This is a genomic window from Pseudomonas sp. 5P_3.1_Bac2, assembly GCF_025465995.1.
Lineage (GTDB): Bacteria > Pseudomonadota > Gammaproteobacteria > Pseudomonadales > Pseudomonadaceae > Aquipseudomonas.
Window position 1 is genome coordinate 1 of sequence record NZ_JANLNY010000006.1, and the last position, 110,864, is coordinate 110,864.

114 protein-coding genes, 2 tRNA genes and 1 pseudogene (1 of these 117 running past the window's edge) are annotated in these 110,864 nt (G+C 58.6%); 57 read left to right on the forward strand and 60 right to left on the reverse strand.

The window, feature by feature from the left end; translation table 11 throughout:
- Positions 1-621, forward strand: a 621-nt coding sequence (locus NTD81_RS04325) for a fimbria/pilus outer membrane usher protein (RefSeq protein ID WP_262179867.1), incomplete at its 5' end; no start/stop codon positions are given.
- A 73-nt stretch (positions 622-694) separates the two neighbouring features.
- Positions 695-1,672 carry a fimbrial protein gene (locus tag NTD81_RS04330; protein ID WP_262179869.1) on the forward strand — a complete coding sequence of 326 codons (978 nt, stop codon included), beginning with the start codon at positions 695-697 and terminating at the stop codon, positions 1,670-1,672.
- A 296-nt stretch (positions 1,673-1,968) separates the two neighbouring features.
- On the opposite strand, the gene ychF is transcribed toward NTD81_RS04330, so the two are convergent.
- The 9 genes from ychF to NTD81_RS04375 all read right to left on the reverse strand — a co-directional run bounded on the left by ychF (position 1,969) and on the right by NTD81_RS04375 (position 8,898).
- Positions 1,969-3,069, reverse strand: coding sequence for a redox-regulated ATPase YchF (ychF, locus tag NTD81_RS04335; RefSeq protein WP_262179871.1), 1,101 nt, complete (start codon positions 3,067-3,069; stop codon positions 1,969-1,971).
- Positions 3,070-3,098: 29 nt separating this feature from the next.
- Positions 3,099-3,689, reverse strand: coding sequence for an aminoacyl-tRNA hydrolase (gene pth / locus NTD81_RS04340; protein ID WP_262179873.1), 591 nt, complete (start codon positions 3,687-3,689; stop codon positions 3,099-3,101).
- A 67-nt stretch (positions 3,690-3,756) separates the two neighbouring features.
- A complete protein-coding gene (locus NTD81_RS04345; protein ID WP_262179875.1) occupies positions 3,757-4,356 on the reverse strand; it encodes a 50S ribosomal protein L25/general stress protein Ctc in 600 nt (199 codons plus the stop codon).
- Positions 4,357-4,469: 113 nt separating this feature from the next.
- On the reverse strand, positions 4,470-5,411 hold the full coding sequence (locus NTD81_RS04350) for a ribose-phosphate pyrophosphokinase (protein WP_262179877.1): 942 nt from the start codon (positions 5,409-5,411) through the stop codon (positions 4,470-4,472).
- A gap of 46 nt (positions 5,412-5,457) precedes the next feature.
- Positions 5,458-5,532: transfer RNA gene (locus NTD81_RS04355), tRNA-Gln, on the reverse strand.
- Positions 5,533-5,582: 50 nt separating this feature from the next.
- Positions 5,583-5,657: transfer RNA gene (locus tag NTD81_RS04360), tRNA-Gln, on the reverse strand.
- Between the two features lie 21 nt (positions 5,658-5,678).
- On the reverse strand, positions 5,679-6,554 hold the full coding sequence (gene ispE, locus NTD81_RS04365; protein WP_262179879.1) for a 4-(cytidine 5'-diphospho)-2-C-methyl-D-erythritol kinase: 876 nt from the start codon (positions 6,552-6,554) through the stop codon (positions 5,679-5,681).
- Positions 6,551-7,171 (reverse strand): lipoprotein insertase outer membrane protein LolB, encoded by a 621-nt coding sequence (gene lolB / locus NTD81_RS04370; RefSeq protein ID WP_262179881.1) that lies wholly within the window; start codon positions 7,169-7,171, stop codon positions 6,551-6,553. The genes ispE and lolB overlap by 4 nt, the downstream gene beginning before the upstream one ends.
- Complete coding sequence (locus NTD81_RS04375; RefSeq protein ID WP_262179883.1) at positions 7,168-8,898, reverse strand: tetratricopeptide repeat protein; 1,731 nt, start codon at positions 8,896-8,898, stop codon at positions 7,168-7,170. The genes lolB and NTD81_RS04375 overlap by 4 nt, the downstream gene beginning before the upstream one ends.
- Before the next feature lie 185 nt (positions 8,899-9,083).
- Between NTD81_RS04375 and hemA the strand changes: the two genes are divergently transcribed.
- From hemA to NTD81_RS04405, 6 genes are all read left to right on the forward strand, one after another.
- Positions 9,084-10,376, forward strand: coding sequence for a glutamyl-tRNA reductase (gene hemA / locus NTD81_RS04380; protein ID WP_262179884.1), 1,293 nt, complete (start codon positions 9,084-9,086; stop codon positions 10,374-10,376).
- A gap of 13 nt (positions 10,377-10,389) precedes the next feature.
- Positions 10,390-11,472 (forward strand): peptide chain release factor 1, encoded by a 1,083-nt coding sequence (prfA, locus tag NTD81_RS04385; RefSeq protein WP_262179886.1) that lies wholly within the window; start codon positions 10,390-10,392, stop codon positions 11,470-11,472.
- Between the two features lie 32 nt (positions 11,473-11,504).
- Positions 11,505-12,338: a peptide chain release factor N(5)-glutamine methyltransferase gene (gene prmC / locus NTD81_RS04390; protein WP_262179888.1), complete on the forward strand. Its 834-nt coding sequence runs from the start codon at positions 11,505-11,507 to the stop codon at positions 12,336-12,338.
- On the forward strand, positions 12,331-13,104 hold the full coding sequence (locus NTD81_RS04395) for a molybdopterin-synthase adenylyltransferase MoeB (protein ID WP_262179890.1): 774 nt from the start codon (positions 12,331-12,333) through the stop codon (positions 13,102-13,104). The genes prmC and NTD81_RS04395 overlap by 8 nt, the downstream gene beginning before the upstream one ends.
- The gene (gene murI, locus NTD81_RS04400) at positions 13,094-13,888 is read left to right on the forward strand and encodes a glutamate racemase (protein ID WP_262179891.1); all 795 of its coding nucleotides are present in this window, start codon (positions 13,094-13,096) and stop codon (positions 13,886-13,888) included. The genes NTD81_RS04395 and murI overlap by 11 nt, the downstream gene beginning before the upstream one ends.
- A gap of 305 nt (positions 13,889-14,193) precedes the next feature.
- Complete coding sequence (locus NTD81_RS04405; RefSeq protein ID WP_262179893.1) at positions 14,194-14,709, forward strand: acyloxyacyl hydrolase; 516 nt, start codon at positions 14,194-14,196, stop codon at positions 14,707-14,709.
- A 61-nt stretch (positions 14,710-14,770) separates the two neighbouring features.
- Here NTD81_RS04405 and NTD81_RS04410 read toward each other — a convergent pair whose 3' ends face one another.
- Together NTD81_RS04410 and phrB are read right to left on the reverse strand one after the other, a co-directional pair.
- Positions 14,771-15,082 carry a YkgJ family cysteine cluster protein gene (locus tag NTD81_RS04410; protein ID WP_262179894.1) on the reverse strand — a complete coding sequence of 104 codons (312 nt, stop codon included), beginning with the start codon at positions 15,080-15,082 and terminating at the stop codon, positions 14,771-14,773.
- 78 nt (positions 15,083-15,160) lie between these two features.
- Positions 15,161-16,591: a deoxyribodipyrimidine photo-lyase gene (gene phrB / locus NTD81_RS04415; protein WP_262179896.1), complete on the reverse strand. Its 1,431-nt coding sequence runs from the start codon at positions 16,589-16,591 to the stop codon at positions 15,161-15,163.
- Positions 16,592-16,822: 231 nt separating this feature from the next.
- Between phrB and hemH the strand changes: the two genes are divergently transcribed.
- Together hemH and NTD81_RS04425 are read left to right on the forward strand one after the other, a co-directional pair.
- Positions 16,823-17,842, forward strand: coding sequence for a ferrochelatase (gene hemH / locus NTD81_RS04420; RefSeq protein WP_262179897.1), 1,020 nt, complete (start codon positions 16,823-16,825; stop codon positions 17,840-17,842).
- A gap of 150 nt (positions 17,843-17,992) precedes the next feature.
- Complete coding sequence (locus tag NTD81_RS04425) at positions 17,993-19,324, forward strand: spinster family MFS transporter (RefSeq protein WP_262179899.1); 1,332 nt, start codon at positions 17,993-17,995, stop codon at positions 19,322-19,324.
- An 80-nt stretch (positions 19,325-19,404) separates the two neighbouring features.
- On the opposite strand, the gene NTD81_RS04430 is transcribed toward NTD81_RS04425, so the two are convergent.
- Together NTD81_RS04430 and NTD81_RS04435 are read right to left on the reverse strand one after the other, a co-directional pair.
- Complete coding sequence (locus tag NTD81_RS04430; RefSeq protein WP_262179900.1) at positions 19,405-21,720, reverse strand: hypothetical protein; 2,316 nt, start codon at positions 21,718-21,720, stop codon at positions 19,405-19,407.
- Between the two features lie 2 nt (positions 21,721-21,722).
- Positions 21,723-22,739, reverse strand: coding sequence for a hypothetical protein (locus NTD81_RS04435; protein WP_262179902.1), 1,017 nt, complete (start codon positions 22,737-22,739; stop codon positions 21,723-21,725).
- A 199-nt stretch (positions 22,740-22,938) separates the two neighbouring features.
- Between NTD81_RS04435 and NTD81_RS04440 the strand changes: the two genes are divergently transcribed.
- Positions 22,939-24,117 (forward strand): helix-turn-helix transcriptional regulator, encoded by a 1,179-nt coding sequence (locus tag NTD81_RS04440; protein ID WP_262179903.1) that lies wholly within the window; start codon positions 22,939-22,941, stop codon positions 24,115-24,117.
- Positions 24,118-24,186: 69 nt separating this feature from the next.
- Here the strand turns inward: NTD81_RS04440 and NTD81_RS04445 are convergent, their stop codons facing one another.
- Together NTD81_RS04445 and upp are read right to left on the reverse strand one after the other, a co-directional pair.
- A complete protein-coding gene (locus NTD81_RS04445; RefSeq protein WP_262179905.1) occupies positions 24,187-25,455 on the reverse strand; it encodes a uracil-xanthine permease family protein in 1,269 nt (422 codons plus the stop codon).
- A 3-nt stretch (positions 25,456-25,458) separates the two neighbouring features.
- Entirely contained in the window at positions 25,459-26,097 is a 639-nt protein-coding gene (gene upp / locus NTD81_RS04450) for a uracil phosphoribosyltransferase (RefSeq protein WP_262179907.1), read from the reverse strand.
- Positions 26,098-26,347: 250 nt separating this feature from the next.
- Here upp and NTD81_RS04455 point away from each other — a divergent pair, with 250 nt between their 5' ends.
- The 10 genes from NTD81_RS04455 to NTD81_RS04500 all read left to right on the forward strand — a co-directional run bounded on the left by NTD81_RS04455 (position 26,348) and on the right by NTD81_RS04500 (position 36,804).
- A complete protein-coding gene (locus NTD81_RS04455; protein ID WP_262179909.1) occupies positions 26,348-26,905 on the forward strand; it encodes a hypoxanthine-guanine phosphoribosyltransferase in 558 nt (185 codons plus the stop codon).
- 120 nt (positions 26,906-27,025) lie between these two features.
- Complete coding sequence (locus NTD81_RS04460; protein ID WP_262179910.1) at positions 27,026-27,313, forward strand: PA4642 family protein; 288 nt, start codon at positions 27,026-27,028, stop codon at positions 27,311-27,313.
- A 175-nt stretch (positions 27,314-27,488) separates the two neighbouring features.
- On the forward strand, positions 27,489-28,082 hold the full coding sequence (locus tag NTD81_RS04465) for a TetR/AcrR family transcriptional regulator (protein ID WP_262179912.1): 594 nt from the start codon (positions 27,489-27,491) through the stop codon (positions 28,080-28,082).
- A 63-nt stretch (positions 28,083-28,145) separates the two neighbouring features.
- Entirely contained in the window at positions 28,146-29,255 is a 1,110-nt protein-coding gene (locus NTD81_RS04470; RefSeq protein WP_262179913.1) for an NADH:flavin oxidoreductase, read from the forward strand.
- A 283-nt stretch (positions 29,256-29,538) separates the two neighbouring features.
- Entirely contained in the window at positions 29,539-30,486 is a 948-nt protein-coding gene (locus tag NTD81_RS04475) for an alpha/beta fold hydrolase (RefSeq protein WP_262179915.1), read from the forward strand.
- Positions 30,487-30,707: 221 nt separating this feature from the next.
- Positions 30,708-31,631 (forward strand): ABC transporter ATP-binding protein, encoded by a 924-nt coding sequence (locus NTD81_RS04480; protein WP_262179916.1) that lies wholly within the window; start codon positions 30,708-30,710, stop codon positions 31,629-31,631.
- Entirely contained in the window at positions 31,628-32,362 is a 735-nt protein-coding gene (locus NTD81_RS04485; protein ID WP_262179918.1) for an ABC transporter permease subunit, read from the forward strand. Before NTD81_RS04480 ends, NTD81_RS04485 begins: the two co-directional genes overlap by 4 nt.
- 8 nt (positions 32,363-32,370) lie before the next feature.
- Complete coding sequence (locus NTD81_RS04490; RefSeq protein ID WP_262179920.1) at positions 32,371-34,206, forward strand: GldG family protein; 1,836 nt, start codon at positions 32,371-32,373, stop codon at positions 34,204-34,206.
- A 191-nt stretch (positions 34,207-34,397) separates the two neighbouring features.
- Positions 34,398-34,607 (forward strand): cold-shock protein, encoded by a 210-nt coding sequence (locus NTD81_RS04495; RefSeq protein ID WP_262179922.1) that lies wholly within the window; start codon positions 34,398-34,400, stop codon positions 34,605-34,607.
- 517 nt (positions 34,608-35,124) lie between these two features.
- Positions 35,125-36,804 (forward strand): carboxylesterase/lipase family protein, encoded by a 1,680-nt coding sequence (locus NTD81_RS04500; RefSeq protein ID WP_262179925.1) that lies wholly within the window; start codon positions 35,125-35,127, stop codon positions 36,802-36,804.
- Between the two features lie 41 nt (positions 36,805-36,845).
- Here the strand turns inward: NTD81_RS04500 and NTD81_RS04505 are convergent, their stop codons facing one another.
- A complete protein-coding gene (locus tag NTD81_RS04505) occupies positions 36,846-37,526 on the reverse strand; it encodes a GntR family transcriptional regulator (protein WP_262179928.1) in 681 nt (226 codons plus the stop codon).
- 212 nt (positions 37,527-37,738) lie between these two features.
- Between NTD81_RS04505 and hrpA the strand changes: the two genes are divergently transcribed.
- Entirely contained in the window at positions 37,739-41,770 is a 4,032-nt protein-coding gene (gene hrpA / locus NTD81_RS04510; protein WP_262179931.1) for an ATP-dependent RNA helicase HrpA, read from the forward strand.
- Between the two features lie 39 nt (positions 41,771-41,809).
- Here the strand turns inward: hrpA and NTD81_RS04515 are convergent, their stop codons facing one another.
- The 3 genes from NTD81_RS04515 to NTD81_RS04525 form a co-directional block, all read right to left on the reverse strand.
- Positions 41,810-42,148 (reverse strand): hypothetical protein, encoded by a 339-nt coding sequence (locus NTD81_RS04515; protein WP_262179933.1) that lies wholly within the window; start codon positions 42,146-42,148, stop codon positions 41,810-41,812.
- A 160-nt stretch (positions 42,149-42,308) separates the two neighbouring features.
- Positions 42,309-43,523, reverse strand: coding sequence for an MFS transporter (locus tag NTD81_RS04520; protein ID WP_262179935.1), 1,215 nt, complete (start codon positions 43,521-43,523; stop codon positions 42,309-42,311).
- 241 nt (positions 43,524-43,764) lie between these two features.
- The gene (locus NTD81_RS04525) at positions 43,765-44,469 is read right to left on the reverse strand and encodes a glutathione S-transferase C-terminal domain-containing protein (RefSeq protein WP_262179937.1); all 705 of its coding nucleotides are present in this window, start codon (positions 44,467-44,469) and stop codon (positions 43,765-43,767) included.
- Positions 44,470-44,736: 267 nt separating this feature from the next.
- On the opposite strand from NTD81_RS04525, the gene NTD81_RS04530 reads away from it, so the two are divergent.
- Together NTD81_RS04530 and NTD81_RS04535 are read left to right on the forward strand one after the other, a co-directional pair.
- Positions 44,737-45,174, forward strand: coding sequence for an HIT family protein (locus NTD81_RS04530; protein ID WP_262179939.1), 438 nt, complete (start codon positions 44,737-44,739; stop codon positions 45,172-45,174).
- A gap of 124 nt (positions 45,175-45,298) precedes the next feature.
- A complete protein-coding gene (locus NTD81_RS04535; protein ID WP_262179941.1) occupies positions 45,299-45,721 on the forward strand; it encodes a 3-isopropylmalate dehydratase in 423 nt (140 codons plus the stop codon).
- Positions 45,722-45,784: 63 nt separating this feature from the next.
- On the opposite strand, the gene NTD81_RS04540 is transcribed toward NTD81_RS04535, so the two are convergent.
- Positions 45,785-46,510 carry a substrate-binding periplasmic protein gene (locus NTD81_RS04540; RefSeq protein WP_262179943.1) on the reverse strand — a complete coding sequence of 242 codons (726 nt, stop codon included), beginning with the start codon at positions 46,508-46,510 and terminating at the stop codon, positions 45,785-45,787.
- A 487-nt stretch (positions 46,511-46,997) separates the two neighbouring features.
- On the opposite strand from NTD81_RS04540, the gene NTD81_RS04545 reads away from it, so the two are divergent.
- The gene (locus NTD81_RS04545) at positions 46,998-48,119 is read left to right on the forward strand and encodes a beta-ketoacyl-ACP synthase III (RefSeq protein WP_262179945.1); all 1,122 of its coding nucleotides are present in this window, start codon (positions 46,998-47,000) and stop codon (positions 48,117-48,119) included.
- Between the two features lie 47 nt (positions 48,120-48,166).
- Here NTD81_RS04545 and NTD81_RS04550 read toward each other — a convergent pair whose 3' ends face one another.
- Complete coding sequence (locus tag NTD81_RS04550) at positions 48,167-48,700, reverse strand: hypothetical protein (RefSeq protein ID WP_262179946.1); 534 nt, start codon at positions 48,698-48,700, stop codon at positions 48,167-48,169.
- 123 nt (positions 48,701-48,823) lie between these two features.
- Between NTD81_RS04550 and pgm the strand changes: the two genes are divergently transcribed.
- A complete protein-coding gene (gene pgm / locus NTD81_RS04555; protein ID WP_262179947.1) occupies positions 48,824-50,467 on the forward strand; it encodes a phosphoglucomutase (alpha-D-glucose-1,6-bisphosphate-dependent) in 1,644 nt (547 codons plus the stop codon).
- 5 nt (positions 50,468-50,472) lie between these two features.
- Complete coding sequence (locus NTD81_RS04560; protein ID WP_262179949.1) at positions 50,473-50,841, forward strand: winged helix-turn-helix domain-containing protein; 369 nt, start codon at positions 50,473-50,475, stop codon at positions 50,839-50,841.
- 8 nt (positions 50,842-50,849) lie between these two features.
- Here NTD81_RS04560 and gluQRS read toward each other — a convergent pair whose 3' ends face one another.
- The gene (gluQRS, locus tag NTD81_RS04565) at positions 50,850-51,737 is read right to left on the reverse strand and encodes a tRNA glutamyl-Q(34) synthetase GluQRS (protein ID WP_262179951.1); all 888 of its coding nucleotides are present in this window, start codon (positions 51,735-51,737) and stop codon (positions 50,850-50,852) included.
- A 123-nt stretch (positions 51,738-51,860) separates the two neighbouring features.
- Entirely contained in the window at positions 51,861-52,304 is a 444-nt protein-coding gene (gene dksA / locus NTD81_RS04570) for an RNA polymerase-binding protein DksA (protein WP_262179953.1), read from the reverse strand.
- 196 nt (positions 52,305-52,500) lie between these two features.
- Between dksA and NTD81_RS04575 the strand changes: the two genes are divergently transcribed.
- Positions 52,501-53,682 carry a pyridoxal phosphate-dependent aminotransferase gene (locus NTD81_RS04575; protein ID WP_262179955.1) on the forward strand — a complete coding sequence of 394 codons (1,182 nt, stop codon included), beginning with the start codon at positions 52,501-52,503 and terminating at the stop codon, positions 53,680-53,682.
- Positions 53,672-54,379 carry a DNA/RNA nuclease SfsA gene (gene sfsA, locus NTD81_RS04580; RefSeq protein WP_262179956.1) on the forward strand — a complete coding sequence of 236 codons (708 nt, stop codon included), beginning with the start codon at positions 53,672-53,674 and terminating at the stop codon, positions 54,377-54,379. The genes NTD81_RS04575 and sfsA overlap by 11 nt, the downstream gene beginning before the upstream one ends.
- Here sfsA and NTD81_RS04585 read toward each other — a convergent pair.
- From NTD81_RS04585 to NTD81_RS04605, 5 genes are all read right to left on the reverse strand, one after another.
- Positions 54,362-55,567, reverse strand: coding sequence for a glycosyltransferase family 4 protein (locus tag NTD81_RS04585; protein ID WP_262179958.1), 1,206 nt, complete (start codon positions 55,565-55,567; stop codon positions 54,362-54,364). The two genes, sfsA and NTD81_RS04585, sit on opposite strands and share 18 nt — an antisense overlap.
- Positions 55,568-55,613: 46 nt before the next feature.
- Positions 55,614-56,342, reverse strand: a complete 729-nt coding sequence (gene cysZ, locus NTD81_RS04590; protein WP_262179960.1) for a sulfate transporter CysZ — start codon at positions 56,340-56,342, stop codon at positions 55,614-55,616.
- Positions 56,343-56,419: 77 nt separating this feature from the next.
- Entirely contained in the window at positions 56,420-56,746 is a 327-nt protein-coding gene (locus NTD81_RS04595; RefSeq protein ID WP_262179962.1) for a hypothetical protein, read from the reverse strand.
- Entirely contained in the window at positions 56,743-58,095 is a 1,353-nt protein-coding gene (locus tag NTD81_RS04600) for an acyclic terpene utilization AtuA family protein (RefSeq protein WP_262182038.1), read from the reverse strand. Before NTD81_RS04600 ends, NTD81_RS04595 begins: the two co-directional genes overlap by 4 nt.
- An 18-nt stretch (positions 58,096-58,113) precedes the next feature.
- Positions 58,114-59,412, reverse strand: coding sequence for a CitMHS family transporter (locus tag NTD81_RS04605; RefSeq protein ID WP_262179964.1), 1,299 nt, complete (start codon positions 59,410-59,412; stop codon positions 58,114-58,116).
- A gap of 181 nt (positions 59,413-59,593) precedes the next feature.
- Between NTD81_RS04605 and NTD81_RS04610 the strand changes: the two genes are divergently transcribed.
- Positions 59,594-60,520, forward strand: coding sequence for a LysR family transcriptional regulator (locus NTD81_RS04610; protein ID WP_262179966.1), 927 nt, complete (start codon positions 59,594-59,596; stop codon positions 60,518-60,520).
- On the opposite strand, the gene NTD81_RS04615 is transcribed toward NTD81_RS04610, so the two are convergent.
- The 6 genes from NTD81_RS04615 to NTD81_RS04640 form a co-directional block, all read right to left on the reverse strand.
- Complete coding sequence (locus NTD81_RS04615) at positions 60,497-61,084, reverse strand: putative glycolipid-binding domain-containing protein (protein ID WP_262179968.1); 588 nt, start codon at positions 61,082-61,084, stop codon at positions 60,497-60,499. The genes NTD81_RS04610 and NTD81_RS04615 overlap by 24 nt on opposite strands.
- A 227-nt stretch (positions 61,085-61,311) precedes the next feature.
- On the reverse strand, positions 61,312-61,656 hold the full coding sequence (locus NTD81_RS04620) for a HopJ type III effector protein (protein ID WP_262179970.1): 345 nt from the start codon (positions 61,654-61,656) through the stop codon (positions 61,312-61,314).
- Positions 61,653-61,946 (reverse strand): DUF1244 domain-containing protein, encoded by a 294-nt coding sequence (locus NTD81_RS04625; RefSeq protein WP_262179972.1) that lies wholly within the window; start codon positions 61,944-61,946, stop codon positions 61,653-61,655. The genes NTD81_RS04620 and NTD81_RS04625 overlap by 4 nt, the downstream gene beginning before the upstream one ends.
- A gap of 126 nt (positions 61,947-62,072) precedes the next feature.
- Positions 62,073-62,444, reverse strand: a complete 372-nt coding sequence (folX, locus tag NTD81_RS04630) for a dihydroneopterin triphosphate 2'-epimerase (RefSeq protein WP_262179974.1) — start codon at positions 62,442-62,444, stop codon at positions 62,073-62,075.
- A 139-nt stretch (positions 62,445-62,583) separates the two neighbouring features.
- Complete coding sequence (folM, locus tag NTD81_RS04635) at positions 62,584-63,294, reverse strand: dihydromonapterin reductase (protein ID WP_262179977.1); 711 nt, start codon at positions 63,292-63,294, stop codon at positions 62,584-62,586.
- Between the two features lie 191 nt (positions 63,295-63,485).
- Positions 63,486-64,082: a hypothetical protein gene (locus NTD81_RS04640; RefSeq protein ID WP_262179979.1), complete on the reverse strand. Its 597-nt coding sequence runs from the start codon at positions 64,080-64,082 to the stop codon at positions 63,486-63,488.
- A gap of 249 nt (positions 64,083-64,331) precedes the next feature.
- Here NTD81_RS04640 and NTD81_RS04645 point away from each other — a divergent pair, with 249 nt between their 5' ends.
- From NTD81_RS04645 to NTD81_RS04665, 5 genes are all read left to right on the forward strand, one after another.
- A complete protein-coding gene (locus tag NTD81_RS04645; protein WP_262179981.1) occupies positions 64,332-64,784 on the forward strand; it encodes a flavodoxin in 453 nt (150 codons plus the stop codon).
- A gap of 156 nt (positions 64,785-64,940) precedes the next feature.
- Positions 64,941-65,723, forward strand: coding sequence for a class II aldolase/adducin family protein (locus NTD81_RS04650; protein WP_262179983.1), 783 nt, complete (start codon positions 64,941-64,943; stop codon positions 65,721-65,723).
- Positions 65,720-66,616 (forward strand): alpha/beta fold hydrolase, encoded by an 897-nt coding sequence (locus NTD81_RS04655; protein WP_262179985.1) that lies wholly within the window; start codon positions 65,720-65,722, stop codon positions 66,614-66,616. Before NTD81_RS04650 ends, NTD81_RS04655 begins: the two co-directional genes overlap by 4 nt.
- Positions 66,617-66,651: 35 nt before the next feature.
- The gene (locus tag NTD81_RS04660; RefSeq protein WP_262179987.1) at positions 66,652-67,191 is read left to right on the forward strand and encodes a DUF1569 domain-containing protein; all 540 of its coding nucleotides are present in this window, start codon (positions 66,652-66,654) and stop codon (positions 67,189-67,191) included.
- Between the two features lie 120 nt (positions 67,192-67,311).
- Complete coding sequence (locus NTD81_RS04665; RefSeq protein ID WP_262179989.1) at positions 67,312-68,226, forward strand: SDR family oxidoreductase; 915 nt, start codon at positions 67,312-67,314, stop codon at positions 68,224-68,226.
- 340 nt (positions 68,227-68,566) lie between these two features.
- On the opposite strand, the gene NTD81_RS04670 is transcribed toward NTD81_RS04665, so the two are convergent.
- Positions 68,567-70,105, reverse strand: a complete 1,539-nt coding sequence (locus tag NTD81_RS04670; protein WP_262179990.1) for a sigma-54-dependent transcriptional regulator — start codon at positions 70,103-70,105, stop codon at positions 68,567-68,569.
- A gap of 106 nt (positions 70,106-70,211) precedes the next feature.
- Positions 70,212-70,508 carry an I78 family peptidase inhibitor gene (locus NTD81_RS04675; RefSeq protein WP_262179992.1) on the reverse strand — a complete coding sequence of 99 codons (297 nt, stop codon included), beginning with the start codon at positions 70,506-70,508 and terminating at the stop codon, positions 70,212-70,214.
- A 159-nt stretch (positions 70,509-70,667) separates the two neighbouring features.
- Here NTD81_RS04675 and NTD81_RS04680 point away from each other — a divergent pair, with 159 nt between their 5' ends.
- From NTD81_RS04680 to NTD81_RS04700, 5 genes are all read left to right on the forward strand, one after another.
- Complete coding sequence (locus tag NTD81_RS04680) at positions 70,668-71,591, forward strand: ABC transporter ATP-binding protein (protein WP_262179994.1); 924 nt, start codon at positions 70,668-70,670, stop codon at positions 71,589-71,591.
- A gap of 35 nt (positions 71,592-71,626) precedes the next feature.
- Positions 71,627-72,388: an ABC transporter permease gene (locus NTD81_RS04685; RefSeq protein ID WP_262179997.1), complete on the forward strand. Its 762-nt coding sequence runs from the start codon at positions 71,627-71,629 to the stop codon at positions 72,386-72,388.
- Between the two features lie 267 nt (positions 72,389-72,655).
- Positions 72,656-73,066 carry an HPF/RaiA family ribosome-associated protein gene (locus NTD81_RS04690; RefSeq protein ID WP_262179999.1) on the forward strand — a complete coding sequence of 137 codons (411 nt, stop codon included), beginning with the start codon at positions 72,656-72,658 and terminating at the stop codon, positions 73,064-73,066.
- Positions 73,067-73,293: 227 nt separating this feature from the next.
- Positions 73,294-73,737 (forward strand): hypothetical protein, encoded by a 444-nt coding sequence (locus NTD81_RS04695; RefSeq protein WP_262180000.1) that lies wholly within the window; start codon positions 73,294-73,296, stop codon positions 73,735-73,737.
- A 107-nt stretch (positions 73,738-73,844) separates the two neighbouring features.
- Entirely contained in the window at positions 73,845-74,693 is an 849-nt protein-coding gene (locus tag NTD81_RS04700; protein ID WP_262180002.1) for a CAP domain-containing protein, read from the forward strand.
- 39 nt (positions 74,694-74,732) lie between these two features.
- Here the strand turns inward: NTD81_RS04700 and NTD81_RS04705 are convergent, their stop codons facing one another.
- From NTD81_RS04705 to eco, 3 genes are all read right to left on the reverse strand, one after another.
- Positions 74,733-75,317, reverse strand: a complete 585-nt coding sequence (locus NTD81_RS04705) for an NAD(P)H-dependent oxidoreductase (RefSeq protein WP_262180004.1) — start codon at positions 75,315-75,317, stop codon at positions 74,733-74,735.
- A gap of 182 nt (positions 75,318-75,499) precedes the next feature.
- A complete protein-coding gene (locus NTD81_RS04710; RefSeq protein ID WP_262180006.1) occupies positions 75,500-75,940 on the reverse strand; it encodes a DUF2846 domain-containing protein in 441 nt (146 codons plus the stop codon).
- Positions 75,941-76,095: 155 nt separating this feature from the next.
- Complete coding sequence (eco, locus tag NTD81_RS04715; RefSeq protein ID WP_262180009.1) at positions 76,096-76,572, reverse strand: serine protease inhibitor ecotin; 477 nt, start codon at positions 76,570-76,572, stop codon at positions 76,096-76,098.
- A 254-nt stretch (positions 76,573-76,826) separates the two neighbouring features.
- On the opposite strand from eco, the gene NTD81_RS04720 reads away from it, so the two are divergent.
- The 3 genes from NTD81_RS04720 to recX all read left to right on the forward strand — a co-directional run bounded on the left by NTD81_RS04720 (position 76,827) and on the right by recX (position 78,945).
- The gene (locus tag NTD81_RS04720) at positions 76,827-77,336 is read left to right on the forward strand and encodes a CinA family protein (RefSeq protein ID WP_410017114.1); all 510 of its coding nucleotides are present in this window, start codon (positions 76,827-76,829) and stop codon (positions 77,334-77,336) included.
- An 89-nt stretch (positions 77,337-77,425) separates the two neighbouring features.
- Entirely contained in the window at positions 77,426-78,469 is a 1,044-nt protein-coding gene (gene recA, locus NTD81_RS04725) for a recombinase RecA (protein ID WP_262180013.1), read from the forward strand.
- An 11-nt stretch (positions 78,470-78,480) separates the two neighbouring features.
- Positions 78,481-78,945, forward strand: a complete 465-nt coding sequence (gene recX, locus NTD81_RS04730) for a recombination regulator RecX (RefSeq protein WP_262180014.1) — start codon at positions 78,481-78,483, stop codon at positions 78,943-78,945.
- Positions 78,946-78,980: 35 nt separating this feature from the next.
- Here recX and NTD81_RS04735 read toward each other — a convergent pair whose 3' ends face one another.
- Complete coding sequence (locus NTD81_RS04735; protein WP_262180015.1) at positions 78,981-79,379, reverse strand: quorum-sensing-regulated virulence factor family protein; 399 nt, start codon at positions 79,377-79,379, stop codon at positions 78,981-78,983.
- A 237-nt stretch (positions 79,380-79,616) separates the two neighbouring features.
- On the opposite strand from NTD81_RS04735, the gene NTD81_RS04740 reads away from it, so the two are divergent.
- Complete coding sequence (locus NTD81_RS04740) at positions 79,617-80,327, forward strand: tRNA-uridine aminocarboxypropyltransferase (protein ID WP_262180017.1); 711 nt, start codon at positions 79,617-79,619, stop codon at positions 80,325-80,327.
- Here the strand turns inward: NTD81_RS04740 and NTD81_RS04745 are convergent.
- Positions 80,324-81,211: a DMT family transporter gene (locus NTD81_RS04745; protein WP_262180019.1), complete on the reverse strand. Its 888-nt coding sequence runs from the start codon at positions 81,209-81,211 to the stop codon at positions 80,324-80,326. The two genes, NTD81_RS04740 and NTD81_RS04745, sit on opposite strands and share 4 nt — an antisense overlap.
- Positions 81,212-81,411: 200 nt before the next feature.
- Here NTD81_RS04745 and erdR point away from each other — a divergent pair, with 200 nt between their 5' ends.
- Both erdR and NTD81_RS04755 read left to right on the forward strand, forming a co-directional pair.
- Positions 81,412-82,062: a response regulator transcription factor ErdR gene (gene erdR / locus NTD81_RS04750; protein ID WP_262180021.1), complete on the forward strand. Its 651-nt coding sequence runs from the start codon at positions 81,412-81,414 to the stop codon at positions 82,060-82,062.
- A gap of 55 nt (positions 82,063-82,117) precedes the next feature.
- Positions 82,118-82,483: a diacylglycerol kinase gene (locus tag NTD81_RS04755; RefSeq protein ID WP_262180023.1), complete on the forward strand. Its 366-nt coding sequence runs from the start codon at positions 82,118-82,120 to the stop codon at positions 82,481-82,483.
- Positions 82,484-82,494: 11 nt separating this feature from the next.
- Here NTD81_RS04755 and NTD81_RS04760 read toward each other — a convergent pair whose 3' ends face one another.
- Positions 82,495-83,421, reverse strand: a complete 927-nt coding sequence (locus tag NTD81_RS04760; protein WP_262180025.1) for a LysR family transcriptional regulator — start codon at positions 83,419-83,421, stop codon at positions 82,495-82,497.
- 110 nt (positions 83,422-83,531) lie between these two features.
- Between NTD81_RS04760 and fpr the strand changes: the two genes are divergently transcribed.
- Positions 83,532-84,311 carry a ferredoxin-NADP reductase gene (gene fpr / locus NTD81_RS04765; protein ID WP_262180026.1) on the forward strand — a complete coding sequence of 260 codons (780 nt, stop codon included), beginning with the start codon at positions 83,532-83,534 and terminating at the stop codon, positions 84,309-84,311.
- A gap of 57 nt (positions 84,312-84,368) precedes the next feature.
- Here the strand turns inward: fpr and tsaA are convergent, their stop codons facing one another.
- The 9 genes and pseudogenes from tsaA to NTD81_RS04810 form a co-directional block, all read right to left on the reverse strand.
- Positions 84,369-85,067 (reverse strand): tRNA (N6-threonylcarbamoyladenosine(37)-N6)-methyltransferase TrmO, encoded by a 699-nt coding sequence (tsaA, locus tag NTD81_RS04770; protein WP_262180028.1) that lies wholly within the window; start codon positions 85,065-85,067, stop codon positions 84,369-84,371.
- A 101-nt stretch (positions 85,068-85,168) separates the two neighbouring features.
- A complete protein-coding gene (locus tag NTD81_RS04775) occupies positions 85,169-85,630 on the reverse strand; it encodes a DUF1456 family protein (RefSeq protein ID WP_262180030.1) in 462 nt (153 codons plus the stop codon).
- A gap of 51 nt (positions 85,631-85,681) precedes the next feature.
- Positions 85,682-86,392 (reverse strand): rRNA pseudouridine synthase, encoded by a 711-nt coding sequence (locus NTD81_RS04780; protein WP_262180032.1) that lies wholly within the window; start codon positions 86,390-86,392, stop codon positions 85,682-85,684.
- A 126-nt stretch (positions 86,393-86,518) separates the two neighbouring features.
- Positions 86,519-86,647, reverse strand: a pseudogene (locus tag NTD81_RS04785) (ABC transporter ATP-binding protein); the annotation flags it as partial.
- A gap of 32 nt (positions 86,648-86,679) precedes the next feature.
- On the reverse strand, positions 86,680-87,213 hold the full coding sequence (locus NTD81_RS04790; RefSeq protein ID WP_262180033.1) for a YcxB family protein: 534 nt from the start codon (positions 87,211-87,213) through the stop codon (positions 86,680-86,682).
- 357 nt (positions 87,214-87,570) lie between these two features.
- A complete protein-coding gene (locus tag NTD81_RS04795) occupies positions 87,571-87,957 on the reverse strand; it encodes a hypothetical protein (protein ID WP_262180035.1) in 387 nt (128 codons plus the stop codon).
- Between the two features lie 255 nt (positions 87,958-88,212).
- A complete protein-coding gene (locus NTD81_RS04800) occupies positions 88,213-88,614 on the reverse strand; it encodes a hypothetical protein (protein ID WP_262180037.1) in 402 nt (133 codons plus the stop codon).
- Positions 88,615-89,079: 465 nt separating this feature from the next.
- Positions 89,080-89,688 carry a hypothetical protein gene (locus tag NTD81_RS04805; RefSeq protein ID WP_262180039.1) on the reverse strand — a complete coding sequence of 203 codons (609 nt, stop codon included), beginning with the start codon at positions 89,686-89,688 and terminating at the stop codon, positions 89,080-89,082.
- Positions 89,689-90,297: 609 nt separating this feature from the next.
- The gene (locus NTD81_RS04810; protein ID WP_262180041.1) at positions 90,298-90,651 is read right to left on the reverse strand and encodes a hypothetical protein; all 354 of its coding nucleotides are present in this window, start codon (positions 90,649-90,651) and stop codon (positions 90,298-90,300) included.
- Between the two features lie 496 nt (positions 90,652-91,147).
- Here NTD81_RS04810 and NTD81_RS04815 point away from each other — a divergent pair, with 496 nt between their 5' ends.
- Positions 91,148-91,429, forward strand: a complete 282-nt coding sequence (locus tag NTD81_RS04815; protein ID WP_262180043.1) for a tyrosine-type recombinase/integrase — start codon at positions 91,148-91,150, stop codon at positions 91,427-91,429.
- Positions 91,430-91,939: 510 nt separating this feature from the next.
- On the opposite strand, the gene NTD81_RS04820 is transcribed toward NTD81_RS04815, so the two are convergent.
- From NTD81_RS04820 to NTD81_RS04840, 5 genes are all read right to left on the reverse strand, one after another.
- On the reverse strand, positions 91,940-92,641 hold the full coding sequence (locus tag NTD81_RS04820; protein ID WP_262180045.1) for an ABC transporter ATP-binding protein: 702 nt from the start codon (positions 92,639-92,641) through the stop codon (positions 91,940-91,942).
- Positions 92,641-93,408: a high-affinity branched-chain amino acid ABC transporter ATP-binding protein LivG gene (gene livG, locus NTD81_RS04825; RefSeq protein WP_262180046.1), complete on the reverse strand. Its 768-nt coding sequence runs from the start codon at positions 93,406-93,408 to the stop codon at positions 92,641-92,643. Before livG ends, NTD81_RS04820 begins: the two co-directional genes overlap by 1 nt.
- A complete protein-coding gene (locus tag NTD81_RS04830) occupies positions 93,405-94,673 on the reverse strand; it encodes a high-affinity branched-chain amino acid ABC transporter permease LivM (RefSeq protein ID WP_410017115.1) in 1,269 nt (422 codons plus the stop codon). The genes livG and NTD81_RS04830 overlap by 4 nt, the downstream gene beginning before the upstream one ends.
- On the reverse strand, positions 94,670-95,593 hold the full coding sequence (gene livH / locus NTD81_RS04835) for a high-affinity branched-chain amino acid ABC transporter permease LivH (RefSeq protein ID WP_262180048.1): 924 nt from the start codon (positions 95,591-95,593) through the stop codon (positions 94,670-94,672). Before livH ends, NTD81_RS04830 begins: the two co-directional genes overlap by 4 nt.
- A gap of 114 nt (positions 95,594-95,707) precedes the next feature.
- Entirely contained in the window at positions 95,708-96,829 is a 1,122-nt protein-coding gene (locus tag NTD81_RS04840) for a branched-chain amino acid ABC transporter substrate-binding protein (protein ID WP_262180050.1), read from the reverse strand.
- Between the two features lie 291 nt (positions 96,830-97,120).
- On the opposite strand from NTD81_RS04840, the gene NTD81_RS04845 reads away from it, so the two are divergent.
- The 4 genes from NTD81_RS04845 to NTD81_RS04860 all read left to right on the forward strand — a co-directional run bounded on the left by NTD81_RS04845 (position 97,121) and on the right by NTD81_RS04860 (position 99,686).
- Positions 97,121-97,438: a DUF2288 domain-containing protein gene (locus NTD81_RS04845; RefSeq protein WP_262180052.1), complete on the forward strand. Its 318-nt coding sequence runs from the start codon at positions 97,121-97,123 to the stop codon at positions 97,436-97,438.
- An 80-nt stretch (positions 97,439-97,518) separates the two neighbouring features.
- A complete protein-coding gene (locus NTD81_RS04850) occupies positions 97,519-97,887 on the forward strand; it encodes a DUF5064 family protein (protein WP_262180053.1) in 369 nt (122 codons plus the stop codon).
- A gap of 120 nt (positions 97,888-98,007) precedes the next feature.
- The gene (locus NTD81_RS04855; protein ID WP_262180055.1) at positions 98,008-98,898 is read left to right on the forward strand and encodes an NAD(P)-dependent oxidoreductase; all 891 of its coding nucleotides are present in this window, start codon (positions 98,008-98,010) and stop codon (positions 98,896-98,898) included.
- Positions 98,895-99,686, forward strand: a complete 792-nt coding sequence (locus tag NTD81_RS04860) for a hydroxypyruvate isomerase family protein (protein ID WP_262180057.1) — start codon at positions 98,895-98,897, stop codon at positions 99,684-99,686. Before NTD81_RS04855 ends, NTD81_RS04860 begins: the two co-directional genes overlap by 4 nt.
- Before the next feature lie 7 nt (positions 99,687-99,693).
- Here NTD81_RS04860 and NTD81_RS04865 read toward each other — a convergent pair whose 3' ends face one another.
- Positions 99,694-101,874, reverse strand: coding sequence for a putative bifunctional diguanylate cyclase/phosphodiesterase (locus NTD81_RS04865; protein ID WP_262180058.1), 2,181 nt, complete (start codon positions 101,872-101,874; stop codon positions 99,694-99,696).
- A 71-nt stretch (positions 101,875-101,945) separates the two neighbouring features.
- A complete protein-coding gene (locus NTD81_RS04870; protein WP_262180060.1) occupies positions 101,946-104,162 on the reverse strand; it encodes a hypothetical protein in 2,217 nt (738 codons plus the stop codon).
- 308 nt (positions 104,163-104,470) lie between these two features.
- Here NTD81_RS04870 and NTD81_RS04875 point away from each other — a divergent pair, with 308 nt between their 5' ends.
- The gene (locus NTD81_RS04875; RefSeq protein WP_262180062.1) at positions 104,471-105,796 is read left to right on the forward strand and encodes a spinster family MFS transporter; all 1,326 of its coding nucleotides are present in this window, start codon (positions 104,471-104,473) and stop codon (positions 105,794-105,796) included.
- Between the two features lie 81 nt (positions 105,797-105,877).
- Here NTD81_RS04875 and rapA read toward each other — a convergent pair whose 3' ends face one another.
- Positions 105,878-108,721 (reverse strand): RNA polymerase-associated protein RapA, encoded by a 2,844-nt coding sequence (gene rapA / locus NTD81_RS04880; RefSeq protein WP_262180064.1) that lies wholly within the window; start codon positions 108,719-108,721, stop codon positions 105,878-105,880.
- A gap of 172 nt (positions 108,722-108,893) precedes the next feature.
- Here rapA and NTD81_RS04885 point away from each other — a divergent pair, with 172 nt between their 5' ends.
- The 4 genes from NTD81_RS04885 (at position 108,894) to ccoM (ending at position 110,257) form a co-directional block, all read left to right on the forward strand.
- Positions 108,894-109,193, forward strand: coding sequence for an aspartate-semialdehyde dehydrogenase (locus NTD81_RS04885; protein WP_262180066.1), 300 nt, complete (start codon positions 108,894-108,896; stop codon positions 109,191-109,193).
- A 22-nt stretch (positions 109,194-109,215) separates the two neighbouring features.
- The gene (locus NTD81_RS04890) at positions 109,216-109,824 is read left to right on the forward strand and encodes an alpha-ketoglutarate-dependent dioxygenase AlkB family protein (RefSeq protein WP_262180067.1); all 609 of its coding nucleotides are present in this window, start codon (positions 109,216-109,218) and stop codon (positions 109,822-109,824) included.
- Positions 109,814-109,987: a hypothetical protein gene (locus NTD81_RS04895; protein ID WP_262180069.1), complete on the forward strand. Its 174-nt coding sequence runs from the start codon at positions 109,814-109,816 to the stop codon at positions 109,985-109,987. Before NTD81_RS04890 ends, NTD81_RS04895 begins: the two co-directional genes overlap by 11 nt.
- Positions 109,988-110,140: 153 nt before the next feature.
- The gene (ccoM, locus tag NTD81_RS21360; RefSeq protein ID WP_315974673.1) at positions 110,141-110,257 is read left to right on the forward strand and encodes a cytochrome c oxidase subunit CcoM; all 117 of its coding nucleotides are present in this window, start codon (positions 110,141-110,143) and stop codon (positions 110,255-110,257) included.
- 91 nt (positions 110,258-110,348) lie between these two features.
- On the opposite strand, the gene glpD is transcribed toward ccoM, so the two are convergent.
- Positions 110,349-110,864, reverse strand: the 3' portion of a protein-coding gene (gene glpD, locus NTD81_RS04900; RefSeq protein ID WP_262180071.1) for a glycerol-3-phosphate dehydrogenase. 1,032 nt of this gene lie beyond the right edge of the window; the window shows 516 of its 1,548 coding nt (coding positions 1,033-1,548); its start codon lies off the right edge, out of view; the stop codon is at positions 110,349-110,351.

The following is a 110,864-nucleotide window of genomic DNA, read 5'->3' on the forward strand; positions in this document are numbered from 1 at the left end:
GGCGTTATTAACGCGGGCTACAGCTACAGCAATGATTATCAGCAGACCAGTCTCAGTGTGTCGGGCGGCATAGTCGCCCATGCCGGCGGGATAACGCTGAGCCAGCCCCTGCAAAACACCTTCGTCTTGGTCAATGCTAAAGGTGCCAAAGGTGTTCGCGTGGAAAACCAGCCAGGGGTGGCTGTTGATGGTGCCGGTTATGCCGTGATGACTTCGGCGACACCATACCGGCACAACCGCGTTGCGCTGCGTACCGAGGATATTGGCAGTGGCTTGGATATCCCTCTGGCCGCTAAAGATGTAGTGCCTACCCGGGGGGCCATTACCCGCGTCAACTTTGAAACGCACGTCGGCCAGAGTTTGTTAGTGCACAGCGAGATGGAGGGCAGCAGCGTCCCGCCATTAGGCGCGAACGTCTTCAATGCTGCCGGCATAAGCAGCGGTACCGTAGGCACCAATGGCGATATTTATGTCTCTGGGGTGGCTTCGGGCGAGCGCCTGTTGGTCAAGTGGGGGAGCGACGCCAGTGACAGTTGTTCACTGCTTGTGCCTGAGTTAGCGGCGACCGACGAGCAGTCCATGGGGTATCAAGAGCTCTCGCTGACCTGCGTGAAGCCATAGAGGAACAGATATGTTTTTTCGCACAAAGCATGCAGGGTTTGGATTGGCAGTCTGTTTGTTAGTAACGCTGGGGATGTTCTCGCAGAATAGTTATGCCTTGTCCTGCAAGCAGAATGGCAGTGTCCGCCAAGACATTGTGCTGGATCATGAGATCAAGGTCTCCACCGCCAACACGGCGCCAGGCGCATTGTTATGGCGTTCACCGACATTCACGTCGACGTTCCAGTGTGTGGACGATCGGCAAAAGCCCCAGGGCGAGAACGCTTACCTGTATTGGGACCCCAAAAGAAATCTGGCAGCCATCCACAACTCAATTGAAATTGGGGTGAACTATAAAAGTATCGATTACCGCCTCACCAGTGGTGTGCGCGAGGATGTAGGGCCCGGCACTGCCTGCCGCCCTATTGGTGGTGGATGTGCGTCGCCGGCCCGCCCGCTCAGCATTACGGTGTCTTATTCGGTGTATATCAAAGCCACCGGTAACCTGCCGCCCGCGGGCGGGCGGATCAATAACACTGGCAGCTACTCAGTGTTTCAAGTCGATGGTGTGGGTGGTCTCAACAATAACGCCAACCAAAACTTCAACACCTACATCTCCGGCCTTGGCAACATTCGCTTTATCTCCTGCAACCCTATCGTGACGGTGAGTGCCAACAATGGGCGGGTGGTCAACTTTGGCAGCATTCCTCGGCAGAACGCCGTAGTCGGCAAGATCGAAAAGCAAATTCCCTTTGCGGTTAGTGCTGATATGTCTGGCCCGGATAGCGGCCAAGATTGTCAGGGGCAAGTTCTAGAGGCTAGTTTCAGCTCGGTGAACCCGGTGCGCGACACCAACACCATCATGCCCACCAGTGACAGCGGCTTTGGTATTCAGCTGTCGCAACAAGACACGCCGGGCACTTACATCCCAATGAACACGCCGGTGAACATGGGCCTGATTAACGGCAGCAATGTCACCAAGAACTTCCTAGCCAGCTTGCGTTGGCTCAGTACCAGTCCTCGAGTGGGCCCGTTCACCGCGTCGGCCAATATCGATGTGACCTTTAAGTAGGTGTCTCTGCGTGCTGGTGGAATCTGCAGCTGTGGGTGATTGAGGTTGCAGTGGCGCCATTGCGCGGGCTTAGCCTGTGTTGCGTGGGGCTGCGGGATATTGGCTCTATGTCTGGCGGGCGGCGGGGCAGTGCATGGCCCGGCGATGTTTGCGGCGGTGGCAGCTCGATCGGGCTGTCGCTGAACAGGCAGGCTTACTCAATAGCGCTACAGGCGACTCTGATCCAGACAGTGGCCGCCAATAAAAAACCCCTTGAGGTGTTAGCGCTCAAGGGGTTTTGTGTGTTGCACGCCTGTTTAGACGTTAAAGCGGAAGTGCATCACGTCGCCGTCTTTGACGATGTATTCCTTACCTTCCAGGCGCCATTTACCGGCTTCTTTCGCGCCGGCTTCGCCTTTGTATTGGATGAAGTCGTTGTAGGCGATGACTTCGGCGCGGATAAAGCCTTTTTCGAAGTCGGTGTGAATCACGGCCGCCGATTGTGGCGCAGTGGCGCCGACTTTCACGGTCCAGGCGCGCACTTCTTTAACGCCGGCGGTGAAGTAGGTTTGCAGGTTGAGCAGCTCGTAACCGGCGCGGATTACGCGGTTCAAACCTGGCTCTTCGAGGCCCAGGGCTTCGAGGAACATGTCTTTTTCTTCGCCTTCGTCGAGCTCGGCGATCTCCGCTTCGATCTTGTTGCACACCGGCACCACTGGCGCACCCTCGGCGTCGGCGATGGCCTGGACGATGTCCAGCAGCGGGTTATTTTCAAAGCCGTCTTCGGCGACGTTAGCGATGTACATCACCGGCTTACTGGTCAGCAGGTGGAAACCGCGCACCAGTTGCTTCTCGTCATCGCCGAGGCTCTTCATCAAGGTGCGCGCAGGCTTGCCTTCAGTGAAGTGGGGGATGAGTTTTTCCAGCAGGTTCTTCTGCGCCACGGCTTCTTTGTCACCGCCTTTGGCGTTACGGGTAACCTTTTGCAGTTGCTTCTCGCAGCTGTCGAGGTCAGCGAAGATCAGCTCCAGATCGATGATCTCGATGTCGCGCTTAGGGTCGACGCTGTTGGCTACGTGGATCACGTTATCGTCTTGGAAGCAGCGCACCACGTGGGCGATGGCATCGGTCTCGCGGATGTTGGCGAGGAACTTGTTGCCCAGGCCTTCACCTTTGGAGGCGCCTTCAACCAGGCCGGCGATGTCGACGAACTCCATGGTGGTCGGCAGTACACGTTCAGGTTTAACGATCTCAGCCAGAGCGTCCAGGCGAGCGTCGGGCATCGGCACGATGCCGCTGTTCGGCTCAATGGTGCAGAACGGGAAGTTCTCAGCCGCGATCCCCGACTTAGTGAGGGCGTTGAACAGGGTGGACTTGCCGACGTTGGGCAGGCCGACGATGCCACAGTTAAATCCCATGATATTTCCCTCGAGGATAGCGCTAAGAATTAAGAAGTAGCTTTTTGGCTGTGCAGTTTGTGCATGGCTTTGGACCAGTCACCGGCAAGGATTTGCGGCAGGCAGTCCATGGCGAAATCAATGCTCTGCTCCAGCAGGTCTTGCTCGCTACGTGGCGCACGGCCCAGCACGAAGTTGCTGACCATGCTGCTGTGCCCGGGATGGCCAATGCCAAGCCGCAGGCGGTGAAAATTATTTTGATTGCCGAGTTGCGCAATGATGTCGCGCAGCCCGTTATGTCCGCCGTGCCCGCCACCCTGTTTGAGTTTGGCGATGCCGGGCGGCATATCGAGTTCGTCGTGCGCCACCAGAATCGCCTCCGGAGTGATCCGGAAAAAATTCGCCAACGCCGCTACGGCCTGGCCGCTGCGATTCATAAAGGTGGTGGGGATGAGCAGACGAACATCACGGCCTTGATGGCTGAACTTGCCTACCAGGCCAAAATACTTTTTGTCGAGACTCAGGTTGACGCCTTGGCTGGCGGCTAAGCGCTCAACAAAAAGGGCCCCCGCGTTATGCCGGGTCTGGTCGTATTCCGGTCCTGGATTACCCAAGCCAACGATCAGTTGTACGGCAGTCATGTCGGGAGCCCTTCTGTGGAAATCGCCTAGTCTAGCAAGACTAGGCTGGTTTCCGCTGCTGCGAGAATTACTCGGCAGCACCTTCCTCTTTAACGCGCGAGGCGTGGATGTTAGCCACGGCCAGGTCGTTACCGTGAGCCAGAGCAACCAGCTCAACGCCTTTCGGCAGTTTCAGGTTGCTCAGGTGAACGATGTGACCGACTTCAACGGCAGCCATGTCGACTTCGATGAACTCAGGCAGATCTTTCGGCAGGCAGGAAACTTCAACTTCAGCCACAACGTGGGAGATCTCGCCACCTTGTTGTTTCACGCCAACTGCAGTTTCTTCGTTGATGAAGTGCAGAGGAACGTGGGCAGTCAGTTTCTGGCCAGCGACAACGCGAACGAAGTCAGCGTGCAGAACGAAACCTTTCGATGGGTGACGTTGCAGTGCTTTGATCAGAACGTTTTCAGCTTTGCCAGCTACGTTCAGGCTCAGTACGTGGCTGAAGGAAGCTTCGTTTTCCAGCAGCTTGGCAAAATCTTTGGCAACCAGGCTGATGGATTGTGGAGCGGCTTCGCCACCGTAAACTACGGCAGGAACCAGGGCTACGTTACGACGCAGGCGGCGGCTCGCACCTTTCCCCAGGTCGGAACGGATTTCGGCGTTCAGGGTAAATTCAGTCATTGTATTTCTCCAAAATAACCAAACCGTCCGTTACGCTTGCGACCAGCGACGGGACGGTTGGGTAGGGTGCCAAGCCATTAGGGCTGGGCATTGACGGTCAGTGGGTGGACGCCTTAGCGGAACATCGCACTGATCGATTCTTCGTTGCTGATGCGGCGTACCGCTTCAGCGACCACCGGGGCGATATCCAGTTGACGGATACGACCACAGGCTTGTGCTGCTGCCGACAGCGGGATGGTGTTAGTCACCACCAGCTCGTCGAGTACCGATTTTTCCAGGTTCTCAATGGCACGGCCGGACAGTACCGGGTGCGTGGCATAGGCGAGAACTTTGGTGGCACCGTGTTCTTTCAGGGCCTTGGCTGCGTGGCACAGGGTGCCGGCAGTGTCGACCATGTCGTCAACCAGCACGCAAGTGCGGCCTTCAACATCACCGATGATGTGCATCACTTCGGAGTGGTTAGCCTTCTCACGACGTTTGTCGATGATGGCCAGGTCAACGCCGAGGGATTTAGCTACGGCACGGGCGCGAACAACACCGCCGATGTCCGGAGACACGATCATCAGGTTTTCAAAGCGCTGGTCTTCGATATCGTCCACCAGAACTGGGGAGCCGTAGATGTTATCCACTGGAATATCGAAGAAGCCTTGGATCTGATCCGCGTGCAGGTCGACGGTCAGAACCCGGTCGATGCCTACGTTAGCGAGCATGTCAGCCACGACTTTGGCACTGATTGCCACGCGCGCAGAACGCGGACGGCGATCCTGGCGGGCATAACCAAAGTAGGGGATAACAGCAGTAATTCGAGTCGCTGAGGAGCGGCGGAAGGCATCTGCCATCACGACCAATTCCATCAGGTTGTCATTGGTTGGCGCGCACGTTGGTTGAATCAGGAACACGTCTTTACCGCGGACGTTTTCGTTGATTTCAATCATGATCTCGCCGTCGGAGAATTTGCCTACAGAGGCATCACCGAGGGGAATGTGCAGCTGACGTACGATACGTCGCGCCAGATCGGGGTTAGCGTTCCCCGTAAAGACCATCATCTTGGACACGCGCAGTACCTGCCGGCTGAGGGTATACCTGGATGAGTATAGAAAATGGCAGGGGCGGCTGGATTCGAACCAACGCATGGCAGGATCAAAACCTGCTGCCTTACCGCTTGGCGACGCCCCTGTATCCGGTGTTTTTAATACGCTTTGTGTTGTGTCCGCTCCAGGACGGAATGGCAGGGGCGGCTGGATTCGAACCAACGCATGGCAGGATCAAAACCTGCTGCCTTACCGCTTGGCGACGCCCCTACTTACAACCCGTACAACGTATTACTTCCTGCCCAACTCTTCGAGCTTTCGGTGCAACATCGAGATGTTACGTCCTTGAGCTATAAAGCTTGGCAAAGTGCCTGGAAGTTGGCGGCGAACTCTATCAGCTTCAACCTCGTTTGGGAAGCTCCCAAACACACAAGATCCAGTGCCGGTTAATCTTGTTGGAACAAATTTGTTCATCAAGATCAAAGCGTTACGAACTTCTGGATAACGCTTCTCTACCACCGGCTGACAGTCATTACGACCGCCCCCCTCAGGAAGGCTGCGAACTTTAATGGGCGGGCTATCCCGTGTCAACTCCGCATCAGAGAAAATTTCTGCTGTGCTAACAAGTACTTGCGGAATCGCAACGAGAAACCAGGGCTCGCTCAGAGTCACTGGTTGGAGTTTTTCCCCGACACCTTCAGCAAAGGCGGCGCGTCCACGCACGAACACCGGCACGTCCGCGCCTAGGCGCAGGCCAAGCTCAGCCAGTTGATCTTCGTCGCAGTGCAGTTGCCACAAATGTTTCAGGCCGAGCAATGTGGTCGCTGCATCGGAGCTGCCGCCACCAATGCCGCCGCCCATCGGTAAGCGTTTATCCAGCCAGATATCCGCGCCCAGTGGGCACTGACTGTGTTGTTGCAGCAGGCGCGCGGCCCGCACGATCAAATTGCTGTCGTGGGGGACGCCGTCGACAGGGCTGTGCAAACGAATTTCGCCGTCGTCACGCAAGGCAAAGCCGAGCTCGTCGGCGAAGTCGAGAAACTGAAACAGGGTTTGCAGCTCGTGATAACCGTCGGCGCGCCGCCCCAAAATGTGCAGCATCAAATTCAGCTTGGCCGGTGCCGGCAAGCGCAGCGTGGCTGCGCTAGGAATCGCGGGGGTACTCATTGGCCGAGCTGGCGCGGCTGCCAGTCCTTGATCACCAGGGTGATTTGCAAATCTTCACCACTGACTTTAAGGCGCTCTGGCAGCCAGTAGCCGTTTTGCTCGGTATAGCTCAGGTATTCGATTTGCCAGCCATCTTGGCTAAGGCCTGCGAGGCGGCTGTGACTGTCGAGATTGAGGCGGCTCTTGCTGTCAGGCGAGGGCAGGCCGCGAATCCACCAGAGCAGGTGCGAGACCGGCAGGTTGAGGTGCAGTTGTTCGTGCAGCAGTTGTTCCGGCGACTGCGCTTCGTAGCGTCCTTGGTTGGCCACTTCCAGCGTGATCTTGCCGGGGTGGCCCATCAGGCGTGCGGCGCCACGGCCCAGTGGGCCAGACAGGCGGATATCGTAGTAGTCCTGGCGCTGCAGCCAAAACAGGGTGCCGCTGCCGGAGTCTTGCGGCGCGCGAATGCCTACTTTGCCGTTGATTTGCCAGGCATCCAGTTTACTCAATTGCGCCTTGTGCTCCTTCCAGGTCTGGCTGTTGCCTTGGCCTTCCAGGGATTCATGGGTGCCAAAGCCGGCGCAACCAGCGAGGGTGGCCAGCAGGCCGCAGAGGATGAGGTGACGTAGGTACTTCAAGGCTTATCGGTTCCTGTCAGGCGTAGCAGGGTGTTACGCAAAATATCGTTATCGGGGTCTTGCTTGTAGGCGTCCGCCAGCAATTGCCGGGCTTCGTTCTGTTTACCTTGGGCCCACAGCACTTCGCCCAAGTGTGCGGCAATTTCCGCGTCGGGCATTTGTGTGAGGGCGCGGCGCAGCCAGGTTTCCGCTTCGGCCAAGTTGCCCAGGCGGAAGTTAATCCAGCCGAGGCTGTCGAGGACGGCCGGGTCTTGCGGGTTAAGCTGGTGGGCCTGGTCGATTAAGCGCTTGGCTTCGTCATAGCGTGTGGTGCGATCCGCCAAGGTGTAACCGAGGGCGTTGAGGGCCATGGCATTATCAGGCTCGCGCTCAAGAATAAAGCGCAGGTCTTTTTCCAGCAGCGGTAAGTCGTCGCGCTTTTCCGCCAGCATGGCGCGGCTGTAGAGCAGGTTGAGGTCTTCTGGGTAAGCCTGTAGGGCTTGCTGCAAAACATTCCAGGCGCGCTCAGGTTGCTCGTTACGCGACCAGGCATCAGCCTCGATCAGGTACAGCTGGATGGTGTAATCCGGCTGATCCAGACGCGCTTGCTTGAGTTGGGCGGCTGCTTCATCGGCACGCTGATGCTCAAACAACAGTTCGGTGCGGCGCGATTGTGCAGGCAGGTATTCGTTGCCGGGGCCGACCAGGGCAAACTCGGCGAGTGCCTTGGGCAGGTCGTTGAGCTCTTCGTAAGCGCGGGCCAGGTTGTAATGTGCGGCATCGACGTGGGCGCCGCGCTCAACCAGTTCGTTGAGGTAGACGATGGCTTCTTTCCACGCTTCGCCCTCCAGGCACACCAGCGCCAAGGAGAAACGCAGGTCGTCGTCTTCCGGATTTTGCTGGAGCAGGGCGGTGAACTCGCGCTTGGCTTCGTCGATATGGTCTTCGCTGACCAGCATGCGCGCATAGCTCAGGCGCAGGCGGCGTTCATCCGGGTTCTGCTTGATGCTTTGTTTCAGCAGGGCGAGGGCTTCATCACTGCGCTCAAAGCCTTGCAGAAGGCGCGCGTGAAGCAGGATCGCCGCGACCGGGCGATCATTGCTGGACTGCTGTTCCAGCAGGGCCAGGGCTTGTTCAGGTTGATTGTTCTGTTGCAGTAACAGGGCCTTGCCGAATTGCAGTTGGCTGTTGTCCGGGTACTTCACCAGCAGCCGGTCGAAGCTTTGCAGCAGGCCGGCACGGGTGTCCGGGTCGCTTTCAGCGGCAGATAGCGCGAGGAAATCGAAATGGGTGTCGCCTTGGTGGCGCAGGACTTTCTCCATGAACACCATGGATTCGTCGTAGCGTCCGGCGCGGGCCAGCTGCACGGCGGCGGCGCGCTGCGCGTCGATGTTATCCGGGGCGCTTTTGGCCCATTGCAGGCCCGTCTCCAGCGCAGCTTGGTCGGCGCCTAAGTACTCGGCAATACGAAAGCCGCGCTCGGCGACACCGGCATCACCGGTGAGCAAGGCTTGCTCGGTGTAGTTGTCGAGGGCGAGGTCGAAGCGGTTGCGTTGGCCGGCCAGTTCGGCGCTGAGCAGGGCGTACAGCGTGGCCTCGCTAAACGGGCGGTACAGCTGCGGCTGGGCCGTGGCGCTGGTAACGCTGGGGTCTTCCACCGGCGGTTTGCCATCCGGGGAGGAGGGTGCAAGGGTCTGACAGCCACTTAACAAAGCAGCAGCAGTCAGCAACGCGAGAGTTCTATTCATGGGGAGAGTTATGTGGCCAACCTGCGGTTTGGGCATCATGACACAAGCCGTTGGGCAAGCCCATGGGGTGCCATTCATGGTGGATCGGATAAAACTGTCTATTAGGACAATAGGCAGGAGGAGTTGTTCTCGCACGGCCGAAGTAGGAGAATTGCGCGCTTCCTACAGACTCTCAGCGACCACGCATGGCCTTTATTGCTCTCGGTATCAACCATAAGACCGCTTCGGTAGACGTGCGCGAGCGCGTGGCCTTTACACCCGAGCAATTGGTTGAAGCGTTGCGCCAGCTGTGCCGCAGCACCAGCAGTCGTGAGGCGGCGATCCTCTCGACCTGCAACCGCAGCGAGCTGTATCTGGAGCAGGATCAACTCAGCGTCGATGAAGTGCTTGCCTGGTTGGCCGACTATCATCATCTGAGCCTCGAAGAATTGCGCGCCTGCGCCTATATCCATGCTGATGACGAAGCCGTGCGGCATATGATGCGCGTCGCCTCGGGCCTGGATTCCATGGTGCTGGGCGAGCCGCAGATTCTCGGTCAGATGAAGTCGGCCTTTGCCGTGGCCCGTGAGGCCGGCACCTTAGGGCCGTTATTGGGACGCTTATTTCAGGCGACCTTTAGCACGGCGAAAACCGTGCGTACCGACACCGCCATCGGTGAGAACCCGGTCTCGGTGGCTTTTGCGGCGGTCAGCCTGGCTAAGCAAATCTTCTCCGACCTCAATCGCAGCCAGGCGCTGCTGATCGGCGCCGGTGAAACCATCAGCCTGGTGGCGCGGCATCTGCACGACCAAGGCATCAAGCGCATCGTGGTGGCGAACCGCACCTTGGAGCGCGCCAGTAATCTGGCTGAACAATTTGGCGCCCACGCCGTGCTGCTGGCCGATATTCCCGCCGAGTTGGTCAACAGCGATATCGTCATCAGCTCCACCGCCAGTCAGTTGCCGATTCTCGGCAAGGGCGCGGTAGAGCGCGCGCTGAAACAGCGCAAGCACAAGCCGATCTTTATGGTCGACATCGCCGTGCCTCGCGACATCGAGCCGGAAGTCGGCGAGCTGGATGATGTGTATCTGTATACCGTCGATGACCTGCATGAGGTCATCGAAGAAAACCTCAAAAGTCGCCAGGGGGCTGCCTTAGCCGCGGAAGAGCTGGTCAGCGCCGGTGCCCAGGACTTTATGCAGCGCCTGCGCGAGCTGGCGGCAGTGGATGTGCTCAAGGCCTATCGGCAACAGGCCGAGCGCCTGCGTGACGAAGAGCTGCAAAAGGCTCAGCGCCTGCTGGCCAACGGCAGCAGTGCCGATGAGGTGTTGGCGCAACTGGCCCGTGGCCTGACCAATAAACTGCTGCATGCACCCAGCGTGCAGTTGAAGAAATTTTCTGCCGCCGGGCGCTTCGATGCGCTGGGCGTCGCTCAAGAACTGTTTGCCCTCGATGAGGGCGCCTCGCTCAGCGCGATTAATAAATCCAGCGCTCAATAAGTAAAGGTCTGCAATGAAAGCGTCACTGATTAAAAAACTCGACCTGTTGCAGGATCGGTTCGAAGAGCTGACTGCGCTGCTTGGCGATGCCGAGGTGATTAGCAATCAGACCCAATTCCGCGCCTATTCCAAGGAGTACGCGGAAATTGAACCAGTCAATCAGGCCTTTGCTGCGCTACGTAAGGTGCAAGCCGATTTAGCTGGCGCCCAGGAAATGCTCAAAGACAGCGACCCTGATTTGCGCGAAATGGCGGAAGAAGAAGTGGCCAGCGCCAAGGAACAGTTGGTTGAGCTGGAAGCCACTTTGCAGCGCATGCTGCTGCCTAAAGACCCTAACGATGGCCGCAACGTGTTCCTCGAAGTCCGCGCCGGCACTGGCGGTGACGAGGCGGCGATTTTCTCCGGCGACCTGTTCCGCATGTATTCGCGCTACGCCGAGAAGCAAGGCTGGCGCGTCGAAGTGCTGTCGGCCAGCGAAGGCGAGCACGGCGGCTATAAAGAAGTGATTGCCCGGGTTGAAGGCGACAACGTCTACGGCAAGCTCAAATTCGAGTCCGGCGCCCACCGTGTGCAGCGTGTGCCGGAAACCGAATCCCAAGGCCGCATCCACACCTCGGCGTGCACCGTGGCGGTATTGCCTGAGCCCGATGAGCAGATGGCCATTGATATCAACCCGGCGGATCTGCGCGTGGACACCTACCGTTCCTCCGGCGCGGGTGGCCAGCACGTTAACACCACCGATTCGGCGATCCGTATCACCCACATTCCCACCGGCACTGTGGTCGAATGTCAGGAAGAGCGCTCGCAGCATAAGAACCGCGCTAAGGCCATGGCCTGGCTGGCGGCTAAGCTCAAAGACCAGCAGGAAGCCGCCGCGCACAAAGAAATTTCTGACTCGCGCAAATTGCTGGTCGGCTCCGGTGATCGTTCCGAGCGCATCCGTACCTATAACTTCCCCCAGGGGCGGGTGACCGATCACCGCATCAACCTGACCTTGTATTCGCTCAACGAAGTGATTGCCGGTGGCGTCGAGGCTGTCATCGAGCCGTTGTTGGTGGAATATCAGGCCGATCAGTTGGCCGCGCTCGGCGACTAAACTCGCCTGCATCATTAAGGGATCGCCGAGTTATGCGCAGCATCGAGGATTTGCTCGCCCACACAGAGTTGGCCGACTCGCCCAGCGCGCGCTTGGATGTCGAGCTGCTGTTGGCCGATGCCTTGGGCAAGCCGCGCAGCTACCTGCACACCTGGCCTGAGCGCGAGCTGGAGGATGCTCAGTTAGCCCAATTCACAGCGGCCATCGAGCGTCGCCGGGCAGGCGAGCCGGTGGCCTATATCCTCGGCCAGCAAGGCTTTTGGAGCCTGCAGCTGGAAGTGGCGACGCACACCTTGATCCCCCGTCCCGATACCGAACTGCTGGTGGAGGCCGCTCTCGCGCTGCTGCCGGCCACACCGGCGCAGGTTTTGGATTTAGGCACTGGCACGGGGGCGATTGCCTTGGCTTTGGCCAGCGAGCGTCCGGCTTGGCAAGTGACCGGGGTGGATCGGGTCAGCGAGGCGGTGCAGCTCGCGCAGCGCAATGGCCAGCGTCTGCAACTGGCCAATGCGCGCTTTGTGACGAGTCATTGGTTCAGTGAACTGAGCGGCCAGCGCTACGCCCTGATCGTCAGCAACCCGCCGTATATCGCCGCCGATGACCAGCACTTGGGTCAGGGTGACGTGCGTTTTGAGCCCAGCAGTGCGCTGGTGGCTGGTGCCGATGGCCTGGACGACATCCGCCTGATCATCGCCCAAGCCCCTGAGTTTCTAAGCCCCGGCGGCTGGCTGCTGCTGGAGCATGGTTTTGATCAAGCGGCGGCGGTGCGCGACTTGCTCCGTGCCCGTGGCTTTGTACAGGTGGCCAGTCAGCGCGATCTCGGCGGCCATGAGCGGATCAGCCTAGGACAGTTTGCCCATGCTTAATGCAACCCACTTAAGTGACGAAGAACTGCTGCGTTACAGCCGGCAGATTCTGCTGCAACAGGTGGATATCGACGGCCAGCTACGTTTGAAGAACAGCCGCGTGCTGATCGTCGGGCTCGGCGGATTGGGTTCGCCGGTGGCGTTGTACCTGGCCGCAGCGGGGATAGGCGAGCTGCATCTGGCCGACTTCGATACGGTCGATCTGAGCAACCTGCAGCGCCAAGTTATCCACGACAGCGCCAGTATTGGCCTGAGTAAATTGGACTCAGCGCGTCAGCGCTTGCTGGCGCTAAACCCGGCGCTGCAAATCGTCGGTCATGGTCAAGGCTTAGATGCGGACTCCTTAGGCGTGGCCGTGGCTGCGGTGGATCTGGTGCTGGATTGCTCGGATAACTTCAGCACCCGTGAGGCCGTGAATGCGGCCTGTGTGCAGGCGCAGGTGCCGTTGGTCAGTGGTGCGGCGATCCGCCTAGAAGGCCAGCTGTCGGTGTTCGATCCACGGCGCGCCGACAGCCCTTGTTATCACTGCCTGTATGGTCACGGCAGCGAGGCTGAGCTGACCTGTAGCGAAGCCGGTGTGGTGGGCCCGCTGGTGGGGCTGGTCGGCAGTCTGCAAGCGCTGGAGGCCCTGAAGCTGCTGGCCGGCTTCGGTGAGCCGCTGGTGGGGCGTTTGCTGCTGATCGATGCCTTGAGCACGCGTTTTCGCGAATTACGGGTCAAGCGTGATCCGGGATGCGTCGTCTGCGGGAGCCACCATGGCCTCTAACGCGCCCATTGGGGTGTTTGATTCCGGCGTTGGCGGGTTGTCGGTGCTGCGCGAAATCCGCGCGCTGCTGCCCCATGAGTCGCTGCTGTATGTGGCCGACAGCGGTCACGTGCCCTATGGCGAAAAGAGCCCGGAATTTATCCGCGAGCGCTGTGGCTTTTTAGCTGAGTTTCTCTTGAAGCAAGGTGCCAAGGCACTGGTGGTGGCGTGCAACACCGCCACCGTGGCCGGCGTGGCGCAACTGCGCGAGCTGTATCCGCAGGTGCCGGTGGTGGGCATGGAACCGGCGGTTAAGCCGGCAGCGGCAGCCACTCGCAGTGGCGTGGTGGGGGTGCTGGCCACCACCGGCACATTAAAAAGTGCCAAGTTTGCCGCTTTATTGGATCGCTTTGCCCACGATGTGCGGGTGGTCACCCAGCCTTGTCCGGGCTTGGTTGAGCGTATTGAGGCCGGCGATTTAAGCAGTGCGGCGACCCGTGACTTGCTGCAAGGCTTTGTCGCGCCGCTGCTGGCCGAAGGCTGCGATACCTTGATCCTCGGCTGTACCCATTACCCCTTTATCAAGCCTTTACTGAGCAGCCTGGTGCCACCGTCGATCCAACTGATCGATACCGGCGCCGCCGTGGCGCGACAGGTGCAACGCCTGTTGGCGGCAGGGGATCTGCTGAGTAGCGGGCCTGCGGCTGCCACCGCTTTTTGGTCCAGCGCCGCGCCGTTAAATATGCAGGCCGTGATGCCGGCGCTGTGGGGGCAAACCGCCCCAGTTAAGGCCTTGCTGCGCTAGCGCAGCCCTGGCAAATCTCGTCAATCCTGTTGGTTTTACTGCTGGCCAGTGGCGATTCGCTGCTCGGGCCCAGGCTGAATTATAGGTTTGGATTTGTTCTGTTAGTCAGGCGAATAGGAGAAATCTAAGGTTTTTACCTGTGTAAATAAGACAGTTTTCGGGCATATCCTGACAATGCTAATTCTTTTGTTTGAATGTAGGGCATGGATTTGTGCGGTTGTGGTGCTATATTTTTTAGCGGCTGAGCCGGTCAACTCCGGCAAACGTGCAGAGAGCAATTGATAACAGGTAAAGGGATATTTGCCATGATTAAAGTCTTCACTCTGGCGGGACTTGCTGCATTAGCTTTAGGCCAAGCCAGCGCGGCCCATGCGTTGGATCTGAGTTTAGATATTGGTCAAACCGGTGATTCCACCATGACCTATCGACTGGGCACTCAATTCGATTTCAACCGCACTTGGTTCAATAGCCGTGTCGGTCACCTCAGCGGTTACTGGGACGCTGCTTACACCTACTGGGATGGCGATGACACCGCGAGCAATCACAGCCTGTCGTTAAGCCCGGTGTTCGTTTATGAATTTGCCGGTGAAACGGTCAAACCTTATATCGAGGCGGGGATCGGCGTAGCCGCCTTCTCCAGCACGGAGCTTGAGTCCAATAAGCTCGGCTCGTCCTTCCAGTTTGAAGATCGCATCGGTCTGGGCCTGCGCTTTAATGGCCAGGAGATAGGCGTGCGCGCCATGCACTATTCCAACGCCGGGATCAAAGAGCCGAACGACGGGGTGGAAAGCTACACCCTGCATTACCGCATCAAGTTCTAGGCAGCCAAGCTGTAGGCGGCAGAAAAACCGGGTTTAGCCCGGTTTTTTTAGGCGTGCAGTTTTAGCGGTAAATAGTCGTGAGGTTGCTGCGTTCTTGCAGGCACTCTTCTGACGCTTCGGCAAACTCACGGCAAATCAGCGGACGTTGGGCGTAGATGGTGCAGCGCATGCTGTCGCGATCCAGCGCCGCACACCAGCCATCATCCAAGCGCAGCATCACTTCACCGCCCCATTGATCGGTATCGATAAAGCGCGGCGGCACGCCGGTGTCGCTGATCAACAGCACTTCCAGCTGACAACAACAGGCGGCGCAGTTGCTGCAGCTGACGGCGGGTTCGGCGGGCAGTTGGAGGTGGGGAATGCTTGAGCTCATGGCGCACAGTGTACGTCATGGCGCAGCCCGACAGTTTGCACTACGCCGCAAGTGACGTTGAGGTCCGCGCCGCAGGTATTAGTCTCTGGGTAGATGCTTGAGGCTTTTAAACGCCGCGAGGGCGCGCTGCCGGCTCTCTGCCAAGTCGACCATCGGCGCGGGATATTCGCCACGCTCCTTGCTTGCCGCCAGCAGCTTGGGGTTATGCAACACCTTGGGTGGCAGGTGCGCTAACTCGGGCAGCCAGTGCTTGATGAATTTGCCTTGCGGGTCGAATTTTTGCGCCTGGCTAAAAGGGTTGAAAATCCGGAAATAAGGCACCGAATCAGTGCCGGTGGACGCGCTCCACTGCCAACCGCCGTTATTGGCGGCGAAGTCGCCGTCGATCAAATGACGCATAAAAAAGCGTTCGCCTTCGCGCCAGTTGAGCAGCAGGTTTTTCGTCAGAAACATCGCTACGACCATGCGCAGGCGGTTGTGCATCCAGCCGCAAGCGAGCAATTGGCGTATCGCTGCATCCACCAACGGCACACCGGTGCGGCCCTGTTGCCAGGCCAGTAGCTCGTCCGGGGCATGGCGCCAGGGCAGGGCCTCGGTTTCCGGGCGAAAGGCGCGCTGCATCGACAGGCGTGGGTAGCCAACCAGGATGTGTTGATAAAACTCACGCCACAGCAGCTCGTTGAGCCAAGTGCTAACGCCTTCATTGCCGCTGGCGAATTCCCCTTGGTTGGCGCGCAGAGCGGCGTGCAGACATTGCCGTGGCGACAGCACGCCAGCGGCTAAATAGACGCCGAGTTGGCTAGTGCCGGCCACGGCCGGGTGGTCGCGTTGCTCGGCGTAGTGATCAATGGAGCTGGCGCAAAAATCCTCTAAGCGCGCCTGCGCCTGCTCTTCACCTGCCGGCCAGAGTACGCGAATGCGCTGATTGCTAAAGCTGAAGCCGGCGACCTGTTCAGGTACGGCATCGCTGCTGATGCCAGTGCTGGTTTGCCGCGCAGGCTGGGCGAGCACTGCCGGCAGGCTCAGTTGCAGGCGTTGCTGACAGGCTTTACGAAACTGCCCGTAAACCTGAAAGAAACCGCCGCTCTTGGTCAAAATCGTACCGGGGGCAAACAGCACGGCATCCAGATAAGAGTGAGCGCTGATGCCCTGCGCTTGCAAGGCCGCGACCACGCTCTGGTCGCGGCGCTGCTCATTGAGTGGGTACTGCTGGTTGAAATGCAGCGCCGTCACCGCGTACTGCTGACAGACTTGGCTGAGCACTGCGGCACAGCCTGCGTAATCATCCACCTGGCGAATCAGCAGCGGTATGTTGAGGCTCGCCAGTTGTGTGCTGAGCAGGCGCAAGTTACGCAGCCAAAAATCCACCTTGGCCGGCGCCTCATCGTGCTGACGCCACTGCCCGGCCGTGATCAGGTAGATCGCCAGCGCCGGGCCGCTGGCCACTGCGGCGTGCAGGGCGCTGTTGTCGTGCAGGCGCAGGTCGTGACGTAGCCAAAGCAGTTGCATGGGGCTTCCTAAATGAAGGCGAGTGCCATGCAGTTTATCCGCAAGTGAGGATTGGGGGCTGCACTGCGCCGCGCAGTGGCTGTCGGACAGTTATAGTAAGGGCCTAATTGACCTGATTGATTTTCATCTACAGCCTAAGACCAGTCGGCTCCTTATAATGCCGCCCCATTAGCTGTTACCCATATGTTTAGGCCCGGTGCTTTGCCGGGTCGCCATTTGTTAGGACCTGCCATGACCGATCATGCGCTGTTGCTGGTAAACCTCGGCTCGCCGGACTCGACTTCGGTGGCGGACGTGCGCCGTTACCTCAATCAGTTTTTGATGGATCCCTATGTGATCGATCTGCCGTGGCCGGTGCGGCGTCTGTTGGTTTCGCTGATCCTGATTAAACGTCCAGCTGCCTCGGCCCATGCCTACGCCTCGATCTGGTGGGACGAGGGCTCGCCGCTGGTGGTGCTCAGCCGGCGCCTGCAACAGGCCATGCGCGCTACTTGGTCGCACGGTCCGGTGGAGCTGGCCATGCGTTACGGCCAACCGTCGATTGAAAGCACCCTGAAGCGTTTAGCCGGACAAGGCATTCGCCGGGTGACGTTGGCGCCGTTGTATCCGCAGTTTGCCGACAGCACGGTGACCACCGTGGTGCAGGAGGCCAAACGCGTGGTGGCGCAGCATCAGCTGGATATTCAGTTCAGCACCTTGGCGCCGTTCTACGACCAGCCGGTGTACCTCGACGCCTTGGTGGCAAGCGCCAAGTCCTATCTGCAACAGGATTTCGATCATTTGCTGCTGAGCTTCCACGGTATCCCCGAGAGCCACATTCGCAAGCTGGTCGACCCCATTGATCCGCAGCACGACCTCACCGCCAGCAGCAGTGTCGGGGTCAGCCCGCAGGTGCTGGAGAAGTGTTACCGCAGCCAATGCCTGCGCACTGCCGAGCAGTTTGCCGCGCGCATGGGCCTGCGCCCTGAGCAGTGGTCGGTGGCGTTTCAGTCGCGCTTGGGCAAGGCCAAGTGGATCGAACCCTACACCGATGCAACCCTCGATACCTTGGCCAAGCAAGGGGTGAAGAAGCTGCTGGTGATGTGCCCGGCGTTCGTGGCCGACTGCATCGAAACCTTGGAAGAAATCGGTATTCGCGGCCAAGAGCAGTTTGTCGAGGCCGGTGGCGAGAGCTTGCAGCTGGTGCCTTGTGTCAATGACCATCCTGAGTGGGTCACGGCCTTGACCCAGTTGTGTGAGCGCGCGGAATAAGCCCGTTGAGCGCGCCTGTCACTCCAAAGAGTGAATGGCGCGCGCGGCGCTGATAGTCCCTGTGGGCGATACTCAGCGCCCAGCGTCTGCGCCTAAGCTGGGCGTTCCCTAAATGTCGTGCGCCGCGGTTGCGGTGTCGAGGAACTGCCAGTGCTCAAGCAAAATAATAATTATCCCTCCAGCTCACGGGCTTGGATAACAGTGGCCATTTTGATGGTGGCCTACGTGCTGTCCTTTATCGACCGGCAAATTCTTAACTTGCTGGTGGGGCCAATTCGCCGCGACCTGATGATCAGCGACACGCAAATGAGCTTGCTGATGGGCCTGTCGTTCGCGCTGTTTTACACCATCTGCGGCATCCCGCTGGGACGCTTGGCCGACACTAAAAGTCGTCGCGGCCTGATTGCCATCGGCGTTTTATTTTGGAGTGCGGCGACCGCCGCCTGCGGTATGGCCAAGCTGTATTGGCAGTTTTTAATCTGTCGGATCGGCGTAGGCGTAGGCGAGGCGGCGTTGTCGCCGGCGGCGTATTCGCTGATCGCCGATAGCTTCCCGGCTGAACGCCGCGCCACGGCCATTAGCGTGTATTCGATGGGCGTTTACCTGGGCTCGGGCATCGCCTTCTTACTCGGCGGTTTGGTGATTCAGTTCGCTTCGGCTCAAGGCAATGTGCTGTTGCCGGTATTCGGCGAAGTGCGTCCGTGGCAGTTGATCTTCCTGATTTTGGGCGGTGCTGGCGTGCTCTTCACCTTGCTCATGCTTGCCGTCAGAGAGCCCGCACGGCGTGGCGTTGGGGCAGGGGTGGCGGTGCCTCTGGCAGAAGTTGGCCGCTACATTCGCGCTAATCGGCGCACCGTGCTGTGCCATAACGTCGGTTTCGCCGGTTTGTCTTTTGCGGGTTACGGCAGTGCGGCCTGGGTGCCCACGTTCTTTGTCCGTACCTATGGCTGGGATGCCGGCCAGGTGGGGATCGTTTACGGCAGCATCGTGGCCGTATTTGGTTGCCTAGGGATTGTTTTCGGTGGCCGTTTGGCTGACTGGATGACCAAGCGTGGCAGTGCCGATGCCAACATGCGCGTAGGTCTGTATGCCGCCTTGGGGGCATTGCCTAGCGTCGCGGCCTTCCCGCTGATGGATAACGCCGTATGGGCCGCCGCCTTGCTGGCTCCGACTGTGTTTTTCCTGAGCATGCCGTTTGGCGTGGCGCCTGCGGCCATCCAAGACATCATGCCCAACTCCATGCGCGGTCAAGCATCGGCCATCTACCTGTTTGTGATTACCTTGCTCGGCCTTGGCATTGGCCCTACGGCGGTGGCGCTGGTGACGGACTATGTGTTCGCCGACGATCAGGCCCTGCGCTATTCGCTGTTAATCGTCAGCGTGCTGGCTGTAGTCGCGTCGATCATCTTGCTGGCGATGGGGCTTAAGCCTTACCGCGAAAGCCTCGCGCGCTTACAAGCCTGGGCTGGACGCGAGGTCTGAGGCACGCCTGGGGCAGCGTCGCGCTGCCCCAGGGCCAAGTTGACTGACCTGGCTGACTGCCGATCATCAGCCTGCACCGCTTACAGCGGCCTGATGCTGAACAACTGTGGCGTCAACGAGCCTATGGCTGTGCTCCCGAGGGCGTAGATCACCTGGCTGCCTTGGTCGACGCCGCAGTACATGCCGCCGCGCAACGCGGTCTGCATTTGCAGCAGGTCCTGCATATCAGCCTCCTTGAGCGTTGCAGCGTCATGCAAGTAGCCCCGTGGTCTGGAAGGCGTTACGTCGACGCCATAAAACACCTGACCATCGGCGGTAAACAGGGTGCTGCCCGCCAGGCAAAACTGCGCGGTGTTGGTGGCGATAATGCCGCTCATGGTGCTGAACGGGCTGATTTTGCCGGACCGGTCAAGGCTCAGGATGCGCTCGCCATAACCAATCCAGAGGCGGTCATGGGCGTGGATCAGGGTATGCAGCGTGCCGTTGCCCAGGCTTGCCAGGTCGTGGCGCTTAAGCGTACCGGTGGCGCTGATTTCGAGGATGCTGTGCAGGCCGTCGGCAATAAATAAGCGCGCACCATCTTGCGCTGCCGCAGCCACCGTGGCGCGGCCGCTGACTTGCGCCAGTTGCCGGTAGTTCTGGCTGAAATCCTGTGACGCGTTGCCGCCTGAGCTTTTGCGGTAGATGTGGCGCGAGCTTAGTGCCCATGCATCGATGCTCTGACTTTGCGCGCCGCCGGGGATAAATTGTAGCGGGCCGGCATCATTGCGCGCCTGGCTTTGGGTGCCGTTGTTGTTGAGATTGATCGCCCCATAAGTCTTCTCGGTGGCCCAGTTCACGCTGAACGCATTGGCCGTTTCGGTTGCCATCGAACTCAGGGCAAAGCTGGCGCCGGCGGGCAGGGCGCTGGTCAGCCAGCCGGCGGGTGAGCCACGCCCGCGGGTCAGCTTAGCGGCGAAGATACGGCCGTCGGCGCTGGCTTTCAGCGGCAGGTACAGGCCATCGTTGCTGGCAAACCATTGGCCATAGCCGAGCTCAAGGCCCGCCGGGAAGGCTACGCGATCGAGCTGAGCAATATGCTTGCCGGGCGCCGCCGGATTGCCGGCACTGGCCTGGCGCGGCGTTGAGTTTGCCGGCGGTGCCGCGTTAACGCGGGTCACGGGCCCCGCCTGTTCAAGGGATGAGTGGTTGGCGGCCACACTGGGCGGGTTGGTAGTGGCCTCGGCCGGCGCCGCAGGGGGACGGTTGTCGGTTGAGGTCACGGCTGCCGTCAGCAGTGCATTGGTCAGTGCACCCAGTTCGGCACTGCCACTGCTTTGGCTGACGGCCGCACCGACGCTGGCCGTGCTCTGGCTGATCGCACTGGAGCCCAGGGCATCGACCAGATTGGCCGCGGTGGAGCCGTCGGAGCTGGCCTCCACCAGCTTTTGCAGCTGCCCGGCCAGTAGCTGGTCATCGACGGCCATGCCTACGGCTTGCAGGGCGAGCTGGGTGACGTCGAGCTGTGCCGCGTCGCTATTAAACATCGCCGAGACCAGGTTGATGGCGATGTCATCGCTGACGTTACCGCTATAGCCGGCCGGGTTGATCAGGCCGCTGGTCAGCAAAGCTGTCGGATCAGCGCCTGCGCCTTGGCCGCTGCTCATGCCGTCGAGGGGGTTGCCGCTGGTCGTCACCGCTACCGCCACACTGCTGAGCAGGGATAAGGCTTGCAGCCACTGGCGCTGGCTATCTTGGCGGCGGAATTCCCCTTGGGCGATTTGCAGGTCACGCTGATACTTTTCTTGCAGCAACGGCAGGTAGCTCGGGTCGGCTTTGACAAAACGCACCTGGGTGCCGCCGGGCGTCTCATCGCTGATAAACATGCCGTGTTCGCTTTGCTGTTCTTCGGTGTCGACTTTGTCACCGTAGAACACGTAGTAACCGCTGGCCCAGCGTCCGGCTTCGCCACCTTTGGCGGGCAGGTATTGAAAGCGGCCGCGATATTCAAATCCGGTGCCTGTGTTGTACAGGCCCTTGTCGATCACGGCGATCTGCGCGCCGCGCATAAACGGATGCTGGATGCGGGTGTAGGTCCCGTTGAAAAAACCCACCACGGCGTTTTGCACACCGACGCTGCGTGGGCTGTCACCGCTTTCGAGCAAACCATCCTGGCCATAGCGCTGCTTGAAATAGCTCCCCGGCGCGCTGGGCAGGCTCAGCGTGTAGGTCTGCCCCGGCTGGGTGCGACCTTTGGCCCATGGGCCTTGCATGCTCACCCCTAGCAAGGCATCCCAGACCGTGCCGTCGCCGGCGAAGCAGTCGCCCTGTTGGCAGGTGAAACGCTGGCTATCCGTGACCTCCAGGGCTAGGGCGGTGCTACTGCACAGCACTAAGGCCAGTAATGGGCGGCGCATGGTCAGAGCACCTTGCATGGGGACATTTTCACCGGCGCGCCGTTTTGGAAGCAGCTGCGCTTAACAATCAACTCCACACCGTTGATGTTGACCTCCTCGGCACCTTCCATGCCCGGTACTTGGTCCATGCGCAGATTACTTTTCTTCAGGAAGTTATCCATGTAGGTGACTTGCTCACCATGGGGCAGGCCATCTTTGGTCGTCATGCTCATGCCTAATTGGCCGTTGGTGTAGGTGGTCATTTGCCCACGGTGTTCATCGAACATGGTGGTGAACGAGGTGTTGAGGGTTGGGGTGGACTTGCCGCCGAATAAGCCCGGGGTTTGAATCTCCATTTCACTGAAGCTGGCCACACTGCCGTAAGCGCCTATGTAGGTGGTGCTCAAGCTCGGCTTCTGCTCGATGTTTTGTTGGCCAAGCTGTTTCATCATGGCGTCCACTTGCGGGTTATCCGAGCGCGAAGAAATCTTCACTTTGCTCTTGGTGATGCTGCGCGAGGAGGCATTCGCCGGTGTGGCATCCACCCGTTGCTGGGTGAGGGTGACGTTGTCGGAGTCGATGATGGTGGTCGAGGTGCCATTGGCATCGGTGGTTTTAGTCACCATCTGGCTGGTGGCGAAAACCAGCAATTGCACTTCGCCTGAGAGTTTGCCTGCCGTGCACTGCGCCTTGAGCGGAATGATGCGCACATTGCTGTAAGTGGTGACCGGCATGCTGCTGGCGGCCATGCCGTTTTCGCGCAGTTGTTTACGGGCTGCTTTGTCGATCTCGGCCTTGAGCTGTGGGTGCGCCATATGCAGGCCTGCCAGACGGTATTGCTCGACCTCAGGCACGGCGCAAGGCCAGCTGGGGACAGGGTTGGGCACGTTGAACAAGCTGTCTGAGGTGAGCAGTGGGCGGTCCTGTTTATAACGCTCAATGGCTGCGCGCTCACTGGCATTGCTAGGTTGTGGATAGTCCAGGGCGAAGGCGGTTGTCGGCAGCAGGCAAACCAGGGCGAGGGGCAATGTGCGCAGCATGAGTAGCATCCTTTGAGCGATTGGCGGGACGTCTTGTACTCGGCCGTGGCAGCTGTAGTTGTGGGCGTGGCCGGTGCGCCTATTGTTTCTGAGCGCAGATATGGGCACATCCCCACAATTAGCTAAGGAGGCGATTGTGCGCTTAGCCTGTATGGGCTAATACTTTTGCCAATCGTGAATTAGCCTATGGGGTGCCTGCTTGACCGCAATAGAGCCGCCAGGCATCGGGGCGTTGATTGGCAGCATTTACGAGGCGGCACTGGATAGTCAGCGCTGGGCGGATTTTTTGCGGCAACTAGCCGCCCGCTTTAACTCCAGCGCGGCCATGATCTGGGCCCATGATTTCACTGATCGCAGCGCCGAGATCGACTCCAGCAGCGGCTCCATCGCCACCTTCCACGGCCTCGATCCGATGGCCATGGCGGACTTCGCCAATTACTACTGCCAGCACAACGTGTGGACTGAAGACCCTTTGCTGCATCAGGCCGGCCAGATCGTCACCTCGTCGAGTCTGTACCCGGATGCCCAGCTCCCCCACACCGAGTACTACAACGACTGGTTGCGTCACCAGCAGTTGTTCTATTCCACGGCGGCGATTGTCTCCAAGCGGGAAGACCGCTCCATGAACGTGACCCTCGTGCGCAACAAAAACGCCGGTGGTTACAGCGCACAAGAACAGCAACTGCTGGCGCTGCTGATGCCCCATCTACAAGCCGCCTTCGCTCTGCATCAGCGTTTGCACAAGCTGGAAGTGCTGTCGCACGCCTCGCTCGGCGCGCTGGAAAGCTGCGCCTTTGGCGTGGTGCTGATGGATGAGCGGGCCAAGGTGCTCTTCGCTAATACCTTGGCCCAGCGTCTGGCTGGCCATAGCGGCCTGCTGCGCTTTGCCTGTGAAGATTGTTTGCAGGCCGTGTCCCCCGCCGATGACGCCGTGTTGCAACGCAGTCTGCATGCCGCCGTGCAGACAGGGCGTAAGCGGGGCAGTGAAGGCGGTGGCTCCATGCGCCTGCGTCATCCCAATGGCTGCGCGCTGGATGTGGTCATCGCGCCATTGCCGGGCTGGGCTTCACCCTTAGGTCAGCACAGCGCGGCGGTGGTGTTTATCAGTGATCCACAGGCCAGCATGGGCTCGTTGAGCCTGCTGCTGCGCAGTATCTACGGCATGACGCCGGCGGAGGCGCGGCTCAGTGAGGCCTTGGTGCGCGGCCTGACTCCGCAAGAGTATGCCGAGCGTCAGCAGCTTTCTTTGCACACCGTGCGGGCGCAGTTCAAGGCAGCGGCGAGTAAGGCCGGGACCAACCGCCAGGCTGATCTGGTGCGGATCATCCTGACGGGGCCGGCGGTGTTGCGTGCGGGATTAAATACTGAGGCGTTGTAACGCGCAGTGCTGCACGGCCAAGGAGCGGCGCAGTTGATGGCTGCACCGCGCTTCAGGTGTTTTGTGCCGCTAGCTTTCGGCTTCGCCTATGTTGACGCTCTTGCGCCAACCGTCGCCACCGGGCAGCAGCAGGTTCAGCAGCAGGGCCGCGATAGCGCACAGGGAAATCCCCGACAGGGCGAACTCCTGATTACCGATCACCATGCCGCCGATGCCAAACACCAAGGTCACCGAGACGATGATCAGGTTGCGCGGCAGCGACAGATCGACCTGGTGGCGGATCAGCGTGTTCAAACCCACGACCGCAATCGAGCCGAACAGCAAGCACAGAATGCCGCCCATAACCGGTACCGGAATGCTCTGCAACGCCGTGCCGAACTTGCCGATAAAGGCCAGGCCGATGGCGAAGATTGCGGCCCAGGTCATGATCTTCGGGTTGTAGTTTTTCGTCAGCATCACCGCGCCAGTGACTTCGGCGTAGGTGGTGTTGGGCGGGCCGCCAAACAGGCCGGCGGCCGAAGTGGCGATGCCGTCGCCGAGCAGGGTGCGGTGCAGACCAGGTTTCTTCACGAAGTTCTTGCCGGTGACGCTGCCAATCGCAATCACCCCACCGATGTGCTCAATGGCGGGTGCGAGCGCCACCGGCACGATGTACAGAATCGCGCCCCAGTGCAGCTCAGGCGCGATAAAGGCCGGCATCGCCAGCCACGGCGCGTGCTGTACATGGCTGGCGTCGATGGCGCCGCAAAAGGCCGCAACGCTGCAACCGACGATGATCCCCGCGAGGATGGGCACCAAGCGCAACAGGCCGCTGCCTAAGGCCGCCACCAGCAAGGTGGTGACCAGCGCACTCATGGAAATCATCATCGCCGTGGTGTAAGGCACCAGCTGCGTGGCGCCATCGCCGGACTTGCCCATGGCCATGTTCACCGCCACGGGCGACAGGGCCAGGCCAATGGAAATGATCACCGGAGCAATCACCACCGGCGGCAATAAACGATCGATAAAGCCCGGGCCTTTGATCTGCACCACCAGACCTAACAGCATATAGACGAACCCTGCTGCGACTATCCCGCCGAGCACTGCCGGCATGCCGAACTCACCTTTGGCAGCCAGAATCGGCGCGATAAAGGCAAAGCTGGAGGCCAGAAACACCGGCACTTGGCGGCGGGTCACCAGTTGGAACAGCAGCGTGCCCAGACCCGCCGTAAACAGCGCCACGTTCGGGTCCATGCCGGTAATCAGCGGCATCAGCACCAGAGCGCCAAAGGCGACAAACAGCATCTGCGCGCCAGACAGGAGCTGGCGCCAAAGCGGGTCGTTAAATTCGTCTTGCATCAATCAGGCGTCCTTTTGTTTGGTGCCGAAGATTTTGTCGCCAGCATCGCCCAAGCCCGGAATGATGTAACCCTGGTCGTTGAGGCACTGATCAACCGATGCCGTGTAGATGGTGACGTCGGGGTGGGCGTCGTTGACGAACTTGATGCCTTCCGGCGCGGCCACGAGAACCATGGCGCGGATTTCTTTACAGCCGGCTTTTTTCAGCAGCTCGATGGTGGCGACCATGGAGCCGCCAGTGGCCAACATCGGGTCGATGATCATGGCCAGACGTTCGTTGATTTCCGGGACCAGTTTTTCTAGGTAGGTGTGCGCTTCCAGCGTTTCTTCGTTGCGCGCGACGCCCACGGCGCTGACCTTGGCGCCTGGGATCAAGCTCAGCACGCCTTCGAGCATGCCAATCCCCGCACGCAGGATCGGTACCACGGTGATCTTCTTGCCGGAGATTTTTTCCACTTGTACCGGGCCACACCAGCCGGGGATTTCGTACTGCTCCAGGGGCAGGTCTTTGGTCGCTTCGTAAGTCAGCAGGGCGCCTACTTCTTGTGCCAGTTCACGGAAGTTTTTCGTGCTGATATCGGCGCGGCGCATCAGGCCGATTTTGTGACGGATCAGCGGATGGCGAATTTCTTGGACAGGCATGGGCAGGGCACTCCGGAGCGGCAGGCGTAAAAAATGGCAATAGATTAATGCATTGGCTGAGCCAAGTGCGGGCAAAAGTGGTCAAAAGTAGCTAAATGCCGCCTATCCTGAGGCCTGTTGCAATTAATGCTGCCGTTGCTCCTGCGGGGCTTGCTCTGTGCTTAACAGGTGCGTACCTTTGCCGGCTTTTATTTTGACGCATCGATCAGTTTTTTGCTGCTCTAAGTCCTGTTCCCAAGAGGAAAAACCCATGTCCGCCGATCTCGTTCACATCCGCCAGGTGATGGCTGAAGCTGATTGCCTGTACAACGAAGCCGCAGTGGAAGCGGCTATCGACAAAGTCGCCGCAGAGATCAACAAGGACTTGGCCGAGCGTAACCCGGTGGTGTTTTGCGTGATGAACGGTGGCCTGATCTTCTCGGGCAAGCTGGCGCCGAAACTGAATTTCCCTCTGGAAATGTCCTATCTGCACGCCACTCGCTACCGCAATGAAACCAGCGGCGGCGAGCTGTTTTGGAAAGCCAAGCCAGAAATTTCCTTTATCGATCGCGACGTGCTGATCATCGATGACATCCTCGATGAAGGGCACACTTTGGGTGCGATTATCGACTTCTGCCACCACGCCGGCGCCCGTGCGGTGCACACCGCCGTGCTGATCGATAAGGATCACAACCGCAAAGCGCGCCCTGATCTCAAGGCCAACTACGTCGGCCTGCCGTGCGTGGACCGCTATATCTTCGGTTACGGCATGGACTACAAAGGTTACTGGCGCAATGCGCCGGGCATCTACGCCGTAAAAGGGCTGTAAGCGCGTTAAGGCGCGGCAGTGCCAGCGACCTGTGGATAATTCTGCCGCCGCTTGCGTTGAGTGCGGCCCCGCGCCGGAGTTAAACTGCCTGCCCGTGAGGCCTGGTAGTTGGAGTGAGTCATGCGTAAAGACAAGAAGCAGGTGATTGGCGAAGAGATTGGTGACGAGCCGATCAAGCTGTTCCTTAATTTCGAGCCGGCAGATGCGACGCCGCCTGCGCTGCATAAACTGATTAAGGCTTACCGTGGTTTGCGCGTCGATGACTTCGCCCGCTTTGTCGGCTTCTTTGTTGAAGCCGGCTACGACCTCAACGCCCGTGATGGCCAAGGCCATGACTTTGTTGCCCTGGTGCAGGATCAGCGCTTTGCTGAGCCCTATATCGAGATCATCCAAGCCGCCCGTGGCTAAGTGATCTGCCTGCATTGAGCCGCGCTTAGCGCCGGCTCAATGGCTGGGCCCAAGGCCCGGCGTGCGTGGCCAATCCCCTGCATTTCCCCACCTGAGTTATAGGCTCAGCTGTGTTGCCTGATCACGCCGATCAATAGTGCTAGGCGAGCGAGACGACCGGTCATATTGTTGGCTGATGAACAGCTCAAATCGTTTAGACAAGCGTGACCTGATCCTCGCCAAAGGCGCTGAGGTGATGACCCGACGTGGTTATCACGGCGCCGGGGTGCAGGAGATTGTCCAGGCGGCCGGGGTGCCCAAGGGCTCCTTCTATCACTACTTTGCCAGCAAAGAAGACTTCGCCGTGCAGGCCTTGCAGCAGGTTTATGGCCCACGCTTGCAGCGCTATGCCCAGGCCTTGGCTAATCCGGCACTGAGCCCACGCACACGCATCCTGCGTTACTACCAAGAGCTGGCCGAGCACTTCAGCCAGGCCGAACGTCTGCAGTATCACTGCTTTATCGGCAGCTTGAGTTTTGAAATGGCCGAGCTGGCGCCGCCTTTGGGCCGCGCGGTGGAGGCGATCCTGCAACAGTCCTGCCGCTTGCTTGAGGACTGTTTGCTGGAGGCGCAGGGCGCCGGTGAGCTGAGCGCAGAGGAAGACTGCGGCAACCTCGCCAGTTTTATTAGCTACGCCTGGCAAGGCGCCTTGGCCCGCATGAAAGTGGCCAGCGATGCCCGCGCCGTCAATGCCTTTATACAACGCCTGCCGCTGTTGCTGCGGGCCTAGCTTTGGATTTCCACCCTTAGGATTTTTCACTTAGTCGCGGCCCTGTGGCTGTAAGGAATGCTGATGAGCGCTTCTGTGGATTTACTGTTTCAACCTATCACCCTCGGCAACCTGCACTTACCCTCGCGAGTGGTGATGGCGCCGATGACCCGCACCTTCTCTCCAGGTGGTGTGCCTAACAGCAAGGTGATCGAGTATTACCGCCGCCGCGCTGCTGGCGGTGTGGGTTTGATCATCACCGAGGGCACCACGGTCAATCACAAAGCGGCCAATGGCTACGCCAACGTGCCGCGTTTCTATGGTGAGGATGCCCTGGCCGGTTGGCAGAAAGTGGTCGAGGCGGTGCACGCCGAAGGCGGCAAAATCGTGCCGCAGCTCTGGCATGTCGGCAGTGTGCGTCGTGCCGGCACCGAGCCTGAGCCAAGCGTGCCGGGCTATGGGCCGAGTGAGAAGGTCAAAGACGGCAAGCTGATCGTGCATGGCATGAGCCAGGAGGATATCCGCGAGGTGATTGCGGCCTTTGCCCAAGCGGCCAAGGATGCCCAGCGTATCGGCATGGATGGGGTGGAAATCCACGGCGCCCATGGTTATCTGCTCGACCAGTTCTTCTGGGCCGGCAGCAACCAGCGCAGCGATGAATACGGTGGTGATCTGGCTGCCCGTTCGCGCTTTGTCATTGAGTTGATCCAGGCCGTGCGCGCCGCGGTGGGCCCGGACTTCCCGATTATCCTGCGCTGGTCGCAGTGGAAGCAGCAGGACTACACCGCCCGTTTGGTGCAAACCCCGGATGAGTTGGCCGCCTTCCTGAAGCCGCTGTCCGACGCCGGCGTGGACATCTTCCACTGCTCGACGCGGCGGTTCTGGGAACCTGAGTTTGAAGGCAGCGAGCTGAACTTAGCCGGCTGGACTCGCCAGCTCACTGGCAAACCCACTATCACCGTGGGCAGTGTCGGCCTCGATGAAGAGTTTATGCAGTTTATGGTCAACACAGACAAGGTGGCGCAGCCGGCCAGTCTGGAAAACCTGCTGCAACGCTTGAACCAGCATGAGTTCGATCTGGTTGCCGTCGGCCGTGCGCTGATTGTGGATCCGGACTGGGCCTTGAAAGTCCGCGAGGGCCGTGAGCAGGACATCCTGCCCTTTAGCCGCGATGCCTTGACTACGTTGGTCTAAGCACCGGACAGGTCCGTCCCGCCCACGCAACCGCCGGTTTGGCCAGGCTAAACCGGCGGTTTTTTCTTGCCTTGAATAAGTCTGGCGCTACGTCAATCAGCAACCCGCGCGCAGAAAGCCAGCAGTGGCGCTGCGGCGGGCTCGATTAGCTGGCGCCGCCGCGAAGATTTTCAGCCGCGACTGCGCAATGGTGCACACAAGTCTTTTTTTCTGTTCGGGCCTGTTGCCGCCATTGGACTAGTATTGCCTGCTGCTTCTCAGGCTTAGCAGAAGGGAATCGTCCATGAAGCGTTTAACCAAGCTGGTCTTACTGCTGATCGCACTACTGATTGTGGCATTGGCCTACGGCCTGCTCAGCAGTTGGGCGCCTGATCGTTCGGTGGCGGATCTTAAGCCGCGCTGGGCGCCAGCGCCGTCAATGTTTGTGGCGGTCGATGGGATGTTGGTGCACGTGCGTGACCAAGGCCGGCGCGATGATCCCACGCCCATTGTGTTGCTGCATGGCACCTCGGCCAGCCTGCATACCTGGGAGGCGTGGGCAGCGGTGCTGCAGGATAAACACCGGGTGATTAGTTTGGACTTGCCTGGTTTTGGCCTGACTGGACCCTTCCCCGATGGCAATTACAGCAGCGCCCATTACACCGATTTCCTGGTGCATTTGCTCAATCAACTGCAGGTGACGCAGGCGGTGATTGCGGGCAATAGCTTGGGTGGGCAGTTGGCCTGGCAATTCGCTGTGGCTGAGCCGGCGCGAGTCAGTAAGTTGATTCTGGTGGACGCCGCGGGCTACCCACGTTCATCGAACAAGGTGCCGATTGGCTTTCGCTTGGCGCAGTTTCCAGCCTTGGCACCGCTGATGACCAAGATGCTGCCGCGCTCGATGATTGAGTCCAGCGTGCGCAATGTGTATGGCGACCCAAGTAAGGTCAGCGCAGCGCTGATCGATCGCTATTACGAGCTGACCTTGCGTGCCGGCAATCGCCAAGCCTTGATCGAGCGCTTCAAGCAGACCGAGGCGGGCGACAGTTACCAGCGTATCGCCCAGATCAAAGTGCCCACCCTGATTCTCTGGGGCGGCTTGGATGGCTTGATTCCACCCATCAATGCCGAGCACTTTAAGCGCGATATCAAAGGCAGCCGCTTAGTGATGTTCCCTGAACTGGGTCATGTGCCCCATGAGGAAGCGCCGTTGCCGACGGTGGCGACGGTGCAGCAATTTCTCGACGAATAAGCCCGGCGCAGCCGCTGTACGCACACCGGCTGCCTGCCGTTTGAACGGGCTTTGCCCTCGGTCGTGCGCCGCTTGTGGCCAGAGTGTAGTGAACGGATACAAAGCCTGGGGCGCAGTGACTTGCGCAGCGCTCTTAGGCTTTTTATAGTCCGCCGGCATTCTGAAGTCCTGCGGTGGCAGAGGCTGCAAGCAGGACCTGTTACCGCAAAGGTGATGTGTCCATGATCGAAATAAGCAATCTGACCAAACGTTTTGCCCAGCACACCGCTGTCGATGATCTGTCGTTCAGCGTTAAGCCCGGTGAAGTCCTGGGGTTTCTCGGTCCTAACGGCGCCGGTAAATCCACCACCATGAAGATGCTCACCGGCTTTCTGGCGCCGACTTCAGGCTCGGCCAGCATTCAGGGTTTTGATATCCAGCGCCAGCGCCTCAAGGCGCAGCAGCAGATCGGCTATCTGCCCGAAGGGGCGCCCTGTTATGGCGATATGACGGTGCGTGGCTTCCTTGAGTTTATCGCGGCGGTGCGCGGCTTTAAGGGCGCGGCTAAACGTGAGCAAGTGGCCAAGGCCGTTGCGCTGCTGGAGCTGGAGGGCGTGCTGGGACAAAGCATCGACACCCTGTCTAAGGGCTTTAAACGTCGCGTCGGCTTAGCCCAGGCGATTCTCCATGAGCCTAAGGTGCTGATCCTCGACGAGCCCACCGATGGCCTGGACCCCAATCAAAAACATCAGGTGCGCCAACTGATCCAGAGTCTGGCGCAGGACAAGATCGTCATTATCTCCACCCATATCCTCGAAGAAGTCTCGGCGCTGTGCAGCCGCGCCGTGGTGATTGCCCACGGCAAACTGCTCGCCGATGACACGCCGCAACAACTGGCCAGCCGCTCGCGCTATCACCAGGCGGTTAATTTGCTCTCGACGCAGGGCTTGGACCACGCGGCTCTGGCTGCCTTGCCGGGAGTGGCAGGGGTGGAGGTCAACGAGCTAGAGCACAGCCTGACGGTACTGGCCGAGCCCGGCGCGGTGATTGTGACGGAGGTGAATAAGCTGATTGCGCAGCGCGGCTGGGCGGTGAGTGAGTTAAGTGTGGAGCGCGGCCGCTTGGATGACGTGTTCCGCAACCTGACCCGGGGGGAGTCGGTATGAGTCAGTTGTCGGTCGTGTTCAAGCGCGAGCTAGCGAGCTATTTCGCCACGCCCTTGGCCTATGTGTTTTTGTTGATTTTCCTGGTGCTGTCCGGCGTCTTTACCTTCTACCTCGGCAGTTTTTTTGAGGGCGGTCAGGCCAGCTTGGCCCCGTTCTTTAATTTCCATCCGTGGTTGTATCTGTTCCTTGTGCCGGCCATTGCCATGCGCCTGTGGGCGGAGGAGCGCAAGAGCGGCACCATCGAGCTGCTGATGACCTTGCCGATCACCCGCTTCGATGCGGTCACCGGCAAGTTCCTCGCCGCCTGGGTGTTCGCCGGCCTGGCGCTGCTGCTGACGTTCCCCATGGTGATTACGGTTAACTACTTAGGTGAGCCGGATAACGGCGCGATCCTCACCGGCTATATCGGCAGCTGGCTGCTGGCGGGCGCTTATTTGGCGATTGGCTCGTGCATGTCGGCGCTGGCGAAGAATCAGGTGATCGCTTTTATTCTGGCGGTGAGCCTGTGCTTCTTGTTTATCGTCAGTGGCTTCCCCATGGTGCTCGATGGCTTTAGCCAGTGGGCGCCGCAGTGGCTGCTCGACGCGGTGGCGTCGTTGAGTTTCTTAACTCGCTTCGATGCGATCAGTAAGGGCGTGATTGATCTGCGCGACTTGCTGTATTTCCTCAGCCTGATTGCGGCCTGGCTGGCGGCAACGGCGGTAGTCATCGACCTGAAAAAAGCGGATTGAGAGCGCCCATGAAAAAGCTAATGGTATCCAGCCTGGGCTTGGTCATTATTGCCCTGGCGTTTTTGGCCTTTAACCTGTTTGCCAGCTTTGGCCTGAGCGGACTGCGCTTGGACCTCACCGAGCAAAAGCTGTACACCCTGTCGAGCGGCACCGAGAAGATCCTCCACGAGCTGGATCAGCCCATCGAGCTGAAGCTGTTCTTCTCCGACAGTGCCAGTAAAGATCTGCCGGCGCTGCGTACCTACGCCAAGCGTGTGACGGAAATGCTCAAGGCTTATCAGCATGAGGCCGGCGACAAGCTCAAGCTGAGCATCATCGATCCGCAGCCGTTCTCCGCCGAGGAAGACCAAGCCGCTGAAGCCGGTTTGCAAGGCATCCCCTTGCAGCAGGGCGGCGACTCCGTGTACTTCGGCCTGGCCGGGAAGAACGCTGGCGGCGACAGCCAGATCATCCCGTTCTTCGCCCTCGATCAGGAGGAGTTTCTCGAGTACGAGCTGAGTCGTTTGGTGCAAAGCCTGGCCAAGCCTGAGCGGCCAGTGGTGGGCGTGCTGTCGGGGCTGCCGATCAATGGCGGTTTCGACATGATGGCGCGGCAGCCGACCCCGGCCTGGATGTTTATGGAGCAAGTGCGGCAGCTGTTCCAGATCGAGAGCCTCAAGCGCGATGCGGATCAGATCCCGGACAACGTCTCGGTGTTGCTGCTGATTCATCCCAAGCAGTTGCCGGAGCAAACCCGCTATGCCATCGACCAGTTCGTCCTGCGCGGCGGCAAGTTGCTGGCCTTTGTCGACCCCTTTAGCGAGGCAGATAACCAAGCCGATTTAGCCGGCGGCGATGCCATTGATAAAAGCTCCGACCTGCCTGAGCTGTTTAAGGCATGGGGCTTGCGCATGTTGCCGGATCAGGTATTGGGCGACGGTGCCTATGCCATGTCGGTGAGTATGGGGCAGGGCGAACGTGCGGTGCGTCATGCGGCATGGCTTGATCTGCCGAAAAACGCCATAGAGCAGAGCGATGTCAGCAGCGCCGGCTTGGAGAGCATCACCCTCGCCACGCCGGGTATTCTTGAGCCGCTGGCCGGAGCCAGCACGCACTTCCAGGCGTTGCTAAGCAGCTCTGAATACGCCATGCCCTATGACGTCAAACGCTTCGGCATGCTCAGCAACCCCGAAGAACTGATCGGCGAGCTGAAGCCCACCGGCAAGCACTACAGCATTGCTGCGCGCATCAGCGGGCCGGCGCAGTCGGCCTATCCCAACGGTATCGAAGGGCATAAGGACGGCCTCAAGCAGGCGGCTAACATCAACGTGATTGTGGTGGCCGATACCGACATGCTCAGTGACCGCATGTGGGTGCAGGTGCAGGATTTCTTTGGCCAGCGTATTCCGCAGCCTTGGGCTGATAACGCCAGCTTTGCGATCAATGCCCTGGATAATTTGGCCGGCTCCGATGAGCTGATCAGTGTGCGCTCCCGTGGCCGTTTCAGTCGCCCCTTCACCGTAGTAGAAGCCTTGCAACGGGCGGCGGAAACCCAGTTCCGCGAGAAGGAACAAGCCCTGCAAGCACGTCTGACGGATACTGAGCAAAAGCTGGCGGCACTGCAGCAAAACCAAGATCCGAATAAGCCTCTGGAGATGACGCCGGAGCAGCAGGCGGCCGTGCAGCAATTCGTCCAGCAAAAGCTGCAGTTGCGTAAACAACTGCGCGATGTGCATTACCAGCTCAACGCCAATATCGAGGCCTTGGGCCGCAACCTTAAGCTGCTCAATATTGCTTTGGTGCCGCTGGCGCTGACCTTGCTCGTGGTGCTGCTATGGTTGTGGCGCAGGCGTAAGGCGCATTGAGTAGGGGTGTGGTGCCTGAGCCAGCAGGGCTCAGGCTAAGCCGCGACCAAGGCTTAAATGATTTTTAAGCACTGTTGTTCGGCTATTGCTTTGCACGGCAATCCACGCTTTTATACTGTGCTTCTGGAAGTGCTAGACGCTTCTTGAACAAGCACTCACCAAAATAAAAATGCACGCTGGAGAATTAGGTAATGGCTGATCGCGAGACTGGCACCGTTAAGTGGTTCAACGATTCCAAAGGTTATGGCTTTATTCAGCGCGAAAGCGGTGCGGATGTATTCGTACATTTTCGTGCCATTCGCGGTGAAGGCCATCGCACACTGCTCGAAGGGCAGAAGGTTGAGTTTGCCGTCACCAGCGGGCAGAAAGGCCTGCAAGCGGATGACGTAGCCGCTATCTAAGCGCCGCGTTACCCGAGCCAAAGCCCATCTCCGGATGGGCTTTGTGCTTTCTGCACTCTACTGCCAGCAGGGGCTTTGCTGGTTGTATCTCCCCGGTGCAGCACGCACAGACTCTGCTCATGCTGCCTTGCTTAAGTGATTGGATATATACGCCATTCAGTCTTTGGGCGGTGCAGCGGCTTGCCGCGACTAAGCCGATCCCGTTCTGACTGCGCCGGTTGGGTTTAAGCCCAAGGCCGCGCCACGGCGCGCAGACGTTGTGGCTGTTGCGCTACCCCATGTTGTTCTTGGCCCTCGTTACGACCTGTCTGCTGAGCCATCGTGCCGCCGCTGCCTGCCGGGGACTCTTGGCGTTATGGCGCTGGCGTGCGGCCATAGTTTATTGGTATGCCAGATTGTTATTTTGGTGTGCCAGTCTGTTTTTGCGCATGCCAGTATGAGCCTGGCGTGCCCGCATATGGGTTACGCGGCATCACCAACCCTGTGGCCAATATCAGTCAAGAACAAGAGGTAACCCATGTCGATTCAGCTAAAAGCTGCCTGGCATCAGGCGAACACGGCAGCGCGAGCGCTTGGCCGTTCTCTGCTAATTTCTCTTATAGTTGGTATACCAGTTTCAGCGCTGGCTGCTGCGGACAGCACCGGTCTGGTTGAGGTTGCCGATGGTCAGTTGCAATGCACGGCCGGCCCTGCTGGGCGTTTGCAGTGTTTAGGCGTGCCATACGGGGCTGCGCCAGTGGGGAACATGCGGCTACGTCCGCCCGCTGACGTCAAACCGTGGGCCGGAGTGCGCGATGCCACGACGTTTGCTTCTGCCTGTCTGGAGGCGAAGACCGAGTACTCCAAGGCCCAGGCTGGTTCTGAGGACTGCCTGTACCTGAACGTCTATGTGCCGCCGCATGCTGATGACGAGCCGCTGCCGGTGATGGTGTGGTTGCATGGTGGGGGCTTTATCAATGGCTCGGGTAACGCCTTCCAGGGCGCGAACTTGGCCGAGACGGCGAACGTCATTGTCGTCACCGTTAACTATCGCCTTGGTGCGCTGGGCTGGCTGGCCCTGCCTTCGTTAGCCAAGGAGTCGGCCAGCGGCTCAGCCGGTAACTATGGCCTGCAAGACAGCATTCAAGCGCTGAAGTGGGTGCAGCAGAACATCCAGGTGCTGGGCGGTGATAACCATCGCGTAACGCTGTTCGGCCAGTCGGCCGGCGGTGAGCAAACCCTCGCGTTGGTGGCTTCGCCCTATGCGGCCGGGTTGTTCCAGCGGGCTATTTCCATGAGTGCGCCGGCGACGCTGAAACTGCCAACCATCGAACAGGCTGCAGCGGCCAGGGCTGGCTTCCTGAAGGAGGTCGGTTGCAGCGATGAGGTGGGGCAGGCTGAGTGTTTGCGTGAGCTTCCTGCACAGAAAATTTTGGATGCATCACACACCAGCTGGGATCTGATTCAGCAGCTCGGTCTGCAATTTACCCCTGTGGTAGACGGCGTGGTGTTACCTAAACAGTGGCTGGAGATCTTTAAGGACGGCACCTCCAACAAGGTGCCGACCATCATTGGCCACACCCGTGATGAGTCCAATTTGTTCGTGGCCATTAATGAGAACAACCGCAATGTGGTGACCGACACCCAGCAAGTAGATGATCGCGTGGCCAAGTTCTTCAAGACCTTGGGGCCTTTGGTCAAGTGGCAGTATCCGCAAGCCGACTTTGCCAACCCAGGCCTGCGGATGGCGAAGATGGTTGATGATGCCCAGTTTGCGGCGGGCCTGACTCAAGACCGCAACGCCCTCGTGAAACTGGCGCCCGTGTATGCCTATCAGAGCTGCGACCCCAATGCGCCGGATAGTCATGTGCACGCGCAGTTCATCGCGCAACTAGGTTGCGGCCATGATTCGGACTTGGCCTATCTCTTCCAGTTTGATGATTTCAACGGGCAGGTGCCGCAATTCACCCCGGAGCAGCAGGCATTGGCGCAGGCAATGGGGCGTTACTGGGGCAACTTTGCCGCGACGGGCAATCCCAATGGCGCGGGGCTGCCGCATTGGCCTCCTTACAATAAAAAAGACGGCCTCGTGCAGCTGCTGGAGCCTGCAAGTACTGGCGGTATCCGCGCCACGGCGCCCAAGGAGTATTACCAAACACACAATTTAGGCTTTTGGAACGCCAGCCTGTGGCTGGCCTCTGTGCTCGGTCTGCGCTGACTGCTTGCCCCGCCACGGGTGAGCGTGGCGGGGCTGTAAGCTCATTCGGATAACAGGGCGGGATTGAGCGCACTGATGAAGTTGACGAGGTCCTTACCACTTAAGGAAATATGCTCAATCATCGCCAGGCGAGCGCCGTCTTCATCGGCCGTGAGGATGCACTGCAGCACCTTGCGGTGCTCGGCCAAGGATTTAGCCAGGCGTCCAGGCAGCTCAAGGCGCGACTGTTGGTAGGCCGAGCAGCACAGGCGCAGGGCGTGGATTTGCTCAGTTGCCCAGTGGTTCTTGGCGCCGTGATAAATGCTTTCGTGGAAACCTTTGTTGGCCTTGCTATAGGCCGTGGAATCCCCCGCTTCGGCCGCTTGTTCGCAGGCTATGACGGTGGCCTGCAAGGCAGCTCTTTCAGCCTTGGACATTCTGCTGGCGGCGAACTTGGCGCAAATACCCTCCAGCTCCGCGAGCATCTCCAGCAGAGCCAGCAGCTCTTTGATGGTGAGCTTGGTAACCACCACTCCAACGCGGGGAATGACTTTTACTAGGCGCTGTGACGCAAGTTGCAGGATCGCCTCGCGCACGGGCGTGCGTGAAACGCCGAAGCGCTGAGCCAGCGAGCGTTCGTCCAGGATTTGCCCGGGAATGAGCGCGCCATCGAACAGCTCTTGCTCAAGTTTCTGTCTAACGAGTTCCGAGCGGTTTTCCACCGGCTGTGCTGGCGCTGTCATGTGCGATGCCCTGGTATGCCCGGGGGCGATTCTGGCATGCCGAAACAGCGCTCACAATCTAGCTTCGCTCGGATGATCAGCGCCGCGATGGATGGTGAGGGGCCGTCTAAGCGCCTGGTATCTGGCCGTGGCCCCCAGATTTTTGGGCCTGCCTGACCTTGCCCGGCAAATCTGCGACAATCGCCGCCTTTGAGATTGCCCGCGATAGCCTGATGACCGACGCCACGCCCGCCTTTGAACAACTGCTGAAAAACCTCGACCAGACCTTGCTTGCCGATCGTCACCGCTTGCGCCGGCAGCTGCTTGAGCTGCGTAAACAGACGCCTGCGGATGAGGGCAAACTGGCCCAGTGGCTGGAGCGTTTTAATGCCTCCAAAGCCAAGGTCGAGGCGCGGCGCTTGAGTGTGCCGGCGATTCGTTACGACGAAGCTTTGCCGATTGCCGCCAAGCGCGACGAAATCAAGGCCGCCATCAGCCAGCATCAGGTGGTGGTGATCGCCGGGGAAACCGGCTCGGGCAAAACCACCCAACTGCCGAAAATCTGCTTAGAACTGGGTCGCGGCGTGCACGGCTTGATCGGCCACACCCAGCCCCGGCGTTTGGCCGCGCGCACTGTGGCCACGCGGGTGGCGGAGGAGATCGGCACGCCGTTGGGTGAGCTGGTCGGCTATCAGGTGCGCTTTGAGGATCAAAGCAACGAGCGCAGTCTGATCAAGCTGATGACCGACGGCATCTTGCTCGCCGAAACTCAGCACGACCGCTATCTGGAAAAATACGACACGCTGATCGTCGACGAAGCCCACGAGCGCAGCCTCAACATCGATTTCCTCTTGGGCTTTTTAAAGACCCTGCTGGTACGTCGGCCGGATCTGAAGCTGATCATCACCTCCGCCACCATCGACCTGCAGCGCTTCTCCGAACACTTCGGCGGTGCGCCGATCGTCGAGGTGTCCGGGCGTACCTACCCGGTGGAAACCTGGTATCGGCCGCTGGCGGCGGAGCAGGACGAAGACGGCAACCGGGTCGAGGAAGACCTGTCGGTGGATCAGGCGATTCTGGCTGCGCTGGATGAGATCAGCGCCCATGAAAAAGCCGAAGGCAAGCGTCCAGGCGACATCCTTGTGTTCCTCCCCGGCGAGCGGGAAATTCGCGACGCCGCCGAGGTGTTACGTAAGGCCAACCTGCGTCTGACTGAAGTGTTGCCACTGTATGCACGGCTGACGCCAGCCGAACAGCAGAAGATTTTCGCCCCCATGGGCGCGCGCAAAATCGTGTTGGCCACCAACGTCGCGGAAACCTCGTTGACGGTGCCGGGCATCCGCTATGTGATCGACAGCGGCACAGCGCGGATCAGCCGTTACAGCTATCGGGCCAAGGTCCAGCGCTTGCCGATTGAGGCCATTTCCCAAGCCAGCGCCAACCAGCGTAAAGGTCGTTGCGGGCGGGTGGAGCCGGGCATCTGTATCCGCTTGTATAGCGAAGAGGATTTCAACGGGCGCCCGGCCTTTACCGATCCGGAAATTCTACGCACTAACTTGGCGGCAGTGATTTTGCAGATGCTCCATCTGCGCTTAGGTCAGATCGAGGACTTCCCCTTTATCGAACCACCAGATGGCAAGGCCATCAGTGATGGTTTTAACCTGCTGCAAGAGCTGTCGGCGGTTAGCCGCGAAGGTCAGCTCACTGCCTTGGGCCGCCAGTTGGCGCGCCTTCCTGTGGACCCGCGCTTGGGCCGCATGGTGCTCGAAGGCGCCAAGCAGGGCAGTCTGGAAGAGCTTTTGATCATTGCCAGCGCGCTGTCGGTGCAGGATGTGCGTGAGCGCCCCAGTGACCGGCAGCAGGCAGCGGATCAAGCCCACGCGCAGTGGAAGGATGTCGACTCCGACTTTGCTGCGCTGATCAACCTTTGGCGCGGCTTTGAAGAACAACGGCAGAACCTCGGCAGCAGTGCGCTGCGCAGTTGGTGCCGGAAGAACTTCCTCAATTATTTGCGTTTACGTGAGTGGCGCGATGCCCATCGGCAGTTGGTCTTGCTCTGCCGCGATTTGCAGTTAGGCAGTAAAAGTCAGGGCGCTAGCTCGGCTAAGCCGCAACCGGCATCTGCCGCGCCCAAGGGCGATCAGCAACTGCGTGCCGCGCAAAAATCCCAGGAGCTGGCAGAGAAGGAACAAGCCGCGCAGCGCAGTAAAAGTTATGCCGCGGTGCACAAGGCGATCCTCGCCGGCCTGCTCAGCCAGATTGGCCAGAAGACGGAAGATGGCGATTACTTAGGTGCGCGCCAGCGCCGCTTCTGGGTCCATCCATCGTCGGTGATCGGGCGTAAAAAACCGACCTGGCTGATGGCCGCTGAACTGGTCGAAACCACCAAGCTGTATGCGCGCATGGTGGCGAAAATTGAGCCGGACTGGATCGAGCCCTTGGCCGGCCACCTGATCAAGAAGAACCATCTGGAACCGCACTGGGAGAAGAAGCGCGGGCAGGTGGTGGCTTATGAGCAAATCACCCTTTACGGCATGATCGTGGTCGGTCGTCGTCCTGTGCACTTTGGCCCGGTTGATCCGCAGGCCAGCCGTGAGTTGTTTATCCGCGAAGGTTTGGTTGGCGGTGAAATCAACTCGCGGGCTAAATGCCTGATGGCGAACCGGCAGTTACTCGAGCGCTTGGATGAGCTGGAAGCCAAGGCGCGCCGCCGCGATATTTTGGCTGACGAAGAGGTGCTGTTTGCCTTCTATGACGCGCGCCTGCCTGAGTCTATCCACCAGACGGCGACCTTCGACAGTTGGTACAAAACCGAAAGCGCGAAGAATCCGCACCTGCTGATCATGCAGGAAGAGGACGTGCTGGCCCGCGATGCCCGTGAAGTGACGGCAACGCAGTACCCCAACCAATTGCGTCTGGGCGAATTGCAGTTGCCCCTGAGCTATCACTTTGAACCCAATCACCCCCGCGACGGCGTGACCCTGCGCGCCCCGGCGGCGCTGTTGCCGCAATTGCCAGCGGAGCGTTTGCAGTGGTTGGTGCCGGGCTTGCTGGAGGCCAAGGGCATGGCCTTGGTGCGCAACCTGCCCAAGGCGCTGCGCAAGAACTTTGTGCCGGTGCCGGATTTTGTCGGCGCCGCTTTGAGCAAAATCACCTTTGCCGATGGCAGCCTGCCCCAGGCCTTGGGCCGCGAGTTGCTGCGCATGACCGGCGTACGCATCAGCGACGAAGCCTGGGCCGATGCTGATGCGCAGCTCGAAAGCCATCTGCGCATGAATATCGAGGTGGTCGACAACCAAGGCAAAGTGCTCGGTGAGGGCCGCGATCTGGCTGAGCTGACTGCACGCTTTAGCGCCGAAGGCCAGGCCGGCTTGGCGCTGCCGCAAAGTGACCAGAGTCAGAAAGCGGTGGAGGCCAAAGCCTTTAATAACGTCGCGCAGAAGGCTCAGCAAAAGGTCGCCGGCCTGTCCATGACGGTTTACCCGGCGCTGGTGGAGGAGGCCGGGGTGGTTAAAGAAGGCCGTTTCTCAACCCAGGCCGAGGCCGACTTCCAGCATCGCCGTGCCTTGCCGCGATTGCTGCTGCAACAGCTCAACGAGCAGGCCAAGTTTCTCCGGGGCAAGTTGCCGGGGCTTACTGAGCTGGGCTTGCTCTATCGCGAGCTGGGCCGTATCGACGCGCTGGTGGAAGATATCCTGCTGGCCAGTCTCGACACCTGCATCCTTGAAGGTGCGCAGCCATTGCCCCGCGATGGCGCCGGCTTAGCCGCACTGGCAGAAAGTAAGCGCGCTGAGTGGCCGGCCGAGGCCGAGCGTTTGGCGCGGCTAACCTTGGAAATCCTCAAGGGTTGGCACAATCTGCAAAAACGCTTTAAGGGCAAGATTGATCTGGCCCAGGCCATGGCGCTTAACGACATCAAGCAGCAACTGAGTCAGTTGGTTTATCCCGGGTTTGTCCGCGCCACGCCTGCAGGGTGGCTCAAAGAAATCCCGCGTTATCTCAAAGCCATCGAACAGCGCTTGGATAAGATCGGCGCCCAAGTGCAGCGTGATCGAGTTTACAGTGGCGAGCTGGGCGGTTATTGGCAGCAGTATCAAACGCGTTTAGATAAACACCGCAAGGAAGGCAAGCGCGACGCGCAACTGGAGTTGTATCGCTGGCTCTTGGAAGAGTATCGGGTGTCGTTGTTTGCGCAGCAGCTCGGCACTAAACAGGCGATCTCGGATAAGCGCTTGGCCAAGCAGTGGAGTCAGGTCGAGGCTTAGTGAGCGGGTAGGCCACGGGCCGCTGTGGCCCGTTGTCGGTTAACGACCCGCTTGACAGTCGAGTAGGTCGTCGTCAGTGATGCGCCAGTTTTGCTCGGCCTTAAAGCGAATGCCGCGCAACACGCAGGAGGCGCCATTCTCATTGACCAGGCGGACGTCACGATAGCCTGGCGCAGGGCCGGCGATCTTGAGGCGCGTGCCACTGTCGAGCACGTTGTCGATCAGTGGATTCTCGCCCCAACTCTCCTCATCAGGGGCTGAAAAATAAAGTTCGTGGATCGACCACAGCGTTTGGTTATCCACATAAACCGGCGCGGCTTGCGCCGTCAGGCTGCTCAACAGGCCTAGGGTTAGCGCAACAGTTAGTACTCTGTTCATGACAAATCTCACGTCCAAGAGCGCTAAAAATGCGGGTAAAGCCTGCTTAGGTCAAGGTGCACTAAGCCTGAGTGGGCGGCGCTGAGCTTTTTGCCGGGGATAAAAAAACACCTGCAAGTGGCCGCATCCAGGCAACCCTTGCAGGTGTTTGCAAAAAAAATTAGGTGTTAGGCGCGAGCTGTGGGTTCTTCACTGAGCGGCCAAAGGCCAAGACGTTGAGCAAGCCCAGTACCACTAGGGCGGTGGCAAACAGCAACAGGCTGTTGATCCCCATTTGATCGACCAAGCGCCCGCCGAAGTACGAGCCCAAGGCAATGTTGACTTGGAACAACGCGACGAACAGTGGCATGCCACGTTCCACGTCATTAGGTGCCGCGACAAACATCCAGATATTGGCGCAGGTCGGGAAGGCGCCAAAGGCGAATCCCCATATGGCGGTGAGGATAATCGCGCCACTGAGGTGGGTGCCCAAGTGTGGCATCAGGAAGATACAAGCGCCAACCATTACACCTACCAGTATGAAGGTGTTGCGCACGTTGCGGCTGGCGGCGAAGCCAGCAAAGATATTGCCCAGTACCCCAGCGCCGCCATAGAGCAGTAATAGCGAGCTAATGGTTTGGCCATTAAACCCCGAGCTGAATTTGAAAAACGGCGCGATATAGGTGAAGGCGGCGAAGTGTGCCAAGCCAATCAACAGCACTGCAATCATGCCCACCCGGGCTTTTGGGATAAACAACAGAGCGGGCAAGTCGCTAAAGCTGATGGCTTTTTTCGGGGTCAGTGCCGGCAAGGTAAACACCTGCATTAACAGCACCGGAATACCCAGCACGGCAGTGAGTAGGAAGGTCATGCGCCAGCCGAATAAGCCGCTCAGCCAAGTACCCAAGGGCACGCCAACTACGGTCGCCAGGGTGACCCCGACCATGATGATTGCGCTGGCTTTGGCTACGCCGACACCGCGTGGTGCTAAGCGTGCCGACAAGGCAATGGCCGTGGCCCAAAAGCCGCCAATACCCACACCGAGCAAGATACGCCCGAACAGCAGAGTGGGCAGATCATTGGCGAAGGCCGCGGTGAAGTTGGCCAGCACCATCACCAGGGTCAGGAAGATCAACAGCTTGCGTCGGTCCATAGCACCGATGCCGATCGACAGGAGAACGGCCGAAAGGGCTGCAGTGATTCCCGGTAGGGTAACCATCAAACCGGCTTGACCGGAGCTGATGGCGAGGTCTCTGGCCACGTCATTGAGAACGCCAACGGGGAGGAGTTCGCTGGTCACCAAGGCAAATGCACCGATGGCTACAGAGAGTATCGCTAGCCATTGCTGCAGCAGGCTTTGATCTTTGTGCTCGAGAGCAGAGTTGTGTTGCGTCATGGTCGTAGTCCAAAAAAAGCGCGGGTGTGCGGGCATAGGGGGCGAGTATAGGAATGGCAGGCGACACACAATAAAGTCCTGATGCGCGATATTGAACATCAGTTAAAATGATTTTTGCGCTACAACCTTGGATTTAGGGGCTTGTATTGATTGATGCGTGCGTCTGGGCGTAACTCCGCGCTGCCGAATTGCTCGGCAGCACAGTCCAGGCAATTCGGCATCACGGCAGGGGTCGGCGAGTTTAGGGGCGCTCTGGAATATTCAGGCCTCGGATGACTGCAGGGCGGGCGAGAAACGCCTCAAGTACCCGCCGGACATTGTCAAAGCGCTCGAATTCGACCAGCTCGCCGGCTTCATAAAAACCGACGAGGATGCGCACCCAGGGCAGCACAGCGATATCGGCAATACTGAATTGCTCGCCCATGATCCACTGGCGCCCGGCCAGGCGCTTATCTAATACGCCGAGCAAGCGCTGTGCCTCGGCCACGTAACGCTCTCGCGGGCGTTTGTCTTCATAGCTGGCGCCGGCGAATTTATTGAAGAAGCCTAATTGGCCAAACATCGGGCCTACGCCGCCCATCTGCCACATCAACCATTGTAGGGTTTCATAGCGTGCCGCACCGTCTTTGGGTAGCAGTTGTCCGGTTTTATCGGCCAGATAAACCAGAATGGCGCCGGACTCAAACAAGCTCAGTGGCTTAGCGTTGGGGCCATTGGGATCGAGGATTGCAGGGATCTTGTTGTTCGGGTTCAGGGACAGGAACTCATCGCTGAACTGATCATCGTTCTCGAAACTCACCAGGTGCACTTCGTAAGGCAGGCCCACCTCCTCAAGGAAGATCGACACCTTCACGCCATTGGGCGTCGGTAGGGAATACAGCTGCAGGCGCTCAGGGTGTAGCGCCGGCCATTTATGGGTAATGGGAAAAGCACTGAGGTCAGTCATGGGCTACTCCGGGGGGTAATGACGGAGGACCAGAATAACGGTATTAGAAATTTCTTCAGGTATTCAATTTTTAGCGTGCCAGGGAACTTCTAGGCTTGTTTGGCTGACACGCTGGCGTGGCCAATTGATGTTGCACGGCCTGTTTTGCGGTGTTTTTAAAGGCGCATGCGAACCGACGATTGTGGGCAAAAACAAGCTGTTGGATGTCGGTTGGCGGCGTAAATCGGTATGGTGTGACGATCTGATCGACCACTTGGAGTAATGCCCATGAGCCTGCACGGCGAGTACGACCCACAGAATATTTTTGCCAAGATCATTCGCGGCGAAGCGCCTTGCTACAAGGTGTATGAGGATGAAGAGGTATTAGCCTTTCTCGATGTGTTCCCGCAGTCCTACGGTCATACCTTGGTGATTCCCAAGCGTGCCGCCGCGCGTAACCTGCTGGAAGTGGATGGCGACAGCCTGAGCAAAGTCATGGCCGTGGTGCAGCGAGTGGCCAAGGTGTTGGTGGCAGAGCTGGACCCAGCGGGCGTGCAACTGGCCCAGTTCAACGGCGCGCCGGCCGGGCAGACAGTGTTCCATCTGCATATGCACCTCATCCCGCGCTATGAAGGCCAGGCCCTTGAGGCTCACGCCGCGAACAAGGGCGATGCGCAGGTGTTGACTGAGCTGCAAGCACGCCTGCAAAAGCGTTTAGCGGCCTGATTGCAGCGTGTTTTGGGCGGCACTTCGAAGTTTACCGAGGCCGCCCTTGAGCACTCCCGTAAGCGCGTCAATACTCACGCTCACGGCTGTCTTGGCCAAGTTTGCGCGCCCATGGGGGGCCTTTATGCGACTGATCCTAAGCCTTGCGATTCTGACTCTGCTGGCTGGCTGTTCATCTTGGCGCACCGCCGCCGATGAGGTGCGCAGCGTGCCCAGTGAGCGAGCCTTGGCCTACCAACAAACGCTGAGCAACGGCGGTACCCTTGAGGTGACGCGCGACAGTGGCGGAATGGGCGCAGGCTGCTATATCGCGGTCAAACTGGATCGCCAGTTAGCGGCGCGGATCGGCACGGGTGAAGTGCTGCGCTTACAGGTCCCCGCCGGCACTCGGGTGCTGGGCATCGGCATCGACACCCAAGACGACACCCTGTGTGGCAAGGGTCGCTTGAATCGTGAGTTAGCGGTCAAGGTGAGCGCGGGTTCGCAGCAGCGTTTTCGTATCCTCAGCAGCAACAGCAAAGGCTTCGATATTGTTGCGTTGGACTAAGACTGCGCGGCATCGACCTGGCCCGGGGCGGGCGTGGGACTTGCTCCGGCACGGCGAGTGCTCTTAGCGATAGCGGGCCAGGATGGCGTCGAACTCGCCTGCTTCTTTCATCTGCACCATGGCGCGCAGCAGGCGCATGGTCGGCACCTGCTCATCGTTGCGGACAATGCAGGCCACCGGATCACTGGCCAGCTCACTGTGTATATGCAGGCGCTGCTCGGCTGGCAGGGCGCGATTAAACCAATGCAGCGAGAGGTCGTTGGTCACTGCATAGTCGTAGCGCTGGGCACTCAGTTTCAGCAGCACTTGCTCTTGGGTACGGGCGTCGTCGCGTTGCAACTGTTGGCGGGCAAATAGCGCGTCTAGCTCGGGGTAGCTGTAGCCGTGCACGGTGCCGAAACGCTGTGGGCTTAATTCGGAAGGCTTGCGCTGGCCGGGCTGGGTGCTGACCAGCACGTCGCGCTGGGTCATAAACGGCAGACTCCAGATGTAGTTGTAGTGGTCGTTATTCAGCCAGGTGGGGCTGACATAGCAGCGCACGTCGACTTCTCCAGCGTCCAGGGCACGTTGCAGGCGTAAGCGCGGCAACACCACAAACTCAGCTTGGCGTCCGACTTTTTGCGCCATGCGGCGCTGTAGATCAATCAAGATTCCGGTCACCGGGCGACCGTTAACGAACTCAGCTATGGGCATGGCCCAGCCATCACTGACAGCGAAACGAAGGGGCGGCTCGGCGGCTAGGGCGCTCTGGCTCAATACCAGCAGGAGTGCAAGTAACAGCTTGAGCAACCGGTTGGCTCCTTGGTCATGGAAACAGCGCAGCGGCTGCGTCCGCATTGCCACGTCGGCAAACCTGTTTGCACAGGATGGCGTGGCGAGTTCGGATCGCTTTAAAGAGCTGCTATTTGTCATACAGGCAGGCAAAAGAGCCGCCTTTTTTTCATGTCACGTCGGCTGAGTCAAGCGCAGGGCCACGGCCAGGGCCGATTTTTAGCCAATGGTCTGATGCCAAGGCTGAAGCGTGCATATGCAGAATTTGCTCTAGATGTGCTGAAAGTTGAGGATATTTGTCTTAATAGCCATTAGTTTGCAGCATATCTCCCGACCTGCTGAGCGGACTTACACCCCCTAGCTGTGGCAAACTCTGGTCCTATCCGCAGGGTGTGGTTTATCGCCAATGTTCGCCCTGGCAGCCCAATTTTTGTCCCAGGCCCATGTGCCTCGGATCTATTGCAGCTCTGGTCGCGTAAGACGGCCAAGAATAAGAGGATTGACTGTGCACAACGTCGTTATCAGCGGTACCGGCCTGTATACCCCGGCCAATAGCATTTCCAACGATGAGTTGGTGGCTTCGTTCAATAGCTATGTGCAGCAGTACAATGCCGACAACGCTGAAGCCATCGCCAGTGGCACCATTGATGCCCTGAGCGAATCCAGCAGCGCCTTTATTGAAAAAGCCTCAGGCATCAAAAGCCGCTTCGTTATCAACAAAGACGGCATCCTCGATCCGCAGCGCATGGCGCCGCGCATCCCCGAACGCAGCAACGAGCAGTGGGGCATTCTCTGCGAGATGGCCGTGGAAGCGGCGAAAGAGGCCCTGGTCCGGGCCGGGCGTACTGCCGCCGATATCGACGGAGTGATCGTCGCCTGTTCCAACCTGCAACGCGCTTACCCAGCCGTGGCCATTGAAGTGCAAGCGGCGCTGGGTATTCAAGGTTTTGGTTATGACATGAACGTGGCCTGCTCGTCGGCCACCTTTGGCTTGCAAGCTGCCGCCAACAGTGTGCAACTGGGCCAAGCCCGTGCGGTGTTGATGGTGAACCCGGAAATCTGCACCGGCCACCTTAACTTCCGTGACCGCGACAGCCACTTTATCTTCGGTGATGCTGCCACGGCGGTGATTGTTGAGCGCGCTGATCAAGCCACATCCAAGCATCAGTTCGACATCGTCAGCACCAAGCTGACCACCCAGTTCAGCAACAACATCCGCAACAACTTCGGCTTCCTCAACCGTTGCGACGAAGAGCACAGCGGCAGCCGCGACAAGCTGTTCGTCCAGGAAGGGCGCAAGGTGTTCAAGGATGTGTGCCCGATGGTGGCCCATCTGATCGCTGAGCACCTGCAAGAGAACCAACTGAATGTGGCGGATGTGAAGCGCTTCTGGCTGCACCAGGCCAACCTCAACATGAACCTGCTGATCATCCGCAAGCTGCTTGGCCGTGATGCCGAGGCCCATGAGGCGCCAGTGATTCTCGACACCTACGCCAACACCAGCTCGGCCGGCTCGGTTATTGCCCTGCACAAGTATCAGGACGACCTGCCGGCAGGTGCTCTGGGCGTGCTGAGTTCGTTCGGTGCCGGTTACTCGATCGGCAGCGTGATTCTGCGTAAACGCTAAAACCTGCTTAGCTGGCGCGCTTAGGCTTAAGCGCGCCACTGTCGGGCTCACTCTTCGGCCAGCGAGGCCTTGAGCGTGGCGTAGGCCGGTGCGGCGTAGATACCCACCTCCACGGCCAACTCCATCACCCGTGGCAAGTCAGTGCTGTACACCAGCACGGCTTGCAGCTCGTCATCCAGCGCTTCGCTGAAATCCACTAATACATAGCCCTTGGTCTCTGGCGACAGGCTGGAGAGCTGCACCTGAATGCGATTCAGCGCCTTCAGTGGTTCGACCTTCACCAGTTGCTTAGGCTTGAGCACGAAGTTGACTTGCGGGCCAAAGGATTCAGTAATCTGCTGGAACAGTGCATCGTAGCTGTCGGCCTGGAACAGCACGGTCTCGGGCAGGCTGCCGATCACTATCCATTCCCCGAGCGCAATGGGAAAGCTGTCGTCGTAGTTGATATCCGGATTGGCGGCGAGAAAGGCCTGCGGGTCGGCGTAGGCTTGGGCGGCCTCGTCGGCAATCCGCGCGACATCTTCTGCCAGCATGCAGCCCGAGCTTATTTTGCTGATCAGTTCTTCGAGTTGGGTTTTCATCGGGGTGACCTCGGGCAAAAAATAGCTGCCAAGCATAGCCTGATTCGACCTGCGCCGCTGCCTTCAGCGCTCGGCCCTGATAAGCTTGCAGCTCTTTTCGGTCCTGAAATCTTCGGAGTTTTTGTGAGCGCGCGTATTCACCCTCTGGCCGGGCAAATCGCTCCGGCGGCAATGCTGACCGATATTGGCCAATTGCTGGCCGCTTATTACGAGCAGCAACCTGACCCCAGCATTGCCAGCCAGCGTGTGGCCTTCGGCACGTCGGGCCATCGTGGCAGCTCACTCAATGCCAGCTTTAACCAGCAGCACGTGCTGGCGGTCACCCAGGCCATTTGTGATTACCGCGCCAGCCAAGGCATCAGCGGCCCGCTGTTTATCGGCGCCGATAGCCATGCTCTGTCGCAGCCGGCGCTGGAAAGCGCGCTGGAAGTATTGGCCGCCAATGGCGTTACCACCATGCTTTCGGCGGGCGCTGAGTTCACCCCGACGCCGGCTGTGTCGCAAGCCATTCTGGTGCACAACCGTGGCCGCAGCAGCGCCTTGGCCGATGGCATCGTCATTACGCCGTCGCACAACCCACCGGATTGCGGCGGTTTTAAATACAACCCCACTAATGGCGGCCCAGCTGACAGCGACATCACCACTTGGGTGCAAAACCGCGCCAATGCTTTGCTGGAGTCCGCTCTGCGTGAAGTCAAACGCTTGCCGTTGGCCGAGGCGCGGCAAGCGGCCTGCGTGCATGAGTATGACTACCTCAGCCACTACGTGAATGATCTGGACAACGTCATCGACTTCGCGCCGATTCGCGCCGCGGGCCTGCGCTTGGGGGTTGATCCATTGGGCGGCGCCGGCGTCCATTACTGGGCGCGCATCGCCGAAAAATACGGGCTGAACCTGGATGTGGTGAGTCAGGTGATCGATCCGCAGTTCGCCTTTATGAGCCTCGACTGGGATGGTCAAATCCGCATGGACCCATCCTCCAGCTACGCCATGCAGCGCCTGATCGGCCTTAAAGACGGTTACGACATCGCCTTCGCCTGCGACACCGATTACGACCGGCACGGCATCGTGGCGCCGAGCGTCGGTTTGCTGCCGGCCAACCACTTTCTGAGTGTGGCGGTGGACTATCTGTTCCAGCATCGCCCGCAGTGGAGTGCGCAGGCGGCCGTGGGCAAAACCCTGGTCAGCAGCGCCATGCTCGATCGCGTAGCCGCGCGTTTGGGCCGACCGCTGCTGGAAGTGCCGGTGGGCTTTAAATGGTTCGCCGCCGGCTTGTTCGATGGCAGCCTGGGCTTCGGCGGCGAGGAGAGCGCCGGGGCGACTTTCCTGCGGCGCAATGGCCAGGTCTGGACCACCGACAAGGACGGCATCGCTCTGGCCTTGTTGGCCGCGGAGATGACCGCCGTGACGGGGCGTGATCCAGGCCAGCTGTACCAAGGCCTGAGCGATGAGTTCGGGGCTATTTATGCCGATCGCCAAGACGCCGCTGCGACTCCGGCGCAGAAGCAGGCATTGGGCAAGCTCAGCGCGGCGCAGGTGAGCAACACCGAGCTGGCTGGCGATGCGATTGTGCAGGTGCTGGATAAGGCACCGGGCAATGGTGCTGGCGTCGGTGGGATCAAGGTCATCAGCGAGGGTGGCTGGTTTGCCGCACGGCCATCGGGCACTGAGGACATCTACAAGATCTACGCCGAAAGCTTCCGCGATGAGGCGCACTTGCAGCGCATCTTCAGCGAAGCCCAGCAACTGGTTAACGCGGCGCTGTAAGGCCGATGAGCCAGGCGCGCTTGGGGCTGAAAATCCGTCTGCACCATGGCGCAGATGTCGCCATGGGACCGGGTAAGGCCGAGCTGCTGGCGGCGATTGCCGCCCACGGTTCGATCAGCGCGGCAGCGCGGGTGATGGGCCTGTCTTATCGGCGCGCTTGGCTGTTAGTCGAGACCATGAACCGTAGTTTCACCCAGCCGCTGGTCAGCACCCTGGCTGGCGGCAAACGCGGTGGTGGCACTCAGCTGACTGCCTTGGGCGAACAGGTGCTGCGGCGTTATCAAAATTTGTGCGCCAAGGCCGAGGCGGCGGTGCAGCAGGACTACACCGAGCTTGCCGAGTTGCTGTGCAGTCTTCCTGAGGAAGCGGATTAACGCTGCGCTTAGCGCAGTTGCGCTTCAGCCAAGGTCAGGCAGCGGGGGATGTTATCCGGCTGCCACTGACTAACTGCCCAGGCCAAGAGTTCTTCCGGCGTGGCGTAGTCGCCGTCTTCAGGCTGCGCTTGGCCCAAGGCACGCAGGGCGCGTAGCAGCAGCGGCGTGGCTTGTTCGGCGGCCAGTGGCGGCGAACGATAGCTCTTACCCAGCTTGTGCCCGTCGGGCTGAATAATCAGCGGCACGTGCAGGTAACGGGGTTGGCGCAGGCCCAATAGCTCTTGCAGATACAGCTGGCGCGGCGTGGAGTCGAGCAGGTCGGCGCCGCGCACCACATCGGTGATGCCTTGCCAGGCGTCATCCATGACCACCGCCAATTGATAAGCGTAGAGCCCATCGCGGCGGCGGATCACCATGTCGCCCACTTCGCGGCCCAAGTGCTGGCTGAATTCACCTTGCACGCGATCGACAAAGCGGTAGACCAGCTCTGGTACGCGCAGGCGGATGGCCGCGTCTGCCTCGGCATGCTGGGCATCGCGACAGGTGCCGGGATAAATGCCCTGGGTGCCTTCCAGTTGCTTGCGCGAACAGGTGCAGGCGTAGGCCAAACCCAGTTGCAGCAGTTGTTCGAGCTGCGCGGCATAAGCCTGGTGGCGCTGGCTTTGTCGCTCGACTTGGCCGTCCCAGTGCAGCCCGTAGCTCTCCAGGGTGTGCAGAATAGCCGCTTGGGCGCCGGGCATTTCCCGTGGTGGGTCGAGGTCTTCCATGCGCACTAACCAACGGCCGTTGGCGGCGCGAGCATCCAGGTAAGAGGCGAGGGCCGCCACTAGGGAACCGAAGTGTAAGTAGCCACTGGGAGTGGGGGCAAAGCGCCCGATATAGGCCGGTGTGCGCATAGGGCAGGGGGACGTATCAGGTTAGAAGATAGTCGCCCGCCAAGTGGCTGAAGCGGCACTTGGCGAGTGGCTAATGCAACAGGCAGAAACAACAGAGGGTGCCGAAGCACCCTCTGGTTCAGATCAGGAACCGACCTGTTTCTCTTTGATTTCCGCCAGCGTCTTGCAGTCAATGCACAGGGTCGCGGTGGGGCGGGCTTCCAAACGGCGGATGCCGATTTCGACGCCGCAGGAATCACACCAGCCGTAATCGTTGTCTTCGATTAACTGCAGGGTCTCGTCGATCTTTTTGATCAGTTTGCGTTCACGGTCACGGGCGCGCAGCTCCAGACTGAACTCTTCTTCCTGGCTGGCACGATCGGCTGGGTCAGGAAAGTTAGCGGCTTCGTCCTGCATGTGGTGCACAGTACGATCGACTTCCTGCATCAGCTCCAGCTTCCATTTATTTAGGATGCCGGTGAAGTGGGCGCGCATCGGCTCACTCATGTACTCCTCGCCCTTTGATTCTTTATAGGGCTCGAAACCACGAGTCAGTTGGCTGCTTTTTGCTTTTGCTTTGGTGGGCATGGATGACCGCCTCTCACTCTCTCTAATCCACTGCGCAGGACGGTGTCCCTTGCCGATTTTGCTCGGCCCTGCGGCTGCAAGCCGGCGAACTTACCAGAACAGTTGCAAGGATGCTACTCCCGGTTGTCGTGCTTGCTGACGTTTCTCACAGACCATGGTTTAGAATCCGCGCCTCATTGTTCAAGCAGGCAAGTACATGACCACCACCTACAGTGCGCGCAGTCGTGCCATCGAACCCTTCCACGTGATGGCCTTATTGGCGCGGGCCAATGAGCTGCAGGCGCAAGGTCATGATGTGATTCATTTGGAAATCGGTGAACCGGATTTCACCACCGCCGCGCCCATTGTGGCAGCCGGCCAGGCGGCCTTAGCCGCCGGGCATACGCGCTATACCGCAGCGCGCGGACTGCCGGCTTTGCGCGAAGCGATCAGCGGTTTTTATCAGCAGCGTTATGGCTTGCGCATCAACCCTGAGCGCATTCTGATCACCCCTGGCGGCTCCGGTGCCTTGCTGTTGGCCGCCAGTTTGCTGGTTGACCCAGGCAAGCATTGGCTGTTGGCCGACCCCGGCTACCCGTGCAACCGCCACTTCCTGCGCTTGGTGGAGGGCGCCGCGCAGTTGGTGCCCGTCGGACCGGAGGTGCGTTATCAACTGACTGCCGACTTGGTCGCCCGCTATTGGGATAAAGACAGCGTTGGGGCCCTTGTGGCATCGCCCGCTAACCCCACCGGTACGGTGCTTAGCGCCACTGAGTTGGCGGCTTTAGCGCAAGCGCTGAAGCAGCGCGGTGGCCACTTGGTGGTGGATGAGATCTATCACGGCCTGACCTACGGGCTGGATGCCAGTAGTGTGCTGGAAGTGGATAACGATGCCTTCGTGCTCAATAGTTTCTCAAAATATTTCGGCATGACTGGCTGGCGCTTGGGCTGGCTGGTCGCGCCCGAGGCGGCGGTGCCGGAGCTGGAGAAACTGGCGCAGAACCTGTATATCAGTGCGCCGAGCATGGCTCAGCACGCCGCTCTGGCTTGCTTCGAGCCGGCCACTATCGAAATCTTCGAGCAGCGCCGGCAAGCCTTTGCCGAGCGGCGCGATTACTTACTGCCAGCTCTGCGTGAGTTGGGCTTTAAGATCGCTGTGGAGCCCGAGGGCGCCTTCTATTTATATGCCGACATCAGCGCGTTTGGCGGCGATGCCTATGCTTTCTGCCAGCACTTTCTGGAGACGGAAAAAGTTGCCTTCACTCCGGGGCTGGATTTCGGTCGGCACCTGGCCAGCTGTCACGTGCGCTTTGCCTATACGCAGGATTTACCGCGCCTGCAGCAGGCGGTGGAGCGGATTGCCCGTGGCCTGAAAAGCTGGCGGTCCCATGCAGTTTGAGCCACCACTGGAAGAAGGCCGCTTGCTGCGCCGTTATAAGCGCTTTCTTGCCGATATCGAAACCGCCAGTGGCGAGCTAATGACCATTCACTGCCCCAACACTGGCTCCATGCTCAATTGCATGAGCGAGGGCGCGCAGATTTGGTTCAGTCGCAGTCATGACCCCAAGCGCAAATTGCCCGGTACTTGGGAGTTGGGCCGCACCCCCCATGGGCGCATGGCCGTGATCAACACGGCGCGGGCCAACGCGCTGGTGGAAGAGGCGCTGCACGCCGGGGTGATCACTGAGCTCAATGGCTTTACCGCGCTCAAGCGCGAGGTGCCTTATGGTGCTGAGCGCAGCCGCATCGATATCCGTCTGGAGTACTCCTCAGGTCTGGCCTATGTGGAGGTTAAAAGCGTCACCCTGGGCTTTGCCGACAACGATGTGGCGGCCTTCCCCGATGCACGTACCGAGCGCGGCAGCAAACACCTGCGTGAGCTGGCGGCTTTGGCTCGCAGCGGTATCCGCGCGGTGCAGCTGTACTGCGTCAACTTAAGTGGGATCGGTGCGGTGCGTGCGGCAGGGGAGATCGATCCGGCCTACGCCGCGGCCTTGGCTGAGGCCAAAGCCGCTGGGGTCGAGGTGTTGGCCTATGGCGCGCAGATCAGCCCGCAAGGGGTGCGTTTGGTTGGCGCGTTACCGGTGCTCTTGTAAGTTCTCCAGCCCAGGCTGGGCATAACGGCTGATGGCTTGACGCAGATGTTGCTCAAACGCCGTGACAATCGCCGGCCAGCCTTGCTGCGCGGCATGCTGACGGGCATTGAGACGCACCCGGCGCAGGGTCGTGGCGTCGTTGAGCAGCCAACTGGCGGCATCGATAAAACCTTGCTCGTCACCACTGACGGCAAGGGCGCCAGTATGGCCATGCTGGATATGCTGTGCGGCCGCGGCCTGATCGTAGGCCACCACCGCGAGGCCGCTGGCCATGGCTTCGAGCACCACGTTGCCGAAGGTTTCGGAAAGACTCGGAAACAAAAACACATCGCCCGAGGCGTAATGGCTGGCTAAATCCTCGCCACGCCGCAGGCCGCAAAAGTGTGCCGTCGGCAGGCGTTGTTGCAGTCTGGCGCGACAGGGGCCATCACCGACCACAATCAGTTTTAACGGGCGCTGCGGTTGCTCCAGCTGCAGGCTGTTAAAGCTCTTCACCAACAGGTCGAGGTTCTTCTCCGCAGCCAGACGGCCGACATGCACTATCGCCACATCGTCAGGCGCCAGTCCCCATTCGCGGCGCAGTAGCTCGCTGCGTTTACCCGGATGAAATAACTGGCTGTCCACCCCGCGACTGAGCAAGGCCAGGTTGTTAAAACCACGGCGCTGCAGCTCGATACGTTGGCTGTGGCTGGGCACCAGGGTGACTGCCGTGCGGTGATGAAACCAGCGCAGGTAGTGGGTCAGCGCGCGGCTTAACAGACCGGCGCCGTAGTGGCTGGTGTACTGCTGAAAGTTGGTGTGAAAGCCGCTGACCACCGGGATGTGCAGACGCTTAGCCGCACGCAGGGCTGAGAGTCCGAGGGGGCCTTCAGTGGCGATATACAGCACATCCGGGCGCTGCCGCTGCCAGTTGCGCAGCAACTTATTCAGAGCGCCCTGGCCCCACTGCAAACCGGGGTAGCCGGGGATCGGCCAGCCGCGCACGAGTATTTGCTCAGCACTGCTGTCGCTGGCCTCCTGGCCTTGCCGTGGCCGCACCAATTGCACGTGCTGCCCGCTGGCGCGCAGGCCGGCGCATAAGCGGCCCAGGGTATTGGCCACGCCATTAACTTCCGGCGCGAAGGTTTCGGTTACTAGGGCGATGTAGAGCGGGGGCGTGTTCATGGCAGCAGTGTCGGCTGCTGCCATGTTGTGTTTGTGAAACTAATGAGGCGATTTTGTGACGGCGGCGTACCTAACCGCGCTCACGCACCCAAAACAGCGTAGCGCCAGCCACGGCTGCGGGCATCATCAGGATATTTAGCCCGGGCACCATCAGCGCCAGATAAGTGATGCCGCCGAAGCTTAGGCTCTGCCAACGCTTTTGACGCAGCCAGGCGAGCATGTCTTGCCAGCTCATCTTGTTGTTGTCGGCAGGGTAGTCGATGTATTGGATGGCCATCATCCAGATACCGAACAGAATCCACAGCGGTGTGGCGATTAGGTTGATTACCGGGATAAACGTCAGCACTAGAAGCACGATCGCGCGGGGCAAAAAGTAGCCCAGTTTGCGCATCTCACGGCCCATGGTGCGCGGCACCATGGCCACCAGTTCGGCCCAGCTAAAGGGCGGAAAGTCGTCTTGGCCACGGGCCACGACTTCGACTTTTTCCGCGAGAAAGCCGTTGAACGGCGCGGCGATTAAGTTGGCCAGCATGGTGAAGGAGAAGAACACCACCACCAGCAACAGCAGCACAAACAGCGGCCACATCAGGTATTCAAGGAAACTCAACCAGCTCGGCAGGCTGCCCATCAAGGTGGCCAGTACGCCGCTGAACTGCTGCACCGAGAAGTAGATCATGGCGCTAAACAGGATCAGGTTAAGTAGCAGAGGCAGCAGAACAAACAGGCGCAGACCGGGGCTGAGCACTAACTTAAGGCCGGCGTTTAAGTATTGCGGGCCGCTGAGCACAGGGGCGGGCATGGCAAGATCTCCACAGAATTGAACTGGCGCGACCTTACCGGCTTTGGCCTATGGGCGAAAGTCCCGCGCCAGCCCGCTCAGGGCGCCAGTTGCATATTGAGCAGCAGTGAGCCGAGGGATTTGCCATGGGCATCCAGTGACAAGGAGCGGGTCACGCCGCCCTTTAAGATACCTTTCACCACAAAGTTCAGGGCCCCGAGCTGGGCTAGTTCATAGCGTTCAACCGTCACCAGGGTCGCCTGAAAATGTGTAAGCGCGGGTGTCAGCTCGGCGAGAACGCGCTGCGTGGTCAACTCGCGTAGCAACAAGGCAAAGTCCTGTTGTGGGTTGAAGGCGATCACCGAGATGTTCGCCGTGTCGCCTTTGTCGCCAGTGCGGCTGTGGGCAATCTCGCGTAAGTTCATGCGCTGTGCTCCATGATGACCTGGGGGGTAACGCTCTCGCGCGGCAGATACAGGGCGCTGACGGCCAGCACTGGCTTCACCGTCTTGACTGCGCCGCCACCGCCATAGGGGCCGTTGGTGTAGAGCGACTCCACTTCATTGGCCACGGCGTTGGCCTGGGCTTGGCTGCGGCAATGGGCGGCGATACGTAGGCGAATCTCCCACGGCGTGTGATTGGCGTTGGGCTCGACATCGCCATGCAGCGAGTTAAGCCCCAGCAAGTCAGCGCGGATATCGAGGGTATCGATCTGTAGTTTTGCCAAGCGTGTGAGCACGATGTCTCTGGCCAGTTGCGCGCGGGCCAGGGCATTGGGGCCACCATAGGAAATCTGCCCCTCGCCGATAAAACCATCGCTGAAGCCCACGGTGACTTTGAGTGTATCCGGACGTTGTGCACCGCTGGCGCCGCTGACGCTCACCTGCTCAGCGCCTTGTTGGCTGAAGCGCACGGCAGAGAAGTCTGCCGTCACATCCGGGGTCAGATAAGCCTTGGGGTTATGCACCTCATACAGCAGTTGCTCGGTGCAGGTGGCGGTGCTGAGCAGGCCGCCGGAGCCTGCCACTTTGCTCAGTTGCGCCTGGCCCTGAGCGTTCACTTCGGCGATGGGGAAACCGAGATGGGCTAAATCAGGTACATCCTTGCTCCCTGGGTCGGCGAAATAGCCGCCGGTAAGCTGGCCGGCGCATTCCAATAAGTGCCCCACCACCGTGCCCTTACCGAGGAGCGGCCAGTCGCTGGTCGACCACGCAAACTCATGCACCAGAGGAGCGAGGAATAACGAGGGGTCGGCTACGCGCCCGGTAATCACGATGTCGGCCTGCTGCTGCAGGGCCGTGACGATACCGTCGATCCCCAAGTAAGCATTGGCGGCAATCAGGTTGCTGCCTAGCTGCTCCAGCGTTAGACCGTTGTCCAGCAGCCAACCCTGACCTTGGATTTGCTCCAGTACGTCATCACCGAGCACGGCGGCAATCTTGAGTTGGGGCAAGCCCAGCTGCTGGCAGATCAGTTTGATGCGTTTGATCGCTGCCAGTGGATTGGCCGCGCCCATATTGCTGATGATTTTGAAGCGCTTGTGGCCTTGGCTATCGACGATATGCGGCAGCACGGCGTGCATGCGCGCCTCCAGCAGCGGGTCGTAGCCGGCTTCGGGGTCTTGCAGCTTGGCTTGGTTGGCCAGGGCAATGGTGCGCTCGGCCAGGCATTCAAATACCAGGTAATCGACATTGCCTTTCTCGGCAATCTCCACGGCCGGGTCGATGCGATCACCTGCGTAGCCTGCTCCGCTGCCGATGCGGATGGTTTTCAGCGTCTGCATACTGCTCTCCTAAAACGGAAATACGCCAAGGGCCGCCGCGGTGAAGGTCATCACCACCGAAGCCGCGAATAAAAAGGGAATGCTGAATTTTTGGTGGTCGGCCAGATCGATCTTGCACAGGCCAACAATCAGGAAAGTCGCCGGGGTCAGTGGGCTTACCGGAAAGCCCGTGGTCATCTGCCCGAGTACCGCCGCCTGGGCCACTTGCACCGGCTCAATGGCGAAGGCTTGAGCGGTGTGCGCAATCACCGGCAGCACGCCGAAATAAAACGAATCCGGATCAAACAGCAGCGACAGGGGCATGGCCAGCAGGCCGAGGCCGAAGGGGATATGCTGACCGGCGCCGCTGGGGACAAAGTCCACCGCATGTTGCGCCATGGCCGTGAGCATGCCGGTGCCGCTCATAATGCCGGTAAACACCCCGGCGGCGAGCAGGATGCTGACCATGCTCAGCGCCGCCTTGGCATGGGCTTCGATACGCTGGCGCTGCTGCTCAAGGTCGGGGTAGTTGAGCAGCAGGGCCAACACCACGCCCACCATAAACATCACCACCGGATCGACCTTGCCCGAGACCATGATGCCCAGCACTAGCAGGGTGACTACAAGGTTAATGGCGAAGCGTTTGGGCCGGCGCAGGGCTTGGTCCTGCTCGCTGATCTGGTAAGTCAAAAACTCTGCCGTGCTCGACACATCGGCCAGCCCCAAGCGTTTTTCTTCACGTTTGCCCAGCAGCCAGGCGACGCTAAAGGTGAACACTAGGCCGACCACCTGGACCAAGATCAGTGGGGTGAAAATCTCCGTGACGGGGATGTTCAGCGCCGCCGAAGCGCGGATCACCGGGCCGGTCCACGGCAGGAAGTTCACCCCGCAGGCCAGGGAGGCCACGCAGGCGAGGATGCGCCGGTCCATGCCGAGTTTGTCGTAGAGCGGCAACATGGCCGGGATGGTGATCAAGAAGGCCACCGCGCCGGAGCCATCCAGATGAATCAGCAGGGCCAGCAGCGCCGTGCCGGTGGTGATGCGCGCGGGTTTTAAACCCACGGTGCGGAGGATTTTATTAATGATCGGATCGAGCATGCCGGCATCGGTCATGATGCCAAAGAACAAAATGGCAAAGACAAACATGCCGGCCATCGGCGCGATGTTTTTAATACCGGCAATGATGAATTGACTGGTTTCTAAGCCAAAGCCACCCAGCAAGGCGGCAATAATCGGCAGGCTGATTAACGCAGTTAGGGCGGAGAGTCTTTTGGTTAAGATGCTGGCAAATAACAATGTGATGGTCAGGAGACCTAGTCCGGCAAGCATATAATTGTCCTTATGGAGTTGCGGCGCTTGCTTGGATGTTAGGCAGGTTGCTGGCGGGGTTGAATTGATATTCTGTGGATTGTGTATTGAGGAAAATCGAAGCTCAGCCGCAGTACTGCTCCGCTGGGGGCGAGCACTGGCCCTGAGTGCTGAGCCAGCATGGTCAACAAGGAGGGAGTGGGTGAAACAAGGATTACGCCATATCAGGGCGTTTCTGGCGGTGGCCGAACTCAATAGCTTCAGCCGCGCGGCGCAGTTGCTGCACGTCTCGGCCTCGACCCTGACCGTGCATATTCAGCAGCTGGAAAACGAACTGGCCGTCCAGTTGTTCCGCCGTAACAAGCGTGAAGTGCAGATCACCGAGCAGGGCCAGCAGATGATTGCGCCGCTGCGCGCGGTGCTTAACAGCTATGAGAATGCCTTGGTGGTGGGCAAAAACTTAGCCACCGAAGTGTTTGGCGAAGTGCGTATCGCGACCCTGCCCAGCATGGCCAGTCGCGTGCTGCCGGAGGCGATCAAGCTGTTTAAGCGCGACTATCCCCGGGTCAAACTGACGGTTCTGGATTTAAACGCCGACGAAATTCAACAGGCGCTGCGCAATGGTTTAGTCGACGTGGCCATTAGCACTCAGCAGGCTGAAGATGAGGCGCTGTTGTTTGAGCCGTTATTAACCGATCGCCTGTGTTTATTTGTGAATAAACAGCATCAGTTGGCGCAGGTGCCGGCCTTGAGCTTGCTCGATGTCATCGCCCATCCGCAAATCGTCACCCTGCCTGGCAGTAGCGTGCAGAGCTTATTGATCGCCGCGTTACAGCGCTTGTCCGTGCCCCTTGAACAGCTCGATATCGCCTGTGAGGTGCGTTATCTAAGCACTGCCTTGGCACTGGTTGAAGCGGATGTCGGGGTGGCGCTGCTGCCAGAATCCACGCCGTTTACTGCCAACCTAAGCCAGGTATTGCGCCGTACGCTGGAAGATTTCCCCATCAGCCGTGCGATCCACATCATCCAGCGTCGCGACGCCGCCGCCTCGGTGTTGCTGGCGGGTTTTGTGGCCGCACTCAAGCGCAGCCTGGCCGCCGCGCCGTTACACCAAGACGCTGAGCTTTAAGCGCTGGGAGCTGATGCGCATAAATTGGCCGGAGGCTTTGATCACTAAGCCTTGTGGATCCACGCTCAGCTCAGTGCTGCGCAGGCCTTGGGTTTCACTGCGGTAGTGGCTCTGCCCGTTGCTTTGCGGGCGACGTTGATAACGCTGTTGGCGGGCCTCTACGCCTAGGGTAAGGAGATTGACGAAGGCCACTGGCAGCACCTCACTTTGCCCTTCGCTTAACCCACAGCGCATGAGCAGGGGCGTGTGGGTAAAGGGCGAATCGGACAGGAAAATCTGCTGGCAGGCTGCCAGGTCTGGGCGCGCACGTTCATTGGGCAGCCAGGTGCCTTGCTCGTCGCGACGCAGGCTGAGGCTGCGCTGGCCTTGATTGTCGACCTTGATCCAGAGGCTGTGAAAGCGCCAGTTGGCGTCGAAATTGAGCACATAGTTAGCGGCAATGCTGCTGCCTTGAAGGCTTTGCATCAGATGGCTGGTGGCCGTAATACCCTGCTCATCGATACTCAGGCGCAGATTCTCAACGCCAGGGTTAAACCATGGTTTCCATACCAATGCCTGTTGCATCTCACGCTCTCCATGTCGCCTAAGGCTAGGCGGCTGACGGGCGGACCAACTTCCTTAATGGCGCGCGGATTGAAGCTCAGTGATGTTCTGCCATTCGCTAAGCCTCTTTGGAAATTGGCTAAGCAGATACCAGATGCATGCACAGAGAGTTAAACAGCTGAGTGTCATTTGTCTGACAGCAGAATTCTGGCGCACAAGCAGGCTGTGCGCCAGAGTCTTACATAGGCTTAATGGCTATTAGCCTGGAGGGATTGCTGCGCAAAGCTGACACCCGCTAGGCCGGTTTTCAGCAGGGCGCGGATATTGCCGTGATCATTGCCTTCTGGGGTGGCCAACACGCTGCGGTAATGTTCGCCAAAGCACAGCAGGGTTTCTTCCAGGCTGAAGCCCTCGAGCAGAGCCAGGCCCAGGGTTTTGCACGAGCCTTCGTTTTGCCCGGCAGCGTTTGCTACTGCGCCGTTAGTGAAAGCGCTGGGCTGGTACTGGTAATGCTCAGCGATAAACGCCAGGGTTTGGGCGAAGGCAAATTCAGGCTCGCGCAGTTGGCTGCGGAAGGTGTTGAGGGCACTCATGGGGTTTTTCCTTGATTAAAGGCCGCCTGTTGCTCGGTGCTGGCCTCTTTCTGGTATTTAGCTTTCCACTCGGCATACGGCATGCCGTACACCTCTTCACGGGCCTCTTCGGCGCTAATGGCGATGCCTTGGTCATCGGCGGCGGCCTTGAACCATTTCGACAAGCAGTTGCGGCAGAAGCCGGCCAAGTTCATCAGCTCAATGTTTTGCACATCGGGCCGGGAGCGCAGATGTTGGACCAGGCTACGAAAGGCAGCAGCTTCGAGTTCAAGGCGTTCTTGCTCAGTCATGGTGGGGGTCTCTGCAGGCAGGAAGATGTGGCGGCGATGATAAGAGCTTCCCCAGCCCGGCGGCAACGGCGCTAGGCTGAGGGGCAGGGCGGGTAAGCCGGTTAAGCAAGATGCTGTCTGTGCTCTTTAACGGTGACCCGCGAGGGTGATCGATACCGACTCGGCAAAGCGCAGGGCGTGGGGTTTATCCACTTCGACTTCGGCGTAACGCACGGCCGGATTGGCCATGACCAAGTCGAGAATCTCCTGGGTCAGACGCTCCAGCAGGGCAAAGCGATTGCCTTCCACGTGCTGGATGATGGCTTTGGTGATGGTGCGGTAATTCAGGGCGTGGTCGATGTCGTTATCGCGCACGGCTTCTACGGCGGGGTAGAGGATGGTCAGGTTAATCAACACATCTTGCTTGTTATTGATCTCCTCTTCCTTGATGCCAATAAAGGTGCGCAGGCGCAGGTCCTTGACGCGGATGCGCGCCATTCCAGGTTCCAGTCGCGGCATAAATAACTCCGTGCGATCAGTTGTACGTTGCCGGCGTCAGTCGCCGTATGCAGCAAAGGTACCGAGCATTGTCGGTGCGGTCATCTGCCAATTTGTATTTTGTCTGCTGCGTCGCGTTGGCGCCGGGCTGCGCCGCGAGCTATTTGAGCTGGCGGCCGCCGTTAACGCTTAAGGTGCTGCCGGTGACATAGGGGTTATCCAGCAGATAGCGCACGCTCTGGTAGATCACCTCGGCGCCGGGCTCAATGCCCAAGGCCGATTTGCTGAGCGCCTGCTGTCGGTATTCGGCGTCATCCTCTGGGTTAAACAGAATCAGCGCCGGGGCGATGCCGTTGACCTTGATTCGGGGAGCAAAGCGTGCGGCAAAGGACTGCGTCAGGCTGTCCAGTCCGGCCTTGCTGGCGCAATAGGCGGGATGCTTGGCGCTGCCCTTGCGCACCACATCATCGCTGATATGGATGATGTCGGCAGACGCAGAGCGCTCCAGCAAACTCTGGCAGTGCAGGTTGAGCAGGTAGGGGGCGAGCATATGCACATGGAACAGCTCAGTAAAAACCTCCGCTTCCTGCCCGGCCGGCTCGGCGAGCCAGGCCGAGGCGTTGTGAATGATCGCGCGCAGGCTGTCGGTGTGGATTTTCAGGGTATCAATAAAGGCGAGGATGCCTTCTTTGCTGGCAAAGTCGGCCGGCAAGGTCAGGGCGCCGCGCTCACGCAAGCTTTCCAGCCCAGGGCGCGGGCTGCGGTAAGTGATGATCAACGAGTGGCCGTCATCAAGCAGGCGCTGTGCGCAGTGCAGACCGATGCGCTGACTGGCACCGGTGATCAAAATCGGAGCGTCATCGCGGCTCATGCTCGCCTCGGTACTGGGAATAAGGGGGAGGGTTCAGCCAAGTTACGCCGGGAACCTGACCAGTTAGGCTGCAACATCGGCTGAACCGCGCGCAAGTTTATACCAGCCACGCTGTCCGACAAACGGGGGCAGCACTCACCCAGCTAAATAGTGGGCGATTAGGCGGATCAAGTGACTTGGGCGTAGCGCTGCTAGTGCAGGTCTTGAGCGCAGTGCTGAGCAAAGATGAATTCGCGCAGGCGCTCATCGCTTTCGGCATCGAGGGCGTGCAGCCAGTAGGCGTGCAGATCGTTGTCGGTCGCGCGGACAAAGGCGCCGGAGATAGCGATAGGCTCGGCGTTAGGCACCGGTAGCAAGGCGTTAAATTGCTTGGGCGCTTTGCGTTGGCCCGTGCATTTGATCAAGGCGCCGCTGTTGGACAGCTGATACAACCACAGGCCATTGCGCCGGCCAGCTTTGTTCATCAGCGGCAGTGGTTCTGACAATTCCGAACGCCAGCCACGTTCGCTGTCGCCTTCGTCAAAAATTTGCGGGGCACGCAGTTTTAAGAAGGGCACACTTTGCTCGTCCACACCGATGTGCAGATCAAAGGCCAAGTGCTGGTTAGCTACATGGGCATGCAGGCTCAGTTGATCGTTGGCAGCGCAACGGGACAACAGCTCGCGGAATTGACTGCCTACATCTACCTGTAGGCGTTGCTGCTCCTGAGGCTCAGGGGCTGGGGCAATACCACTCAGTTGGCGGATAAAGTCCAGCTCGGCTTTGGTCAGGAGTTTTTGCGCTTGCATGGCAAACCCCCACAGGGAATACGGCGATGTGTTTAGGACACTAATGATTCCGCTTTGTTTTAACCGTTCGTCGGGCAGAGCTAATGCCAATTTGACTGTACGCCGTTCAGGGGCTTCCTGGCGCTGGAGGGAAGTTTATGGCAGCAAGTTCGCGGCGTTTAGTCCGCCGTGCTGAGGCCAAGTTCATGCCGCGCCTGCTTGCGGCATAATGCCGGGCTATTACTGCTGTCCTTTTGCTGCGGAGTGTTCATGAAAGTCGCTATTTTTTCCGGGTCGGTCTATGGCACCGCCGAAGAGGTTGCCCGTCACGCCCAGAGCCTGCTCAGCCAAGCTGGCTTTACTGTGTTTTACCAACCCGGCGCAAGCTTGGCCCAGCTGCAAGCGTTTGCCCCTGAAGCCTTATTGGCGGTGACCTCGACCACTGGCATGGGCGAGTTGCCGGATAACCTGCAAGGGCTGTATCACGAGATCCGCGATCAATTCCCGGCGTGGAGTGCTTTACCGGCTGGGGTGATTGGTTTGGGTGATGCCAGCTATGGCGACACCTTTTGCGGTGGTGGCGAGCTGATCCGTGAGCTGTTTGCCGAGCTTGGCGTGCAGGAGATCCAGCCGATGCTGCGCCTGGATGCCAGCGAAAGCGTCACGCCAGAGACAGATGCCGAGCCGTGGCTGGCGCAATTTGCCCAAGCTTTGACGACCTGACGACCTGACGACCGGCTTCGGGCCTTGGCTGCCGCGTGTTCTGACCCGTAAGGTCAGCACGCTGGCCGCTAGGGCGACTCACTGCTTCGGTGGATATGGCTAGACTGCGGGCGTGGTTAATCCTTAGAAAACCAATAAAACGCCGAGGTATTGCCGATGACTGTTGCTCACAGTTTGCCTATCACCAGTGTTAAAGATCAGGTCAGTGCTGCCGAATGGCAGACGCGAGTTGATCTGGCTGCCTGCTACCGCTTGATCGCCCTGCATGGCTGGGACGATCTGATCTTCACCCATATCTCGGCCAAGGTGCCGGGCACTGAAGATTTCCTGATCAACCCCTATGGGTTGATGTTCCACGAAATCACGGCCTCGAGCTTGGTCAAGGTCGATCTGGCCGGCAAAAAGCTGATGGCCAGCGCCTTTGAGATCAACCCTGCCGGTTACACCATTCACAGCGCCGTGCATGAAGTGCGTGAGGATGTCGGCTGCGTACTGCATATCCACACTCCGGCGGGGATTGCCGTGTCGGCGCAAAAGCAAGGCTTGTTGCCGCTGTCGCAGCAGTCGTTGTTTGTTCTCGCCAGCTTGGCTTACCACGGCTATGAAGGTGTGGCCCTGCACCATGAAGAGAAGGCCCGCTTGCAGAGCGATTTGGGCGACAAGAATTTTATGATTCTGCCCAACCATGGCTTGCTCACCGCCTTTGGCAGCATCGCCGATGCCTTCCTCGGCATGTTCATCCTCCAGCGCGCCTGTGAAGTGCAAGTGTTGGCCCAGGGCGGCGGCGTTGAGCTGATCCATATTCCGGAGCCTATCCTTGTAGGGGCTCGCGGCATGATTACGGCGGTGATGAAATCGTCTTATGGCATGGGCGGGGCCTTGGCCTGGCCGGCACTGCTGCGCAAGTTAGATCTGCAAATGCCAGGCTACGACGCATGAGTCAGCTGCCAGGTATCAGCCTGGCAGAGTGGCGTGAGCATGGTCGCGAGTTTAAGTTTTGCGGTCATGCCATCCGTTTTTGGACGGCGGGCTCGGCGCAGGCTGAGCCGCTGTTGCTGATCCATGGTTTCCCCACGTCCAGCTGGGATTGGCACCACCTGTGGATGCCTTTGGCCAAGCGCTATCGTTTGATTGCCGCCGATATGCTGGGCTTTGGTGACTCTGCCAAGCCTCGTGGCCATCGCTACAGCCTGCTGGAACAAGCCGACTTGCAGCAGGCCTTGCTCAGCCATCTGGATATTCAGGCGCCGCTGCACGTGCTGGCCCACGACTATGGCGACAGCGTCGCCCAAGAGTTGCTGGCGCGCCACTATCAGCAGCGCCTGCAGCTGGCCAGTTGCGTGTTTTTGAATGGGGGGTTGTTTCCCGAAACCCATCGCCCGGTGCTGGTGCAAAAACTCTTGCTGAGCCCCTTCGGGGCGCTGTTCGGACGGCTATTTAACCGGCACAAACTGGCCAGCAGTTTTGCCCGCATCTTCGGCCCACAGACGCAACCCAGCGCTGCGGCCCTGGATGACTTCTGGGAGCTGATTGCCGTGAACAACGGCCCGGCAGTGATGCACCGGCTCATCACGTATATCCCTGAGCGCCGCGTGCAGCGCGAGCGTTGGCTGGCGGCGATGCAGCGTGGCGAGGTGCCGCTGCGTTTGATTGATGGCGGTTACGATCCGATCTCCGGCGCCCATATGCTGGCGCGCTACCGTGAGCTGATCAGCGATGCCGATACGGTATTGCTCGACGGTATTGGCCATTACCCTCAGGTCGAAGCTCCGACCGTGGTGCTGCAGCACTACCTGGAGTTTCGTCAGCGCTTGGCGGCCGAGCAGGCCTGAGCGTATTTAGCTTTGCAGCGGATACGGAGCTTTGGATGCGCAGACGACAGCTATTAACCTTAGCGGCGGGTAGCAGTGTACTGATCGCCGCTGGCGGTTTTTACGCATTGCCCAGTGCGCAGCGTCCAGCAGCTTTGAACATTACTGGTGCCCAGCAGTTGTTGAGCCAGTTGCAGGGGCAGCCGCTAGTTAGCCGTCAGGGCTGGAGCCCGGCGCAAGTGTTCAATCACTGCGCGCAGAGCATTGAATATTCCATGCAGGGTTATCCAGAGCTTAAACCCCTGTGGTTCCGTCGCAGCGTCGGGCCGTTGGCCTTTAATGCGTTCGCCGCCCGTGGGGCGATGCGTCATCCCTTGGATGAGCCGATCCCTGGTGCTGCTGCGCTGGATCAACCGGCCAGCGTGGATCAGGCCTTGGCCCGTTTGCAGCGGGCCTTTAGTGATTTTGCCGAGTATGCGGGCAAGCTGCAGCCGCACTTCGCCTACGGCCAGCTTAGCCACGGCGAATATGCCGAGGCGCATGTTTTACACCTATACAACCACCTGAGCCTGCTGCAAGGTACGACCAAGGTGTGAGCTGCACGGGGAATTATCCTGCTGTCTTATTTTGTGCTATTCAGCCGGGGTTGTTTTTATTGTGACCGCAACTCGCTTGCTGGACACTCCAAGGAATGATTAACAGTCGAGGATCAAGACATGAGTGATGCCATTAGTTTTAACGATCAGGTAGTGATAGTCACCGGCGCAGGCGGCGGTTTGGGCCGCGCCCATGCACTGCTGTTTGCTAAACATGGCGCTAAAGTGGTGGTCAACGACTTGGGCGGCAGCACCCACGGTGAGGGCGCTAACGCTTCGGCGGCGGACAAAGTGGTCGAGGAAATCCGTGCCGCTGGCGGCACTGCCGTGGCCAACCACGATTCGGTGACCGATGGCGAAAAGATCGTGCAGCACGCCCTCGACACCTTTGGCCGCATCGATGTGGTGGTGAATAACGCTGGCATCCTGCGCGATAAAACCTTCCACAAGATGGAAGATGCCGATTGGGATCTGGTCTACAAGGTCCACGTTGAAGGTGCTTACAAAGTCACCCGTGCCGCTTGGCCGCATATGCGTGAACAGGGCTATGGCCGGGTCATCTTCACTGCTTCGACTTCCGGTATTTACGGCAACTTCGGCCAGTCCAACTACGGCATGGCCAAGCTCGGTCTGTACGGCTTGACCCGTACCTTGGCGCTGGAAGGGCGCAAGAACAATATTCTGGTCAACGCCATTGCCCCTACCGGCGGCACCCGTATGACTGAAGGTCTGATTCCGCCGCAGGTGTTCGAGCAACTCAAGCCTGAGCTGGTCAGCCCGCTGGTGGTTTATCTGGGCAGCAGCGCCTGTGAAGACAGCGCCGGCTTGTTTGAGGTCGGTGGCGGTTGGGTCGGTAAGGTGCGTTGGGAGCGCAGCTTGGGCGCAGGCTTTGATCCACAAGCCGGCTTCAGCCCGGAAGATGTCGCGGACAACTTCGCCAAGATCTGCGACTTTGAGGGCGCCGCGCACCCCAAAGACAATATCGAAGCCATGAAAGAAATGATGGCCAACCTGCAGAAATTCGCGAAGCGATAAACGCTACGAGGGTCGATAAATAAGCGGCTTAACCGGTAACGGTTAAGCCGTTTTTTATTGGGCGCAGGGCCTTGGAGGGGTTGTGTTGAGGGCCGTTTGGGCGCGCTTATGCCCATATCACCGCTCTGGCCTTGCACGTTGATTGGGCGCAGTCGCTACTGCGCAGACGTGTTAAACCCAGCTTCACTGCGGTGCTGTACGAGCAAGTCCAGCACTCGCCCAGTCTGCGCGGCAGAGCGCTGTTCTGGGCTCTAGTGGACGCGCCTGCCGTCATTGCTCAGTGCTTTGACCGCTCTGGCTGACCGCGCGCGTCTAAGCCTGCCCGCTTGGCTGGGCCGCCCTAGCTTTTGCCTGGGATACCGTATTTGCGCAGGCGAATGGCGATGGCGCTGTGTGAGGTTTGCAGGCGCTGGGCCAATTGTCGGGTAGAGGGGTGGCTGGGGTAGAGTTTTTCCAGCAGGTTCTTCTCGAACTGGGCTACGGCGGCTTCCAGACTGGTGACATCGCTTGCGTCTTGCTGGCTGGCCACGGCAGTGCCGGCGATATCCAGATCATCGATCTGCACCAGATTGCTTTCGCAAATGGCGGCGGCGCGGAAGATGACGTTCTGCAGCTGGCGCACATTGCCTGGCCAGCGGTTGCTCAGCAGCGCCGGGTAGGTGTCGGGCGTCAGGCGGCAGGGCAGGCGTTGGATCTGTGCGCAGGCCTGCTGCATAAAGTGCCGGGCCAGCAGGAGGATGTCCTGACCGCGCTCGCGCAGCGGCGGCACTTCCAGATTCAAGACATTGAGGCGGTAGTACAGGTCTTCACGGAAGCTGCCGGCGCTGACCATCTGCTCCAGATCGCGGTGGGTGGCGCTTAAGATGCGCACGTTAACCTTCACTTCACGCTCACCGCCGACGCGGCGGAAGGTGCCATCGTTTAAAAAACGCAGCAACTTGGCTTGCAGATAGGGCGACATCTCGGCGATTTCATCGAGAAACACCGTACCTTGGTGGGCCAGCTCCAACAGCCCCGGTTTGCCGCCACGCTGGGCGCCGGTGAAGGCGCCGGGGGCATAGCCAAACAGTTCACTTTCGGCGAGGTTTTCCGGCAGGGCCGCGCAGTTCAGCGCCAAAAACGGTGCCGCATGCCGCGCGCTTAGGGCGTGGCAGGCGCGGGCTACCAATTCTTTGCCCGTGCCGGTTTCGCCGTTGATCAGCAGTGGCGCATCCAGCACGGCCACGCGCTGCGCCCGAGCCTTGAGATTACGCAGCGGCGCCGAGTCGCCGAGCAGGGCATCAAAACCTTCCGCATGGTCGTGGTGCAGCGCGGCTAAGCGCTCACCGATGCGGTTGGGCGCATACAGGCTCAGCAGGCCGCCGGCCAACTGGCGACTGGCGCCGCCGACATCCTCGGTGATGGGCTGGGCGTCGAGCAGCAGGGCCTGACCTTTGAGGGTGATCTCGCGCATCGGCAGGCGAAAGCCTTGGTTCAGGAGCTCGCTTTGCAAGGGCTCATCGGCAAACAGCTCGCCCAGGCTCAAGCCCTCCGGCTCGCTGCCGTACAGCTCGATCAGCGCTGGGTTGGCCAGCAGCACCCGACCCTGGCTGTCGACCGCCAGCACCGGGTCGGTCATCGCCGCCAGCAAGGCATCCAGCTGCAGGTGACGCCGCTGACCGGGGAGGATGTCGACGATGGTCACGTTCTGCACGCCACGCACGCTAAACAGCGCCTCGCGCAGTTCCTCAAGCACGCTGGGGCTTAGGGTCGGGGCGTCGATATAGACGTTGGGCGGCACCATCTCCACGGCATCGAGGTTGAGATTGCGCCCACCCAAAAGGGCCAGGACTTCCTGGGTGATGCCAACGCGGTCGATAAAACTGACGTGAATACGCATGAAGGCGCAGAGCTGCCGTGGTTGAGAAGGGCGTCAGTATGCCCGGTCTGCACGCTGGCGTTAACCGCTCAGGCCACGCCAGCCGTGCCGCTAACTCGCAGGAGCGTTAGCCGCAGTGCAGATGGAGGATGGCTTCGCTTTCGTCGATGTCGATGGTCAGGCGCTGTGGGTTGAACTCCTGGCTCGCCATATCGCCGGGCGCCAGCACCCGCACTAACTTGGCATTGGCTTGCAATTGCAACTGCTCGACGCGCTCGACACTGATCTGCTGGCCCAGCTGCGCGCGCAGCGATTCGGCATTGCAGTTGCCGGTGATCTGCTCGATGTCATCAGCCCGTTGAGCGCTGCTACAGCCGGCTAACAGCGTTATGAGCGCCAAACTGAGGAGGCGGTGAGGGTGCATGATCAGGTCCTTTTCTCTGCACAAAACAAAAGTGCAGCCTAGCAGCGCGCTGCCCGACAACTCAATCGAAAGCGGCCACACGGCGGGTCATTCCAAGGCTATTTACCTTTCCTGGGCTATCAGTCCTACAATCGGCGATTTTCCTGCTGAGGCATTGCCGTGTCGGCCGTCATTTCTATCCAACAGCTCAATAAGACCTATGCCAGTGGCCATCCGGCCCTGCAAGGGATTGACCTAGACATTCGTCAAGGCGAGATCTTTGCCTTGCTCGGCCCCAATGGCGCCGGCAAGACCACGCTGATCAGTATCATCTGCGGCATCGTCAATCCCGGCAGCGGGCGCGTGCTGGTCAGCGGCAAGGACATCATCAAAGACTACCGCGCCGCCCGTGCGCAGATCGGCCTAGTGCCGCAAGAGTTGGTCAGCGATGTGTTCGAGTCCGTCTGGAGCACGGTCAAGTTCAGCCGCGGGCTGTTTGGCAAGAAACCTGACAATGCTTATCTGGAGCGTCTGCTGCGCGATTTGTCGTTGTGGGATAAGCGCGATGCGAAGATTTTTGAGCTGTCTGGCGGTATGCGCCGGCGCGTGATGATTGCCAAGGCGCTGAGTCATGAGCCGCAGATTCTGTTTCTCGATGAGCCCACCGCCGGGGTCGACGTGGAGCTGCGCCGCGATATGTGGAACATGGTGCGCGGCCTGCGTGAGCGCGGCGTGACCATCATCCTCACTACCCATTACATCGAAGAAGCCGAGGAAATGGCCGACCGCATTGGGGTGATCAGCAAGGGCCGGATCATCTTGGTGGAAGACAAGCAGGTGCTGATGCACAAGCTTGGCAAAAAACAGCTGACCCTGTATCTGCAGCAGCCGTTGGCCTGCATCCCTGACGCATTAGCCGGCTATGCCCTAGAACTGGTCGACGAAGGTCGCGCCTTGGTATTTACCTTCGATGCGCAAAGCGACAGCACCGGCATTACCGAACTGCTGAAAAGCCTCAGCCAGCACGGCATTGATTTTAAAGATTTGCAGTCCAGCCAAAGCTCTCTGGAAGAGATCTTTGTGTCGCTGGTAAGCGAACGCTAAGCCCCACTGTTGACGAATTAAGCGGAATCCCTGCCATGAATTTCTATGCCGTTAAGGCGATTTACCTGTTTGAGTTAGCGCGTACTTGGCGCACCTTGCTGCAAAGCATCGCCACCCCGGTGATCAGCACCTCGTTGTACTTTGTGGTGTTCGGCTCGGCCATCGGCAGCAGCATGACCCAGGTCCAAGGGGTCAGCTATGGCGCCTTTATCGTGCCGGGGCTGATCATGCTGGCGCTGCTCACTGAGAGCATTTCCAACGCCTCGTTTGGCATCTACATGCCGAAATACTCAGGGAGCATTTACGAGTTGTTGTCGGCGCCGGTTTCCTATGTGGAGATTCTGTTCGGCTACGTCGGGGCGGCGGCGACCAAGTCGATCATCTTGGGCCTGATTATTTTGCTCACGGCGCGCTGCTTCGTCAGTTTCGAGATCGCCCATCCTGTGTGGATGTTGGCGTTTTTAGTGCTGACCGCGCTGACCTTCAGCCTGTTCGGTTTCATCATCGGCGTGTGGGCCGATGGCTGGGAGAAGTTGCAGATCGTCCCGGCGCTGATCGTCACGCCATTGACCTTCCTCGGCGGCGCCTTCTACTCGATCAGCATGCTGCCACCGGCTTGGCAAACGGTGACCCTGTTTAACCCGGTGGTGTATTTGATCAGTGTGTTCCGCTGGAGCTTTTTCGGTGTGGCTGACGTCAATGTCGCCTTGAGTTTGGCGATGATCCTCGGCTTTTTGCTGCTGTGTTTGCTTGCCGTGGGTTTTATTTTCAAAACCGGCTATCGCTTGAAGAGTTAAGTGCTGCATAAGCTAGGGCAAATGTGCCAAAAGCTCGGCTGTATCGGCTGAAATGAATTGTTTGAATTGCCGACAAAATGTCCAAAGCCCCAGCCCATCTGCGTTAGCGCAGGGCGCTGGGGCTTTTTTCGACATACAAGCGGCCTGGATCAACGTTTGGCACTTGCCCAACAGGGGGCGCAATGGCGTAGTCTGAGGTTGTCGCCTGATGAGCTTTACAGGTCAGACGGCGGCGTTATTCGCGAACCGTTGAAGAAGGAAAGCTTTATGCAAATCCAAGTTCACAGCGATAATCATATCGACGGCCATGTACGCTTAGTTGACTGGGTCAGTGCCAGTGTTTCCAGCAAGCTTGAGCGTTTTGATGAAGACGTCACCCGCGTCGTAGTTCACCTTCACGATGACAATGCCGGCAAAGCTGGTGCCCAAGACAAACGCTGCCAAATCGAAGCCCGCCCGAAAGGCCGGCAGCCGGTCAGCGTGACCCATAAAGCCGATTCGCTGGAGCAAGCCATCGAGGGCTCCATCGACAAACTGCACAATGCCCTTGACCATCAATTTGGCAAATTGCGCAGTAAACGCGCCACCGTGTTGCAGGCCGCCACCCATCATGTATCCGGCCAAGACGCGCTGTTGCGCGAAGACTTCCTCGCTGATGAGCAGTTACGCGCGCTCTAACTAATCGTCCTAGGCAGCCGGTGCGGCTGCCTTACCTCTAAGGCCTGCGCCCCGGCAATCGTTGTCGGGGCGCAGTCGTTTTGGCGCTGGCAAAGGCGGCAAGTTTTTGCCTCTTAGCCTTATGGGCTTCAGGGCTATAAAAATAAGTATTTAATTTGTAAGGCTTTTATTCGATTGGCGTGTTTTCTGCAGAGCGTCTGCGTACTGCTATTTTGTAGAGCCTAGCCATGACCACTATTTCCTCCAGCTTGCCCTTGAGCCGCTACCTGAGTAACGCCGCGCAAACCGCGAGCAGCAGCCCGGCAAAAAGCGCGGACACGACCACGCAGAGCGACGCCCTGGCGCAATTGCGCAGCTATGCCCAACAGCTTGTCAGCAATAGCCAAGGCGGTTTACTGCGCGCTTATCAAGCCCAGCAGGGCGGCAGCCTCAGCGCCCATAGCGCAGCGAGCCCGAGCAGCAGTCAGGCCAGCCAGATAGCTCTGCCCGATGTGGCCGAATTGGACCGCGATGACGCAGCTAAGCTGATGGGCCAGCTCGATAAGCTGTTGGCGTCGGAACAAGCTGCGGCGCTCAAATTTGTCGGCTTTAACGCCGGCCAGCAGACCGACTCCTTAAGCACCTACCGCAGTTGGTTGCAGGAGAAGGGCGGCATTAGTCTGCGTGTCTAAGGTCGTGCTGTGCTGTTGTGGCACTGGCATCAGGCGCCCGACTGGGCCAAGATCTAGTCACTATTAACCGTGACAGATGCTTGGCGTTGACAGACTAAGGGGTACGCATGGCGACGGGGTTTTCCATTCGGGGCATATTGGCCTTGGCAGTAGCGGCGGCCAGCCTGCAGGTACAGGCGGCTGATGAGGCGCAGTTGATCGAGTTGATCAACGACTACCGCAGTCAGGTACAGCGCTGCGAGACCCAGGCCTCGGAAGAATTACCGCCCCTGGCTGCAGACAACCGTTTGAGTTTGCCCGCCAGCGGCCAGGTCGATTTGCAGAGCGCCTTAGCGCGCAATGGCTACCCCATGGTCAATGTGCAGGCCATCACGCTGTCGGGGCCACGGGATGCGTCATCGGCCATGCAGACCTTGCAGGAGAGCTTCTGCAAGGTGGTACTTAACCCGCAATTTGTTGATATCGCCGTGAGTCGGGTGGATCGCGATTGGCGTGTGGTGTTGGCCCAGCCGTTGCTGAAAAGCAAGCTGGCGCCCTGGCAGGAAGAAGGCCAGAAGTTGCTTGAGCAGATCAACCAAGCGCGCAACAGCACCCGCCAGTGCGGAGAGCTGACTTACGCCGCCGCTGCGCCGCTGCAATGGCAGACGGTTTTAGCCGACGTGGCGCAAGAGCACAGCCGGGCCATGGCCAATGGCAACTTCTTCGCTCACCGGGGCACTGATGGGCGCACGCCAGGGGATCGGGCCGAGCTGGCCGGTTACTCAGGTCAGCACGTCGGCGAGAATATCGCCGCCGGCCAAGATGCGGTTAGTAAGGTGGTTCAGGGCTGGCTGGCCAGTCCCGGGCACTGCGTCAACTTGATGAATCCGCAGTACAAGGAGTTTGGCGCGGCTTACGCCACCGATCCTAAGAGCGATGCGGGCATCTACTGGACCGCTATGTTCGGCGCCCCATAGGGTTACGGCCGGGCTTGGTGCCCGGCCGAATGACAGCGCTTAAGCGCTGAAGACCTGAGCCAGGTGCTGCTGATAGCGCAGCACGTCGGCTTCGATATTCGGCACTTTCATCACGTCATTGCAGATAAAGGTCGGCAGCGCCGTCATGCCCAAAAACTCATGGGCTTTATGGAACGGGAAGTACACCGCGTCCACACCTTTGCCCTCAAAGAAGTCAGTCGGGTCGCTAAAGGCTTGCTGCGGCGCGTTCCACGTCACCGACAACATGTAGCGCTTGTTCGGCACCAAGCCGCCGCTGCCGTACTTCTGGCTATTGTCAGAGCGGGTGCGGCCATCGTTGGCATACAGACTGCCGTAGCCTTCAGTGAACACCTCGTCCATATATTTCTTCAAGGTCCAGGGCGCTCCCATCCACCAGCCGGGCATCTGCCAGACCACCACGTCGGCCCAGAGAAACTTCTCCAGCTCTTGGGCGGCGTCGTAACCGCCATCGACATAAGTGGTTTTAACTTCATGGCCTGCGCCTTCGAGAAAGGCCGCAGCGGTGTTGTGCAAGGTGGTGTTGTATTGGCCCTTGGAATGGGCGAATTCCTTCCCGCCATCGATCAGTAGAACTTTGCTCATCCTGCTTTCCTTAACAATCAGTGATGGCCGCGGCTCTTGCCGCTGCCTAAGGTTGCCAGGCTGGATCTGGCGACACGCATACAGATACCTGCTCGGTGTTGAGCAGCTGATTGCTATATGGGGCAGGTGAGTAGCGGTTACAAGCTGCCAACCTGCAACCGCTGGTCGTTCGCCTACTGAGCCTACTGAGCCTGCTGGGTGCTGGCCACGGCCTCTTGGCCCTCAGCTTCGTCGACTACCTTAAGTTTGGCCCCGCCAACAAATACACCGAGCTTGATCGATTGGCGCACGTAGTAGTTTTTGCCTGGCTCGGTGTATAGCTCAATGCTGTTATCGCTGAACTCCGACTCGGTGGACAGCAGGTGCTGACCGGGTTTGATCAGGCGATAGAAGTAAGTGTTGCTGGCGGTCTCGCCGATCACTTCGCCGTCGACTTTAACGGTCTTTTTAAGCGCAGCACCGAGTATTGAATCGCGGAAGATATACAGACCGCTTTGATCAGGCGGTGGGGCACTGAAGGTTTTGCTTTGTTGATCTTGCTCGGTGCTGGCCATCGGCACAGAGGCGCAACCAGCGAGCAGGGCTAAGCTGAGGCTGGCGCAGAGAAGTAATGATTTTGACATGCGGGCAGATCCTGAATAGTAGTGGTGTAATGGCAATATGCCTTTACCTCGCTACTGTATCTGCATTGCTATGCCGATTTGAACAGGCGACAGCGCTTAAATCAGGGGGCAGCGCCGCTTGCAGTTTGTGCTGCACGCGGCTAGCCAATACCTGCTTATTGCTGGGTGGCTTTGCTGGTTTCGGCCGGTGCGGACCACACGCGGTAGCGCACTTCTAAGTCCGCCGGTACATAGACCACCAGCGGCAGCTTGCTGTTGTAGCGCAGCAGCTGGGGTTCACCGCCAGCCGGAACAAAGGCTTCTTTGCGGCTGTTATCCGGGCAGCCCATCATGGTGCTGATACCTGGGCCGACGTTGTTCAGTTGGTAGTAGTTGTAGCCCCAGCCTTTGGCGGTTTCTTGCTGCCACTGACCGCCTAAACGATGCAGGTTGCAGTCGACTTCCATGGTTTTGCCGGCGAGCAATTCCACCTTGCGTTCGTCTTCATTACTTAAGCTTGGCAGCTCAATAACAAAGCGTTTGTAACCATCGGCCGGCGCCGGGAAGGGCTTAAGCGCTTCAGGGGTGGCGGCGCAGGCGACGAGGGGCAGGGTACAGACCAGGGTGGCGAGGCTGAGCTTTAGAGTTTGCATAACGAGTCCCGAATAATTTGGCATTAACAGTCATCTGTTAATGGCTGCCGTCTTGGCGGCTAAGCCCCAATGACTGCCGTTTAAAGGACCAAGTTCCAAATTTAGGTTATCAGGGCCAGCAGTTTTGTCTCAGCAGCTGGAGTCTAGCCAAGCGCGGTTGGAGTTTCGTCGCAGCTCATAGCCGCTTGGCTGAATCGCCTTCTCAGCTGGTGTAGGGTAGCGATCCAGCTAGTGATTACTGTGGAGTGCAGATGATGAGTAATGAGCTACCTATAACCGCTCTGGCCGAGCAACTGGGGCAACGCTTACTGGCTCAACAAGCTCAGGTGAGTACTGCAGAATCTTGCACTGGCGGCGGTATCGCCGAGGCGATTACCCGTATTGCGGGCAGCTCCGCGTGGTTTGAAGCGGGCTATGTGACTTACTCCAATCAACAGAAAACCCGCCAACTGCAAGTGCCGGCGGAATTATTCGCCAGCGTTGGCGCGGTCAGCCATGAAGTGGTCGAAGCCATGGTCCGTGGCGCCCAGAAGCACAGTGGCGCCCGTTATGCGGTGGCGGTCAGTGGCATTGCCGGGCCCGATGGCGGTACGGCGCAAAAACCGGTGGGTACGGTTTGGCTGGCCTGGGGCGATGGCGATCACTGTTATACCGAGCGCCGGCAGTTTCGCGGTGATCGCCAAGCGGTGCGTGAACAAACCGTGGCGGCCGCTCTAGGCGGGCTGTTGCGCCTGTTAGCCGAAGAAAATCCAACCCTGGGGTAGGCGTAAGGGCTTGCGCTGTGGAATAATACTGTCTACTTATACAGTTGTTGGCGGCCGCTCAGGCCCTTCTTGATTACGTGAGGACACAAATGGACGAGAATAAGAAGCGCGCCTTGGCGGCAGCCCTGGGTCAGATTGAAAAGCAATTCGGCAAGGGTGCCGTGATGCGCATGGGCGATCACGATCGTCAGGCCATCCCGGCTATCTCCACCGGCTCGCTGGGCCTGGACATTGCCCTGGGCATTGGCGGTCTGCCGAAAGGCCGTATTGTCGAAATCTACGGTCCAGAGTCTTCGGGTAAAACCACTCTGACCCTGTCGGTCATCGCTGAAGCGCAAAAACAAGGCGCGACCTGCGCCTTCGTCGACGCCGAGCACGCCTTGGACCCGGACTACGCCAGCAAACTGGGCGTCAACGTAGACGACCTGCTGGTCTCGCAACCTGATACCGGCGAACAAGCGCTGGAAATCACCGACATGCTGGTGCGCTCCAACGCGGTAGACGTGATCATCGTCGACTCCGTGGCCGCGCTGGTGCCTAAAGCAGAAATCGAAGGCGAAATGGGCGACATGCACGTCGGCCTGCAAGCCCGTCTGATGTCCCAGGCGCTGCGTAAAATCACCGGCAACATCAAAAATGCCAACTGCTTGGTGATCTTCATCAACCAGATCCGCATGAAAATCGGCGTGATGTTCGGCAGCCCAGAAACCACCACCGGCGGTAACGCCCTGAAGTTCTACGCTTCGGTGCGTCTGGACATTCGCCGCACCGGTGCGGTGAAAGAGGGCGACGAAGTGGTCGGCAGCGAAACCCGCGTCAAGGTCGTGAAGAACAAAGTAGCGCCGCCTTTCCGTCAGGCGGAGTTCCAGATTCTGTACGGCAAGGGCATCTACCGTAACGGCGAGATCATCGACCTGGGCGTGCAGCTGGGCCTGCTGGAAAAATCCGGCGCCTGGTACAGCTATCAGGGCAACAAGATCGGCCAGGGCAAGGCCAACTCGGCTAAGTACCTGGAAGACAACCCAGAAGTGGCCAGCACCATCGAAGGCCTGATCCGCGAGAAACTGCTGGTCACGGCGCCAACGGTCAAAGCCAATTCGGGTGTTGAAGACCTGGCCGACGCCGATAGCTGAGTAAGCCGACCATGGCCATTATCTTAGATACCGCCGTAGCGGTACGACGAGCCGCCATGGATCTGCTGGCAATGCGTGAGCATGGCCGCGTTGAGTTAACCCGCAAGTTGCGCCGACGCGGCGCCAGTGATGAGTTAATCGACGCGGCTTTGCAGCGTTTGTGCGATGAAGGTTTGTTGTCTGAGGCGCGTTATCTGGAGGCTTTTATCAGCCACCGGGCGCGCGCCGGCTATGGCCCCATGCGCATTCGTGAAGAGCTTGGCCAGCGTGGCTTGGATCGCGCTGAGATCGAGCAGGCGCTACGCGACAGCGGCATCGATTGGCGTGAGCAGCTGCAGCAGGTGTGGCAACGCAAGTTTGCCGGCGAGCTACCCAGCGATATGCGTCAGCGCGGCCAGCAGATGCGCTTTCTCAGTTATCGCGGTTACCCGCAAGATTTGATCAGTCGCCTGCTGCGCGGCAGCGGCGACGATTAAGCGCTGGTGCGCAGGCTGCGCACCAGGCCGTTGGCTTAGAGGCCGCAGTCGGCTTTGTTAAAGCGCTCGGTGGTCACCGAACGGTTGCTCTTATATTCAGTGAACTCATAACGCAGTCCGGCGCCGCGCACGAGCAGTTGGCGAAAGCCAGGGTTTTGGCACACGCTATTGGCCAGCTGTGCCCGCACCACTTGTGGGTTTTCGCGCATTTTCGCCGCGTGTTCGCTGCGTACGCTCAGGTGATTGATCAGTTCACTGCCTTCAACGGTGTAGCCCTGATCGAGAATGTCTTCGTTGATCGCCCGTGGCGTGCCAACACTGCTTTCACGGGCAACCTTGTCCAGTGACCTGCTCAGCTCATAGTCTTTTAAGGTCACGGCTTGGGCCAACATGGGCAGGCTGAGGGCTAGGGTTAAGCTGATCAAACGCAGCATCGGTTTCTCCATTAATGATTCGCTCCTCTGACCGATGAGCTCGGTTCAGGTTCAGTGCCAAGTATCTTAGCGCTTCAGGCGGCGCTTCGGCAGTTTAGCTGCAACAGTTGTCGGACACGCAGTTTTGCAGCGGCTAAGACTTTGCCTGTGTCACCGCGCCAGCTTTGTTAGACTGCCGCGCTTCTTGAGAGTGGATGTGTCGATGTTAAGTGTTCTACGTCCCCAGGTGCGGCGCTGATGCCCCACGCTGTGGCCCGACTGCGCAGCGCCCGGCTGGCGCGCAGTGCCAAACCCTTCCTCGCCCGTGGCAGCCGCGCTGTACGCTGTGAGGGCTGTCGTTTAACCGCGAATCATTGTTTGTGTGCCTGGCGCCCGCAGGTCGAAGCGCGCTCAGGGGTGTGCTTAGTGATGCATGACGTGGAGGCGCTCAAGCCGAGTAACACCGGCTGGCTGATTGCTGACGTGGTGGATGACACCAGCGCGTTCGGCTGGTCGCGGGTCGAGGTGGATGCGCAGCTCCCGGCACTGCTGAATGATCCGCAGTGGCAGCCCTATCTGGTGTTCCCGCAAGAGTACGCTGCACCTGAGCGAGTGGTGCATGAGGTGCAACCGCAGGACGGTAAACGGCCGTTGTTCGTGCTGCTGGATGCGACCTGGAGTGAGGCGCGCAAGATGTTCCGCAAGAGTCCCTATCTGGACGCCTTGCCGGTGCTCAGCTTGCAGCCTGAGCAACTGTCGCGTTACCGCCTGCGCCGCTCAAAGCGTGATGACCACTTTTGCACCGCTGAAGTCGCCGCCCTCTGTTTGGAGTTGGCCGGCGATCAGCGCGCCGCGGATGCGCTGAACTGCTACCTGGATGTGTTTACCCAGCATTATCTGGCGGCTAAAGCGCCCCGTGCAGTGGTGCTGGATGATCCGCTGCACGAACGCTTGCGCGAGTATCTTTAAGCCGTAGCGGGCAGCTTTTTCGGCCACAGTTGCGCCAACAGCATGCCGGCGAACATCAACGCACAGCCGATGTAGCCGCGCATGTGCAGCGCCTCACCGAGCAGCCAGGCACCGGCAATGGCGGCGAACACCGCTTCCAGAGAGAAAATGATGGCGGCGTGGGAGGCGATCGCATGTTTTTGCGCGACCACTTGCAAGGTGAAGCCTACCGCTACGCCAAAGATGCCACCGTAAAGGATCGCAGGTGCCGCCGCGACAATGGACTGCCATTCGATGGTCTCGAAGATCACTGCCAACAGCAGGCTGATCACGGCGCAGGTGATGAACTGAACCAAGGCCAGACGCAGTGGATCGTGACGCTTGGCGAACACGCCGACCATCAGTACATGCATCCCCCAAACCACGGCCCCAGCCAGTTGCAGCCAGTCGCCAGATGCAACGTGGAAGCCTTCGCCGACGCTAAGCAGGAACATGCCAACCACCGCCAAACAGGCACCCAGCCAAATGCCCATGCCCGTTTTCTGGCCGATGAACAGGCCCAGCAGTGGTACTACAATGACGTACAGACCGGTGATAAAGCCGGAGTTAGTCACGCTGGTGAACATCAGGCCGACTTGCTGTAGGTTGATCCCCAGCGCGAGTGCCAGCCCCATCAGTATCCCGCCACGGAGCATCTGGCGGTTAACCGGGGCGACGCTTGTGTCGTTGCGTTGCAGCAGGTGCAGCACCGGCAGCAAAATCACTGCCGCAAGGCCGAAGCGCAGGCCGCTGTAAAGGAAGGGGCCGATGGATTCCATGCCCAGGCTTTGGGCCACAAAAACTGTGCCCCAAATCATGGCGGTGATCAGCATTAAGAGGTCGGCACGTAGGGCTTGGCTTCGCATTTCTGGGTCTCGTTAGCAGGGGCCGGGCACTTTGCCGTAAAGCATCGTACTTGACCACCCTGACAGCGCTCGGCATGCTGATGCGCTTTTCTGCGCCGCCGCGGTTGTGCTCATAGTGCAGGCTTCGACAGTCCAAGGACGATCCAGTTAGATCTGAACCTGTTCGCAGCGCTCCTTACAGAAAGAAAATAGGACTTACCATGGCCTCATTTGAAATCCTCATTGCCGACGACCACCCGTTGTTTCGCAGTGCGCTGCAACAAGCTCTCACCCTGGGCTTGGGCTCCGACGTCCGCTTGGTTGAGGCGGCCAGCATCGCTGAGCTGGAGGCGTGTTTGGTCGAGAAGACCGATTGGGACTTGGTCCTGCTGGACCTCAACATGCCGGGCGCCTATGGCTTTTCTGGCTTAGTCCTGCTGCGTGGGCAATACCCGCACATTCCGGTGGTGATGATCTCGGCCCAGGAGGATTCATCCGTGGTCGCCCGTTCGCGGGAATTTGGCGCCAGTGGTTTTGTGCCGAAATCCAGCTCCCTGGAAACCATTCAGCAGGCCGTGCGTCTGGTCTTGGACGGTGAGGTGTGGTGGCCGGCGCAAACGGACGAAGCGATTGCCTTAAGTGAAGAAGCTAAAGCGGCGAGTGCCGGCCTAGCCAGCTTAACCCCGCAACAGTTCCGCGTGCTGACCATGGTTTGTGACGGCTTGCTGAATAAGCAAATCGCCTATGAGCTGAGCGTTTCTGAGGCCACGGTTAAGGCTCACGTCACCGCGATCTTCCGCAAGCTTAACGTGCGCACCCGCACCCAAGCGGCCCTGTTGTTGCAACAGCTGGAATCGATTCCGGCTGAATAATCCCCCAGGCTCTGCTTTAGACTAGCCGGCCAATTGTTATGGAATGAACAACCTTATGTCGCCATTTAAGGGCCAGACCGGCCTGAAACGGATTTTCAATGCCGCTGGCTATTCATTTGCCGGCTTGCGCGCGGCCTTTACCGGCGAGGCGGCGTTTCGCCAATTGGTATTGATCAACGTACTGTTGATCCCGCTGGCGTTATTTCTCGACGTCAGCCGCGTTGAGCGCGCTCTGTTGATTGCGGTGTGCTTGCTGGCGCTGATCGTCGAGCTGCTCAACTCGGCGGTGGAGGCGGCGATTGACCGCATCTCCCTTGACCGCCATCCGCTGTCGAAAAACGCCAAAGATATGGGCAGCGCCGCGCAGTTTATTGCCCTGAGCCTGATTGCCGTGGTCTGGGCCTGCATCCTGCTCGGCTAAGGCCGGCAACTTTAAGCAATGTTGGGTAATTGAATCTGATCGCTGCGCGTTACGCCGGCGGTCAGCTCACGGCATAGCTCGATAAACTCACGCATGGCCGCCGCCTGATACTTCTGCTTGTGCCAGATAAAATAAAACTGCCGCAGCAGATCCAGCTCCGGCGTCTCCACCGGCACCAAGCTGCCCCGCCGAAAGGCATCGCGCAGCGCCAGGCGCGAGATACAGCCAATCCCCAAGCCGGATTCCACCGCCCGTTTAATCGCCTCGGTGTGCTCCAGCTCTAGGCGGATATTCAAGGTGCGGGGGTGATGACGCATGGCTTGGTCGAAGGTCAGGCGGGTGCCCGAGCCTTGTTCACGGAGAATCCAGGCCTCGCGGGTCAGCTCATCCAGACTGGCGCTGCCGCGTTTGGCCAGCGGATGTTGCGGCGCACAGAACACCACCAGTTCATCTTCAACCCAAGGCTGCACTTCGATATCGGGGTGCTGGCAGTCGCCCTCGATCATGCCCATGTCCAGCTCATAGTGGGCCACTTGCTGCACCACGTGGGCGGTGTTGTGCACCTGCAGTTTGACCCGGCACTCGGGGTGGCGCTGCATAAAACTGCCGATCAGCAGGGTGGCCAGATAGTTACCGACGGTCAGGGTGGCGCCCACATGCAGGGAGCCAAAGCCGCTCTGACCACCTAACAAACGTTCAATTTCTTTGGCTTGTTCGAGTAGCGCCACCGCTTGTGGCAGCAGTTGCTGACCTAAGGCATTGAGGTTCAGGCGCTTGCCGGCGCGGTCAAACAGCTGGCAATTGGATTGCCGCTCCAGCTCGCTAAGCGCGGTGCTGGCAGCGGATTGCGACAGGGCGAGGGAGTCGGCAGCACGGGAAACACTCTGCTGCTGTGCCACGGCGACGAACACTTGGAGCTGTCTGAGAGTGAATCGCATATCTATATAACCGATTACCTATATCTTAATAATCCACTTAACAGATATTCTGCTCTCGCATAAAATTTGCCGCAACTTAAACTAGCCCCACGTTTTTCTGAGGAATCAGCATGAGCAACATGAACCACGAACGTGTCCTCAGTGTTCATCACTGGAACGACACTCTGTTCAGCTTTAAGTGCACCCGCGATCCGGGCCTGCGCTTCGAGAATGGTCAGTTCGTGATGATCGGCCTGCAACAGCCCAACGGCCGTCCGCTTATGCGTGCTTACTCGATCGCCAGCCCGAACTGGGAAGAGCATCTGGAGTTCTTCAGCATCAAGGTGCCGGATGGCCCGCTGACCTCGCAGTTGCAGCACCTCAAAGAAGGCGATGAGATCATCATCAGCAAAAAGCCCACCGGTACTCTGGTCCTCGACGACCTGAAGCCGGGCAAGCACCTGTACCTGCTCAGCACCGGTACTGGCTTGGCGCCGTTTATGAGCGTGATCCAAGACCCAGAAACCTATGAGCGTTTTGAGAAAGTTATTCTCTGCCACGGTGTGCGTTACGTGAACGAAGTCGCCTACCGTGAGTTCATCACCCAGCACCTGCCGCAGAATGAGTTCTTTGGTGAGGCGCTGAAAGAGAAGCTGATCTACTACCCAACTGTGACCCGTGAGCCGTTCGAGAACCAAGGTCGTCTGACTGACCTGATGCGCAGCGGCAAACTGTTCACCGACATCGGCCTGCCGCCGATCAACCCGCAGGACGACCGCGCCATGCTGTGCGGCAGCCCAAGCATGCTCGACGAAACCTCGGAAGTGCTGAACAGCTTCGGCCTGACCGTATCGCCACGTATGCGTGAGCCGGGTGACTACCTGATCGAGCGCGCCTTCGTCGAGAAGTAAGCGCAGCTGTAAGTGCTAAAAAACCGCCTTAGGGCGGTTTTTTTATGCGCGGTGTTTTTATTCAACGCTGGGCACTACCGCCAGCACACAGATGCTGCCGGGCTTGGGGTAATGCCACTGCACATCGACATCCCACAGGCGCGCGCCGTAGCGTCGCTCGGGTGTGGGCTGCTGATAAGCCGGGCGCGGGTCTTGGGCCAGGCACTGTTCGATCAGCTCGACCAAGGCTTCGCCTAAGCGCTGGGCATGTTGCTGGGCTTGCAGCAGGGCTGCGGGCTGCCAAGTGACTTCGATGAGCTCAGGCGCGCTGGCGGCGATGCCATTGACCGCGTCAGGCACGCTGTCGGCATAGGGCACATAGGGTTTGATATCCAGCACCGGGGTGCCGTCGAGCAGGTCGATGCCGGACAGCCATAGGCGGCCGTCTTCGACCTTATCCAGCCTGACCACCGATTGGCCGATGCCATTGGGCCGGTGGGTGGCGCGGGTGCTGAAGACGCCGACCGACTGGTTGCCGCCCAAACGTGGCGGGCGCACCTTGAGCCTGGGCTGCTCCTCCAGCGCTTGGTGGAAGAGAAACAACAGCCAGACGTGGCTGACCTGCTCCAGCCCTTGCACCGCGTCGCCGTTATTAAACGGCGCGACCAGCTCCAGCACGCCCCGGGCCGCGGGGGCCAGATGCGGTTGGCGGGGGATGGCGAACTTCTCCTTGAAGCAGGAGCGGACGAAACCTATGGGTGATACGGAATAAGACATGGCAGCCAGATCAGAAAAATCCGCCGCTATAGTAACCGAGCCATGGACCTCGGTTGGCAGTTTCAGGCGCTGGTGCCACCGCAGGTGGCACCAGGCAGGGCTTAGCCGCGCACGCGCAGGGTCAGGCCCTTAAGGAAGTTACGCAGGAACTGATCGCCACAGGGACGGTAGTTGCTGTGCCCGGCTTTGCGGAACAGCGCGCTCATCTCAGGTTTGGACACCGGGAAGTCGACACTCTGCATGATCGCGTGCATGTCGTCTTCTTTCAGTTCAAAGGCCACCCGCAGTTTTTTCAACACGATGTTGTTGGTCAGTGGCAGCTCGAAAGGCTGCGGCGGGCGGCTGTCGTCTTTGCCGCGCTTGAAATAGACCAAGCCGTCGAGAAAGTGGGCTAGCAGCTCGTCATCGCATATCTGAAAGCCGTCTTCGTCTTCTTTGAGCAGCAGCGGGGCCAGTTCGTCGGCGCTGATAGTGCGGCCGCTGAGCTGGATGATCTCAGCTAACTGCGCATCGCTGATATCGAGGGTGTAGCGCAAGCTGCGCAGTACGTCGTTGTTTTGCATGAACACATCCTGAAGAAAGCGGCTGCCGCAGTGGCAACCGTTGAAAATAAGTTAGAAACGCTCTTTGCCGGCCAGATAGCGCCATTGGCCGGCAGGCACTTTGCCCAGCGACACGCCACCGATGCGGATACGTTTGAGACCCAGGACCTTGAGGTCAACGCTGTTACACATAAACACCAGCTGGCCGGGCAGGGGATTTTTTAAGGCGAAGCGCAGACGGGTTTCGTTCTGCCAACTGACCTTGCAGGGCGCCAGCGCCACGCCGTTAAACAGCAGGCCATGGTTAAGGCGCTTGAGCTGGGCAGGGGTCAGGGTGCCTTGCACCTCCACCACGTATTCCTGCTCCAGCTTGGCTTGGTCTTCTTTGAGCTTGCGCTCGACGCGCCAGTCCTGAGTCAGCACCTGCAAGCCGGCGGCGCCTGCTTGCAGCGGCAGGCATGGGCTCAGGCGTTGCAGATGGCCCTTGAGCGGGCGGATGCCAGACTGATCGTCGGCCCACTGCGCAGTGGCTTGCAGGTTATCGCTGGCGCGCTCGGCGCTGAAGCCATCAGGCACATGCAGCAGCAGGGTGACCGGCTCCAGCGCCTCGGCTTGGGCGCCGGGCAGCAGCACCACGCTTTCATCGCTGACTTTATGCTGCGGCTCTTCCACCACCACGCCGTTGACCGTGACCCAGCCGCCTTGAATGTACAGCTCCGCCTCGCGGCGGGAGCAGCCGGTGAGTTCAATCAGGCGTTTGGAGAGGCGCAGGGGCTCGGTCATGGTCACTGTCTGTCTGGGGCAATTGGTAGCGTATTGTAACTACATCCGCTAAGCAGCGATGGGCCACTGCAATTGTCAGACATAAAAAACCGCCCCGTAAGGCGGTTATGTTTAGCTGCTGGTGCGTTAGCCACCCAAATAGGCGTCGCGCACCTTGGGGTCGTTGAGCAAGTCGTGGCCGCTGCCTTGCATCACGATATGGCCGTTTTCTAGCACGTAGCCGCGATCCGCCAGCTTCAGCGATTTGAGCGCATTGTTATATGCATTTGGCACGAATTCCAATGTTCCTAACTAGATGACGCTTGGTCATTTCCAGTGTTATGTGCTTGCTGCCAATAAGTCATTGCTTGAGATGTAAACTTTTCAAACTGTTCAGGAGTGTCAAAGCTTCGCTTGGGTATTATATGAAAGAGGCAGGCGGCTACTTGAATTAATAAATAAGAGTGGACTGATTTTACACAAACTACTCCATGCCACTTGTTAAGGGTTTCATTGGCGGCTGTTTTTTCATTAATGCCCTCAGGATGAAGCGTATAAGTATGCTCCCCCAAGACTCCATTTTTTTCGGACGACATTAATAAAATGGTGGCCATGTTGAACGCAATGCCGAAAAGCATACCAAACACCCCGCCAATTGCTGAGCTTATGAGGGTAATTAAAAAATCGCGGAGATTTTCGGGTAGTCCCTTATTCCATGTTGCATATAAAAATATAACTAATGCGATTGCCGTAATTGTTATGTAGGTTGACCGCATCTTGGGGGTGATAGAGATATTGAATTTTATCAGGTCAAGCTTTCCGATATGGGTGATTACTTTCATGCTAACCCCTGAATATAATGTCTGACTAACGGGGCGGTGTTGGCCGTTCGCCTTAATTGAAGCGAACGATTTGAACCGCTTATTAGGTACTGCTTGTTCAGAACGATAGCGGCATGGATGCTTAAAGAAAAGGATGGTTTCGCCGCGCTGTTAGGTGAAAGCGATAAGTTATTTGTTATGTTGCCCAGCATAAGCTTATCTTCTCTGTTAGTGCTGCATACTTTAATGCTTATTGATGGCGCGGCGACTGAGAATGCCTGCGTCATTATGATGACGCTCTGAATGTGCCTCATATTTTATTAAGGGTCGGGCTTTAGCCTGTCGCTAGTGAGCGAAGCGAACGACTTGAACTGGTTTTTATGTGCATATAGATAGGCTTTCTAGGGTTTCGTAACTAGCATGAAGCTCATGCATAAAGTCCTCAGCTAACTCTGGTAGCCCGGATATATAAGTATCTCTGCCGGAAATTTTGAAAATCTTGTAATTTTTCATGCTGCCAATGCGTCCGGTGGATACAGATTTAAATGGTCTGCAACTGATTATTTTCTCATTGAGATATTTGTCTTCAATAATGTTGTACTGGTCCGCCGTTAAGTCTATTGCTGTTTTTTGATACTCAAGCCAGTAGTGGGATATTGTTTCATCCCCGTTGTGGTTGAGGGCACTTCCGCTGACGCCATAGATGACAATTTGTGGCCATTTTTCAGTGCATGATAAGTAAATAGCAAGGAAGATAGCTTGCAATTCATTACTGGGAAATCTTCTGTGATTAACCCAATATTTGAATTTTTGTAAAGCTCCAGTTTGAACCTGAGTTTTTTTGCCTCTGCAATTACTTTATTTTTATTTGGCACGGTCATTGTTCTATGCGCATAGTGTTGGTTAAGGGAAGGCTTCAGTCACTGTCAGTGAGCGGGTGAGCGATTTGAACTGTTTGTTGTAAGTTTCTGGCCAAGAATAAATTTCTCTAGCGTATATATGAAATGTTTGGCAGGGCTATTATAGTTCCTTTATTATATTTATAATTAGCTGCGTATCTTTAAATTCTTCGGAAATATCACCGCTCTGTTCGAATGGACCCTTGCTAAATATGTCCTCCAGTCGCCTTGCTGCATGCTCATTAAATATTTTTGGATATATTTGTCTGTATGTGTTTATGGTCAGGCGAAGCTCTTTTATGGTCTGCTGTACTTGCGCTTCAGATATCTCGCGACCAGCATTGAATGTAGGAATAAAAATACTCAGTATTGAGTTTTTAAGATTATTTCTCAAGTTTCGATGGCTGGATATTTTAGAAATTACTAAGCCTAGAAGAAAGGTTAGAACCCCAGGTAGCCAGCCATTAAAAAATCCGAGAAGAGATACCTTCCACCACAGAATGTCATTGGCTATATAGCTCATAATTTATACTCACTTATCTTTCTCTTTAGGTTTTATCTTTACACGGTCTTTATCAGTTTATTAAATAATATAAGGGGGTGAACTCGCTGGTTCCAGTGAGAGCGGAGCGAACGATTTAAGAGCGTTGTTATGCGCTAGGATAAACATAAATCACATACGCGACATTAGATTTATCTAGTGCTTGTGTTTCGGACGGAAAAACAAGGACGTCCTTACATGTTTTGTTTTTCCTTATAAGTATTGATAAAGAATGAGTCGGTTTTGTCATCCCAAGACGATGGGGCTAGGAGCGTGATCTGGCGACTGCTTAGAATTTGGATTAGCGATGGAAGGTCGGTGTATCTACGATAATGAGTGTCAGACATATCAATACTCGAAGTGCAACATAACGATTAAGCTAACGTGCAGAAAAAGCGTAGCTTTTGGCTGTCCAGCGAGCGAAGTGAGCGGCAGTTGAGCGCATTGTTATATTCCAGTTTCAGTGGGCATGACGTTTACAAATACAAGCTCTTCTGATCCTGCATCCCAGGCAATAAGGAAAGGGCTAAGTCGGGTTGGATGCTTTTCGATTAGGTCCTGTATCACACCTGTACCGTTGGATGTGAACTCAGGCATTGCACGAAGATAGGCTCTTGTTGCTTTGTTGAACTGAGCTTGCGACCATTTTGTTTCGTAAATGAATTTTATACTCTCGCCTTTGCTGCCGGTGCAAAGAAGAGAAAGCGTCAGGGAGTACTTTGTTTTTGGCAGCTTCTTTTCGCTGCTGGCGACGTAGTAAATTCTATGCTCTGGATTCTCACCGAAATATTTGGCGTATAGCTTTGATAAGCCCTTCTCGACTAATTGCCAAGTAGCTTCTGCGGATTTTTCTCCGAGCTTCTTAGCAAAAGAAGCTCCGAAAACTAAAACTACAGAGCTCATGGTGAGTAGAAAAATTGATGCTTGCGGCCCGCGCTTCGGAAACTCGTGAAATGATACTTCCTCACCAAAGGCCAACAGGGCTTCTTTCATGCTTAGGATTGCATCAGTGTCTGTGTCTTCTTCGAAGGCAATATTCAGAATTTCTTGATTCATGTGCGATCCTTTGCTGGCATGTAACGTTTGGTTAAGGAGCGGGCTTTAGCCCGTCTCAGTGAGTGCATCGAACGGTTTTAACCATTTGTTAGGCAGGGCACATAGTCGTTTTACTATCGCAGCCAGGACGTATTCGGCCTGCTACCGTCGACGGAAACTAAGCCCATTTGCGCAAGTAAAGGTAATAGATAGTTGATTATCATGACATTGGTCCCGTTCGCATTACGGGAGGAGACGCACAATGGTCCTGCCTTGTTTATATCTTTGTTTGAGTTGATTTGGCAGGGGTTAGTCGCTGTGTGTTGATTGGCGACAAGATATTCAAGGACGGCTTCAAATGCTTGCCGGTTTATATTTATTGATGTGCCGCCGTTAGTAATGATTTCAACTGTATTGCTGGTGGTTGTTCCAATGGTAAATGACGAGCCCATAGCTATGTCAGGTGTAGTAAGTTCCGCGTCTGACTGCAGACTGTCCCAGCGATTATCTAGTGCTGCATTTATTATTTGGTTCAAAATTTTCTCCAGAATAGCCTAACGCTTAGCTAAGGCGCCGGATTCGTAGGTCTCAGTGAGTGAAAAGAACGAGTTGATCGAGTTGTTAGCTAGTTTAACCATTGGATGGTTGCTGTTTTGCCGCTTGCTCTAATTTCTCTGGCTGAGGATTTCCATGATCAATCCAGTCAAATGCAAAAACTCTCATTTGATCTTTTGCAAACTCTGTTGCTTTAGCCCCAGTAAATCCAGTTCCAGGAAGCCCTGAGTCTTGCTGAACAACTAGAATTGTTAATGGCGGTAATTTTTCAATTAAACAATACGATTGAATAGGCTCAAGCAATTTCCCCATTCCAGCTGCTGGGACCCCAATAAGTTTTGACAAAATCCCGTAAGTTAATGACTGCCTTCCTTTTGCTGCTAGCGCGAGTACTGCCCAAATCTGGCTTGCTCTTTCATACCGTGTCATGAGAGTTCCTTTAATTGCTAAAATTTATTAGTCAGCGTGGGGGTAATGCGTGGAACTTTGTTCGAGATGGCGCCTGTAACAATGCTTTCGTTTGACTACTAGCTTTGGCGAATTTATTAACGCTGTATAGATAAAAAGTATTGAAGTGCGTATGGATAGCCTGCCGAGCAAGCCACATCTGCAAGAGCCAATTTGTGCAGTGATTCGTGAACTTCACTACAGCATTCGCACAGTAAAGAGCTATTGGTAGTGGATTCGTTGTTACTTGCACTTTCTCGGTATGAGTTATCCGCTTGAGCTGGGGCCTGTGCAGGTCAACACTTTTAATTGGCTGGCCAGCGAGCGGAAAGTCTCGGTGGCAACGCAGCATGTGGGGCTTGGTGCCAGCGTCTTTGTTTATTCCAGTGTGCTGCAAAAGCTGCAGTGGGAGATTGGCGAGACTATCCGCGCTAAGCGTCCTGCGCATGTGCCCGGGGTAATGACGTATGCGGAGGCTATGAGCGTTATTACTCACTTGCCAACGTCCTATGACCTGTTGGCTGCGCGGATATATGGCGTCGGTCTGTACGCGTTTAGGCAGGCTGTTCGCCTGTGCGGCCTGAGCAAGGCGGTGAGCTGGCATAACTGTCGTCATCGTTTTGCCAACGAGCTGCTCTGGCGCGGCTGCGATATCCGCACTGTGCAGACTTTGCTTGGCCACGCCGACGTGCGTACCCCGCAGATTGCTACCCATGTATTGGGTCAAGGATTTGCAGGCGTGCAAAGTCCGTTGGGCTAGTGCCCAGACCCGATAGGGAAAAGGGGAGCAATTAAGAGGCAGCACAAAATTCCTTGCTAGAGAGTCCTTAATTTCTAGTCTGCATAGTAGCTATTTAATATTGCTGGACACTTTGCGCGCCTTCACAATTTATTTGCTGCGCTTGTATGGCGGTAGCGGTGCGACCAGTAATGGCTGATCTCCCGCTGGTCGTATAGATAAGTCGTGGTAAGGCCAGTCGCATATTTGTACTTAGCTATGGATGCGACTAAGCAGTAGACGCAGAGCCGGATCGTACAGCGCGAGCTTGATAGGCCGAGCTAGAGCATTGCTGTACGCATGTCATACCGGCTCGGTAGAGGGATCAACGGCTTTGGTTTTGACGCCGGTCGGGGCGGATTTCAGTCGTGCAGCCGCAACACGTCGCAAGCAAAGAATCGGTGTGCGCTGGGTTGATCTCAGGGGTGATTACGGCAGGCAATAAAAACCGCCCCGAAAGGCGGTTGGTTTCAGTCGTGCTGCGGCTAGGATTTAGCCGCCCAAATAGGCGTCGCGTACCTTGGGGTCGTTGAGCAAGTCGTGGCCGCTGCCTTGCATCACGATATGGCCGTTTTCCAGCACGTAGCCGCGATCCGCCAGCTTCAGCGCCTGGTTGGCGTTTTGCTCGACGAGGAAGATGGTCACGCCGTCTTTGCGCAGCTCTTCGATGATGTCGAAGATTTGCTGGATGATGATCGGCGCCAAGCCCAGCGACGGTTCGTCGAGCAGCAGCAGGGTGGGTTTGCTCATCAGCGCGCGACCGATGGCGAGCATTTGCTGCTCGCCGCCGGACATGGTGCCGGCGCGCTGGGCGAAGCGTTCCTTGAGGCGGGGGAACAGGTGCAGGACCTTATCCAGCTGCTCCATGTTGTCAGCCTTGCTGCCGAAGAAGCCGCCCATCATCAGGTTTTCTTCTACGGTAAGCCGGGCAAACACACGTCGGCCTTCGGGGACCACGGCGATGCTTTTACGCATGATCTGCGGCGTATCCAAGCCGATCAGCTCTTCACCTTGGTAGCGAATGCTGCCGCTGCTGGCCTGAGGGCTGCCGCACAGGGTCATGAGCAGGGTCGATTTACCGGCGCCGTTGGCGCCGATGAGGGTGACGATCTCGCCTTGGCGGACTTCGACGTTGACGTCATGCAGGGCCTGGATCTTGCCGTAGAAGGTGGAGACATTCTCGAAATAGAGCATCAGGCTTCCCCCAAGTAGGCTTTGATCACCGCCGGATTTTCGCGGATTTGCTCCGGCAGACCGTCGGCAAGGGGCGTGCCCTGATTGATCACATAGATATGGTCGGAAATGCTCATCACCAGCTTCATGTCGTGCTCAATCAACAGCACCGTGACGTTGTGCTGATCGCGCAGCACGCCGATCAGCGCTTTGAGGTCGTCGGTTTCCCGGGGGTTGAGCCCGGCGGCAGGCTCGTCGAGCATCAGAATGCGCGGCCGGGTCATCATGCAGCGGGCGATTTCCAGACGCCGTTGCTGGCCGTAGGCGAGGGTGCCGGCCGGGCGGTTGGCGAACTCGGTGAGGTTGACCTGGGCAAGCCAGAAGGCGGCAAACTCCATGGCCTCGCGCTCGCTTTTGCGAAAGCCCGGGGTCTTGAACAGCCCGGCCAGGAAGTTAGTGTTGAGGTGGCGGTGTTGCGCCACCAGCAGGTTCTCGATTGCCGTCATGTCCTTAAACAGGCGCACGTTCTGGAAGGTGCGTACCACGCCTTTGCGGGCGATCTGGTGCCCGGCCAGGCCGTCGATGCGCTCGCCATCCAGGCTGATGCTGCCGGAGGTGGGCTGGTAGAAGCCGGTCAGGCAGTTGAATACCGTGGTTTTACCGGCGCCGTTGGGGCCGATCATCGACACCACCTGGCGCTCTTTGACTTGCAGGTTAACGCTGTTCACCGCCAGCAGGCCGCCAAAACGCATGCACAGACCACTGACATCTAAAATCGGCCGGCTCATGGTTTCAGCTCCAGATGGGGGCGCTGCATGGGCAGCAAGCCTTGTGGACGCCAGATCATCATCAGCACCATCAGGGCGCCGAAAATCAGCATGCGGTACTCGCTGAAGTCGCGCATCAGCTCTGGCAACAGGATCATCACGGTGGCGGCGAGGATAATCCCCAGCTGCGAGCCCATACCGCCGAGCACGACGATGGCGAGGATGATCGCCGACTCAATAAAGGTGAACGATTCCGGCGACACCAAGCCCTGGCGAGCGGCGAAGAAGCTGCCGGCAAAACCGGCAAAGGCGGCGCCCAGGGTAAAGGCCGACAGTTTGATCACCGTGGGGTTGATGCCCAGGGCGCGGCAGGCAATTTCATCCTCGCGCAGGGCTTCCCAGGCGCGGCCGATGGGCATGCGCAGCAGGCGGTTGATCACAAACAAGGTCAGCAATACCAAGAGCAGGGCGATCAGGTAGAGGAAGATCACCTTGTTGATCGAGTTGTAGGCGACGCCGAAAAACTCGTGGAAGGTCTGCATGCCCTCGGCGGCGCGGCGCTCGAACGACAGGCCGAACAGCGTTGGCTTGTCGATGCCGCTGATGCCGTTAGGCCCGCCGGTAAGCTCGGTCATGTTGCGCAGCAAAATCCGGATGATCTCGCCGAAGCCCAAGGTCACGATGGCCAGGTAATCACCGCGCAAACGCAGCACCGGGAAGCCCAGCACGAAGCCAAACAACGCCGCGATTAAACCGGCCAGCGGCAGGCACTCCCAGAAGCTCAGGCCGAAGTAATGGGAGATCAGCGCGTAGCTGTAGGCGCCCACGGCGTAGAAGCCGACATAACCCAGATCGAGCAAGCCGGCCAGACCAACCACGATGTTCAGACCCAGGCCAAGCATCACGTAGATCAGGATCAGGGTGGCGATATCCACCGCGCCGCGCGAGCCGAAAAACGGCCAGATCAATGCGGCGACGATCAAGCCGAGAATGATCCAGCGTTGGGTCGCCGGCAGGGTGAGGAAGCTGCTGGCCTTGGCCGGCATCTTCGGTAAGCGACTCACGCCGCCCATGGCGCTGGCCAAGCTGCCACGCACCAGTTGCCAGACGAACATGGCGCAGGCGCACGCGGCGATGCTCCACAGCACTGTGGCGCTGGCGCCTTCAACTTCCAGTTTGATCCCGACAATGCTCAGTTTCAGGCCCAGAACCGGGTAAGCCACGGCCAGCACCAGCAAGGCGCTGAAAATGGCGCTTTTGAGGTTTTTACTAATGGCGGTACTCATACTTTTTCCACCTCAGGCCGGCCCAGAATGCCTGTCGGACGGAACAGCAGCACCAGCACTAACAAACTGAAGGCCACCACATCTTTGTATTGATCGCCGAAAATATCGGCGCCAAAGGCCTCGGCCAAACCAAGCAGCAAGCCGCCCAGCACGGCGCCAGGGATGCTGCCGATGCCGCCGAGCACGGCCGCGGTAAAGGCCTTAATGCCGGCCAGGAAGCCCAGGTGGGGGTTGATTACCCCGTAGTTCATGCTCAGCAATACCGCCGCGACGCCAGCTAAGGCCGCGCCGATGACAAAGGTCAGAGCAATGATGTTGTTGGTGTTGATGCCCAGGAGGTTGGCCATGCGCAGATCCTCAGCGCAGGCGCGGCAAGCGCGGCCTAGGCGTGAGCGCGAGATAAACAGGGTTAGGCCTAACATCACGAGGAAGGTGACGACAAAAATCAGCACCTGCATATAGGAAATGGTCACGCCTAAATGGGCGCTTTCACCGATCAGGAAGTTACCCGGCAGCAGGTTAGGGATGGCTTTGTCTTTGGAGTTTTGCGACAGCAGAATCTCGTTCTGCAAAAAGATCGACATACCGATCGCCGAGATCAGCGGGATCAGTCGGTTGCTGCCACGCAGAGGGCGGTAGGCGACCCGTTCGATGCTGTAGCCGTAGGCGCTGCAAATAATAATGCTGGCGGCAAAGGCGGCCATCATCACCATGGGCAGGCTCTCCAGGCCGAGCATGGTCAAACCGACGATGGCGATAAAGGCCACGTAGGAACCAATCATATAAACCTCGCCGTGGGCGAAGTTGATCATGCCGATGATGCCGTAGACCATGGTGTAGCCAATGGCGACCAACGCATAGGTGCTGCCAACGGTCAGGCCGTTAATCAGCTGTTGTAGGTAGTGATAAAGATCAGGCATGGCCTAACTCCTCGGTAGGTCGACGCAAGGCGCGCTTGTGACACGGTCGGCCACCGGAATTCTGCTGATAAACAAAGCCCACTGAGCGACAGTGGGCTTGGGCTTTAGGCGGGATTACTTGGCTTCGGTTTTAGAACCGTCTTGGTGCCATTCGTAGACCACGAAGTTGAAGTCCTTCAGATCACCCTTTTCGTCGAAGCCCAGTTGGCCAGTCGGGGTGTCGAAGGTGTTGGCGCGCAGGGCTGCGGCCACTTTAGCGGTGTCGGTGCCGCCGGCTTTGCTGATGCCTTCAGCGATCACTTGCACGGCCGAGTAAGCCGGGAACACGAATGGGCCGCTAGGGTCTTGTTTCTTGGCTTTAAAGGCATCGACCAGGGCTTTGTTGCGTGGGTCTTGGTCGAAGGATTTCGGCAGGGTTACCAGCATGCCTTCCGAAGCAGGACCGGCAATCGCGGAGATTTCGCTGTTACCGACGCCTTCAGGGCCCATGAACTTGACCTTGAGGCCTTTCTCTTGGGTTTGACGCAGCAGCAGGCCCAGTTCTGGGTGGTAGCCGCCGTAGTAAACGAAGTCGACACCGGCTTGTTTGAGCTTGGCGATAATGGTCGAGAAGTCCTTGTCGCCGGCGTTGATGCCTTCGAACAGGGCGACTTTGACGCCTTTGTCTTCCAGGGTTTTCTTCACAGCAGTGGCGATGCCTTCACCGTATTGCTGTTTGTCGTGCAGCACCGCGACGGTTTTCGGCTTGACGTGGTCGGCGATGAAGTTGCCCGCGGTTGGGCCTTGCAGGCTGTCCAGACCGATGGTGCGGAAGATCAGCTGGTAGCCGCGCGCGGTGATTTCCGGGCTGGTGGAAGCGGCGGTAATCATCAGAATGCCTTCGTCTTCATAAATATCCGACGCTGGCTGAGTGGAGCTGGAGCAGAGGTGACCAACGACAAACTTAACCTCGTCGTTGACGATTTTGTTGGCTACGGCCACGGCTTGTTTGGGGTCACAGGCATCGTCGTAAACCACGCCTTCCAGCTGTGCACCATTGACGCCACCGGCTTTGTTGATCTGCTCGATGGCCATTTGCGCGCCCACGAATTGCATCTCACCGTACTGGGCGACAGCGCCAGTGACGGGGCCCGCTAAGCCGATTTTGATAGTGTCGGCGGCCATCGAGTAACTGGCCACGCCCGCCATGGCCATTGCAGCAAACAGTTGGGAAATCTGTTTAGTAGCCTTGTTCATATTGCTCCACCTTTGTAGTTGTTCTGATTGTTTTTATCTTGTAGCCAAAGCAACTGAGCCGGAAATCTCCGGGGCCTACCTGGCAACTGTACCGGTGCAGTTTAGAGTGCAGGTTGTAGGGTTGGAAAGCTGCCTCGGTGTTTAGAAGGGCGGCTTGTCGCTTTATTACAAGAAATCTATAGAAAAACGGCGTCGCGCCTAGGGTCTAGCCGTCACTACAATTTGCCTGCCGACCGCCAGAAGCTATCATGCTCGGCTTCTCAAAACTGGCTATACATCACAGGGCAAACCATGAGCGAAATCCCTAGCACCCTCTATGCCAAACTGCTTGGCGAGACAGCTGCCATCACCTGGCAAGAGCTGCAGCCTTTCTTTGCCCGCGGCGTTTTATTGCTGGTGGACGCTGGGCAAGATTTGATCGCTGTGGCCGAAGCTGTGGCGCAAAACGAGCAAACCAAGGTCGCCGCGTGGCTGGCTGACGGCAGCCTGCACAAGACCACTGCTGAGCAAGCGCAGGACTTATTGGAGCGTGATCCACAGTTGTGGGCGGTGGTGGTTGCGCCTTGGGTATTGATTCAGGAGCGTGCGCAGCGTCCAGCGCTGCACTGATCTGATACACGGTTGCAAACAAGCCGCGTCCCAGAGGGTCTGAATAAGCTCTGTATTAGGCGACCTCAGGAGTTGTTGGTATGTTTCAGACCGGCCATTGGCACACCGCAAATACCCTAGCTACCCCCGACACCCCCCTCTATAGCCTGGATCTGTACTACCAAGTACGGGAGGACCTCAATGAAGGTCCGATGCTGCATCTGCGTTTAACCGGAACGGTGGCTGGGAAAAGATTTAGCGAAGAGTTCGAGTTGCACCGCGACACCGCGTTTAACTTTGCCAGCGTGGCGACCCGCATCGCTCAGCGCCACGGCTTGCCGACTAACCGTAGCCTGATCATGCGCGGTCATCAGGAATACGATCTAATGTTTGAAGACATCCGTAACAAGCTCGGCCTCGCTTCCGGCGAGCCGGTCAATCTGGACCACGTCGCCCAAGACCGCGTCTAAACGCCGCGTTGCCCCAACCGCCGGATGGCGCTTGGGGCCGTCTTAGCCTGGTAGCGACTGCGTAGCGGTTGGCGCTGGCGCCTGGGGTAATATGACGTATTACTCTGTCGGAGCCTGCGCATGACTGCCTCACTTCCCGCCTTGGCCTTTGCCGGTATTGGTTTGATGGGTCTGCCCATGACCCAGCGCTTATTGGCCGCCGGTTTTCCCCTGCATGTATGGAATCGCACCGCGGCTAAGTGTGCGCCGTTAACCGCTGCTGGCGCCGGGCTGTGCACCAGTCCCGCGCAGCTTTGCGGGCAAGCCGAGATCGTCATGCTGTGCCTGGCCGACACGGCTGTCGTGCGCGACGTGGTGTTTGGCCCGGGCGGCATTGCCGAGAGCGCCAAACCCGGCCAGTTGCTGGTGGATTTCTCCAGCATTGAACCCGCCGCCACCCGCGAGATGGCGGCCGAGCTATTGGCGCGCACGGGGATGCATTGGGTCGATGCGCCGGTGTCGGGCGGCACACCGGGAGCGGCAGCCGGTACGCTGGCGATTATGGCCGGTGGCCGTGAGCAGGACATCGAGCAGATCCGGCCAATCCTTGCCCATTTAGGCCAACGCCTGACGCGCATGGGGGAGGTCGGCGCGGGGCAGGTGACTAAGGTCGGCAACCAAATGATCGTCGCCTGCAATGCTCTGGTAATTGCCGAGGTAGTGGCCATGGCCGAGCGTGCCGGGGTGGATGCCCGCTTGCTGGCGCCAGCGTTGGCCGGTGGTTTTGCCGACAGCAAGCCGCTGCAAATCCTCGCCCCGCAAATGGCGGCCAGCCAGTTTGAGCCGGTCAAATGGCATGTGCGCACTCTGCTCAAAGACCTGGACACCGCCGTTAAGCTATCCCAGCAACTCGGTGCGGCTACCCCCATCAGCGCTCTGGCCGCGCAGTTGATGCGTCAGCATGGTGGCCAAGGCTATTTAGAGGCTGACCCCGCCACTCTGGTCGAACTCTATCGGGAGCACGTGCAATGAAAATCGCCGCCAACCTAAGCCTGTTATTTAACGAATTGTCTCTGGCCCAGCGCATTGTCGCGGCGGCCGCAGCCGGCTTTGATGGGGTGGAGATTCAGTTTCCGTATGAGGAGCTGGCGGCGCTCAAACTCAAAGACTTGCTCGAACGCAGCGGCCTGCCGCTGCGCCTGCTGAATGTGCCTGCAGCAGATTTGTTAGCCGGTGGCCCTGGCCTGGCCTGCGTGCCTGAGCGCCAGGCGCAGTTCGATCAAGCGCTGGAGCAGGCCTTAAGCTACGCCGCCATGACGCGTCCGGCGCTGATTAACGTGTTGCCCGGGCGTTTGCCTGAGGGCGTCAGTTTTGCCCAAGCCTGGGACTGTTTAGTGGGCAACCTGCGCAAGGCCGCTGAGGCCTTTGCCGTGCTTAATATCGGCGTGGTGGTGGAGGCGATCAATCCGCTGGACATGCCCGGCTTTTTAATCAACACGCCACAGCATCTGAGCGACTTACTGGACGCCGTGGACCATGCCAATCTCCGCGCGCAATACGATCTCTACCATATGGCCCGGCAGGAGCTGGATGTGTTGGCGGGCTTGCAGTTACTGCGCGGGCGCATCGGCCATGTGCAGTTTGCCGACTACCCCGGGCGTGGGGCGCCAGGCAGCGGCCGGGTGGATTTCGCCGCGCTGCTGGCGGCGCTTAAACACAGCGGTTATGACGGTTGGCTGGCGGCTGAGTATCGGCCAGATGCCGACGGCACCCAGGCCAGTCTCGCTTGGCTGGCGCCTTGGCGTGCGCAACTGGCTTAGGCGCACATTAGGCCTGAGCGCAGACCCGCTCTAGCACAGCGCAGTGTGGCGGGTAATCGGCACAGATGTGGCTAAGGGGCCGCGGCTTGCTGAACAGGTAGCCCTGCACTTGATCGCAGCCTTGCTCCTGCAGCACCTGAAGCTGCGCCAGATCTTCGACCCCCTCGGCCACTACTCGCAGGTTGAGGGCGCGGGCCATAACGATGATGGCCTGGACGATTTCCCGGCTTTGCACCGAGCTGGCAATGTCCTGGATAAACGAGCGGTCGATCTTCAGGGTGTCCAGCGGCAGGCGGCGCAAACAGGCCAGGGATGAGTAGCCGGTGCCGAAATCATCAATGGCGATGCTCACGCCAAGGGCGCGGATGCGTTGCAGTTTGTTGATGGCCTTGTCGAGGCTGGTGAGCAAAGCGCTTTCCGTCAGCTCCAGCTCCAGGCGCTGATTGCTTTGGGCCTGGCTTAGCACCTGTTCGATGCGCTCAGGCAGTTGGTTGCTAGCAAAGTTCATGGCCGAGCAGTTCACCGTGATCTTGAGCGTGCCGTAGCCTTGCTCCGTTAAACGCTGCAAGTCGCTGGCGGCCTGATGCAGTACCCAAGCGTCGAGCTGGTCGATAAAGCCGTTGGCCTCGGCAATGCCGATAAACCGCTCGGGACTAAGCAGCCCCAACTGCGGATGTTGCCAGCGCAGCAGGGCTTCGAGCTTGACCATCTGCCCGCTGGGCAAATCGATGATCGGCTGATAGTAGAGCTGCAGTTGCTCGCCTTTCGTTATGGCTTGGCGCAGGTCTTCTTCGAGCTGCAATTCCTGCGAGGCTTTTTGCGTCAGGCTGCGACTGTAGAAGTGCAGGGTATTACGCCCGGCATTTTTGGCTTGGTAGAGGGCCAGGTCCGCATGCTTGATCAGCTCTTCAACCGTGTCGCCGTCCTGGGGGAATACGCTGATGCCAATGCTGGTGGTCATCAGCATATTGCGTCCGGCGATCTTGATCGGCTCCTTCATCCGCTGCAGTAAGCGCTGCGCCAAGGTTTGCGCCACTGCGTTGTTTTCTAAGCTGGCAATCACGCAGAACTCATCACCGCCCAAGCGCGCGACTATATCGCTCTCGCGCATGGCGCTGCGGATACGTTTGGCCATGATGCTCAGCAGCTCATCGCCGGCATCATGGCCTAAGGAATCGTTGATCCGTTTGAAGTGGTCGACGTCCAAAAACATCACCGCCAGCCCCCGGCCATTGCTGCTGTGCTCCGCCAGGGCGGCGCTAAAGGCGTGGTTAAAGCCGCGGCGATTGAGCTGTTCGGTGAGCGGGTCGTAATGGGCGATCAGCTCCAGGGAGTCCTTATCCTGATCCAGTTGCACCAGCAGGGCGTTGACCCGCTGCAGGTCACGGTCTTTTTCATCCAGCTTACGTCCGGCCCACGCCGCGGTCAGGCTCAGGCCCAGTACCAGCAGGGTGATGCCGGCGACTATGATCAGCAGGTGCAAGCTGTTGTCGGCGCTGCGCAGGGCTAAGTGAGTCGGTGCGCTGCTGACTAAATTGAGCGCGGCCATGCCGGTGTAATGCATCGCGGCAATCGCCGCGCCCATGACCAAGGCAGCGGCGTATTTGAGCCAGCGTTTTTTGCGCTGAGCTGCGCTATGGATGTACTGGGCCAGTTTCAGCGCGGCGAAGCTGGCGCCGATGGCGATGCCAATCGACAGGCTAAATAAGCGCGCGTCGTAATAGATTTGCGCATCAGCGCGCAGCGCCGCCATGCCGCTGTAGTGCATGGCGCAAATGCCTAGGCCGACGACAATGGCGGCGAGAATTTGCTGGAGCAAGCTCGGCTCGCTCTCGGTCATCACAAGGACGGCGATCAAGCCGGCCAGCAGGGCAACCAGTAAAGAGAACAGGGTGATGGACAGGTCATAGGACACCGCAATGGGCGTTTGGAACGCGAGCATGCCGATAAAATGCATGCTCCAGATGCCGCCCGCCAGGCACAGGCCGCCGATCAACTGCCAGCTCAGGCGCATGCCGAGCCTTAAGGTATTGGCGCAGTGGCTGGCGATGGTCAGGGCGATAAAGCTACCGAGGGCCGCGATGAGGTAGGAAAGCACCACGAGCCAAGTCTCGTGGTTGCAAACCAAAATTACCTGCTGAGTTGCTGGCATATCCGCCATAAAGCGGATGCCTAGGCCATCCATCATAAGCTGCCTTGCTAGTGAGAAACGTCCTCATTAGTGAAGCACAGCTTTGCCGATCGTGACGGATTCGTCGCTCAATCCGGCTTGATTTGATTGAGCGAGATAACCCGGGTTTTACCGATACGATGGCGGTAAATCTCGCGCAGGTACTTAACGGCTTTTTTCACGCTGTCGCGGCTCAGGCGGATGTCGTTGATCGATACGAATTTATCCGGCGAGTGGATCAGCTCGCGGTACTTCTTCTCGTACATCGGCTTGATCGCGTACCAGTTGGTGTCGAGGATTTTCGCCGGGTTTTCAAACTCGTTGAGCATCGAATCAAGCCGCGCCTCATCGAATTCTTCCTTGACGATAAAGTCCAGCACGGCGTTATCCAGGCTCTCATCGAAGCGGTGCGGGTCGCGGGCGAAGCAGCGCTTGATATAAGCGACGATGAGGGTCAGGAAGTCATCCGACAGGCACGGGCTCTTAACGATCAAGGTGGTCAGCGACAGGTTGGCCGAGGCGCCGATGACCAGGGCATAGCGCTTGAGCGTGGTATTGGGGAACAGGCTGTTGAGGTGGGTTTTCAGCCGGTTCAGGTCCATATAGGACAGCTTGTAGTCTTTCGGCAGCGAGACGATCGAGACCACCGAGGAGCAGTTTTTAAAGAAGTGCAGGTCGCTCAGTTGCGCGGCATCAAAATCAGATTTCTTGTAGTTCTCCAGTGCTTCGCGATAACGCTTCGACTCGATCGGCAAGAGGCTGATGCCCTCGATGGCCTGGGTCACTTTGTTGAAGTGCGGCAGGTCGATGGAGCGGAAGAACAGGTCGTCGATATTCAGCCGTGGCGGCTCTTTTTCCAGAACGCGGAATTTATCCAGGGCCGCGGTGCTTTGCTCCGGCACCACGGATTCGGCATAGGCCACGGCCACCGGGCCGGCCAAGCTCATAAACAGGTCGTTGGCATCCAGGCGGATGGTTTCGCCGATGTCGATGCCGGCGCGGCGGAAATAGTTCTGGTCGTAGTCGGTGGTCACCGCCTGGGCGGTGAGGATGTTGAAAATCTGCTGCGAGATGTACTGGTTAGCGTGGCGCTCCATGGCGTTGACGTCGATGTTCTGGATGTTGCCGTCATCGCTTTCTTCGGCGTAGCGCATGATGTCGTTGGAGATCAGCATCATCGCGTTCCATGGGCGGATGCGGCGCATCACGCTTTCTTCGCTGTTCTCTTCGTTATCGAAGTTATAGGAGAAGTCCCATTCCTCGGCCAGGTACTTACACAGCAAACGCCCGGCGTTGATATGCAAGGCTTCGGACATTTCGCTGCGCTGGTCGGAGATGTTCGGCAGGATGCAGATGCCGCTGGTGAAGATCGGCTCAAAGACAAAACTGTGGCCACGGTGCTCGGGGCGCTGCTCGAAGTTGTTGGTGTCGAAGGTTTTGCTCATGTAGCTGTACTGCTGGGCCAGGCCGAACTCCGAGGCCATGCCCGAGCCGGTGCCGCCACCGGCGCTGAAGATGTAGAAGTACAGGCGCGATTGGTTAGCCTTGATGCCGCAGGAGTCGATCAGGTAGCTGTGAATAAACTTCCAGTCTTCGTTGGTGAAGTGCTGGGTGTCTTTATTGAGGATGATCTTGGCCAGGTACTGGCCGAGGATCGGTGCGTTACCGGCGCCGCCCGCATGCACCTCGGACAGGTCCATGATCTTCATCTTGCTGTAGTCGCTTAAAAACCCGCTGGTTTCGCCTTTACGGGAAAAACGAATCCGCCCGGCGATGTCTTTATCCAAGTCGCCGAGCATCACCAGCGGTTCGATAAGAAACACCGGCTTACTGTCTTTGCTCGGCGCGCGCAGCAAGTTGCTTTTGATCCAGCGGCTGGGGCGGAAGTCCTGCTCGGTGGCGGGCGTTTCCTCGTTATTGAACTCGCTCAGGTAAAACTGCCGGGCGTTGTACACCAGCGAGGCAACATCCAGAGCGATGTTCGAGCCGCAGCGGCCTAGGCCGATCAAGCACACCGAAGGGAAGTGCGGGGTGCGCCGGTCGTGTTCTTCATCTGCCGCCGGGGGCGGGAAGACTAGGCTGCGCAAGCCGTCGAGGTTATCCAGAATGCGATCGATATCGCGTTCGGTGAAATACATGTACTGTTCGCCGCCGATTTCCACCGGCAGATCGGGGCGCAGGGCCGCGGGGAGTTTATTGCTCAAAGGCGCGGGCTCTTCGTCATCGAGCGGGGCCAGTAGGGTGTCTGCTAAATCTGCCAGGGTTGCTTCGCTATGGGAGGGTGCTGCAGTTTTTGTTGTTTTCATGTTGTTGGCAGTCCGGCGGGTCACGGGTTGAAGAAGGCCAATGGCCATACCTTCATTAGTACTCTGCTTTTTAGCATGAAAAACGGAAAAACTCGCGGTTTTGTCCTACTAAAAGCGGGTCTGCACTGAAATTTTGAATGACAATTTATTGGCGTGTTCACCCGTGCTTTTGGCATCACGCTGTATAGACTCGGTAAATAGTCGCAGACAGCCTGTGCTTGGCGCTCTAGTTTGCATGGAAGCCTTTATCGTCACGCCTTGATTGCCTATGGCAGTCAGTGGTTCTACTCATTAGCCGAGATGGATTTATGCCCCAATCCCTGCAAGCCCCTAATGCATGGCGAGTCTTGTTTCTGCTGTTTCTAGCCAACCTGTTTAACTTCTTCGATCGCACCATACCGGCCATTTTGGGTGAGCCAATCCGCCTGGAGTGGCACTTAAGCGATTTGCAAATGGGCCTGTTGGGCACCGCTTTTACCTTGGTTTACGCCATTGCCGGCATCCCTTTGGGACGCATGGCCGACACCGGCTCGCGGCGCAAAATCATGGGCTGGGGGCTGGCGGTGTGGAGCGGTCTGACCGCCATCAACGGCATGGCCTGGAACTACTGGAGCTTCTTGCTGATTCGCATGGGCGTCGGTGTGGGGGAGGCCAGCTATGCGCCGGCGGCCAACTCGCTGATTGGCGATCTGTTCCCCGCCACCAAGCGCGCCCGGGCCATGGGCCTCTTTATGCTCGGTTTGCCGCTCGGTCTGCTGCTGGCCTATTTCACTATCGGCGCCATGGTCCAGGCTTTTGGCAGCTGGCGTGCGCCGTTCTTTATTGCCGCGGTGCCCGGTTTGCTGCTGGCGCTGTTGATCTTCTTGATTAAAGAGCCGAGCCGGGGCGCGGCCGAATCAGTCGCCGTCAAAACCACGCCGGTGGCCAAGCCTTTGCGCAAAGTGTTGGCGGTGCGCACTTTCTGGTGGTTGGTGGTGGCTGGGCTGGCGTTTAACTTCGCGACCTATGCCTGTAACTCTTTTATGGTGCCGATGCTGCAGCGTTACTTTTTGCTGTCGCTGCAACAGGCGGCGGTGGCCACGGGGATTATTGTCGGCGTCACCGGTCTGTTTGGCCTGACCTTGGGCGGCCTGCTGGCCGATAAGATCCATCAGCGCTGGCCTCGTGGGCGCCTGCTGTTTGCTGCCCTGAGCCTGCTGATTGCTGCCGTTTGCACCGGGTTGGCGCTGTTGGCGCAGCGTATCGAGATTGCCGCATTCGTCGCCCTGTTCAGCCTTGGCTGGCTGTTCTCCTACAACTTCTACACCTGTGTTTACACGGCGATTCAGGACGTGATCGAGCCGCGCCTGCGCGCCACCGCCATGGCTTTGTTCTTCGCCGGCTTGTATCTGCTGGGTGGTGGCTTAGGCCCCGTGGTGGTGGGTTCGTTGTCCGATCACTTCGCCCAGAGCGCCATGCTCGCCGCAGGGGCCAGTGATATGAGCGAAGTGTTTAAGGCGGTTGGCCTGCACGATGCTCTGTACTTGGTGCCGGTGGCGTTTGCGCTGACCATGTTGGCCCTGTGGCAAGCGTCGCGCAGCTGCGTGGCCGATGCCGCGCGGATGCAGCAGGGCATGCAAGAGCAAGACGCCTAGGCACTTTGCCAGCTAAGGCCGCGGTAATAAAAAAGGCTGCGCGGAGCAATCCGCGCAGCCTTTTTATTGGACGCCTGGTGTTTAGCCTGCGACCAACACGCGAATCGCCTCTAAGCGCAGAGCGGCTTTATCGAGCATGGCCAGGCCTTGCTCACGCTGCTGACGCAGGGCTTCTAGTTCACTGTCACGCACGCTGGGGTTGACCGCTTGCAGGGCGACTAGGCGCGCCAGCTCTTCGTCGATTTCGGCGACCAAAAGGCGTTTGGCTTCCTCCACGCGCTCGCTATGCCGTGGGCTGGCCTTGCTCTCGCCGGAGTTGATCAACGTCGTCAGGCTGTCGCGCTGGGCCTGCACGAACTTGTTGGCGCTGCCGCGTGGCACGCTTTCCAATTGATCGTTGAGGGTGACAAAGCTGACCTTGTGCGCCAGATCGTTGCCGTTGGCATCGAGCAGGCAACGGATGGCCACCGGCGGCAGGAAGCGCCCCAGTTGCAGCGCACGGGGCGCCACGGCCTCGCTGACGTAGAGCAGCTCGAGCAGCACGGTACCGGGTTTCAGCGCCTTGTTTTTGATCAGCGCCACGCCGGTATTGCCCATGGAGCCTGCCCGCACCAGATCCATGCCGCCTTGTACCATGGGGTGTTCCCAGGTGAGGAACTGCATGTCTTCACGCTTAAGCGCCAGGCTGCGGTCGTAGGTGATGGTCACGCCTTCGTCGCTGCCCAGAGGGAAGCTGGCATCCAGCATTTTCTCGCTGGGGCGCAGGATCAGAGCGTTGTCGGAGTGGTCTTCGCTGTCGATGCCGAAGGCATTGAACAACTGCTCCATGTAGATCGGCAGGGCGAACTGATCGTCTTGTTCGAGGATCTGCTCGACCAGCGCTTCACCTTCACCCGCCCCCCCGGAGTTGAGCTCCAGCAGACGGTCGCGGCCATCATGCAGCTCCACTTCCAAACGCTCGCGCTCGGCTTTGGCGCTGTTGATCAGGGCTTCCCAGTTGTCGTCATCAGCGCCTTCGAGCAGCGGCAACAGTTGGCTGCCGAATTGTTGCTGCAGGGCGTTGCCGGTCGGGCAGGTGGCCAGGAAGGCGTTCAGGGCCTGGTGATACCACTGGAACAGGCGCTCTTGCGGGCTGTCCTGCAGGTACGGCACGTGCAGTTGGATACGATGCTTCTGGCCGATCCGGTCGAGACGGCCGATGCGCTGTTCCAGCAGGTCCGGGTGGGACGGCAGGTCGAACAGCACCAGATGATGGGAGAACTGGAAGTTACGGCCTTCGGAGCCGATTTCCGAGCAGATCAGTACCTGGGCGCCGAACTCTTCATCGGCGAAGTAAGCGGCAGCGCGGTCCCGTTCCAGGATGCTCATGCCTTCGTGGAACACGGTGGCAGGGATGCCTTTGCGGATACGCAGGGCATGCTCTAGGTCCACCGCGGTTTCGGCGTGGGCGCAGATCACCAGAACCTTGAATTTCTTGAGCATCTTCAGGGTGTCGATCAGCCACTCAACCCGTGGGTCGAACTGCCACCAGCGCTGCTCTTCGTCGTCTTCGTTATTGGCCTGGAAGCTGACTTCCGGGTACAGCTCGGCGTGCTCACCCAGCGGCAACTCCATGTACTCGTCGGGGTTAGCCAGCGGGTAGGGGTGCAGTTCACGCTCCGGGAAGCCTTTGACGGCGGCGCGGGTGTTACGGAACAGCAGGCGGCCGGTGCCGTGCCGGTCGAGCAGCTCACGGACCAAGCGCGCCGAAGCTTCGCTGTCGCCGCTATTGACCGCCTCGAGCAGCTCAGCGCCGCTGTCGCCTAAGAAATCCAGGATGGTCTTGTGCGCGGCCTTGGACAGGCGGCCTTGATCCAGCAGCTCTTGCACGGCTTCGGCAATCGGCTGGTAGTGCTGGCTCTCGGCGCGGAAGGCAGCAAGATCATGGAAGCGGTTCGGGTCGAGCAGGCGCAGACGCGCGAAGTGGCTGTCTTGCCCCAGTTGTTCTGGGGTGGCGGTGAGCAGCAGTACGCCGGGAATGACTTGCGCCAGCTGTTCTACCAGTTGGTATTCGTCGCTGGCTTTCTCTGGGTGCCAGACCAAGTGGTGGGCTTCGTCGACCACCAGCAGATCCCAGCCGGCGGCGAACAACGCATCCTGCGCGCGTTCGTCTTCGCGCAGCCATTCCAGTGCGACCAAGGCCAGCTGGCAATCTTCAAAGGGGTTGCTGGCATCGCTTTCGATAAAGCGCTCGGCGTCGAACAGGGCGACGTCGAGGTTAAAGCGCCGGCGCATCTCCACCAGCCATTGGTGCTGGAGGTTTTCCGGAACCAGAATGAGCACGCGGCTGGCACGGCCATTGAGCAGTTGGCGATGGATCACCAGGCCCGCTTCGATGGTTTTACCCAGACCCACTTCGTCGGCCAGCAGTACCCGTGGAGCGATACGGTCAGCCACTTCACGGGCGATATGCAGCTGGTGGGCAATCGGTTGCGCACGTACGCCGCCCAAGCCCCAGAGCTTGGATTGCAGATGGCGGCTGGTGTAGTCGAGGGTGTGATAGCGCAAGGAGAACCACGACAGCGGATCGATCTGGCCGGCAAACAGGCGGTCGCTGGCCAGGCGGAACTGGATAAAGTTCGACAGCTGGGTTTCCGGCAGGCTGATGCTTTCGTTCTGGGCGTTGATGCCGTGGTAAACCAGCAGGCCGTCGATGTCTTCGACTTCCTGAACGCTGAGCTTCCAGCCTTCGAAATGGGTGATCTCGTCCCCAGGGGAGAAGCGCACGCGGGTCAGTGGGGCGTTGCGCACGGCATATTGGCGGGTTTCGCCAGTGGCCGGGTAGAGCATGGTGAGCATGCGGCCGTCTTGCATTAAAACGGTTCCCAAACCCAGCTCCGCTTCGCTATCACTAATCCAGCGTTGCCCTGGTTCATACTGCGCCATGCTTGTCTCCTGCGTAAAAAAGCCGACTATGGTAACGCAGCTCGCGCCGCGGCCAAAGGCGCATTGCTGCACGAGAGGTACTTTGTGTGGTTAGCTAGGGCCAAGTGTAGCGATGCGGCCTTGTTGATGGGCCGCTTGCCGGTCTTAGCCTGACCAAAGGAGGGTGCTGAAGATGTTGCCACCGATCCCCCACAGCCTGGTGCCTGTCACTGTGCAGCAGGACGTGATCAAGCCGCGTCCGGAGATTCCGCCGGTCACCGCTGCGGCTGAAGGCAGTAAAGACAGTGGCGTGGAACTGGCCAAACGACACCCTGAAGAAGCCACCGAGCTGCTGCGTGAAGAACAGCGCCGGCGTCAGCGTCGCCAAGCTTACACACCGGCTGAGTTGGCCGAGGGCGAGGTGGCGCAAGAGGATCAGGACGCGGTCAAAGACTTACCCCGGCAGGGCCTGTGGGTCGATGTGCAGGTTTAACTGAGCGATTGCTGGAATCTTCATGGATTTGTTTGCTGAGCCGCAGCTGCCCTTGGCCAATGCCGAGCTGAGCTTTTATCCCGACTGGCTGGATGCCGCCACAGCCGCGCAGTGGTTGCAGGCGTTAGTGGCGCAAACGCCGTGGCAGCAACCGCGCTTGGTGATCTATGGGCGAGAGGTCACGGTGCCGCGTTTGGTGGCCTGGTATTGCGACGCTGATGTGCGCTATGGCTATTCCGGCTTCACCCATGAAACCTTGCCCTGGACGCCCTTGCTGGCGCACATTCGCGAGGATTTAGAGCAGCGCCTGGGCCAGCGCTTTAATGGTGTGCTGCTGAATTACTATCGTGACGGCCAGGATTCCATGGGCTGGCACAGTGATGATGAAACCGAGCTGGGCCGTAATCCGGTGATTGCCTCATTGAACCTGGGCGGCACGCGGCGCTTTGATTTGCGCCGGGTCGGCGAGAACCGCATCGCCCACTCTTTGCCGCTTACCGACGGATCGCTACTGGTCATGGCCGGCGCAACTCAGCATCATTGGCAACACCAGGTGGCGAAGACGCGCAGCCTCTGCACGCCACGCCTGAATTTGACCTTTCGTTTAGTCAGACCTACCCATGAGCACTGAACCCACCCTGATTGATTTTGCAGCTGAGCGCGACAAGCGCATCCATGACCTGCGCGATAAAAAGCTTGAGCAAATGCGCAGTGCCTTCGAGCAGGCCTTGCCGTTGCCTGGCGCCAAGAAAAAAGCCAAAAGCAAGGGCAAAAACAAGCCGAAAAAATCCTGATCCGCTGCCCAGGAAGCTGATTCGTTGATCTGGATCAGCTAAGCGCCGCCTCCAGCAAATCCCATCCCCTCGCCTTTGACCTGGATCAATAGCGCCCCCGCCGTGCCTGATACCGTGAAGCCATTCCCGCAAGGCTTTACCTAGGAGGCAGCCATGTTTATCGATGTCGTAGTTCTCGCCGGTATCGGCACCGTCGGTTTGATGGTCGCGTTCTTTGGCGGTATTGGATATTTCATCTGGCAGGATTCGCATAAAGCGAAGAAGAGCTGAATCTGCTGGATGTAAGGGGCACGCAAGGCAATTTAGGGCGACTTAGGTCGCCCGTTTTTTTGCCTTGATTTAACCGCTTGGCCGCGCTGGTTTAGCTCAGCTGCTGCGCTTGCGGCGCGGCCGCGTAACTAGGCTTGTCTTGCAGATACAGGGCCAAATGGCTTTGCTGCTCGGCCGTCATAAACAGGCCCAGTTTGCTGCGCCGCCAGAGAATGTCTTCGGCGTTGATGGCCCATTCTTCTTGCCGCAGATAGTCCACTTCACGGCTGTAGAGGCCGGCGCCAAAGTGCTCGCCCATATCGGTCAGGCAACTGACGCCTTTGACGATATTCCAACTGCGGCTGCCATAGCTGTTGGCCCAACGCTGGGCCAGCGAGGTGGGCAACCAGGCGAGGCCGCTGCACAGTGCTTCGACCAAGGCGCTGTGGCTGCTCAGTTGCTCGGCGCCGGGCAGCGGGCTGCTGGCGGTCCAGCTTGGGCCGAGGTTGGGGAAGTAAGGCGCCAGGTGGCCCAGGGCCGCTTCAGCGAGCTTACGGTAGGTGGTCAGCTTGCCGCCGAACACCGACAGCAATGGCGCTTCACCGGGATTGCCGGCCAATGTCAGGGT

Coding starts and splice junctions, on each gene's coding strand:
- NTD81_RS04860 (WP_262180057.1), top strand. CDS start 98,895: ATGAAAATCGCCGCCAACCTAAGCCTGTTATTTAACGAATTGTCTCTG.
- NTD81_RS04865 (WP_262180058.1), bottom strand. CDS start 101,874: ATGATGGATGGCCTAGGCATCCGCTTTATGGCGGATATGCCAGCAACT.
- NTD81_RS04485 (WP_262179918.1), top strand. CDS start 31,628: ATGAGTCAGTTGTCGGTCGTGTTCAAGCGCGAGCTAGCGAGCTATTTC.
- NTD81_RS04520 (WP_262179935.1), bottom strand. CDS start 43,523: ATGACGCAACACAACTCTGCTCTCGAGCACAAAGATCAAAGCCTGCTG.
- hemH (WP_262179897.1), top strand. CDS start 16,823: ATGACCGATCATGCGCTGTTGCTGGTAAACCTCGGCTCGCCGGACTCG.
- NTD81_RS04490 (WP_262179920.1), top strand. CDS start 32,371: ATGAAAAAGCTAATGGTATCCAGCCTGGGCTTGGTCATTATTGCCCTG.
- hemA (WP_262179884.1), top strand. CDS start 9,084: ATGGCCTTTATTGCTCTCGGTATCAACCATAAGACCGCTTCGGTAGAC.
- NTD81_RS04685 (WP_262179997.1), top strand. CDS start 71,627: ATGAATTTCTATGCCGTTAAGGCGATTTACCTGTTTGAGTTAGCGCGT.
- NTD81_RS04665 (WP_262179989.1), top strand. CDS start 67,312: ATGAGTGATGCCATTAGTTTTAACGATCAGGTAGTGATAGTCACCGGC.
- NTD81_RS04410 (WP_262179894.1), bottom strand. CDS start 15,082: ATGAGCTCAAGCATTCCCCACCTCCAACTGCCCGCCGAACCCGCCGTC.
- ychF (WP_262179871.1), bottom strand. CDS start 3,069: ATGGGATTTAACTGTGGCATCGTCGGCCTGCCCAACGTCGGCAAGTCC.
- NTD81_RS04790 (WP_262180033.1), bottom strand. CDS start 87,213: ATGAAAGTAATCACCCATATCGGAAAGCTTGACCTGATAAAATTCAAT.
- NTD81_RS04460 (WP_262179910.1), top strand. CDS start 27,026: ATGCGTAAAGACAAGAAGCAGGTGATTGGCGAAGAGATTGGTGACGAG.
- NTD81_RS04395 (WP_262179890.1), top strand. CDS start 12,331: ATGCTTAATGCAACCCACTTAAGTGACGAAGAACTGCTGCGTTACAGC.
- folX (WP_262179974.1), bottom strand. CDS start 62,444: ATGCCGCGACTGGAACCTGGAATGGCGCGCATCCGCGTCAAGGACCTG.
- NTD81_RS04405 (WP_262179893.1), top strand. CDS start 14,194: ATGATTAAAGTCTTCACTCTGGCGGGACTTGCTGCATTAGCTTTAGGC.
- ccoM (WP_315974673.1), top strand. CDS start 110,141: ATGTTTATCGATGTCGTAGTTCTCGCCGGTATCGGCACCGTCGGTTTG.
- NTD81_RS04760 (WP_262180025.1), bottom strand. CDS start 83,421: ATGCGATTCACTCTCAGACAGCTCCAAGTGTTCGTCGCCGTGGCACAG.
- NTD81_RS04470 (WP_262179913.1), top strand. CDS start 28,146: ATGAGCGCTTCTGTGGATTTACTGTTTCAACCTATCACCCTCGGCAAC.
- NTD81_RS04435 (WP_262179902.1), bottom strand. CDS start 22,739: ATGCTGCGCACATTGCCCCTCGCCCTGGTTTGCCTGCTGCCGACAACC.
- NTD81_RS04475 (WP_262179915.1), top strand. CDS start 29,539: ATGAAGCGTTTAACCAAGCTGGTCTTACTGCTGATCGCACTACTGATT.
- livG (WP_262180046.1), bottom strand. CDS start 93,408: ATGAGCCGGCCGATTTTAGATGTCAGTGGTCTGTGCATGCGTTTTGGC.
- NTD81_RS04660 (WP_262179987.1), top strand. CDS start 66,652: ATGCGCAGACGACAGCTATTAACCTTAGCGGCGGGTAGCAGTGTACTG.
- NTD81_RS04705 (WP_262180004.1), bottom strand. CDS start 75,317: ATGAGCAAAGTTCTACTGATCGATGGCGGGAAGGAATTCGCCCATTCC.
- NTD81_RS04870 (WP_262180060.1), bottom strand. CDS start 104,162: ATGAAAACAACAAAAACTGCAGCACCCTCCCATAGCGAAGCAACCCTG.
- sfsA (WP_262179956.1), top strand. CDS start 53,672: ATGCAGTTTGAGCCACCACTGGAAGAAGGCCGCTTGCTGCGCCGTTAT.
- NTD81_RS04670 (WP_262179990.1), bottom strand. CDS start 70,105: ATGCGTATTCACGTCAGTTTTATCGACCGCGTTGGCATCACCCAGGAA.
- cysZ (WP_262179960.1), bottom strand. CDS start 56,342: ATGCCCGCCCCTGTGCTCAGCGGCCCGCAATACTTAAACGCCGGCCTT.
- pth (WP_262179873.1), bottom strand. CDS start 3,689: ATGACTGCCGTACAACTGATCGTTGGCTTGGGTAATCCAGGACCGGAA.
- NTD81_RS04560 (WP_262179949.1), top strand. CDS start 50,473: ATGAGCCAGGCGCGCTTGGGGCTGAAAATCCGTCTGCACCATGGCGCA.
- NTD81_RS04535 (WP_262179941.1), top strand. CDS start 45,299: ATGCGACTGATCCTAAGCCTTGCGATTCTGACTCTGCTGGCTGGCTGT.
- recA (WP_262180013.1), top strand. CDS start 77,426: ATGGACGAGAATAAGAAGCGCGCCTTGGCGGCAGCCCTGGGTCAGATT.
- folM (WP_262179977.1), bottom strand. CDS start 63,294: ATGAGCCGCGATGACGCTCCGATTTTGATCACCGGTGCCAGTCAGCGC.
- NTD81_RS04815 (WP_262180043.1), top strand. CDS start 91,148: ATGAGCGTTATTACTCACTTGCCAACGTCCTATGACCTGTTGGCTGCG.
- NTD81_RS04615 (WP_262179968.1), bottom strand. CDS start 61,084: ATGCAACAGGCATTGGTATGGAAACCATGGTTTAACCCTGGCGTTGAG.
- NTD81_RS04875 (WP_262180062.1), top strand. CDS start 104,471: ATGCCCCAATCCCTGCAAGCCCCTAATGCATGGCGAGTCTTGTTTCTG.
- murI (WP_262179891.1), top strand. CDS start 13,094: ATGGCCTCTAACGCGCCCATTGGGGTGTTTGATTCCGGCGTTGGCGGG.
- ispE (WP_262179879.1), bottom strand. CDS start 6,554: ATGAGTACCCCCGCGATTCCTAGCGCAGCCACGCTGCGCTTGCCGGCA.
- hrpA (WP_262179931.1), top strand. CDS start 37,739: ATGACCGACGCCACGCCCGCCTTTGAACAACTGCTGAAAAACCTCGAC.
- NTD81_RS04480 (WP_262179916.1), top strand. CDS start 30,708: ATGATCGAAATAAGCAATCTGACCAAACGTTTTGCCCAGCACACCGCT.
- NTD81_RS04455 (WP_262179909.1), top strand. CDS start 26,348: ATGTCCGCCGATCTCGTTCACATCCGCCAGGTGATGGCTGAAGCTGAT.
- gluQRS (WP_262179951.1), bottom strand. CDS start 51,737: ATGCGCACACCGGCCTATATCGGGCGCTTTGCCCCCACTCCCAGTGGC.
- NTD81_RS04845 (WP_262180052.1), top strand. CDS start 97,121: ATGAGCGAAATCCCTAGCACCCTCTATGCCAAACTGCTTGGCGAGACA.
- NTD81_RS04500 (WP_262179925.1), top strand. CDS start 35,125: ATGTCGATTCAGCTAAAAGCTGCCTGGCATCAGGCGAACACGGCAGCG.
- recX (WP_262180014.1), top strand. CDS start 78,481: ATGGCCATTATCTTAGATACCGCCGTAGCGGTACGACGAGCCGCCATG.
- phrB (WP_262179896.1), bottom strand. CDS start 16,591: ATGCAACTGCTTTGGCTACGTCACGACCTGCGCCTGCACGACAACAGC.
- NTD81_RS04445 (WP_262179905.1), bottom strand. CDS start 25,455: ATGCAAGACGAATTTAACGACCCGCTTTGGCGCCAGCTCCTGTCTGGC.
- NTD81_RS04645 (WP_262179981.1), top strand. CDS start 64,332: ATGAAAGTCGCTATTTTTTCCGGGTCGGTCTATGGCACCGCCGAAGAG.
- NTD81_RS04605 (WP_262179964.1), bottom strand. CDS start 59,412: ATGCTTGCCGGACTAGGTCTCCTGACCATCACATTGTTATTTGCCAGC.
- NTD81_RS04895 (WP_262180069.1), top strand. CDS start 109,814: ATGAGCACTGAACCCACCCTGATTGATTTTGCAGCTGAGCGCGACAAG.
- NTD81_RS04740 (WP_262180017.1), top strand. CDS start 79,617: ATGCCCCACGCTGTGGCCCGACTGCGCAGCGCCCGGCTGGCGCGCAGT.
- NTD81_RS04345 (WP_262179875.1), bottom strand. CDS start 4,356: ATGACTGAATTTACCCTGAACGCCGAAATCCGTTCCGACCTGGGGAAA.
- NTD81_RS04465 (WP_262179912.1), top strand. CDS start 27,489: ATGAACAGCTCAAATCGTTTAGACAAGCGTGACCTGATCCTCGCCAAA.
- fpr (WP_262180026.1), top strand. CDS start 83,532: ATGAGCAACATGAACCACGAACGTGTCCTCAGTGTTCATCACTGGAAC.
- NTD81_RS04850 (WP_262180053.1), top strand. CDS start 97,519: ATGTTTCAGACCGGCCATTGGCACACCGCAAATACCCTAGCTACCCCC.
- NTD81_RS04890 (WP_262180067.1), top strand. CDS start 109,216: ATGGATTTGTTTGCTGAGCCGCAGCTGCCCTTGGCCAATGCCGAGCTG.
- NTD81_RS04805 (WP_262180039.1), bottom strand. CDS start 89,688: ATGAATCAAGAAATTCTGAATATTGCCTTCGAAGAAGACACAGACACT.
- erdR (WP_262180021.1), top strand. CDS start 81,412: ATGGCCTCATTTGAAATCCTCATTGCCGACGACCACCCGTTGTTTCGC.
- NTD81_RS04515 (WP_262179933.1), bottom strand. CDS start 42,148: ATGAACAGAGTACTAACTGTTGCGCTAACCCTAGGCCTGTTGAGCAGC.
- NTD81_RS04710 (WP_262180006.1), bottom strand. CDS start 75,940: ATGTCAAAATCATTACTTCTCTGCGCCAGCCTCAGCTTAGCCCTGCTC.
- prmC (WP_262179888.1), top strand. CDS start 11,505: ATGCGCAGCATCGAGGATTTGCTCGCCCACACAGAGTTGGCCGACTCG.
- NTD81_RS04620 (WP_262179970.1), bottom strand. CDS start 61,656: ATGAGTGCCCTCAACACCTTCCGCAGCCAACTGCGCGAGCCTGAATTT.
- NTD81_RS04625 (WP_262179972.1), bottom strand. CDS start 61,946: ATGACTGAGCAAGAACGCCTTGAACTCGAAGCTGCTGCCTTTCGTAGC.
- NTD81_RS04690 (WP_262179999.1), top strand. CDS start 72,656: ATGCAAATCCAAGTTCACAGCGATAATCATATCGACGGCCATGTACGC.
- NTD81_RS04530 (WP_262179939.1), top strand. CDS start 44,737: ATGAGCCTGCACGGCGAGTACGACCCACAGAATATTTTTGCCAAGATC.
- dksA (WP_262179953.1), bottom strand. CDS start 52,304: ATGCCCACCAAAGCAAAAGCAAAAAGCAGCCAACTGACTCGTGGTTTC.
- NTD81_RS04695 (WP_262180000.1), top strand. CDS start 73,294: ATGACCACTATTTCCTCCAGCTTGCCCTTGAGCCGCTACCTGAGTAAC.
- NTD81_RS04775 (WP_262180030.1), bottom strand. CDS start 85,630: ATGCAAAACAACGACGTACTGCGCAGCTTGCGCTACACCCTCGATATC.
- NTD81_RS04495 (WP_262179922.1), top strand. CDS start 34,398: ATGGCTGATCGCGAGACTGGCACCGTTAAGTGGTTCAACGATTCCAAA.
- NTD81_RS04375 (WP_262179883.1), bottom strand. CDS start 8,898: ATGAATAGAACTCTCGCGTTGCTGACTGCTGCTGCTTTGTTAAGTGGC.
- NTD81_RS04430 (WP_262179900.1), bottom strand. CDS start 21,720: ATGCGCCGCCCATTACTGGCCTTAGTGCTGTGCAGTAGCACCGCCCTA.
- rapA (WP_262180064.1), bottom strand. CDS start 108,721: ATGGCGCAGTATGAACCAGGGCAACGCTGGATTAGTGATAGCGAAGCG.
- NTD81_RS04595 (WP_262179962.1), bottom strand. CDS start 56,746: ATGAACTTACGCGAGATTGCCCACAGCCGCACTGGCGACAAAGGCGAC.
- tsaA (WP_262180028.1), bottom strand. CDS start 85,067: ATGTCTTATTCCGTATCACCCATAGGTTTCGTCCGCTCCTGCTTCAAG.
- prfA (WP_262179886.1), top strand. CDS start 10,390: ATGAAAGCGTCACTGATTAAAAAACTCGACCTGTTGCAGGATCGGTTC.
- NTD81_RS04585 (WP_262179958.1), bottom strand. CDS start 55,567: ATGGCAGCAGCCGACACTGCTGCCATGAACACGCCCCCGCTCTACATC.
- eco (WP_262180009.1), bottom strand. CDS start 76,572: ATGCAAACTCTAAAGCTCAGCCTCGCCACCCTGGTCTGTACCCTGCCC.
- upp (WP_262179907.1), bottom strand. CDS start 26,097: ATGCCTGTCCAAGAAATTCGCCATCCGCTGATCCGTCACAAAATCGGC.
- NTD81_RS04675 (WP_262179992.1), bottom strand. CDS start 70,508: ATGCACCCTCACCGCCTCCTCAGTTTGGCGCTCATAACGCTGTTAGCC.
- NTD81_RS04820 (WP_262180045.1), bottom strand. CDS start 92,641: ATGCTCTATTTCGAGAATGTCTCCACCTTCTACGGCAAGATCCAGGCC.
- NTD81_RS04885 (WP_262180066.1), top strand. CDS start 108,894: ATGTTGCCACCGATCCCCCACAGCCTGGTGCCTGTCACTGTGCAGCAG.
- NTD81_RS04780 (WP_262180032.1), bottom strand. CDS start 86,392: ATGACCGAGCCCCTGCGCCTCTCCAAACGCCTGATTGAACTCACCGGC.
- NTD81_RS04800 (WP_262180037.1), bottom strand. CDS start 88,614: ATGAGCTATATAGCCAATGACATTCTGTGGTGGAAGGTATCTCTTCTC.
- NTD81_RS04830 (WP_410017115.1), bottom strand. CDS start 94,673: ATGAGTACCGCCATTAGTAAAAACCTCAAAAGCGCCATTTTCAGCGCC.
- NTD81_RS04640 (WP_262179979.1), bottom strand. CDS start 64,082: ATGCAAGCGCAAAAACTCCTGACCAAAGCCGAGCTGGACTTTATCCGC.
- NTD81_RS04810 (WP_262180041.1), bottom strand. CDS start 90,651: ATGACACGGTATGAAAGAGCAAGCCAGATTTGGGCAGTACTCGCGCTA.
- NTD81_RS04655 (WP_262179985.1), top strand. CDS start 65,720: ATGAGTCAGCTGCCAGGTATCAGCCTGGCAGAGTGGCGTGAGCATGGT.
- NTD81_RS04575 (WP_262179955.1), top strand. CDS start 52,501: ATGACCACCACCTACAGTGCGCGCAGTCGTGCCATCGAACCCTTCCAC.
- NTD81_RS04755 (WP_262180023.1), top strand. CDS start 82,118: ATGTCGCCATTTAAGGGCCAGACCGGCCTGAAACGGATTTTCAATGCC.
- NTD81_RS04330 (WP_262179869.1), top strand. CDS start 695: ATGTTCTCGCAGAATAGTTATGCCTTGTCCTGCAAGCAGAATGGCAGT.
- NTD81_RS04525 (WP_262179937.1), bottom strand. CDS start 44,469: ATGACTGACCTCAGTGCTTTTCCCATTACCCATAAATGGCCGGCGCTA.
- NTD81_RS04735 (WP_262180015.1), bottom strand. CDS start 79,379: ATGCTGCGTTTGATCAGCTTAACCCTAGCCCTCAGCCTGCCCATGTTG.
- NTD81_RS04720 (WP_410017114.1), top strand. CDS start 76,827: ATGAGTAATGAGCTACCTATAACCGCTCTGGCCGAGCAACTGGGGCAA.
- livH (WP_262180048.1), bottom strand. CDS start 95,593: ATGCCTGATCTTTATCACTACCTACAACAGCTGATTAACGGCCTGACC.
- NTD81_RS04650 (WP_262179983.1), top strand. CDS start 64,941: ATGACTGTTGCTCACAGTTTGCCTATCACCAGTGTTAAAGATCAGGTC.
- NTD81_RS04855 (WP_262180055.1), top strand. CDS start 98,008: ATGACTGCCTCACTTCCCGCCTTGGCCTTTGCCGGTATTGGTTTGATG.
- NTD81_RS04840 (WP_262180050.1), bottom strand. CDS start 96,829: ATGAACAAGGCTACTAAACAGATTTCCCAACTGTTTGCTGCAATGGCC.
- NTD81_RS04700 (WP_262180002.1), top strand. CDS start 73,845: ATGGCGACGGGGTTTTCCATTCGGGGCATATTGGCCTTGGCAGTAGCG.
- NTD81_RS04505 (WP_262179928.1), bottom strand. CDS start 37,526: ATGACAGCGCCAGCACAGCCGGTGGAAAACCGCTCGGAACTCGTTAGA.
- NTD81_RS04745 (WP_262180019.1), bottom strand. CDS start 81,211: ATGCGAAGCCAAGCCCTACGTGCCGACCTCTTAATGCTGATCACCGCC.
- NTD81_RS04550 (WP_262179946.1), bottom strand. CDS start 48,700: ATGAAAACCCAACTCGAAGAACTGATCAGCAAAATAAGCTCGGGCTGC.